General features: G+C 68.2%; 106 protein-coding genes (2 of these 106 cut by a window edge). 64 read left to right on the forward strand and 42 right to left on the reverse strand.

Going from position 1 to position 113,366, the window contains the following annotated elements; genetic code table 11:
- The 5 genes from QHF84_RS22900 to QHF84_RS22920 all read left to right on the forward strand — a co-directional run.
- Positions 1-371: the 3' end of a hypothetical protein gene (locus tag QHF84_RS22900; RefSeq protein WP_281315505.1), read on the forward strand. The gene continues 493 nt to the left of window position 1, outside the view; 371 of the gene's 864 nt are visible here — the last part of the coding sequence; its start codon lies beyond the left edge, outside the window; its stop codon occupies positions 369-371.
- 99 nt (positions 372-470) lie between these two features.
- A complete protein-coding gene (locus QHF84_RS22905) occupies positions 471-743 on the forward strand; it encodes a hypothetical protein (protein ID WP_281315506.1) in 273 nt (90 codons plus the stop codon).
- 43 nt (positions 744-786) lie between these two features.
- On the forward strand, positions 787-2,121 hold the full coding sequence (locus QHF84_RS22910) for a serine/threonine-protein kinase (protein WP_281315507.1): 1,335 nt from the start codon (positions 787-789) through the stop codon (positions 2,119-2,121).
- 109 nt (positions 2,122-2,230) lie between these two features.
- Complete coding sequence (locus QHF84_RS22915) at positions 2,231-2,869, forward strand: hypothetical protein (RefSeq protein WP_281315508.1); 639 nt, start codon at positions 2,231-2,233, stop codon at positions 2,867-2,869.
- Positions 2,866-3,108, forward strand: coding sequence for a hypothetical protein (locus tag QHF84_RS22920; protein WP_281315509.1), 243 nt, complete (start codon positions 2,866-2,868; stop codon positions 3,106-3,108). Before QHF84_RS22915 ends, QHF84_RS22920 begins: the two co-directional genes overlap by 4 nt.
- 55 nt (positions 3,109-3,163) lie before the next feature.
- On the opposite strand, the gene QHF84_RS22925 is transcribed toward QHF84_RS22920, so the two are convergent.
- The 4 genes from QHF84_RS22925 to QHF84_RS22940 all read right to left on the reverse strand — a co-directional run bounded on the left by QHF84_RS22925 (position 3,164) and on the right by QHF84_RS22940 (position 7,289).
- Positions 3,164-4,267 (reverse strand): DUF4215 domain-containing protein, encoded by a 1,104-nt coding sequence (locus QHF84_RS22925; protein ID WP_281315510.1) that lies wholly within the window; start codon positions 4,265-4,267, stop codon positions 3,164-3,166.
- A gap of 81 nt (positions 4,268-4,348) precedes the next feature.
- Positions 4,349-5,434: a DUF4215 domain-containing protein gene (locus tag QHF84_RS22930; protein WP_281315511.1), complete on the reverse strand. Its 1,086-nt coding sequence runs from the start codon at positions 5,432-5,434 to the stop codon at positions 4,349-4,351.
- Between the two features lie 86 nt (positions 5,435-5,520).
- Positions 5,521-6,453 (reverse strand): ribonuclease Z, encoded by a 933-nt coding sequence (rnz, locus tag QHF84_RS22935; protein ID WP_281315512.1) that lies wholly within the window; start codon positions 6,451-6,453, stop codon positions 5,521-5,523.
- 83 nt (positions 6,454-6,536) lie between these two features.
- Entirely contained in the window at positions 6,537-7,289 is a 753-nt protein-coding gene (locus tag QHF84_RS22940) for a M15 family metallopeptidase (protein ID WP_281315513.1), read from the reverse strand.
- Between the two features lie 125 nt (positions 7,290-7,414).
- Between QHF84_RS22940 and QHF84_RS22945 the strand changes: the two genes are divergently transcribed.
- The gene (locus QHF84_RS22945) at positions 7,415-7,951 is read left to right on the forward strand and encodes a hypothetical protein (RefSeq protein WP_281315514.1); all 537 of its coding nucleotides are present in this window, start codon (positions 7,415-7,417) and stop codon (positions 7,949-7,951) included.
- A 61-nt stretch (positions 7,952-8,012) separates the two neighbouring features.
- Here the strand turns inward: QHF84_RS22945 and QHF84_RS22950 are convergent, their stop codons facing one another.
- The gene (locus QHF84_RS22950; RefSeq protein ID WP_281315515.1) at positions 8,013-11,048 is read right to left on the reverse strand and encodes an EGF domain-containing protein; all 3,036 of its coding nucleotides are present in this window, start codon (positions 11,046-11,048) and stop codon (positions 8,013-8,015) included.
- A 127-nt stretch (positions 11,049-11,175) separates the two neighbouring features.
- On the opposite strand from QHF84_RS22950, the gene hrpA reads away from it, so the two are divergent.
- Positions 11,176-14,877: an ATP-dependent RNA helicase HrpA gene (gene hrpA / locus QHF84_RS22955; protein ID WP_281315516.1), complete on the forward strand. Its 3,702-nt coding sequence runs from the start codon at positions 11,176-11,178 to the stop codon at positions 14,875-14,877.
- A gap of 24 nt (positions 14,878-14,901) precedes the next feature.
- Here hrpA and QHF84_RS22960 read toward each other — a convergent pair whose 3' ends face one another.
- Positions 14,902-15,399 (reverse strand): hypothetical protein, encoded by a 498-nt coding sequence (locus QHF84_RS22960; RefSeq protein ID WP_281315517.1) that lies wholly within the window; start codon positions 15,397-15,399, stop codon positions 14,902-14,904.
- Between the two features lie 582 nt (positions 15,400-15,981).
- On the opposite strand from QHF84_RS22960, the gene QHF84_RS22965 reads away from it, so the two are divergent.
- Together QHF84_RS22965 and QHF84_RS22970 are read left to right on the forward strand one after the other, a co-directional pair.
- The gene (locus tag QHF84_RS22965) at positions 15,982-17,466 is read left to right on the forward strand and encodes an SIR2 family protein (RefSeq protein ID WP_281315518.1); all 1,485 of its coding nucleotides are present in this window, start codon (positions 15,982-15,984) and stop codon (positions 17,464-17,466) included.
- A gap of 57 nt (positions 17,467-17,523) precedes the next feature.
- The gene (locus QHF84_RS22970) at positions 17,524-19,461 is read left to right on the forward strand and encodes a hypothetical protein (RefSeq protein ID WP_281315519.1); all 1,938 of its coding nucleotides are present in this window, start codon (positions 17,524-17,526) and stop codon (positions 19,459-19,461) included.
- Position 19,462: 1 nt separating this feature from the next.
- Here QHF84_RS22970 and QHF84_RS22975 read toward each other — a convergent pair whose 3' ends face one another.
- The gene (locus tag QHF84_RS22975; RefSeq protein ID WP_281315520.1) at positions 19,463-19,954 is read right to left on the reverse strand and encodes an LEA type 2 family protein; all 492 of its coding nucleotides are present in this window, start codon (positions 19,952-19,954) and stop codon (positions 19,463-19,465) included.
- A 28-nt stretch (positions 19,955-19,982) separates the two neighbouring features.
- Positions 19,983-21,290: a hypothetical protein gene (locus QHF84_RS22980; protein ID WP_281315521.1), complete on the reverse strand. Its 1,308-nt coding sequence runs from the start codon at positions 21,288-21,290 to the stop codon at positions 19,983-19,985.
- 254 nt (positions 21,291-21,544) lie between these two features.
- Here QHF84_RS22980 and QHF84_RS22985 point away from each other — a divergent pair, with 254 nt between their 5' ends.
- Positions 21,545-22,105 carry a 3'-5' exonuclease gene (locus tag QHF84_RS22985; protein WP_281315522.1) on the forward strand — a complete coding sequence of 187 codons (561 nt, stop codon included), beginning with the start codon at positions 21,545-21,547 and terminating at the stop codon, positions 22,103-22,105.
- Positions 22,106-22,147: 42 nt separating this feature from the next.
- The gene (locus QHF84_RS22990; RefSeq protein ID WP_281315523.1) at positions 22,148-23,404 is read left to right on the forward strand and encodes an NAD(P)/FAD-dependent oxidoreductase; all 1,257 of its coding nucleotides are present in this window, start codon (positions 22,148-22,150) and stop codon (positions 23,402-23,404) included.
- Here QHF84_RS22990 and QHF84_RS22995 read toward each other — a convergent pair whose 3' ends face one another.
- Positions 23,405-25,360: a hypothetical protein gene (locus QHF84_RS22995; protein WP_281315524.1), complete on the reverse strand. Its 1,956-nt coding sequence runs from the start codon at positions 25,358-25,360 to the stop codon at positions 23,405-23,407.
- A 114-nt stretch (positions 25,361-25,474) separates the two neighbouring features.
- Here QHF84_RS22995 and QHF84_RS23000 point away from each other — a divergent pair, with 114 nt between their 5' ends.
- Both QHF84_RS23000 and QHF84_RS23005 read left to right on the forward strand, forming a co-directional pair.
- Entirely contained in the window at positions 25,475-26,203 is a 729-nt protein-coding gene (locus QHF84_RS23000; protein ID WP_281315525.1) for a hypothetical protein, read from the forward strand.
- Positions 26,200-26,907 carry an enoyl-CoA hydratase/isomerase family protein gene (locus QHF84_RS23005; protein ID WP_281315526.1) on the forward strand — a complete coding sequence of 236 codons (708 nt, stop codon included), beginning with the start codon at positions 26,200-26,202 and terminating at the stop codon, positions 26,905-26,907. Before QHF84_RS23000 ends, QHF84_RS23005 begins: the two co-directional genes overlap by 4 nt.
- Positions 26,908-26,922: 15 nt before the next feature.
- On the opposite strand, the gene QHF84_RS23010 is transcribed toward QHF84_RS23005, so the two are convergent.
- On the reverse strand, positions 26,923-27,300 hold the full coding sequence (locus QHF84_RS23010) for a hypothetical protein (protein WP_281315527.1): 378 nt from the start codon (positions 27,298-27,300) through the stop codon (positions 26,923-26,925).
- Between the two features lie 37 nt (positions 27,301-27,337).
- Positions 27,338-28,489: a fatty acid desaturase gene (locus QHF84_RS23015; RefSeq protein ID WP_281315528.1), complete on the reverse strand. Its 1,152-nt coding sequence runs from the start codon at positions 28,487-28,489 to the stop codon at positions 27,338-27,340.
- A gap of 65 nt (positions 28,490-28,554) precedes the next feature.
- Here QHF84_RS23015 and QHF84_RS23020 point away from each other — a divergent pair, with 65 nt between their 5' ends.
- From QHF84_RS23020 to QHF84_RS23065, 10 genes are all read left to right on the forward strand, one after another.
- Entirely contained in the window at positions 28,555-29,199 is a 645-nt protein-coding gene (locus QHF84_RS23020) for a hypothetical protein (RefSeq protein WP_281315529.1), read from the forward strand.
- 807 nt (positions 29,200-30,006) lie between these two features.
- Complete coding sequence (locus QHF84_RS23025; protein WP_281315530.1) at positions 30,007-31,677, forward strand: c-type cytochrome; 1,671 nt, start codon at positions 30,007-30,009, stop codon at positions 31,675-31,677.
- Positions 31,674-32,561 carry a hypothetical protein gene (locus QHF84_RS23030; protein ID WP_281315531.1) on the forward strand — a complete coding sequence of 296 codons (888 nt, stop codon included), beginning with the start codon at positions 31,674-31,676 and terminating at the stop codon, positions 32,559-32,561. Before QHF84_RS23025 ends, QHF84_RS23030 begins: the two co-directional genes overlap by 4 nt.
- A 39-nt stretch (positions 32,562-32,600) precedes the next feature.
- Positions 32,601-33,104 (forward strand): peptidylprolyl isomerase, encoded by a 504-nt coding sequence (locus QHF84_RS23035; RefSeq protein ID WP_281315532.1) that lies wholly within the window; start codon positions 32,601-32,603, stop codon positions 33,102-33,104.
- A 218-nt stretch (positions 33,105-33,322) separates the two neighbouring features.
- The gene (locus QHF84_RS23040; protein ID WP_281315533.1) at positions 33,323-33,748 is read left to right on the forward strand and encodes a hypothetical protein; all 426 of its coding nucleotides are present in this window, start codon (positions 33,323-33,325) and stop codon (positions 33,746-33,748) included.
- Between the two features lie 37 nt (positions 33,749-33,785).
- Positions 33,786-34,193, forward strand: a complete 408-nt coding sequence (locus tag QHF84_RS23045; RefSeq protein ID WP_281315534.1) for a DCC1-like thiol-disulfide oxidoreductase family protein — start codon at positions 33,786-33,788, stop codon at positions 34,191-34,193.
- Positions 34,190-34,861, forward strand: a complete 672-nt coding sequence (locus QHF84_RS23050) for a TetR/AcrR family transcriptional regulator (protein ID WP_281315535.1) — start codon at positions 34,190-34,192, stop codon at positions 34,859-34,861. The genes QHF84_RS23045 and QHF84_RS23050 overlap by 4 nt, the downstream gene beginning before the upstream one ends.
- Positions 34,862-34,900: 39 nt before the next feature.
- Positions 34,901-35,353 (forward strand): hypothetical protein, encoded by a 453-nt coding sequence (locus tag QHF84_RS23055; protein ID WP_281315536.1) that lies wholly within the window; start codon positions 34,901-34,903, stop codon positions 35,351-35,353.
- A complete protein-coding gene (locus QHF84_RS23060; RefSeq protein WP_281315537.1) occupies positions 35,350-36,171 on the forward strand; it encodes a hypothetical protein in 822 nt (273 codons plus the stop codon). The genes QHF84_RS23055 and QHF84_RS23060 overlap by 4 nt, the downstream gene beginning before the upstream one ends.
- A 77-nt stretch (positions 36,172-36,248) precedes the next feature.
- Positions 36,249-36,422 carry a hypothetical protein gene (locus tag QHF84_RS23065; RefSeq protein ID WP_281315538.1) on the forward strand — a complete coding sequence of 58 codons (174 nt, stop codon included), beginning with the start codon at positions 36,249-36,251 and terminating at the stop codon, positions 36,420-36,422.
- Positions 36,423-36,436: 14 nt separating this feature from the next.
- Here the strand turns inward: QHF84_RS23065 and QHF84_RS23070 are convergent, their stop codons facing one another.
- Entirely contained in the window at positions 36,437-37,558 is a 1,122-nt protein-coding gene (locus QHF84_RS23070) for an AAA family ATPase (RefSeq protein ID WP_281315539.1), read from the reverse strand.
- Between the two features lie 79 nt (positions 37,559-37,637).
- On the opposite strand from QHF84_RS23070, the gene QHF84_RS23075 reads away from it, so the two are divergent.
- Entirely contained in the window at positions 37,638-38,297 is a 660-nt protein-coding gene (locus tag QHF84_RS23075) for an RNA ligase family protein (protein WP_281315540.1), read from the forward strand.
- Between the two features lie 5 nt (positions 38,298-38,302).
- On the opposite strand, the gene QHF84_RS23080 is transcribed toward QHF84_RS23075, so the two are convergent.
- Positions 38,303-38,920, reverse strand: coding sequence for a hypothetical protein (locus tag QHF84_RS23080; protein ID WP_281315541.1), 618 nt, complete (start codon positions 38,918-38,920; stop codon positions 38,303-38,305).
- A 119-nt stretch (positions 38,921-39,039) separates the two neighbouring features.
- Here QHF84_RS23080 and QHF84_RS23085 point away from each other — a divergent pair, with 119 nt between their 5' ends.
- The 6 genes from QHF84_RS23085 to QHF84_RS23110 all read left to right on the forward strand — a co-directional run bounded on the left by QHF84_RS23085 (position 39,040) and on the right by QHF84_RS23110 (position 46,208).
- Entirely contained in the window at positions 39,040-40,194 is a 1,155-nt protein-coding gene (locus QHF84_RS23085; RefSeq protein ID WP_281315542.1) for a hypothetical protein, read from the forward strand.
- 8 nt (positions 40,195-40,202) lie between these two features.
- A complete protein-coding gene (locus tag QHF84_RS23090) occupies positions 40,203-41,861 on the forward strand; it encodes a DUF1592 domain-containing protein (RefSeq protein ID WP_281315543.1) in 1,659 nt (552 codons plus the stop codon).
- Positions 41,862-41,887: 26 nt separating this feature from the next.
- Positions 41,888-43,219 (forward strand): DUF1552 domain-containing protein, encoded by a 1,332-nt coding sequence (locus tag QHF84_RS23095; RefSeq protein WP_281315544.1) that lies wholly within the window; start codon positions 41,888-41,890, stop codon positions 43,217-43,219.
- Positions 43,216-44,088 carry a hypothetical protein gene (locus QHF84_RS23100; RefSeq protein WP_281315545.1) on the forward strand — a complete coding sequence of 291 codons (873 nt, stop codon included), beginning with the start codon at positions 43,216-43,218 and terminating at the stop codon, positions 44,086-44,088. The genes QHF84_RS23095 and QHF84_RS23100 overlap by 4 nt, the downstream gene beginning before the upstream one ends.
- 113 nt (positions 44,089-44,201) lie before the next feature.
- Entirely contained in the window at positions 44,202-45,266 is a 1,065-nt protein-coding gene (locus QHF84_RS23105) for a hypothetical protein (protein ID WP_281315546.1), read from the forward strand.
- A 21-nt stretch (positions 45,267-45,287) separates the two neighbouring features.
- Positions 45,288-46,208: a UbiA family prenyltransferase gene (locus QHF84_RS23110; protein ID WP_281315547.1), complete on the forward strand. Its 921-nt coding sequence runs from the start codon at positions 45,288-45,290 to the stop codon at positions 46,206-46,208.
- Here QHF84_RS23110 and QHF84_RS23115 read toward each other — a convergent pair whose 3' ends face one another.
- Together QHF84_RS23115 and QHF84_RS23120 are read right to left on the reverse strand one after the other, a co-directional pair.
- Complete coding sequence (locus QHF84_RS23115; protein ID WP_281315548.1) at positions 46,209-47,036, reverse strand: carotenoid biosynthesis protein; 828 nt, start codon at positions 47,034-47,036, stop codon at positions 46,209-46,211.
- 35 nt (positions 47,037-47,071) lie between these two features.
- Entirely contained in the window at positions 47,072-48,277 is a 1,206-nt protein-coding gene (locus QHF84_RS23120) for an adenylate/guanylate cyclase domain-containing protein (protein ID WP_281315549.1), read from the reverse strand.
- A gap of 135 nt (positions 48,278-48,412) precedes the next feature.
- On the opposite strand from QHF84_RS23120, the gene QHF84_RS23125 reads away from it, so the two are divergent.
- The gene (locus tag QHF84_RS23125; protein WP_281315550.1) at positions 48,413-48,913 is read left to right on the forward strand and encodes a cupin domain-containing protein; all 501 of its coding nucleotides are present in this window, start codon (positions 48,413-48,415) and stop codon (positions 48,911-48,913) included.
- Positions 48,914-48,921: 8 nt separating this feature from the next.
- On the opposite strand, the gene QHF84_RS23130 is transcribed toward QHF84_RS23125, so the two are convergent.
- The 4 genes from QHF84_RS23130 to QHF84_RS23145 form a co-directional block, all read right to left on the reverse strand.
- Entirely contained in the window at positions 48,922-49,473 is a 552-nt protein-coding gene (locus QHF84_RS23130; RefSeq protein ID WP_281315551.1) for a GNAT family N-acetyltransferase, read from the reverse strand.
- Positions 49,474-49,620: 147 nt separating this feature from the next.
- On the reverse strand, positions 49,621-50,286 hold the full coding sequence (locus tag QHF84_RS23135; RefSeq protein ID WP_281315552.1) for a hypothetical protein: 666 nt from the start codon (positions 50,284-50,286) through the stop codon (positions 49,621-49,623).
- 236 nt (positions 50,287-50,522) lie between these two features.
- Positions 50,523-51,710: a sigma-70 family RNA polymerase sigma factor gene (locus tag QHF84_RS23140; protein WP_281315553.1), complete on the reverse strand. Its 1,188-nt coding sequence runs from the start codon at positions 51,708-51,710 to the stop codon at positions 50,523-50,525.
- 21 nt (positions 51,711-51,731) lie between these two features.
- Entirely contained in the window at positions 51,732-52,109 is a 378-nt protein-coding gene (locus tag QHF84_RS23145; protein WP_281315554.1) for a hypothetical protein, read from the reverse strand.
- Between the two features lie 2,695 nt (positions 52,110-54,804).
- Between QHF84_RS23145 and QHF84_RS23150 the strand changes: the two genes are divergently transcribed.
- Entirely contained in the window at positions 54,805-54,975 is a 171-nt protein-coding gene (locus tag QHF84_RS23150) for a hypothetical protein (protein ID WP_281315555.1), read from the forward strand.
- 29 nt (positions 54,976-55,004) lie between these two features.
- Here the strand turns inward: QHF84_RS23150 and QHF84_RS23155 are convergent, their stop codons facing one another.
- Entirely contained in the window at positions 55,005-55,517 is a 513-nt protein-coding gene (locus QHF84_RS23155) for a prolyl-tRNA synthetase associated domain-containing protein (RefSeq protein WP_281315556.1), read from the reverse strand.
- 108 nt (positions 55,518-55,625) lie between these two features.
- Between QHF84_RS23155 and QHF84_RS23160 the strand changes: the two genes are divergently transcribed.
- Positions 55,626-56,474, forward strand: a complete 849-nt coding sequence (locus QHF84_RS23160; RefSeq protein ID WP_281315557.1) for an SDR family oxidoreductase — start codon at positions 55,626-55,628, stop codon at positions 56,472-56,474.
- A 20-nt stretch (positions 56,475-56,494) separates the two neighbouring features.
- Positions 56,495-57,040 carry an HD domain-containing protein gene (locus QHF84_RS23165; protein WP_281315558.1) on the forward strand — a complete coding sequence of 182 codons (546 nt, stop codon included), beginning with the start codon at positions 56,495-56,497 and terminating at the stop codon, positions 57,038-57,040.
- 16 nt (positions 57,041-57,056) lie between these two features.
- On the opposite strand, the gene QHF84_RS23170 is transcribed toward QHF84_RS23165, so the two are convergent.
- Positions 57,057-59,546 carry a serine/threonine-protein kinase gene (locus QHF84_RS23170; RefSeq protein ID WP_281315559.1) on the reverse strand — a complete coding sequence of 830 codons (2,490 nt, stop codon included), beginning with the start codon at positions 59,544-59,546 and terminating at the stop codon, positions 57,057-57,059.
- A gap of 155 nt (positions 59,547-59,701) precedes the next feature.
- Positions 59,702-60,373, reverse strand: coding sequence for an SMI1/KNR4 family protein (locus QHF84_RS23175; protein WP_281315560.1), 672 nt, complete (start codon positions 60,371-60,373; stop codon positions 59,702-59,704).
- A 405-nt stretch (positions 60,374-60,778) separates the two neighbouring features.
- On the opposite strand from QHF84_RS23175, the gene QHF84_RS23180 reads away from it, so the two are divergent.
- The 3 genes from QHF84_RS23180 to QHF84_RS23190 all read left to right on the forward strand — a co-directional run bounded on the left by QHF84_RS23180 (position 60,779) and on the right by QHF84_RS23190 (position 63,987).
- On the forward strand, positions 60,779-62,053 hold the full coding sequence (locus QHF84_RS23180) for a DEAD/DEAH box helicase (protein WP_281315561.1): 1,275 nt from the start codon (positions 60,779-60,781) through the stop codon (positions 62,051-62,053).
- Positions 62,054-62,099: 46 nt separating this feature from the next.
- Positions 62,100-63,068, forward strand: coding sequence for a pirin family protein (locus tag QHF84_RS23185; protein ID WP_281315562.1), 969 nt, complete (start codon positions 62,100-62,102; stop codon positions 63,066-63,068).
- Between the two features lie 67 nt (positions 63,069-63,135).
- The gene (locus QHF84_RS23190; RefSeq protein WP_281315563.1) at positions 63,136-63,987 is read left to right on the forward strand and encodes a dockerin type I domain-containing protein; all 852 of its coding nucleotides are present in this window, start codon (positions 63,136-63,138) and stop codon (positions 63,985-63,987) included.
- Positions 63,988-63,994: 7 nt separating this feature from the next.
- On the opposite strand, the gene gspC is transcribed toward QHF84_RS23190, so the two are convergent.
- The 3 genes from gspC to QHF84_RS23205 form a co-directional block, all read right to left on the reverse strand.
- Positions 63,995-64,918 (reverse strand): type II secretion system protein GspC, encoded by a 924-nt coding sequence (gspC, locus tag QHF84_RS23195; protein WP_281315564.1) that lies wholly within the window; start codon positions 64,916-64,918, stop codon positions 63,995-63,997.
- A 127-nt stretch (positions 64,919-65,045) separates the two neighbouring features.
- Complete coding sequence (locus QHF84_RS23200; RefSeq protein WP_281315565.1) at positions 65,046-66,203, reverse strand: alpha/beta fold hydrolase; 1,158 nt, start codon at positions 66,201-66,203, stop codon at positions 65,046-65,048.
- 62 nt (positions 66,204-66,265) lie between these two features.
- Positions 66,266-67,510, reverse strand: a complete 1,245-nt coding sequence (locus QHF84_RS23205; RefSeq protein ID WP_281315566.1) for a S41 family peptidase — start codon at positions 67,508-67,510, stop codon at positions 66,266-66,268.
- A 77-nt stretch (positions 67,511-67,587) separates the two neighbouring features.
- Between QHF84_RS23205 and QHF84_RS23210 the strand changes: the two genes are divergently transcribed.
- Entirely contained in the window at positions 67,588-67,884 is a 297-nt protein-coding gene (locus QHF84_RS23210) for a hypothetical protein (RefSeq protein ID WP_281315567.1), read from the forward strand.
- On the forward strand, positions 67,881-68,267 hold the full coding sequence (locus tag QHF84_RS23215; protein ID WP_281315568.1) for a 50S ribosomal protein L7/L12: 387 nt from the start codon (positions 67,881-67,883) through the stop codon (positions 68,265-68,267). The genes QHF84_RS23210 and QHF84_RS23215 overlap by 4 nt, the downstream gene beginning before the upstream one ends.
- Positions 68,268-68,269: 2 nt before the next feature.
- On the opposite strand, the gene QHF84_RS23220 is transcribed toward QHF84_RS23215, so the two are convergent.
- The 4 genes from QHF84_RS23220 to QHF84_RS23235 form a co-directional block, all read right to left on the reverse strand.
- On the reverse strand, positions 68,270-68,893 hold the full coding sequence (locus QHF84_RS23220) for a TetR/AcrR family transcriptional regulator (protein ID WP_281315569.1): 624 nt from the start codon (positions 68,891-68,893) through the stop codon (positions 68,270-68,272).
- A 1-nt stretch (position 68,894) separates the two neighbouring features.
- Positions 68,895-69,899, reverse strand: coding sequence for an aldo/keto reductase (locus QHF84_RS23225; RefSeq protein ID WP_281315570.1), 1,005 nt, complete (start codon positions 69,897-69,899; stop codon positions 68,895-68,897).
- Between the two features lie 118 nt (positions 69,900-70,017).
- On the reverse strand, positions 70,018-70,926 hold the full coding sequence (locus QHF84_RS23230; RefSeq protein ID WP_281315571.1) for a hypothetical protein: 909 nt from the start codon (positions 70,924-70,926) through the stop codon (positions 70,018-70,020).
- 14 nt (positions 70,927-70,940) lie between these two features.
- Positions 70,941-72,227, reverse strand: a complete 1,287-nt coding sequence (locus QHF84_RS23235) for a VCBS repeat-containing protein (protein ID WP_281315572.1) — start codon at positions 72,225-72,227, stop codon at positions 70,941-70,943.
- A gap of 280 nt (positions 72,228-72,507) precedes the next feature.
- Here QHF84_RS23235 and QHF84_RS23240 point away from each other — a divergent pair, with 280 nt between their 5' ends.
- Together QHF84_RS23240 and QHF84_RS23245 are read left to right on the forward strand one after the other, a co-directional pair.
- A complete protein-coding gene (locus QHF84_RS23240; RefSeq protein ID WP_281315573.1) occupies positions 72,508-74,685 on the forward strand; it encodes a catalase in 2,178 nt (725 codons plus the stop codon).
- 124 nt (positions 74,686-74,809) lie between these two features.
- Entirely contained in the window at positions 74,810-75,142 is a 333-nt protein-coding gene (locus tag QHF84_RS23245) for a hypothetical protein (RefSeq protein WP_281315574.1), read from the forward strand.
- A 54-nt stretch (positions 75,143-75,196) separates the two neighbouring features.
- Here QHF84_RS23245 and QHF84_RS23250 read toward each other — a convergent pair whose 3' ends face one another.
- Both QHF84_RS23250 and map read right to left on the reverse strand, forming a co-directional pair.
- Positions 75,197-76,498: a hypothetical protein gene (locus QHF84_RS23250; protein ID WP_281315575.1), complete on the reverse strand. Its 1,302-nt coding sequence runs from the start codon at positions 76,496-76,498 to the stop codon at positions 75,197-75,199.
- A gap of 83 nt (positions 76,499-76,581) precedes the next feature.
- Positions 76,582-77,364, reverse strand: a complete 783-nt coding sequence (map, locus tag QHF84_RS23255) for a type I methionyl aminopeptidase (protein WP_281315576.1) — start codon at positions 77,362-77,364, stop codon at positions 76,582-76,584.
- Positions 77,365-77,470: 106 nt separating this feature from the next.
- Between map and QHF84_RS23260 the strand changes: the two genes are divergently transcribed.
- The gene (locus tag QHF84_RS23260) at positions 77,471-77,770 is read left to right on the forward strand and encodes a LysR family transcriptional regulator (protein WP_281315577.1); all 300 of its coding nucleotides are present in this window, start codon (positions 77,471-77,473) and stop codon (positions 77,768-77,770) included.
- 7 nt (positions 77,771-77,777) lie between these two features.
- Here QHF84_RS23260 and QHF84_RS23265 read toward each other — a convergent pair whose 3' ends face one another.
- Positions 77,778-78,404, reverse strand: a complete 627-nt coding sequence (locus QHF84_RS23265) for a glutathione S-transferase family protein (protein WP_281315578.1) — start codon at positions 78,402-78,404, stop codon at positions 77,778-77,780.
- Positions 78,405-78,608: 204 nt separating this feature from the next.
- Between QHF84_RS23265 and QHF84_RS23270 the strand changes: the two genes are divergently transcribed.
- Both QHF84_RS23270 and QHF84_RS23275 read left to right on the forward strand, forming a co-directional pair.
- Complete coding sequence (locus tag QHF84_RS23270) at positions 78,609-78,995, forward strand: BlaI/MecI/CopY family transcriptional regulator (protein WP_281315579.1); 387 nt, start codon at positions 78,609-78,611, stop codon at positions 78,993-78,995.
- A complete protein-coding gene (locus tag QHF84_RS23275) occupies positions 78,992-80,941 on the forward strand; it encodes a transglycosylase SLT domain-containing protein (RefSeq protein ID WP_281315580.1) in 1,950 nt (649 codons plus the stop codon). Before QHF84_RS23270 ends, QHF84_RS23275 begins: the two co-directional genes overlap by 4 nt.
- Here the strand turns inward: QHF84_RS23275 and QHF84_RS23280 are convergent.
- Positions 80,914-82,950 (reverse strand): WD40 repeat domain-containing protein, encoded by a 2,037-nt coding sequence (locus tag QHF84_RS23280; RefSeq protein WP_281315581.1) that lies wholly within the window; start codon positions 82,948-82,950, stop codon positions 80,914-80,916. The genes QHF84_RS23275 and QHF84_RS23280 overlap by 28 nt on opposite strands.
- Positions 82,951-82,997: 47 nt before the next feature.
- Complete coding sequence (locus tag QHF84_RS23285) at positions 82,998-84,086, reverse strand: methyltransferase domain-containing protein (protein ID WP_281315582.1); 1,089 nt, start codon at positions 84,084-84,086, stop codon at positions 82,998-83,000.
- 113 nt (positions 84,087-84,199) lie between these two features.
- On the opposite strand from QHF84_RS23285, the gene QHF84_RS23290 reads away from it, so the two are divergent.
- Complete coding sequence (locus QHF84_RS23290; RefSeq protein ID WP_281315583.1) at positions 84,200-84,529, forward strand: c-type cytochrome; 330 nt, start codon at positions 84,200-84,202, stop codon at positions 84,527-84,529.
- Between the two features lie 7 nt (positions 84,530-84,536).
- Here the strand turns inward: QHF84_RS23290 and QHF84_RS23295 are convergent, their stop codons facing one another.
- Positions 84,537-85,778 (reverse strand): hypothetical protein, encoded by a 1,242-nt coding sequence (locus tag QHF84_RS23295; RefSeq protein ID WP_281315584.1) that lies wholly within the window; start codon positions 85,776-85,778, stop codon positions 84,537-84,539.
- Between the two features lie 119 nt (positions 85,779-85,897).
- Between QHF84_RS23295 and QHF84_RS23300 the strand changes: the two genes are divergently transcribed.
- A complete protein-coding gene (locus tag QHF84_RS23300; protein ID WP_281315585.1) occupies positions 85,898-87,046 on the forward strand; it encodes a sensor histidine kinase in 1,149 nt (382 codons plus the stop codon).
- A complete protein-coding gene (locus QHF84_RS23305) occupies positions 87,043-87,684 on the forward strand; it encodes a response regulator transcription factor (RefSeq protein WP_281315586.1) in 642 nt (213 codons plus the stop codon). Before QHF84_RS23300 ends, QHF84_RS23305 begins: the two co-directional genes overlap by 4 nt.
- Positions 87,685-87,693: 9 nt before the next feature.
- Here the strand turns inward: QHF84_RS23305 and QHF84_RS23310 are convergent, their stop codons facing one another.
- The gene (locus QHF84_RS23310; RefSeq protein WP_281315587.1) at positions 87,694-88,959 is read right to left on the reverse strand and encodes a hypothetical protein; all 1,266 of its coding nucleotides are present in this window, start codon (positions 88,957-88,959) and stop codon (positions 87,694-87,696) included.
- Positions 88,960-89,139: 180 nt separating this feature from the next.
- Here QHF84_RS23310 and QHF84_RS23315 point away from each other — a divergent pair, with 180 nt between their 5' ends.
- The 6 genes from QHF84_RS23315 to QHF84_RS23340 all read left to right on the forward strand — a co-directional run bounded on the left by QHF84_RS23315 (position 89,140) and on the right by QHF84_RS23340 (position 95,171).
- Positions 89,140-89,796 (forward strand): TetR/AcrR family transcriptional regulator, encoded by a 657-nt coding sequence (locus QHF84_RS23315; protein ID WP_281315691.1) that lies wholly within the window; start codon positions 89,140-89,142, stop codon positions 89,794-89,796.
- A 72-nt stretch (positions 89,797-89,868) separates the two neighbouring features.
- A complete protein-coding gene (locus QHF84_RS23320) occupies positions 89,869-91,086 on the forward strand; it encodes a P1 family peptidase (RefSeq protein ID WP_281315588.1) in 1,218 nt (405 codons plus the stop codon).
- Between the two features lie 15 nt (positions 91,087-91,101).
- Positions 91,102-92,112 (forward strand): P1 family peptidase, encoded by a 1,011-nt coding sequence (locus QHF84_RS23325; protein WP_281315589.1) that lies wholly within the window; start codon positions 91,102-91,104, stop codon positions 92,110-92,112.
- Positions 92,109-92,579 (forward strand): MYXO-CTERM sorting domain-containing protein, encoded by a 471-nt coding sequence (locus QHF84_RS23330; RefSeq protein WP_281315590.1) that lies wholly within the window; start codon positions 92,109-92,111, stop codon positions 92,577-92,579. Before QHF84_RS23325 ends, QHF84_RS23330 begins: the two co-directional genes overlap by 4 nt.
- Positions 92,580-92,671: 92 nt before the next feature.
- Entirely contained in the window at positions 92,672-94,357 is a 1,686-nt protein-coding gene (locus QHF84_RS23335) for a hypothetical protein (protein WP_281315591.1), read from the forward strand.
- Positions 94,358-94,544: 187 nt separating this feature from the next.
- Positions 94,545-95,171: a hypothetical protein gene (locus QHF84_RS23340; protein ID WP_281315592.1), complete on the forward strand. Its 627-nt coding sequence runs from the start codon at positions 94,545-94,547 to the stop codon at positions 95,169-95,171.
- A 40-nt stretch (positions 95,172-95,211) separates the two neighbouring features.
- On the opposite strand, the gene QHF84_RS23345 is transcribed toward QHF84_RS23340, so the two are convergent.
- The gene (locus QHF84_RS23345) at positions 95,212-96,261 is read right to left on the reverse strand and encodes an AraC family transcriptional regulator (protein ID WP_281315593.1); all 1,050 of its coding nucleotides are present in this window, start codon (positions 96,259-96,261) and stop codon (positions 95,212-95,214) included.
- A gap of 45 nt (positions 96,262-96,306) precedes the next feature.
- Between QHF84_RS23345 and QHF84_RS23350 the strand changes: the two genes are divergently transcribed.
- Positions 96,307-97,338, forward strand: coding sequence for a Rieske 2Fe-2S domain-containing protein (locus tag QHF84_RS23350; protein WP_281315594.1), 1,032 nt, complete (start codon positions 96,307-96,309; stop codon positions 97,336-97,338).
- Here QHF84_RS23350 and QHF84_RS23355 read toward each other — a convergent pair.
- The 3 genes from QHF84_RS23355 to QHF84_RS23365 all read right to left on the reverse strand — a co-directional run bounded on the left by QHF84_RS23355 (position 97,326) and on the right by QHF84_RS23365 (position 102,322).
- Complete coding sequence (locus tag QHF84_RS23355) at positions 97,326-97,916, reverse strand: hypothetical protein (RefSeq protein ID WP_281315595.1); 591 nt, start codon at positions 97,914-97,916, stop codon at positions 97,326-97,328. The genes QHF84_RS23350 and QHF84_RS23355 overlap by 13 nt on opposite strands.
- A gap of 211 nt (positions 97,917-98,127) precedes the next feature.
- Positions 98,128-100,977: a tetratricopeptide repeat protein gene (locus tag QHF84_RS23360; RefSeq protein ID WP_281315596.1), complete on the reverse strand. Its 2,850-nt coding sequence runs from the start codon at positions 100,975-100,977 to the stop codon at positions 98,128-98,130.
- 112 nt (positions 100,978-101,089) lie between these two features.
- Positions 101,090-102,322, reverse strand: coding sequence for a trypsin-like peptidase domain-containing protein (locus QHF84_RS23365; RefSeq protein WP_281315597.1), 1,233 nt, complete (start codon positions 102,320-102,322; stop codon positions 101,090-101,092).
- A 379-nt stretch (positions 102,323-102,701) separates the two neighbouring features.
- On the opposite strand from QHF84_RS23365, the gene QHF84_RS23370 reads away from it, so the two are divergent.
- Positions 102,702-103,529 carry a hypothetical protein gene (locus QHF84_RS23370; RefSeq protein ID WP_281315598.1) on the forward strand — a complete coding sequence of 276 codons (828 nt, stop codon included), beginning with the start codon at positions 102,702-102,704 and terminating at the stop codon, positions 103,527-103,529.
- Positions 103,530-103,548: 19 nt separating this feature from the next.
- Here QHF84_RS23370 and QHF84_RS23375 read toward each other — a convergent pair whose 3' ends face one another.
- Positions 103,549-104,001: a YetF domain-containing protein gene (locus tag QHF84_RS23375; RefSeq protein WP_281315599.1), complete on the reverse strand. Its 453-nt coding sequence runs from the start codon at positions 103,999-104,001 to the stop codon at positions 103,549-103,551.
- Between the two features lie 10 nt (positions 104,002-104,011).
- Positions 104,012-104,512 (reverse strand): hypothetical protein, encoded by a 501-nt coding sequence (locus QHF84_RS23380; RefSeq protein ID WP_281315600.1) that lies wholly within the window; start codon positions 104,510-104,512, stop codon positions 104,012-104,014.
- Positions 104,513-104,639: 127 nt separating this feature from the next.
- Here QHF84_RS23380 and bla point away from each other — a divergent pair, with 127 nt between their 5' ends.
- The 9 genes from bla to QHF84_RS23425 form a co-directional block, all read left to right on the forward strand.
- The gene (gene bla / locus QHF84_RS23385; RefSeq protein WP_281315601.1) at positions 104,640-105,641 is read left to right on the forward strand and encodes a class A beta-lactamase; all 1,002 of its coding nucleotides are present in this window, start codon (positions 104,640-104,642) and stop codon (positions 105,639-105,641) included.
- A gap of 155 nt (positions 105,642-105,796) precedes the next feature.
- A complete protein-coding gene (locus QHF84_RS23390; RefSeq protein ID WP_281315602.1) occupies positions 105,797-106,597 on the forward strand; it encodes a calcium-binding protein in 801 nt (266 codons plus the stop codon).
- A gap of 141 nt (positions 106,598-106,738) precedes the next feature.
- Positions 106,739-108,652: a chloride channel protein gene (locus tag QHF84_RS23395; RefSeq protein WP_281315603.1), complete on the forward strand. Its 1,914-nt coding sequence runs from the start codon at positions 106,739-106,741 to the stop codon at positions 108,650-108,652.
- Between the two features lie 192 nt (positions 108,653-108,844).
- Positions 108,845-109,177 (forward strand): hypothetical protein, encoded by a 333-nt coding sequence (locus QHF84_RS23400; protein ID WP_281315604.1) that lies wholly within the window; start codon positions 108,845-108,847, stop codon positions 109,175-109,177.
- A 102-nt stretch (positions 109,178-109,279) separates the two neighbouring features.
- Positions 109,280-109,951 (forward strand): TetR/AcrR family transcriptional regulator, encoded by a 672-nt coding sequence (locus QHF84_RS23405; RefSeq protein ID WP_281315605.1) that lies wholly within the window; start codon positions 109,280-109,282, stop codon positions 109,949-109,951.
- Positions 109,948-110,691, forward strand: a complete 744-nt coding sequence (locus QHF84_RS23410; RefSeq protein WP_281315606.1) for an ABC transporter ATP-binding protein — start codon at positions 109,948-109,950, stop codon at positions 110,689-110,691. Before QHF84_RS23405 ends, QHF84_RS23410 begins: the two co-directional genes overlap by 4 nt.
- Positions 110,688-111,455, forward strand: coding sequence for a hypothetical protein (locus QHF84_RS23415; RefSeq protein WP_281315607.1), 768 nt, complete (start codon positions 110,688-110,690; stop codon positions 111,453-111,455). The genes QHF84_RS23410 and QHF84_RS23415 overlap by 4 nt, the downstream gene beginning before the upstream one ends.
- 2 nt (positions 111,456-111,457) lie before the next feature.
- The gene (locus tag QHF84_RS23420; protein WP_281315608.1) at positions 111,458-112,249 is read left to right on the forward strand and encodes a hypothetical protein; all 792 of its coding nucleotides are present in this window, start codon (positions 111,458-111,460) and stop codon (positions 112,247-112,249) included.
- Between the two features lie 139 nt (positions 112,250-112,388).
- A protein-coding gene (locus QHF84_RS23425) for an MYXO-CTERM sorting domain-containing protein (protein ID WP_281315609.1) crosses the window boundary here: on the forward strand, positions 112,389-113,366 show its start. 4,179 nt of this gene lie beyond the right edge of the window; the window shows 978 of its 5,157 coding nt (coding positions 1-978); it begins with the start codon at positions 112,389-112,391; its stop codon lies off the right edge, out of view.

Here is a 113,366-nt window from a genome sequence, read left to right on the forward strand (position 1 = left end):
TGCGCGGATCCATGGAAACCATGGCGAATTGGGCGCGAGGTGATGCGGGCGGCAAAACCGCGGGTTTTGCGTTCGGGGCGCTCGCGGCGTGGATCGGCGCGACGTTCCTCGGCGTCTACCTCGGTTTTCTGGCCGGCATGCGGCGCATCCGCCCGCCGCGTCGTGCGGGGCGCAAGCCGCGGGCGCGGCGCGGCGCGGTCGTCGTCGCGATCGACCGAGGCAGAGCCAAGGCGCTTCGGGGCGACGCCTCGCGTGGACAGAAGCAGACGCGCGAAGAGGAGGATGAGCGCGGGCCCGCGAGCGGCGTGCAGCGGTCGTTCGGCTCGCTCTACGAAGAGTGGAGCAGCCACGGACCCACGGGCGCGCCGTAGTGCGCGAGATCCTGCGCACGAAAACAAGCTCTTGCCCGCGTGCGCCGAACCTCGTATGACCCGGCGAGGGCCTCGAACGGCCCGCAGGGAACACGAGCGATGAAGCGAGAGAAGCGATTGACGAAGCGCGAGCGCAAGGCCCTCGCGCCCGCGCGCCCCGCAGCCCCGGCGCACGTGCATCACATCCATTGCATTGCATGCGGCCGCCACCTCGAGCCCGACGAGATGCAGACGGGCGAGGCGGTGATGCTGCGTTGCTTGCACGGCTCGACGTTCCCCTCGTGCAGCGGCTGCCGCACGCGATCGACGGAGCTTCTGGCCGAGCACGACCGGACGGGCCAGGCGGTCCGGACCGCGTCGGCCTGGCACTGAGGGTGAGGAGCGGGGGGGTTTTGGTGACGGCGGGGCGCGGGTGATGGGGAGCGCGGATCGATTCACGCTCGCCGAGCGCGTCGGGATTGGCGCGACGGCGGAGGTCATTCGGGGCTTCGACCAGGAGCGCCGCGTGCCCGTGGCGATCAAGCGCCTGCACGAGCACCTCGCGGTCGATCCGATCACGCGGGGTCGATTCGAACGCGAGGCGCGGCTCTCGGCGCGCATCACGAGTGAGCACGTCGTCGGTTACGTCGACGCCGGGATCGACGCGGACGACCGCCCTTACCTCGTGCTCGAATGGCTCGAAGGCGAGGACCTCGCGCACCGCATCCGTACCTCGGGCGCGCACCTCGACACGGCCGAGGCCCTCACCATCACGCGTCAGGCGGCGCTCGGGCTCTTTGCGTTGCACGAGGCGGGCATCGTCCATCGCGACGTCAAGCCGGGAAATCTCTTCCTCGCCGAGCAGGGCGAGGCCGCGCCGTTCGTGGTCAAACTCCTCGACCTTGGCGTCGCGCACGACAGCGCTTCCGAGAACGTCGACGGGGTCGCGCTCGGCACGCCGTTTTACATGTCCCCCGAGCAGGCCCGGGGCGACACCGAGATCGGCCCTCGCTCGGACCTCTTTTCCCTCGGCGTCCTCCTTTTCGAGCTGCTCTCCGGAAAAAAACCTTTTGCGGGTGACGATGCCTTCTCCGTCCTCGCCAAGATCGTCCTCCAGGCGCCGCCGCGTTTGTCGGACGCCTGGCCCGGGGCGCCGCCCGTGCTCGACGCCCTCGTCGCGCGGGCGCTCGCGCGTGACCCCGAAGCACGATTCGCCTCGGCCCGCGCGATGGCCGACGCGATCGCGGCCGCCGAGCGCGTGGTCCTCGAAGGCGCGGCGCCTCCTTTGGATATCGCGCTCCCGCCGGCCCTCGTGCCGAGCGACGATCACCTCGTGGGCGTCATCTTCGGCCGATTGCCCCTTTCGAGCAACGTGGGCCGGACGCGCGCCCTCTTCCAGCGCATCGCCGAACAGCAGGGTGGGGTGGTCATTCCACTGCTCGGTCGTGGTGTGGCTGCCATTTTTGACGGCGAATGCGCCGACGGCCTCCTTCGTGCGGCCGATGCAGCGCTCGACCTGGTAAAACAAGTGACCGGCGTTCGATTGTCGCTCGTGACCGGCGGGGCTTTGCCGTCCGGGGCGGGGTTATCGGCGTCCGTGATCGAGCGCGGAACACGCGCGCTCGAGCGTCCGCGCGCCGACGTGAACGAGCCGCCCGTGCGTATCGACGACGCGACGGCGCAGCTCCTCGAAGAGCAATATGCGATCGAGGGGGCGCCTGGATCCTTGTCGATTCGTGGCACGCGTGGGCGAAGCTCCCCGAATACGTGATTCCATTTGCCCGCGCCGACGCGTCCGGGATAAAGTCCGCACCGCTTCGAACGGATCGACGAGCGCCGTGGGCTCCCTTTCGGGGGCGGCGCGCGAAGGGAGATCTACGATGAACGGATGGTGGAAGAGGGGCGCCGTGGCCCTCGTGCTGGGCGGATTGCTCGGCGTGACGGGCCTGGCGTCCGCGGATGTGGCGCCGTCGCCGAGGCCGATCCCGGTCGTGGACAAGGGCAAGGGCCCGGAGAAGGCGCAGGTGGGCAAGGGGCCTGAGGGCAAGGGGCCTGAGGGCAAGGGCAAGCCCGAGGACAAGGGCAAGCCGGACGACAAGGGCAAGCCCGAGGACAAGGACGCGGGCGCCGACGCGGCCGCGGCCCCGGCCGAGTCCGAGGCGGACCAGAAGGCCCGGGAAGAGAAGCACAAGGCCAAGAAGGAAGCGCGCAAGGCGAAGTCCAAGGAGGAGCGCGAGGCCCTCAAGAAGAAGGTCTCGACCGCGCTCAAGGGCCAGCCGATGGCCACGGCCATGAAGCAGGAGCTCGAGCGGCATGCGCGCCGCCTCGCGCGCCTCGAGCGCGTGAAGGACCTCGCCGAGGAGGCGAAGGACACCGAGGCGACCGAGCGCGTGCAGAAGCTCCTCGACAAGGAGAATGCGCGCCACGAGAAGTGGATGGCGAACTACGACGCGAAGACCACGGGCGCGAAGGGCGCGGGCGCGGACGGAAAGCCCGCGGAGAAGGCAGGTGAGAAATGAATCGCTCGATCGTGCTCGCGCTGCTCGCGCTCTCGGCGCTCGTCGTCGCTTGTGAGGAGCAAAAGCCCCAGGCCGGCTCGACGACGACGGGCGGCGCCGCCACGGCCCCGGTGGTCCTCGACGACAAGGACATCCCGACCGCGGCCGATTACGACGACCAGGCCGAGAAGGACATCTCCGCGACGAACTACAAGTCCGAGCTCGACACGCTGGAGAAGGAAATCACGTCCCAGGATTGAGCGGGGCGTGATGTTTTGCGGGGGGGAGGGGCCGGGCGACCGGCCCTTTTTCATTTCAGTTCGACCCGCAATAACGCAGGTGGCAGACAGGGGTGAGCGGCAGGTAGAACACGTAAAACCCGCCGCAATGCGCGATCTGGACCGCGGACGACCAGTAGCAATTGTTGCCCGACCAGTTGAAGCACACCGTGGCGTTCACGACATCGCCCTGCTTGGCGGGGTACGCGCCCTGGAGCCACCCGGGCGCGTCGGTGCCGCAGGAATAATCGGCCGGCGGGGACGTCGGCATCTGGGTGCCCGCGGCGCCCATGAACCGGTACCAGCCCTCCCCGATCGCCTGGTTGTCGCAGATCTCGACCCCGCCGTCGCCGTCGTTGAAATTGACGTTCCGGTCCGCCTCGCTCAGCGTCCCGTAGCTCATGCATTGCGGCAGGAGATTGTCGAGCGTGCAGCCGGGCCCGCAGCCGTCGCCGCCGACGAGGTTGCCGTCGTCGCACTCCTCCACGCCGGCCCGCACGTAGCCGTCGCCGCAGATCGCGTTCTTGCACGTCCCGACGCACCCGTCGGTGTTCGACATGTTCTGGTCGTCGCATTCCTCGACGCCCACCTGGACGATCCCGTCGCCGCACGCCGCGGCGATACATCCCTGCCGGCACGCGTCCGTGTCGTCCGCGTTTCCGTCATCGCAGGCCTCGATCCCCGCGTGCACGAATCCATCCCCGCAGGTCGCGACCTTGCAGGCCGACGTGCAATTGTCGGTGTCGTCCGTGTTTCCGTCGTCGCAATCCTCGCCTTCCTGGATCGTACCGTCGCCGCAGGTCGACAGCTTGCAGGCATTCGTGCAGCCGTCGTCGCTCACCATGTTGCCGTCGTCGCAGCCCTCGACGCCTTCCCAGACGAACCCGTCGCCGCATTTGGCCTGTTTGCAGGTCGAGAGGCAGTTGTCGGTCTCGACGTCGTTGCCGTCGTCGCATTCCTCGCCGGTCTGATAGACGCCGTTGCCGCAGGGCGAGGGCACCCCGCCGCCCGTTCCGCCGGTCCCGCCCTCGCCGCCCTCGCCGCCCTCGCCCCCTTTCACGGGATCGGGCGCGTTGACGAAGGAGCAGGCGGCGAAGAGCGTGAGGGCGAGGAAAATCCCAGCGTGGCGCGAGGCGTTCATGGCAACTCCCGGGCAAAATCCAGCAAAGATGCCATCATGTTCGGCCGGATTGCCGGCAACGTCAAGCGGGCGCGGGATCGCTCAGTTCGTGCCGCAGTACCGGAGGTTGCACACCGGCGCGAGCGGCAGGTAGAAGACGTAATAACTTCCGCAATGCGCGATCTGGATCGCGGACGACCAGTGGCAGGCGTTCCCCGACCAGTTGAAGCACGCGGTCGCGTTCACGACCTCGCCCTGGCTTTGCGGGTACGCGCCCTGGACCCAGCCGGGCGCGTCGGTGCCGCAGGCAAACTCGGGCGGCACGAAGGTGGGCATCTGGGTGCCCGCGGCGCCCATGAATCGGTACCAGCCCTCCGCGAGCACGTCCCTGTCGCAGGTCGAGGTGCCGCTGTAATTGACGTTTCGGTCCGCCTCGCTCAGCGTCCCGTAGCTCATGCATTGCGGCAGGACGTTGTCGAGCGTGCAGCCGGGCCCGCAGCCGTCGCCGCCGACGAGGTTACCGTCGTCGCACTGCTCCACGCCGGCCCGTACGTAACCGTCGCCGCAGATCGCGTTCTTGCACGTCCCGACGCACCCGTCGGTGTTCGACATGTTCTGGTCGTCGCATTCCTCGACGCCCACCTGGATGATCCCGTCGCCGCACGCCGCGGCGATACATCCCTGCAAGCACGCGTCCGTGTCGTCCGCGTTTCCGTCATCGCAGGCCTCGATCCCCGCGTGCACGAATCCATCCCCACAGGACGCGACCTTGCAGGCCGACGTGCAGTTGTCGGTGTCGTCCGTGTTCCCGTCGTCGCAATCCTCGCCTTCCTGGATCGTACCGTCGCCGCAGGTCGACAGCTTGCAGTCATTCGTGCAGCCGTCGTCGCTCACCATGTTGCCGTCGTCGCAGCCCTCGACGCCTTCCCAGACGAACCCATCGCCGCATTTGGCCTGCTTGCAGGTCGAGAGGCAGTTGTCGGTCTCGACGTCGTTGCCGTCGTCGCATTCCTCACCGGTCTGATAAACGCCGTTGCCGCAGGGCGAGGGCACCCCGCCGCCCGTTCCGCCCTCGCCGCCTTCACCGCCTTCGCCCCCGACCTTCACGGGATCGGGCGCGTTGATGAAGGAGCAGGCGGCGAAAAGCGTGAAGGCCAGGCACAATCCCGCGTAGCTCGTATATTTCATGGCATCTCCCGGACCGGCCAAACGGCCGCCATGTTCGTCCGGAGCGATGGCAACGTCAAGCGCGGCCGGCCCAATTTCGGGGGGCGTCAATCGTGGAGCGGCAGGTCGATCCCGTCGCCGTCCTCGGCCACCATCACGGGCGTCCGCTCGTCGAGCTCCTCGCGCGCCTGGCCGAGCAGAATGTCCGGATCCCGATCGTAACGCGTCGACAGGTGCGTGAGCACGAGCCGCTTCGCGCCCGCGTCGCGCGCCACGATCGCCGCCTCCCGCGCGGTCGCGTGCCGCGTGTCCCGCGCGCGCGCCTGCTCCTGATCGCCGAACGTCGCCTCGTGCACCAGCACGTCCGCGCCCTCCGCGGCCCGCGTCGTGCCCTCGCAGGGCCGTGTATCGCCGGAAATCACGATCCTCCGACCGGGCCGCGCCGGCCCCATCACCTCGCGGGGCGCGATCGTGCGCCCGCCTGGCAGCCGCACCACCTCGCCGCGCTGGAGCTTGCCGAAGAGCGGACCCTCGGGCACGCCGGCCGCGCGCGCCGCCGCCGGATCGAACCTCCCCGGCCGCGGATCTTCGATGAGCGCGTATCCGATCGACGCAATGCGGTGGTCCGTCGCGAACGCCTCGATGCGATATCCGTCTCCTCGGAACACCACGTCGCCGGGCTCGGCCTCGGCGATCGTCACGGGCAGGGGCGCGTCGTCGGCGCCGAGGCGGATCACCTTGGGCAGGAACGTCGCGGCCGTACGAGGGCCGACGAGCGCGAGCGGCTCGGTGCGGCCGAGCATGCCGAGCGTGCGCAGAAAGCCGATGATGCCGAGGTAATGGTCGGCGTGGAAATGCGTGAAGAACACGGCGTCGAGCGCGAAGCCCGTGCCGTAGCGGATCATCTGCCGCTGCGTGCCCTCGCCGCAGTCGAAGAGGAAGCTCTGGCCCTCGCGCTTGACGAAGAGACCGGACAGGTTCCGGTGCGCGGTCGGGGCCGCGGCGGAGGTGCCGAGGAAGGTCAGGCGTAGGCTCGACATGGGGGGTTCGGGAGAGGGGTTTGTCTCTGGACCGGCCGGACGAACGTACCACGCGCGCGGGCCCCTGCCATCCCGCGCTTCGTTCACGGTGTGGACGTGATCCGATCCGGGTCGCCGAGGAACTCGAAGTGCATCGTGTCCTCGAGCTTGTCGTGCCCGAGCCAGTAGAAGCCGAATCGCTCGAAGGTCTCGACCCAGCAGCGCGGCAGCTCCGCGCGCTCGTACGCGGTCGCGCCCTGCTTGCGGCACGCCGGGTGATCCGGGAACGGCTCCACGCAGCGGCAGCAGGGGTTGCGCTCGGGATCGATGTCGATCGCGATCCCGTAAAGATGGTTCGAGACCTCGCCGTTGTGGAACGTGTTCTTGCCGCGCACGCCGAGCAGGCGCTTCGCCTCGTAGGGCGTATCGCCGCAGCGCGCCGCGATCGCCTGCTCCACGCAGCGCAGGGCGGGCACGATTTTCCGGTTCACCTGCACGGGCAGCCCGAGGAAACGCACCTGCTCGATGTAGTCGGCGACCGCGCGCTCGTTCCATTCGAGCGGCGCCGTGCCCCAGGACCTCCCATAACGCTCGGTCCGGAATCGCAGCGCCCGCGTCTGCATCTCGGCGCGGGTTTTGCGCTCCTCGGGCGGCAGGCCGTCCTGGATCGTGTAGTTCCCGCGCACCAGGAACGGCAGCGGTTTTTGCTCGTTGCAGGTGAGCCCTTCGAGCGGCGCGTCGGGCGCGCTCGACGCGTGCGCCGCGGCCGCGACGGCGAGCGCGAAGACGAGCCCGAGCCCCACGTGCCCGGGAAGGGCGCGACGCAGGGCGCGGCGGTCGTCGCGGGGCTCGATCACGGCGAGGCGAGAATACCAGAAAGAAAAAACGAGCGAGCGCCGCGCGCCCCTCACTTCGGACATATGCTGTCCGATTCGACGCCGCGTGGACGGGCTGGGCTCGCCCTGGTATCCAGTCGTGGCGCATGATTCGGCTCGAGCTCGCCGGCGTCCACTCGCTCCTCCTTTCGCCGCTCTGCGCGCGATGTCCGCACGGACGGGCGGGCTGCTGCGAGGCGCCGCCGGCCGTGGCGTGGGCCGACATCGGGCGGATCGTATCGCTCGGCGGCCGCGACTTTTTGCTTGCCGAGATCCAGGAAGGCCGCCTCCTCCCGCAAACGCGTGGCCTCTCCATTCGCCGCGTCCCGCCGAGCGGGCCCTTCCCCGAGCGATGCGGCTACCTCGGCGAGACCGGCTGCGTCCTCCCGCCCGATCGCAGAAGCGCCACCTGCAACTATTACCTTTGCGAAGAGGCCTTCGCCGCGGCGGAAGACGAGGCCGATCCCCGCGTGCCACGAGGCCGCAAGCTGCACGATCGCTTGACCACGCTCTTCGGCCGCTGGGACCTCGAGCTCGCCGAGGCGATCGGCGCGCGGTATCCGGACGGCGCGCCCTGGGACGCCGAATTCCTCGATTGGCTCGGCGCCGAACTCGGAGCGCTCGTGCGCAAAGCCCGGGTGTGATGCAGGGAGGCGAAGTCATTCGAGGGCGGCATCCGCGCGCGGAGCCGCCCTCGAACCATTTTTAATGCTGCTTCTTCTGGCGGGATTCGCGGCGCCGCAGGAGGAGCAGCGCGAGCAGGCCGAGGCCGAACGCGGGCGCCCGGCCTTCCCCGCGAGACGAACCCACGTTGCAAGCGCCGCCGAACAGGATGACGCCTTCGCTGCCCCGGCACTCGCCGCTCGTCGCGTCGAACGTCTCCGACGCGTCGCAGACCGGCTTGCACTCGCTCGGCTCGTTCTCGCAGGTGAAACCGGACTCCACGGCGCAGGCCGCGTCGCAGCCGTCCTCGCCTGCGGTATTGCCGTCATCACAGGCCTCTTCGCCTGCGATCACGCCGTCGCCGCAGCTCGTCACGCACGCCGACGGCGCGCCCGTGCAGGTGAACCCCGGCTCCACGGCGCAGACGTCCGAGCAACCGTCGCCGCTCGCCGCATTGCCATCGTCGCAGTCCTCGTCGCCCGCCACGACGCCGTCGCCGCAGCTCGTCATGCACACCGAAGGCGCGCCCGTGCAGGTGAACCCCGGCTCCACGGCGCAGACGTCCGAGCAGCCGTCGCCGCTCGCCGCATTGCCGTCGTCGCAGGCCTCCGCGCCTGCCACGATGCCGTCGCCGCATGCCGACACCTCGCACGTCGAGGGCTCGCCATTGCAGCTCCAGCCCGGCTCGACCGTGCATTCCGCGTCGCAGCCGTCGCCGGCCGTCGTCCCGCCGTCGTCGCATTGCTCGTCGCCCGCGACGAACCCGTCGCCGCACGCCGCCGCCTCGCAGACCGAGGGCGCGCCGCTGCAGGACCAGCCGTCCTCCACGGTGCACGCATCGTCGCAGCCGTCGTCGTTCGTCGTGTTGCCGTCGTCGCAGCCCTCGACGCCCGCGAGGATGCCGTCGCCGCACGCGCCGGCCTCGCAGACCGAGGGTTCGCCGCCGCAGGTCCAGCCGGGCTCCATCACGCACGTCGGCGAGCAGCCGTCGTTCGCGTTCGTGTTCGCGTCGTCGCAGGTCTCGTCGCCGGCCACGATCCCGTCGCCGCAGGCGGCTGCGCCGCAGACCGAGGGCTCTTCGTCGCAGCTCCAGCCGGGCTCGACCTCGCAGACGTTCGAGCAACCGTCGCCGCCCACGCCGTTGCCGTCGTCGCAGACCTCGCTGCCGGCGATGATGCCGTCGCCGCACACCGTGGCGCAAACGACGCCGTCGCCCGCATACCCGTTGTTACAGGCGCAGGTGAACGAGCCCGGGTTGTTCGTGCAGGTCGCGTTCGCGTCGCAGTTGTCGGTGTCGAGCGCGCATTCGTCGATGTCGGTGCAGACGACGCCGTCGCCTGCATAACCCATGTTGCAGGCGCAGGTGAACGAGCCCGGCGTGTTCGTGCACGCCGCGTTCGTATCGCAGTTGTCGGTGCCGAGCGCGCACTCGTCGATGTCGGTGCAGACGACGCCGTCGCCCGCATAGCCCATGTTGCAGGCGCAGGTGAACGATCCCGGCGTGTTCGTGCATGCCGCATTCGCGTCGCAGTTGTCGGTGCCGAGCGCGCACTCGTCGATGTCGGTGCAGACGACGCCGCTCCCCGCATAACCCATGTTGCAGGCGCAGGTGAACGATCCCGGCGTGTTCGTGCACGCGGCATTCGCGTCGCAGTTGTCGGTGCCGAGCGCGCACTCGTCGTTGTCGACGCACGTCACGCCGTTCCCCGAATACCCGCCATTGCATGCGCAGGTGAACGAGCCGGGTGTATTCGTGCACGTCGCGTTGTCGCTGCAGTTGTCCGTGCCGAGCAGGCACTCGTCGATGTCGACGCAGACCACGCCGTTGCCCGTGTACCCCGTATTGCACGTGCACGTGAACGACCCCGGCGTGTTCGTGCACGTCGCGTTGTCGCTGCAGTTGTCGGTGCCGAGCGCGCACTCGTTGATGTCCACGCAGGGCGCGTTCGGCGTCGGACACGTGTATCCCGATTGGATCTGACACGCGCTCGAACAGCCGTCACCGGCCGTCGTGTTGCCGTCGTCGCACCCCTCGCCGACCTCCAAGATCCCGTTGCCGCACACGGGCGCGACGGTCGTCGTGACGAACGTGGCCGTGTTGTTCGCCGCGACCGGGTCGAAATTGCCCGCCTGGAACGTGGGTTTGACCGTCAACGTGCTCGTGCGTATCGTGCCCACCGCGGACGCCCCGAGGTCGATCGAGAACGTGAACGCGCTCGACGTCCCCACCGCCAGGGCGGCCGCGCGGGTACACGTGATCGTCTGCGGCGCCCCGCTGCTCGAGACGCACCCCCACTGCGCCCCGTCCGCGCCCGATACCGCGAGCGACCCGGCCGCGCCGCCGAGCACGCTCACGCCCGTGGGCAGCGGATACGTCACGATCGGCGCCGTCCCCAGGTTCGGCCCGTTGTTCGTGACCGTCACGTTCACCGGCGCCGAATTGCCGCCCACGAGCGCGCCGAGGGGCCCGGTCGCCGCGATGGCGAAATCGGTGTTCGTCGCGACCGCCACCTGCACCGAGTCGAGGAAGATCCAGTTCGAGTTATTTCCGCTCGGATTGCGAGCCGCGAAGGACAGCGTGCACGAGGCCGCGTTCGCCGTGAAGACCTTCGCCTCCTGGATCCATTTGCGGCTCTGCAACCAGGGGATGTGCATCGTCTCCTGCTTGTTGCCGCAGAACGTGACGTCGAACCAGACGTCCTCCGTGCTCGCTCCCTGGACGCGGTCGGACATGATGTACCACTCGACCGCGTACGCCTGACCCGAGGTCAGCCCGGAGATCGTCTTTTGAATCGTCTCCTGGACGCCGCCGTACTGCGTCCCGCCGCCGTAGGAGTTCCCGTCCGGGGGAACCAGCCACACGTGGCCGAGAAAGCCGACCCCCGTGGGGACGTTGTCATAACTCCCGACGACGTTGACCCATCCATCCGCGGAGAACGACGGGTCCATGTCGTTCGAGGCGGCGGACGAGACGATTTGGGCGGATGCCGTGCTCGTGATCGCGCCGGCGGCCACGAAGGCGAGCGCCGACACAAGGCGCTTGTCGAAGATCCAAGGTGTTTCGAGCGGGGACCTCATCTTGCCTCCTGCGAGATGCACAAAATGGCAAGAGTTCACCGTATCACGGCCGGTGTCCGTCCCGCGCGGTTTTTCGGCGTCCCCGCCGCAAGCGTTGCCCTCCGGAGGATGCTATCCCTCGGCCGCCGTGAGCCGATCCCCTGTCGAATTCCCCGAAGAGCTTCCCATCTCCGCACGTGTGCGCGACATCGCGCAGGCGATGAACGACCACCCCGTCGTGATCATCGCGGGCGAGACCGGCTCGGGCAAGACCACACAACTCCCGAAGGTCGCCCTCGCCATGGGCCGCGGCCTCCACGCGCGGATCGGCGTCACGCAGCCCCGCCGCATCGCCGCCACGAGCGTCGCGGCCCGCGTCGCCAAGGAGCTCGGCGTCGACCTCGGCAAGGAGGTCGGTTACAAGATTCGATTCGCCGACCGGACGAGCCCATCGACGTACGTCCGCTTCATGACGGACGGCATCCTCCTCGCCGAAATCCAGGGTGACCCGCTCCTCCGCGCCTACGACACCCTCATCGTCGACGAGGCGCACGAGCGCACGCTCAACATCGACTTCCTCCTCGGCTACCTCAAGCGAATCCTGCCCCGCCGAAAGGACCTCCGCGTCGTCGTCAGCTCCGCGACGCTCGAGACCGAGCGATTCTCCGCGTTCTTCGACGGCGCGCCCGTCATTCAGGTCTCGGGCCGCACGCACCCGGTCGAGGTCATCCACCGGCCGCCGCGCAAGGAAGAGACCGAGCTCGCCGAGACGATCGGCAATACCATCGAGGAGATCACCGAGCTCGACCCCCGCGAAGACATCCTCGTCTTTTTGCCCGGCGAGCGCGAGATCCACGAGACCATGGACGAGCTGCATTCGCACGGCTTGCCGCACACCGTGGTCTTGCCGCTCTACGGCCGCCTCCCGCAATCCGAGCAGCAACGCGTCTTTTCCCCTTTGCCGCAGCGACGCATCGTCCTCGCCACGAACGTCGCCGAGACCTCGCTCACGATCCCCGGCATCGTCTACGTCATCGACGCCGGCCTCGCCCGCGTCAATCGTTACCACGCGCGCTCGGGCGTCACGGCGCTCCAGATCGAGCCGATCTCCCGCGCCAGCGCCGAGCAACGCAAGGGCCGCGCGGGCCGCATTCGCAGCGGCGTCTGCTTCCGCCTTTACGAAGAGCGCGACTTCGAGGTGCGCCCGGCCTACACCGACCCCGAGGTGTTGCGGGTCGGCCTCGCGGGCGCCATCTTGCAGATGAAATCGCTGGGGATCGGCGACATTCGTGATTTCCCCTTCCTCGACCCGCCCCCGCGCCGCGCCGTGGACGAGGGGTATCGGGTCCTCGAAGAGCTCGGGGCGATCGACGACGCGGGCGAGCTCACGGACATCGGCAAGAAGCTCGCGCGCCTCCCCCTCGATCCGCGGCTCGGCCGTATGGTCCTCGGCGGCGAGGCGGAGGGCGTGCTGCGCGAGGTCCTCGTCGTGGCCTCGGCGCTCGGCATCCAGGACCCGCGCGAGCGCCCGCTCGCCGCGCAGAAGCAGGCGGACGAGGCGCACCGCAAGTTCCGCGACGAGCAGAGCGACTTCGCCGGCCTGATCAAGCTCTGGCACGCCTACAAGCAGGCCGAGGCGCGCCTTTCGAAAAACCAGCTCCGCAAGTGGTGCCGCGACAACTTCCTCTCGCAAATCCGCATGCGCGAGTGGAGCGACATCCACCAGCAGATCTCGCAGATCGTGCGGGAGATGGGCTTCCGGGTCGAGGGCACGCAGGGCGACGGCGGTGATGGCGTCCACCGCGCGATCGTCCCGGCGCTGCTCAGCAAGATCGGCATGTGGAGCCAGGAGGCGAAGGCTTATGTCGGCGCCCGACAAACCCGCTTCCAGCTCCACCCGTCGAGTGGCCTCTCGAAAAAGCCGCCGGCGTGGATCATGGCGGCCGAGCTCGTCGAGACCTCGCAGCTCTTCGCCCGCACCGCGGCGCGTGTCGATCCCGGCTGGCTCGAAGAGGCGGGCGGCTCGCTCTGCCGCAAGCACCACAGCGACCCGCACTGGGAGGAGAAACCCGCGCAGGTCATGGCCCGCGAGCAGGTCTCCCTCTACGGCTTGCCGATCGTACGAGATCGAAAAGTTCATTACGGCCCGCTCGACCCGGCCGCCTCGCGAAAGATCTTCATCACCCACGCGCTCGTCCGGCAGGAATACGCGACGAAGGCGCGCTTCATGGAGCACAACAAAAAGCTCTTCGAGGAAGTGAAGCGGCTCCGGGACAAGGCGCGCAAGAGCGACATGCTCGCCGACGACCACGCCCTCTCCCTCTTCTTCGAGGAGCGCATCCCCGAGGGCATTTACAGCGGCAAGACGTTCGAGGCGTGGCGCAAGGACGCCGAGGCGAAAAACCCCCGCCTGCTCGAGCTCTCGCTCGCGGACGTCCTCCAGGGCGAAGCGGACGAGCTCACGCCCGAGCGATTCCCCGACACGCTCTCGCTCTACGGCACCAAATTGCCGCTCACGTACCGCTTCGATCCGGGCGAGGACGACGACGGCGTCACGATCACCTTGCCCCTCGCGCTCCTGCCGCAGGCGGAACCGGCCGTGCTCGAATGGACCATTCCGGGCTGGCACGCCGAAAAGATCGAATGGCTGCTCGACGCGATGCCCAAGGCCGTCCGCAAATCGGTGGGCAGCGTGAAGGAGCTCGCGGCCGAGCTCGCGCGGCGCCACCGCCCCTTCGAGGGCCCGATGCTCGAAGCCCTCGCCCGATCGATCCAGGAACGCACGGGCGCCCGCGTCCCGATGGATGCGCTCCGCCCGGACGAGCTTCCGCCTTTTTTGCGATTCTATTTCCGCGTCCTCGACGAAGAAGGCCGCGTCGTCGGCGAAGGGCGCGACCTCGCGGCGCTCAAGGAGCGATTCGCGAAGCGCGCGCGTGATGCCTGGGCGGGCGCGTCGAAGGCGACCCTCGAACGTGAAGGCCTCACCTCGTGGAGCTTCGAGACCTTGCCCGAGGAAGTGCGCATCGAGGTCGCGGGCCGAAAACTCGCGGGGTATCCCGCGCTCGTCGACACGGACATGTCGGTGGCCCTGCGTGTGCTCGCCTCGCGCGAGGCGGCGGACGAGGCCACACGCGGCGGCTTGCGACGGCTCTTCTTGCTCCAGATGAGCATGCCGATGAACAAGCTGGAGCACCAAGTATCGGCGGCCGTCGCCACGGGCGCGCTCGCCGAACGCGCGGGCGCGGGCGGCGTCCCGTTGCGTCGCCAGATCGTGCTCCGGGCGCTCGACGACGCGTTCGGCTTGAACGACCCCGGCCGCTTCCCGCGCGCGCGCAAGGACTTCCTCGCGCGCCTCGACGCGGGCAAGGTCGAGCTCGCGGCGAGCATCTCTCGCCTCGGCAAGCTCGCGCAGGAAATCGGGGCCGAGCTCTCCCGCGCCGAACAAGCGCTCCGCGCGCTCTCGGGCAAACCTGGCGCGCCGCGCGTGGCCCTGGCCGAGATCCGCATGCAGCTCGACCACCTGATCCCGCCGGGCATGTTCTTGCGCGAGCGTGTCGAGCGCCTCGCACACCTGCCGCGGTATCTCCGTGCCGTGCAGATCCGGCTCGAACGCATGCCGAATGGCCCGCAGAAGGACCAATCGAAGGCCGAGCAGGTTTTGCCTTTCTGGAAAAACTACCTCGACCACCACGAGGGCCTGCGTGGCCGGGGTGTCCCGGCGGAGGACCTCGACACGTTCCGGTGGCTCATCGAGGAGCTACGCGTCTCGCTGTTTGCGCCGGAGTTGAAGACGGCGGTGACGGTATCACCGCAGCGCCTCTCGGAGTTCTGGCGGGTGCTATCGGGCTGAGGGGGGCGGGAGATCGGGCGGGGATCAGGCCGGCGAGGACGTCGACGCCGGCCCCTCGGCCTCCTTCTTGTTTTTCTCACGCGCGGCCGCGGCCTTCTGCCCTGTCGCGAAGTGATAATCGAGCAGCGCCTCGAACGGCGCGGCCACCTCCGCGCCATTCGCGGATCGATCGGCCCGACGCCGCACCTGATGGGCCATCTCGCCGAGGCGATAGGCAATCTCGTGCCCGCGCACGAGGCGCGTCTCGTGCAGCAGCTCGAGGAGCTTCTCGACGGCGGGCAGCACCTCCTCGATCCGCTGGAATGCGGCCCAGAGGGCGTCGAGCTCCGCGACCTCGACCTCGTTCAACCCGGCGCGCTGCCGTGCCATCGGGTCGGCCGCGAGCAGGGCCGCGATGGCCCCCGGGTGCCCCTCACGGAGCTTGCTCAACCGGGCCACGTGGTCGGGCGTGATGTCGACGAGCTCGATATCGCCGAGGTCCATGGTGCGGTCGCCGGGCTTGGGATGCATGGGGTTACTCATGAGGATGGTCTCCTCTTCCTTGCCGGAAGGGTGATGGTTGCTTGCAAGAGGCCTCGACGTGGATTGCGTCGCGGTCGCGAGACCCATCAGCAAGGGTAATGCCAGCGCGGAACGTGGGTCGGAGCCATCGCCGAGAGGGGCGCTCCTACCTCCACGACGGGTGGGTCTGCGAGGGCGAGGAGAGGGGACCCTGGCGGGCTCGGATCGGTCCTGGCGGCGTGGGGAGACGAAGCCATCTTCGTGAATGATTTCGAGGGTCTGTCGAGTGAGGTCGACGTGGGGCCGGCGAGGGGTCCACGTGTCTCCGAGGGGGGTCGTACCCACCCGCGGGAGGGTCGTTGGCCTCGGAAGGAAGGGTGCGGCAGGACACGCCTCAGGGTCCGGACATGTCCAGAGAATTGTCCGGAATTGTCCGGAATTGTCCGGACATCTTCCGGCAGACGGAGGCGACCCTCTCGGGGGAGGGGTGGGACCCTCTTGGAGGAGGGTCGCGATGGGGGCGGGGGAGGGGTGAAGCGGTGGTGGGAGGGTGGACGCTCACGACGGCGCTGTAGTACCTTCCCTCGCTTCGGAGGCTCACCCGTGGTCGGAATCCCCAAGACGCTCGAAGATGCCTTGCGTGATGAGTTCGTCGTGCCGTTCGTCGGCGCGGGCGTGTCCATGAACGTGAAGGACAGGGCGGGGAATCCGCTGTATCCGAGCTGGGGCAAGCTGCTCGCGGAGGCGGCGGGGCGGCTCCGGGCAGACGGTAAGTCGCACGAGGCGAGCATCGTCGAGGGGCTGCTCAGCAAACGGAACCCCGACTATTACGAATCAGCGCGATATGCACGGGAGGGCATGGGACCGGGCTGGTACGGGTACCTGCGCGAAGCGCTCGATCCGCAAAAAGACCGTATCGACCCCGCCTCGCTCGCGCTGGCCCGGGCGATCTGGAAGCTCCCGAGTCGGCTCATCGTCACGACGAATTACGATCAGGTTTTGCGGTTCGCGCTGGATGGGGCGGCGGATGACCTGCAGCCCATCAACGTCGACGCGACCGCGCAGCTCGCGGCCATGCTCCGCCAGAAGATCGAGCGCCCCACGGTCTGGCACCTCCACGGCCACATTCACGAGCCGCAGAAGATGATCCTGACGCCGGACGGCTACAAGGAGCTGTACCCGAGCGAGGAAGGCAAGAGTCAGTACGGGGCCGCTCTACAGGCGTTGCGGCACTTGCTCGCGGCACGCACGTTCCTGTTCATCGGTTTCAGCCTCGACGACGATTGGTTCGGGGGGCAGATCGAGTGGGTGCAGCAGGCGTTCGACGATTCGATCGGGCCACATTACATGCTCGTCCGCCAACGTGATCTCCGGGAGACCCAGCGGCGCTTGCGGAACTTGCGTTGCCTGGAGTTCGTCACGTTCGAGGAGTTCGAAGGGCCGCTCGTGAAGAGGGTCGAGGAGCTCGCGGCGGTCAAGACAGCGGGGAAAGTTGCGTCGAATGTCCCCGTGGAGGTCCCCCAGGTCACGGTACGGGAAACGCTCGTGGCGCCTCCTCCTGCCAAAGCCAAAGCCGTCGATATGGCAGCCGTGCGCGAGGGATATCGCACAGCGTACCAGTATCAGCGGGCGCTCTTCGATCGGCTCGCCGAGCTTTCGGATGCCCTCGAGGGAATTGGATTCAACTTCGATCGGTGGGATCCTGCCCTGTTCAATCGTCACGCAAAATCGACCACCCAGTTTTTCCGTCGCTCCTACTGGGCATGGGACTTTCTGCCTGCATATTGTATGCAACTCATCTGGCGGACTCCGGCAGGATCCAATGGCGAGGTGAAACGGGTTACTGTTGCGGTTGTTGCGGATACCGGATACAAGGAAACGAGCAGAGCCGAGCCGGATCCGGCCGAGTTTGCGCCGATTGCAGCATCCGAGTCCGAGCTGCATCTGGTCATGACACGGTCGTCCGATCCGGAGGGAACGCAGGTCTCGGAAAACGTTCTCGATGTCGACCTGAACGCCGTATGGACCCCCGAAGGGTTCGCGGAGCACGTGATCGATCCCGTCGTCGCGTGGTTCTCCTCCAAGTAGCCCCACCCCCCACATCCCCGGGAACTTCCCGCCCCGCCCGGTTACTCTACCCGCTGGATGTCCCGCCGCGCCCTCTGCACCGTGATCCTCTCGGTCCTCGGGCACGGCCTTTTCCTCGGCTTCGGTGGCGCCCCACGTGCGCGTGAGGCGCCCCGGACGATCGCCGCATCAGCCGCGACCTCGCCCATCATCTCCGCCGCCGACGCCCTCGCGCGGAACGAACGCACGCGCGAGGCCCGTCGAAAGCTCGTCGAGGCCGCGCGGAGCGACCGCAAAAAGGGCCGCCTCGCGCTCGGCCGATTCCTCCTCGAAGCGAATCGCATCGACGCCGAGGAGGCCGGCGAGGAGCTCGACGTCGCCGAGGCCCTCGTCCGCTACGAAGATCGGCTCTCCCGATTGCGTGACGCTCTCCGTGAAGGTGATCCCGTCACCCTCGCCGTGCCCTCGGCCTTCGAGGACATCAAATACTACGGGCAGCCGGGCGGACGTATGGCCGATGCGCTCCTCGACGGCGGCGGGTCTTGCGAGCAGGTCGCGCAGCTCGTCGTCGCGGCCGTGTTCGACGCGGGCAGGCCCGCGGAGATCGCCTTGCGGTTTTATGGAAAGCCCATGGCCGACGGGGTCACGCACCTCGCGCCCATTGCAATCCATGGCAAAGAGGAGCACGACCTCATGGCCGGCACGCCCGCGGCACCGGGCGGCAGCCGCCTCGCGCCCGACGAGCTCGTCGAGGTCTACGCCCGCGTGCACGGCCTCGCGCCGCCGATCGTCGCCGCCGCTTCCGGCGGAGGCGGGGGAGCCGGCAAAGAGTCGGCGCCCGCGGAACCTGCCGAGCCAGCCAATACCGCCCCCTCGCGCCCCTCCCTCGCCGCCGGGTTTCCGCCGAATGCGGACGTCTACCCCGGCACGCTCCCGCTTTATGCCGTTCGTGCCGTGAAACAACCGGGCGAGGCGGGCGACGTCCTCGAAGATCCGAGCTTCGCCGCCGAGGGCGCGCGCCATTGCGCCTATTTCCTCCGGATGGCCTCGCTCAGCCCGCCGACGATCGACGTCGAGCAAGGCGTCGCGCTCGAACCCTATCCCACGCCGAGGCCCCAGCGCCTCGAACGCGAAGCATTCCTCCTGCGCGTGGCCCAGGACTTCGCGAACAGCGCGCAGGCCGACGAGGCGGATCGACTCATGAGCTTGGCGTGCCTCACCGCGCTCGGAGAGGTCGCCGGCACCGATTTCACGCTCGCGGGCGAGCGGCGCCTCGCCAACGCTGCCGTGACCACGGGCAAACAAGCACGGGAGGCGGGCGAAAAGGCGCTCGCCGCGATACGCTGGTCGAGCGAAGACGGCGCGCGGATCGCCAAGCGTATCGAGACCGAATATGCAGGCCGGAGCTGGGTCCTCCTCTTCTTGAAGGGCGGGGGCGACGTGGTCCTCGACCTCACGCGGAGCATGTCGCGGGACAACTGGGGGCGTGTGAATGCGCTCGGGGCGCTCGTGCTTTTCCCGGAAACGCGCGCCCGCGCCATCGAGGTCGCGGCGATGTTATCGCCGCGCGACCAGGTCGACGTGATGCACGAGATTTTCCACGCGCACGACCACCTCCGGCCCTGGGCCACGAACTTCGACCTCGAAACCCCGCCGAACGCCTCTGCCACCGTGCAGCAATTCGTCCGGGCTTACCGAGTGTTCCGCGGGGTCGCATTTCGCCTCTGGGAAGGACAACGCGAGGTGGGCGAGACGCTCGCTGCATTACGCGAGGAAGCGCGCGCGGCAGGCCTCGATCGGACGTGGGAAGCGGCGATGATCGATTACCACGCGCGCAACGTGCTTGGGCTCTACGCCCAGCGGCCCGCGGGTTTCGAGGTCGTCGCGGCGCTCGCTCTGGCGACGCGGGGCAATATGGATCCGTCGCTGGATCCGCTCCGCAAGCAGCTTGCCTACATCGAGGCCGAGGGCCGGCTCGATGCGCGCACGCTGGCGGATGCGTTTCGGATGCGGTGATTCAAAACGAAATCCCCGCCGCCCCTAGCAAATCCTCCCGCCCGAGCGCCCCCACCTCGTCGATCGGATAGTTGTCCCTCTCCACTCCGAGCGCCCGCACAGCCGTCACATCCGCGCTCCCTTTCACCGTATACCGCAGCGTCGGCGACCTCCGGGCCTCGTCGACCACGCCGGGCACCAGCGCGAACGGAATCGCCACCGGCACGCGCACGACCGTCGATTGGCCTGCGGCGAGCCACTGGTTCGGGCTGTAATCGATCGACGGTAGCGCGTACTTTTCCGCGAAGGTCACCGTCACCCGTACATTCCGGATCTCGATGTCGAACGAGTTCGGGTTGTCCACGGTCAGGTACACGTCGAGCCCGACGCCCCGCAGCGACGCGGAGCGCAGCTCGGCGTGATGCAGCCGCAAGGTCGGTTTTTCCGGGGCGCAACCCGCCGCGCCGAGGGCGAGGGCCGTGACGAGGAGCAGGGGGGCGGGGAGCTTCGTCATCGTTTGCCGGGACCAGGATAGATCAGGTTCACGGATCCAGGCGGAAAAAAGCTCCCTCGCTCGCCGCGCGCGACACGTCGCCCCAGGTCGCGTGGCTCGAGAGGGGCGCGCCGTTCGGGTCGATCCGCAGCTCGCTCGAACAGCAGCGACGGCGCAGCGCGACCTCGCCGAGCGTCTCCGTGGAGACGTTTCGCTCGGGGTGGGCGCCGAGGATCGCCACGCGCCCCCGGTAATCTTTCTGCACCGCCGAGACGATGGGTACCACGCGCGCCATCGGCGTATCCGCGGCCGCCGCGACCACCACGAGCGGATTCACGAGCTCCCTTTGCTGGACCATCGCGAACAGCTTTCGTTTGTTCTCCAGGACCACCAAAAGCTCCGCGGCATCCGCCATGCGCAGGCCGTCGATCCGGATCCCCTCTGCGTCAATGGCCACCTCGGGCGCGTCGAAGCTCCCGTCACACCGCCCGGCAGGGGGAAGCGAGGTGGCCGCGGGGTTCCTCCCTTCGGAGCAATATCCCTCGTGATTCGTCGGAAGCGGCAGCGGATGGCGCGCATCGTGGGCCATTCCCCGCGCTCCGGCCCACCCGGCGAGCCCGAATGCGAAAACCGCGGCGCCGAGGGACAACGTCCCTTCGGGGTCACGCGCGGCCGGGGCCTTTTCGTTGCGTCGCGAAACGGCGACGAGCAGCCCGCTGCCCAGCGTCGCCAGCGCCAGGATCACCACACGGGCGATTGACGATACGCCTTGCCCCTCCTGCTGCAATTCGAGGATGCATTTGTCCCGATCCTCGACCCCGCCGCAGAACAGCCCGAGGCGCACGTGCGTCGTATCGAAGTGGTGCTTGATGCACACGCCCGTCACGAGGCCGAGCGTGCAGGCGAGGGCCCCCGCGACGACGAAGGGACGCAGCCCGCCAGCGCGTCGCGCGAGGACGGCGAGGGCTACGCCCGAAAAAAACGCAATCGGCATGAGCGCGAGGCCGAGGACGAGCCATGCCGCGTGAATGTCCTCGTAGGCCTTCCCCCACGCCCATCCGAACTTTCCCAAGGGCATCGTCGGCTCGACCGTGAGGATCGAGGCGTGCGCCTCCGCGAGGACGCGCGACGTCGCGAAGGCGCCGAGCGTGAACGTCCCGAAGGTGAGGAGCCCGAGCAGCTTCGTGGCCCGCGTGGCGCCGCTCCGCCACGCGAAGAGCGCCGCGACGACGAACGCGAGCGAGGCGAGCACCGAGGCGCAGAGCGCAAAGAATGCGACCGGGCCGAAGGGCCTCGCGTCGAGGAGCTGCTCCACGTCCCACGGCGAAATGTCCAGGAGCGCCACCCAAAGGGCCATCAGCGCCACCCGAAGGAGGCCCAGAGCGCCTCGTAATCGGCGGCATCGAGCACGGCGAGGCACGCAAGGGCCACGCCCCAGAGGGCGAGCAGAGCGGGAGCGAGGTCGCGTTTCATGGGCAGGATGGACCCGGGGCGCCGGGGTGGATTGGGCCGGCGCCTCACGGTCAGCGTAGCCGATGTCCGGGATCGTGTCCGGGCGCTTCGATGGGGGTCTCCGTCAAACTGCGCAAAAAAAGAGAACAGGAGACACCGATGACTTCCCCCAGCCATTACCTCGTCGTCGACCTCGAAGCGACATGCTCCGAGGACGGATCGATCCCGCGCGAGGAGACCGAGATCATCGAGATCGGCGCCGTGCTCGTCGAGGCCGCGACGCTCACGACCGTGCGCGAATTGCAGACGTTCGTGCGGCCGATCCGCCACCCGCGCCTCACGCCGTTCTGCACGAAGCTCACTACCATCACGCAGGCCGACGTCGACGCCGCGCCGCGTTTCCCCGCCACGATGGCGAAGCTGCGCGAATTCCTCGGCCGTGACGCCGCGCTCTTCTGCTCGTGGGGCAACTACGATCGCAATCAGCTCGAGCGCGACGCGCGTCGCCACGGCATTCGCCTCCCGCTCGGCAAGGACCACTGGAACCTCAAGGCGGCTTTCGCGCGAAAACACAACGACGGGCGCGAGATCGGCGTCGGCCAGGCGCTCCGCAAGCTCGGCCTCTCGTTTCAGGGCACGCACCACCGCGGCATCGACGATGCGCGAAACATCGCGCGGATCCTGCCGTACGTGCTCCGGGACGCGAAAGAACACGCTTGACGCGCGCCGCGGCATGGCGTCCTCTTTGACGCTGCGCGCGGCATGAAACCCATCGACGTCGGCATCATCGGCTGCGGCACCGCGGGGAGCGCCGCGGCCCTTTTTCTTTCGCGGGCGGGGCATCGGGTCACGGTCTACGAGCGCGTGGCCGAGCCCGGCCCCGTCGGCGCGGGCGTCATGCTCCAGCCCACGGGACAAGCCGTGCTCGGCGAGCTCGGCCTGCGCGAGGCCGTGCTCGCCCGCTGCGCGCCCATCACCCGCATGACGTGCCGCACGGCGGGCGGACGAAAGCTCTTCGACCTTCGTTATGGCGACATCCCCGGCGATCATGTCGGATATGGTCTCCACCGCGGCGTGCTCTTCGAGCATCTCTTTCGTGCCGTGCGCGCGGCGAACGTGAACTTGCGCCTCGGCGTGACCGTCGAGAACCTGGAGAATGCCGGCAAAGGGCGCGGCTTGTATTTCCTCACGCCGGAGGGAAAACGCCTCGGGCCGCACGCAGCGTGCATCGTCGCCGACGGCGCGCGCTCGCAGCTCCGCGACGATACCTGGATCGGCAAGCGTATTCGCCCGTATCCGTGGGGCGCGTTGTGGTTCGTCGGGGACGACCCTGGCGGCACGTTCCGGGGTGAGCTCGCGCAGGTCGTGCGTGGGACCGAGCGCATGGTGGGCCTCTTGCCGACGGGGTTCGGCCCGGGCGAAGGGCCGGCCACGGACAAGATCAGCCTTTTTTATAGCCTCCCGGCCGCCGGGCTCGATGCGTGGCGCGCCGCCGGCCTCGACGCCTGGAAGCGCGAGGTGCGCGCGCTCGCGCCGGTCGCGGAGCCGGTGCTCGATCAGATCGATTCCGCCGACGAGGTCCTCTTCGCCCGATATCACGACGTTTCCATGTATCCGTGGAACGACGACCGCGTCGTGTACCTCGGCGACGCGGCGCACGCGATGAGCCCGCAGCTCGGCCAGGGGGCGAACCTCGCGCTCTGGGACGCGATGGTCCTCGCGGAGGCGCTCGCGGCGCACGAATCCTTGCCCATCGCGCTCGACGCGTATTCACGCGCCCGCCGCTCCCACCTCGACTATTACCAGTTCGTCACGCGCTGGCTCACCCCGTTTTTCCAGAGCGACCTCACGCCGCTCGGATGGCTGCGCGATGTCGGGTTTCCCCTAGCCACGGCGCTGCCGTTCCTGCGCCGGCTGATGGTGCGCAGCATGTGCGGGATTGCGCACGGAATCGGGATCGACGCGCCGATCGCCTTGCCGGCGCCCGATCCCGCCCCTCGGCTCGGCCCTGCGGCCTGATCACTTCGGCGCGTCGATCACCGCCACCGTCCACTGCGGGCTCACGTATTGCGCCGAGATGCTCTGCCCCGGGATCCAGAACGCCGGCTGGCTCGGATCCTCCGTCCCCGCCGCGAGTTTCTCCCGGTCGAGCGCGGTGATCCAGAGCTGCTTGCATTGCTTCTGCCCCTGCACGAGCCCGCACGCGGGGCTGTTTTGCGGCGTCAGCTTGTGCCCGTAAGGTCGCTCCGACGCGTAGGCGAGCCACACCCATTTCTTTCCGACCGTCGGCGCCCATTGCGACCACGTGCTGCTCCAGACCTTGTCCGGGCCGTTCGGCGCGCCCCGGCCGAGCTCCATCACCGCGCCGTCGCTCCGCCGCACGACCGCGATACGGCCCGAGAGGTTGATGAGCGATTGCTGCGTCTTGATCGACCACCACCCGTTGGCCCGCGTGAACGAGACCGCCGTGCCGTCGGGTGAGATGCTCGGCAGCACGTTGTTCTCGCCCGTATCCGGGTTCGTCCCCGCGGCCGGGGGCGCGGCCACGAGCACCTTGGGCGTGCCGAACTGGAACGAACCGTCGGGCATGTATTGCACCGACATCTCGACGATCGATCCGAGCACCGTCTCGTCGCCGAGAAGCCGCACGTAATTCGCGTTGCTGTCGTACGCCGTGAACACCACGAAATCGCCACCCGGCGACCAGTCCGGCATCAACGTCGCCTGACCCACGGCGGTCGGGATCTCTCCGATCGCCTCGGCGAGGTTGTTCGTGATCGGCTGGTTCGTATCCGGATCGACGAGCAGGAGCCGCACCGTGCCCGGCGTGTTTTGCGGGACGTTGTCCGGCGACGTGTAGATCATCGCAGGCCGCGTGTTTTCTTCGAGCGGGTTGAACGCGGCGTACGTGCCGCGGACGGCGGGGGAGGGGGTGATCGTCGAGGCGTAGAGCTTCTGCGCCGCATCGTACGAGAGCGCGCCGAAATTGAAATTGCCGCCGTCGAAGCTGTAGGCGAAGCGCTTGCCGTCACGCGAAATGCGGTGGCAGCCGGAGCAGGGCTGGCCGGGCGAGAGCGCCGGGCTGTTCGTCGGCAGCGGCACGTCCGTGCCCTTGATGATGTCGAGCACGCGGAAGCTGCCCGTCGACGATTGCCACACGTAAATCGCGCTCTCGTCGATCCCATCGGAGGCGACCGTGAGCGAACGCGGGCTGCCCGGGCGGACCGTGCCATTCGGCCCGAGCCCGTCGACCGCGAGGCTCACCGCGACGTCCGGGCTCGACGACGCGACCTTCGTCCAGACGTCGGTGGGGAAGGCAAGCTCGCGCCCGGTCGTGAAGAGCGTCAGGTCGAGGACGTCGGGGCTCGTGATGCGGACGCGATACACGCTGCTATCGCCGCCGGGCGTCCATTGCGCTTCGATCGGCGGCAGGTTCGCCGGCAGCACGACGCCGTCCTCGGGGTATTCGAGGGCTGGGGCATTCGCGGGATCCGGATCGGCCGCGGCGGCATCGAATGCGGCCTTCGTCGAGGCGTCCGTGCCCGGGAGGAAGACATCGCCGCGGAGCGTCAGCGTGAGCGACGCTTCGGCCGTCTCGCCCTCGTACGTTGCAAAGACCTTGGATTTGCCGCCGAGCACTTTCACCGACACGTTGCCGCCGACGACGTCCGCGAGCGCGGGGTTTCCCACGAACCATTCGACCTCGCTCGTGACGTCGATCTCGGCTTCGCCTTCGCGCTTCGCATAGGCGCGGTGCGGGATTGCGGGAGCGGTGCCCGAGAGGTCGAGCGTGACGGTGGTCGCGGGCGGATCGATGCGGAGCGACAGGGCCGCGGGCGCGTCCGGGCCCGCGTCTTCGTTCGCGCCGCCGGGCCCGGTGCCCGTGCCCTGCGTATCGGAGCAAGCGGAGGCGGCCGCGCCGAGGACGGCGAGGCCGAGGGCGAAGAAAAAGAGCTGCCTTTGGCGAGGTCGCATGCCGCGAGGATACACGAGATCCGAGGGGCCGCGGGGCCTCGTCGCAACATTCTTGGCCCAACCGCGGAGCTCGTGCCACTCACCTCGGACCCTGTCACAGCGGAAGGAAGAGCCTTGATTCGACCCATCGCCGTCCTCGTCGCAGGCATGCTCCTTTCGAGGCCGGGGATGCCGAAGGAAGAGGCCAATCGTTATGCCCGGGTCCTCGCCGAGGTCGCGGCGGCGCGTGGCTTCGACCCGCTCGTCGCCGTGGCGATCGTGCATTTCGAGACGCAGTGGCGTCCCTCGCTCGTCTCGGCCGACGGAGAGGATTACGGCCTCGGGCAGGTGCGCGCCCGGTTCGCGGGCGCCTGCCGCGACGACGCGGATCCGGTGAACGCGCCGAGCGAGGCTTGTCAGCGCGTGAAGGATTCGCTGCTCGACGGCGTGACGAACATCCGGCGCATGGGCGCGATCATCGCGGCCAACATGGAATTCTGCAAGGTGAAGACCGGCAGCGCGAGGACCGAGCGCTGGCTCTCGGGCTACCAGGGGTATGGGGATCCCTCGCGTGGCCGGTTCTGCGAGCCAGGCGAAAAGACGCGAATCGTACTCGATTACTACAAGGAGCTCGTCGCGAAGCTCGCGCCGCCGCCGAAGCCGAAACCCGCGCCAAAGCCAAAGGCCACGCGTCCTCTACCGCCGGACCACGGCGCGGAGCCCACGCGCGCGGCCCTTCCGAAGAGCGCGGATCGCGCCGCGAAGCCGCCGGCGGCGAAGAAACCCGAAACGACGAAACAAGCGCCACGCGCAAAAGCCGGCAAGGCGCACGCGACGCGGCCCTCGCGAAGGAAGACACGATGACCGAGATCATCAAGCTGTCGGGACCCGGGAAAAACGCGCTTTCGAGCGCGATGATGCGCCACATCCTCGAAGGCCTCGACAAGGCCGCGGGCGCGCCGGTCCTGCTCACGGGGGAGGGCGACGCATTGTCCGCGGGGCTCGACCTGAAAGAGGTCCTCATGCTCGACCCCGCCGGCATGATCGCATTCCTGCACCTGCTCGAGCGGTGCATGACGACCCTTTATCTGTATCCGGGGCCCACGGTCGCCGTTTTGAGCGGCCACGCCATCGCGGGCGGCTCGGTGCTCGCCGCCTGTTGCGACCTGCGTATCGCCACGAGCAAGCCCACAGCGAAGATCGGCCTCAACGAGACCGCGCTCGGCCTGCGATTTCCGCCGCGGATCCTAGCCATTCTGCGGCGGCGCCTCCCGCCCCAGCACGTCGACGAGATTCTCCTCGGCGCGGGCCTCTTCAGTCCCGAAAAGGCCCTGCGTCTCGGCCTCGTCGACGAGGTGGCCGACGACCCGTACGAGGTCGGGCTCGCGCGTCTCGCAGAGCTCGCGAAGCACCCCGCGGCGGTGTATGCGCAGACCAAGCAGGATCTGCGGGGAACGGCGGACAGCCTGTATCCCGAGGCCGATCACGGCCGCGCAATCGACGGGATGCTCACCTCCTGGGATCCCGCCATCGTGCATTCGAAGATCATGGCCGCGCTCAAGCGCTGACCACGGCGGCGCGCCTCAAGGCGAGAGCCCGCCCGCCGACGTCGCTTCGATCGAATCGGCGAGCGGGCACTTCTCCATCCCGATTTCCTTCGCCTTTGCGCGGATCATCTGCGCCTGCTCCTCGGGACCCTTCACGCTGACGAGCGTACGGAACTCGATTCCGTCGGGATTCTCGATGTGATCGGCGAGCCACGCCGTCCGCTGCTGCCCGATCGCCAGCGGATCTTCCTCCGCGGTGAGCCCGGCGCGCTGGTCGACCTCGCACATGAGCTTCACGGCGTCGGCGAAGGTTTGCCCGGTTTGCGCCGGGGCGGCGGGCTCCGGCGCTCGGGAGGCGCCGCAGCCCACGGCGAGGACGATCGAGAACGAGGCGAGGAGCAGGGAACGTCGCATGCCGCATGGACACGGAAGGTCTTGCGGCTTTGGGTCCTCAGATCGCGGGCATCGCCGCGGGGACGGACGCCTGCCGAACGGCCTTCTGCGGCTCCGCGCGCGTGACGCCGCGCCGCATCGACGTCTTTCCCACCGCGATGTCGACCATCTTCTTGACCCGCGAAAAGACGCTCTCTTGCACGTAGGGAATCCCGTACTTCTCGCAGAGCGCCTTCACCTTCGGCTGCACCTGCTGGTATTTCAGCATCGGAATGTCCGGGAAGAGGTGGTGCTCGATCTGGTAATTGAGCCAGAGGTGCGCGTAATCGAGGAGGTCGCCGCCCGTCTTGTAATTCGTCGAGCCGATCACCTGCCTCACGAAGAATTCCGCGCGCGAGGCCGGGCGGTCGTCGAAGCGGTAGAGATCGTCGCCCGTGTGGTTCGGACCGATGACGCAGAACGTGTGCAGGTTCGTGACCGCCTCGGCCATCAGCGAATTGCAGAACGCGCTGAAGACGCCCCAGGGCCCGAGCGGGAGATAACAGAGCGGCAGGAGCCCGAAATGGACCGCCGCATAGGGCAGGTAACATTGGAGCCAGAGCTCACGATTCTCGCCCTCTTTCGACGGGGCCTCCCCGTCCCGCTCGGCGTGGCGCGCGCGATACACCTCCAGCGTGCTCGGCGCATAATACGAGGCGCGCCAGGTGAGCGCGAGCAGCCCCATGAGCGCGTAACGAACCGGCATGGAATGTTCGCGCAGCTCCTCGGTGTTGCGCTCGATGAGGTCCCGATCGTCGAGCTCCCCCGTGTAGGAGTGGTGCAGGACGTTGTGCTCGTAAATCCACGCTTCGGGTAAAATCCAATCGCACCAGTCAAGAAATCGCCGCTTCCCGCGCGCGAAGACCTTGCTCGTGTACCGCGCGGGCACGCCTGGCACCTTGTCGTAACCGCGGTGACCAATGTGGTGCATGAGAATCCACCGCGTCGATCGGCCGATGCCAAGCAATAGTGCGCTCGCCGGGTTCGGCGCGATACCCGCGCCGAGCAAGCCGAGCGCAGTGCAAGCGCGCCCCCAGCGCTCGAGCTTGTAGAGGTGCCGCAGATCGTCTTCTCCGAGCGCGTCGTCGATTTCGCGGCGCAAGGCCTTGATGTCTGCGTGGAATGCTTCGAGGTCGATCTTGGAGAGGTCGAAAGGAAGGTTCTTTTGCATGGGGTCGGGCGGCTCGCTGTAGCATCCTTCCCTTCGGACGGAAAGCACCGTAAGCTCGCGCCGCGATGAAGCGGAGAGGCGTGCTGAAGGTCGGCGTGGCGCTCGCGGTGACCCCACTTTCCTTTTCGCGTGACGCGCGCGCCTGTGACGGGCACGGCAACTGGGAGACGCCGCCCGAGAAGGCGCCCGAGAAAGCGGCCGTCTGCGAGCGGCTCGTCGCGCGGATCGGGCGAAACCACGGGCATGCCTTCGCGATCGTCGTCGCCGACGTGCTCGCGGGTATCGACAAAACATACGACCTCACGGGGACGTCCGGCCACCGGCACACGATCACGGTCACCGCCGCCGACTTCAAAAAGCTCGGGGCCGGGCAAATCGTGCGTCTCGCGTCGAGCCGCGAGGGTGGGCACATCCACAGGCTCTTTCTCGAATGCGCGCCGGCGGTCGACCCGCCCGAGCGCGTGAATGCCTGCGAGATCGAGGTCGCCGGCAAGGACGAGCACGAGTTCGTCATTCCCGATGCCCACGTCAGGGCGAAGGTCGAGCGGACCTACGACATCCAGGGCCTCGCGGGGCACGAGCATTCGGTGACGGTCACCGCCGCCGATTTCGAGGATCTTCTCCGCGGCAAGCAGGTGAAGATCCCATGCTCCCGGGGGACCGACGGGCATAACCACCTCGTGTTCATCCGCTACCCTCGGAAGGGTTGAGATCGCGGGACGGGCGGCCTCCCGCGGGCGTCGGGCGCGGGCGTACGGGGATTTCCTTCGTGCGCTCCGGCCGCGGCGTTCGATCGGCCGCACCATCTGGCGTTCCGGGCGAAATGCCTCCATGCGTTCCTCGTAGCGAGCAAGGGGCCTCCAGGTGAATGGCTGGTTCCCCGAGGCTCGCATCTGGAGGGGGAAACATGAAAAAGAATCTGATCATTCAGGCTATCGTGGGACTCGGGCTTCTTCTGGGGAGCGCCGTCTCGGCCCAGGCCGCGCCCGCGCCGACGGACACCCCGAGCGAATCGCCGGCGACCCAGCCGGCGGAGGAGAGCGCCACGGTGTTGGCTGCCGCTCGCTGCCGGGGAGGGTTCGCCTCCTGCAATACCGACTGTACCCGTCGTTGCAGGCGGGGTCACGGGTACACCGGGTGTGTCACGGGGTGCGAACGTACCTGTCGCGCTCGCTTCTGTAGGTAAGGTAGGAATGTGAAAGGCGGGGCGAGCGTACAGGGCCTCCGCCATGTCGTCTCGCTCCTGCCTTGCTTGGATCGCCGCTCTCGTGGCCGCGTTTGCCGGCGCGTGCACGAGCGCCCCGCGCGCCGCCGCGCCGAATGCCTCACGAATTTCTGTTGCAGGCGGGGCACGCGCCCCCGGCAGGGCCGTCGCATCTCCCGCGCTGAGCGATACCAAGGCGGCGCCAAACCCCTGCGCGCGACGCCATTCCGAGGCCACCGCCCTCCCGGAATCACCCGTTCGCCAAAGCAGCACCATTGCACTCGCCCGAAACGCCGATCGAACAATCGCCTACGTGGCCGACGCCGATCGACGCGCGCTTCATACGGTGGATATCGACGGCCGGGTCGTCCTCGCGACGACGCCCGTCGAAGGCGCGCCTTCGCAGCTCGTCGTCCTCGCAGACGGAAGGGTTGTCGTCACGCTGCGTGATTCCAATCGTGTCGCCGTCCTCGAACCCGCCTCCGCGCCCGAACGGAAGCTCGCACTCCTCTGCGAAGCACGAACGCCGAGCGAGCCGATTGGACTTTTCGTTGCCCCGAACGAATCGACCCTCTTCGTGACCAGCGGCTGGGGCCGTGCGCTCACCGCATTCGCGAGCGACACCCTCGAACCACGCTATGCCGTGCCTTTGCCGCGCGAGCCCCGCGCCGTCTACGTCGAGCCCTCGGGCCGCCGCGCCTTCGTCTCCCACGCCATCGGCGACGAGATCTCGATCGTCGACCTCGAAGACCCGCTCCATAGCCGAAGATCCGTCGATCTACGCCGGCACAATGGGGAAAACTCCTCCCGCCACACCGGTCAGGGATTCGTGCTGACCGCGCTCGTCGGGACGAACCCCGAGCACGTGACGCGATTGCTCGCCCCGATGGTGAGCGTCGATCAGGACGCGGGCAGCGTCTCCACCGAGACGTATGGCTCTCGATTCCTCGCCGCCGCGCCCCTCGTCGCCGTGGTCGATACCACGAGCGAGGCCCTGCTCGGACGTAATCACTTCGTCTCCGGGCAATTCCGCGAAACGGTCTGCACGCTGCCGCGCGCCGCCGCGCTCGCCGGCGAACGCCTCCTCCTCGCCTGCCTCGGCATCGACGCCGTGCTCGAGCTCGAGGCCCGCGCGCGCGACCCCATGCGTTTCGAGCGCCGAAGATACCGCGTGCCCGCCGGGCCGATGGGCGTCGCGGCCGAGCCGGGCCGCGAGCGCGCCGTTGTATGGTCGCAGTTCGCCGCCGCCGTGAGCGTGCTCGACCTGCGCGAGAGCGCAAAGGCCACCCCCGCCGCGGAGATCATCGTCTCGAAGGACCTTCCACCAGGCCTCGGCGCCGTCGAGGCGCGCGGGCGTATCCTGTTTCACGCGACGAACGATCCGCGAATCTCCGGCGACGGCCGTGCCTGCGCGAGCTGCCATATCGACGGGCGCGAGGACGGCATCACCTGGCAAACGCCCGAGGGTCGGCACCAGACGATCATGCTCGCCGGCCGCATGAACGAGGGCGCGCCGTTTGGCTGGCGCGGCGAGACCACCACGCTTCGCCACCACGTCGGCCGCACGATGAAGCGCCTCGCGGGGCGCGGCGTTTTTGGCGAGGCCGATTCCGCCGACCTCGACGCGCTCATTGCTTATTTGAAGGTCATGCCCGCGCCCGTGCGGGTCGAGCCCGACGAGACGCGACGCGCGCTCGTCACCCGCGGGCGCGAGCTCTTCGCTGATCCGCGGCAGGGCTGCGCCACCTGCCATCCGGGCGGCGGCACCGATCGAGCCGCGTACGACGTCGCGCGCTCGCCGTACCGCATCCCCTTCGATACGCCGTCCCTCCGGTTCGTCGGGGGAACAGCGCCTTATTTCCACGACGGTCGTTATGCCACGCTCGGCGACCTTTTGCGCGGCGTCGACGGCACCATGGGCCATACCGGCTCGCTCTCGGACGAAGAGCTCCGCGCGCTCGAAGCGTACCTGGAGGATCTATGATGAAACCGAGCCTCGTGTTTCCGGCCCTCGCCCTCGCGATTTCGCTCGACCTGGCCGCGACCTCGGCGCAGGCCGAGGAGCCTTATCGATTCCAGGAGCTTCGCCTCGCCGAGATCCCGAGCGTCGAAGCCGAGCCCGACGTCGTCTGGAAAGACCAACATTACGACGAGAAAGGCAAACCGAGACCACTGCCCGACATCGAGCGCTCGCGCCTCGCGGCCGATTGGAGTGGTTTGCCTCGGCCGCGCTGGACCAACGAGAAGGGCCATGCCGCCGTCGTGCGCATCCGGAACCTCTACCACCCCGACGATCACCAGGCGAACCAGTGGCTCCGTTATCTCCAGTCGGACGACACCTCGCCGATCGCCATGGCGTGTGGCCCCGACACGGGCGAGCCGCGAGGCGTCGACACGTATTTGCTCGAAGCGTCGCGGCCGGAGGGGCCGCGGTACACGGTCCTCGAGGCCTGGCTCGATGGCAGGACGTGCAAGGGGCTCGCGCTCCGTCGTTATCAGGCGGCCGTAAAACCTCTCGCGGGTGGCCTCGCGTATGCCTACCGTACGTCTTGTGCGCGCTGCTCGGCTGCCGAGAGCGCCACCCTGCACGTCGTCATACCGTCGGGCTTCAGCTCGAGCGCGACCGGCGGATTTCGGTACTGGACGTACCTCATGGAGCACCTCGAGCTGCCGCTCGGCCCTGGCACCTCCGGCAGCCTGCAGGCGTTTGTCGAGGGCGCGAGCATCCGCGCGTGGAACCATGTCGTCCCGAAGCCGCTCCCCATCGTCAATGTCGCCGAGCTCCGCATCGAGACGAGCTTCGCCGTGGGCGAGGACGAGCCCACGATCGTCCTGGCCATACGTGGGCTGAACATTCCGCTTTCGTAGGCTTCCGGACGGCGCGGCGTTCGTGATAGGGTCCGCTTCATGTCCAAGGTCGTCCACTTCGATACGAACCACGGCTCCTTCGAGATCACCCTCGACGAGGCCAGCGCGCCGCAGACCGTCGCCAATTTCCTTCGTTATGTCGGCGAAGGGCACTACGACGGGACCATCTTCCACCGCGTCATCCCGGGCTTCATGGCGCAGGGCGGGGGATACGACGCGACGTACGAAAAGAAGCCCACGCACGCGCCCGTCACGAACGAGGCCGACAACGGCCGCAAGAACACGCGCGGCACCGTCGCCATGGCGCGCACGAGTGATCCGCACTCGGCGACCGCGCAGTTCTTCGTGAACGTCGCCGACAACGCGTTCCTCGACCATACCGCGAAGTCGAGCTCTGGCTGGGGCTATACCGTGTTCGGCGAGGTGACGTCCGGCATGGACGTCGTCGACCGCATCGTCTCGCAAAAGACGGGCGCGCAGGGCCCGTTCTCGAAAGACGCGCCGATCGAGCCGGTCGTGATTCGCTCCGCCCGCGCCCGCTGAGCCCCCCGCGTTCCCCGCGCGCGCCTCTGTCGCACAACTCCCCACACCACGTTCCGTCGTCTTCCCACGAAACCGAATGGTTTCGATAGGTTACAAGCAAATCTGAACGCGTTCAGATTTGCTCTTGACCGCCAGCGTGTCTGTGCGCATCATCTGAACATGTTCAAACTCGGTCTCACCGGAAGGCTCCGGCGGGCCGACGTGTAGGGAGGATCGCCATGGAAAACACGATGATGAATGCGGCGTCGTATCTGGTCCCGGTGTATGCGGCGTATGCGCTGACCAGCGTGGGGCTGACGGTGGGGCTCGCGCGGACCTTGTTTCGCAGCGGCGCGGTGTTCCTCGCGGACGTCTTCAAGGACAACACCGGAATGGCCGAGGCCGTCAATAGGCTGCTCGTCGTCGGCTTCTACCTGCTCAATTTCGGGTATGCGTGCCTCATCATGAAGGCGGATCGCGCGACGGACGTCATCGAGGCCATCGAGATCCTCGCCGCCAAGCTCGGGCTCTTGCTCCTGTCGCTCGGCGTGATCCATTTCTTCAACGTGTACCTCTTCCACCGCATGCGCCGCCGCGCCCAGATGGCCGTGCTGCCGCCCCCGGTCGTCCCCCAGCTCAAGATGGTCCGCGCGGGCGCCGAGTGAAAACGTTTTTCGCGACGAACGAGGAGGAGGTGTTCCCATGAAGCGGCTCACGGTCCTTTACGACGAAACCTGCGCGCTCTGCGTGCGGTGCCGCGATTGGCTCCTCACCCAGGAGGCGTACGTCGAGCTCGAGCTCCTCGCCTGCGGCAGCGAGGAGGCAGAACGACGTTATGATTGGGTGCCGTGGCTCGGCGAGGAGCTCGTGGTGGTGAGCGACGAGGGCGACGTCTGGGCGGGCGCGGCTGCGTTCCTGCTATGCCTCTGGGCGCTCGTGGAATGGCGTCCCTGGTCGTACCGCCTCTCCGGCCCGACGTTCGCCCCGCTCGCCGAGCGGTTCTTCCACGCGCTCTCCAGCTCGCGCCGCACGATCGCCGCGTGGTTCGCGCCGGACGATTGCCCTGGCGGGAGCTGCCGGGTACGGTACGGCGGAGGGCATTACCGATGACCACCCGCAAGCGCCGTCCGAGCGGCGAGGCGAGCCGCGAGCACATCCTCTCGATCGCGCTCGGGCTCTTTCGCGAAAAAGGGTTCGATGGAACCACGATGCGCGACATCGCCGCCGCCGCCGGACTCTCGCTCGGCGCTGCGTATTACTGGTTTCCCTCGAAAGAGGCCCTCGTGCTCGCGTATTACGCGCGCCAGCAGGACGCGCACGCGGCGGCGTCGCGCGAGGCGCTCGAACGCCTGCCCGATCTGCGTTCGAGGCTCGGAGCCGTGATGCACGCGAAGCTCGACATGCTGAAGGAGGACCGCAAGCTCCTCCGGGCCATTCTGCGGAGCACACTCGGCGCCGACGAGCCGACCTCGGTCTTCAGCGCGGAGACGTCCGAGGTGCGGGGTCAGGCCATCGCCATTTTCCTCGACGCGATCGGAAAGGACGAGTCGGTCCCCGAGGACGCGCGGCCTCTCTTCGCGCAGGCGCTCTGGACGCTGCACCTCGGCTTGCTCCTTTACTTCGTGAACGACACCTCGGAGGACCAGACGAAGACCCGCGCGCTCGTGGACGGCTCGCTCGACCTCGTCTGCAACCTCGCGCCGCCCATGCTCGGGCCGATGCGCGCCGAGATCACGGCGCTCCTCCAGAATGCAGGGCTCTTCGCGGCAAAGAAATGACGGATTGACGCGCGCCGGGCGCCTTGCAAACGTCGGCGCATGAATCAACGAAGATCGTTCCGACGAAGATGGGCCGCGGCGACGGCGATCGCCGCGCTGGTGCTGGGGATTGGTTTCGTGGAGGCGCGGCGTGCGTCCGGGGAGACGCCGCCCGACGACGGCGCGCCTTCAGGCATGGTCGCGTTCGTCACGGGGGGCGCATGTCCGCCGGGATGGGTGACCGTGTACGACGTCGGAGGGCGCGTCGTCGTCGGCGCCATTTATCCGGAGGACGTGGGCCTCGAAGTCGGCACGCCGCTCACCGATCGCGAGGAGCGGATGCACGAGCACGCCTATTCGGGCGAGGTAACGCTCGTCGCGAAAAACATCGCCGCGGCGAACGGCGGAAACCAGAATGGCGCCGCCGCCGGGACGTATCCGCTCGCAGGCACCACGACGAAGGTCTCCTCGGGGCTGCCTTTCATGCAGATTGCGGGGTGCGTGAAGCCATGAAAACACGCGCCACGCTCGTTTCGTTGCTTCTCGTCTCGCTCGCGGGTTGCCTCGACGATTACGGCACCGGCTCCGGGGCGCCGATTGCCACGGGCCCGGACCCGCAGACGCTCCGCGGGGACGCGCTCCCGGAAGGCGCCGTCTCCTTTTTCAAGAAGCTCGCTTGCCCCGAGGGCTGGAAGCCCTACGAGCTTGCCGCGGGGCGCACGATCGTCGCCGCGAGTGAAGAGTTTCCGAGCGGAGAGACCGTCGGCGAGCCGCTCGCGAGCCAGGAAGAACGCACGCATTCGCACGCGATTTCGGCGACCGTCGAGATCCCCGAGGTCTCGTACGTCGGCGCGCCCGGCGGCGGGAATTCAGGCGTGGGGCAATCCGGGGCCGTTTCGGTTGCCACGACGTCGGAGGTCGCGTCCGCCGAGATCCCGTACGTACAACTCCTCGTTTGCCGGAAAAACGAGGCGCCCGTCCCGCGGGTCACGCCCCTGCCGCCGCGATTGCTCATGTTCTTCGACCTTCCGCAATGCCCCGAGGGGTGGAAGCCCGCCGAAGGCACGACGGGCAGGCTCCTCGTGGGGTTGCCCCAATACGCGCCCGCAGACCGGCCCTTCGGCGGCGACCCGTTCACGAGCCCCGCATTCCGCTCCCACGGTCACGCGTTTTCGTCGACGCTCGAAACCTCCTCGCACGGCATCGGGCTCGCGGGTGGGTGTTGCGGGGACGGATATGCCAAGAATGGCACGTACGAATTTGCGGCCGAGACGGAGCCGTCCGAAGTGGACATGCCGATGCTCGCGCTCCTCCAGTGCGAGAAAGACTGACGACGCACAAATCCGGGAAACACCCGATAGCCAGGGCCACGCGTCTCGTGAGATAGGTCGATCCCGGGGAGGGAATCGTGCGCGCAAATCTTGGCTCGACGGTTGGTTCATCCAAGCCTTCGGAGCGATCGACGCCGCGGGGCGCGACGCTCGGCTTCTGGGGCCTCGGCGTCGATGTGCTCATCGGTGCCGTGGTGATCGCCGGCGTCGCGGTCACCACGCTGAAGTTACAGCTCCTACGGCACGGCTGACGCCGGAGGACGGATCAGCGGAGGATGATGTCGAGCGTGTGGGCTTCGAGCAGGCTCGGGACCTCCCAGCGCTCGCTCATGCGGCGAATGACGGCCTCGGGCACGCGCGCGGCGCGGGCGCGGTTGCCCGCGAGCAGCGTGCTCCGCGGCGCCTCGACGTAGACGATCCGCACCCGCGCGCCGTAATCGGCGGCGAGCGAGATCAGCGGGCCGCGCCGCTGTCGGTTCAGGTTCGTCGCATTGTAGACGAACCGCTCGCCGCGCCGGAGATGCTCGCGCACGCGCTCCTTGCCCGCCTGCACGACGGCGCCCTGGTTCTCGTCGGGATCGACGTCGAGCTCGTGGCGGAGCTCGTCGAGCGACACCACCGGCAGATCCGCGAATCGGTCGCGAACGGCCGTGTCCTTCCCGGCGCCCGGCAGGCCGCACATCATGATCATCTCGCTGCGCGTGTCGTCGTGGACCGGCACGTCGGGCGAGCGCCCCTCGGAGCGGAAGTAAACGACACGCGTGTGATCGGACGGGAAGGCGCGTGGTTTGTCATAACAACCCTCCTCGGCGCAGAACGCGCGGAAGAGCTCGATGTTGTCGACGATGCGCTGCATGTCCTGGCAAACGCGACCGCGGATGTCCGCCTCGGCGACGAGCGCGAGCAGATCGGCGCGGCAGACGAGCGAGATCTCCGCGGCGAGCTTCTGCGCGTCGTCCCGCTCGATCAGATAGAACGGGATCTGGTGGTGGTGGATGAGCCCGCAGACCATCTCGCGCAGCGCGAACGGCGCGTCGAGTTCCCAGAGCAGCCGCCGCGCGAGCATCTCGCCGGCGCGTGAATGCCCCTTCGCCGTGATGCGCCCGTCCGGCTCTTCTTTCGTGGTGAACGGCTTGGCCACGTCGTGCAGGAGGCAAGCGAGCCAGACGGCCGCCTGATCGGCCGAAGAGAGCGCGCGCCACGCGGGCAGGGCCACGAGCGTTTCGAGCACCATGCGCGTGTGAATCCAGACGTTGCCCTCGGCGTGGTGAATGGGGTCTTGCGGGCAGGGCTCGAGCGCGCGGACCCATTCGAAGGTCTGCAGCTCGTCCCAGGGCACACGGAAAGCAGGCGGCCGGGGCGGCTCGGTGAGTAGGGAGAGCGACATGGCGGGACTCGTGACGCGAAGAAAGGAGGGGCGCCACCATAGCACGAGCGAAGGCGGCTGTGCTAGCCTGCTCTTTGCCGTGTCTGCAAAGTACCCGAGGACATTTCACCTCCCGTGGTCGCCGGGCGGGACGTCGGACGACAAGCGCATGTCGGACGTGTCCGCGCTCGTCGGCGCCGAGATCGTCGCCACCGAGAAATGCGACGGCTCGAACCTGACGTACACCCGGAAGAACGTCTTTTCGCGCTCGCACGCGGGCCCGCCCGCGCACCCGAGCTTCGACCTCGCGAAGGCCACGCACGCCCGGATCGGCCACCTCCTCTCCGAAGGGATCTCGGTCTTCTGCGAGTACTGTTATGCCGTGCATTCGATCACGTACGAAAAACTCCCCGATTACTCGCTCGTCTTCGGGGTGCGCGACGATACCGCCGGCATCTGGTGGGACTGGGACATGGTGACGGCGCAAGCGCACGACCTCGGCCTTCCGACGGCGCCCGTGCTGTTCCGCGGCGTGGTTTCTTCGGCGGAGGAGCTCCGCGCGCTCACCGATCGGCTCTCGCGCGAGCCTTCGACGTTCGGGGGCCCGCGCGAGGGCGTCGTCGTGCGTGTCGCCGCGCAATTCTCCGACGGCGCGTTTGGCCGATGCGTGGCGAAGTGGGTGCGCAAGGGCCACGTGCAGACGGATGAGCACTGGCTGCACCAGGCGATCGTCCCGCAGCGCCTCGCCCGGTCCGGGTAGGACGTTTACCGCTTCCCCGCGAGCTTCGTGAGCTCCGCGCAGAGCGCCTCGCGCGCCTTGCCGAGCTTCTCTTCGTACCACGCGAAATCGTCGTCGGGACCTTGACGCAGCTCCGCGAGGAAGTGGTTCGCGGCTGCGTAATCGGTGATCTTGCCGGTTTTCGCGACCTGCAAGGCGAAGACCGGCACGCGCAGCGCGTGAAACGCCTTCTTCCGGGACGGCCCGGGTTCGTCGACGAAGCGCTTCTTCGCTTTTTGCCAGTCCGCCGTGGACCGACCGATCGCCGAAGAAGCGAGTTTTTTTCGGTCGAGCGTGTACCGGAACGGCGGGCGGGGCGCGACGAGCACGTGCGCCAGCGGCGCGAATTGGCATTCGAGCGCGAAGACGCTCTGGTCCGAGAGCGCGTCCTCGAACGTCGCGACCCCGTGAATGACGATGTTGAGACCCGGGGCGAAGGCGAGGTCCTGCCTTTGCCCCGGCTTTCCGAGCACCACGAGGAAGTCCTCGTCGGAGGCCGGTCCGGCCGTGCCGTATACGCGCGAACCCACGCGGTAGGCCGCGCGGATCTCCGCGTGCGGGACCCGGAGAACGGCGAGGAGGCGGCCGAGGACGTCGTCGGACACGATCGCATCTTACAACGGGAGGCTCGCGCTGGAAAGTTCCCACCTGCCGGCATTACGAAGGGGGCTCGGCGCGAAGAAACGAGTAGCATTTCGGGCGGTTTCGTGATCCAATGGGCGCCGTGGCATCCTTCTCAGCCTTCCGCCAGGTTCGGCGCCTTCTCGCGTTCGGAATCGGATCGGTATCGCTCTTGTCGGGGTGCTCGCCCGAGGCCCCTCCTGCAAACCCCGACACCGGGCCGAAGATGCCGGAGGGGGGCCTGCTCGACTACCCCGTGGATGCAATTGGCCCGTTCCGGGTCGGCTATCGCTCCTTTCTGTACACGTACCAGCCGAAGGGCGTGGAAGGGCCGCGCGAGATCCGCATCAATCTCTGGTATCCCACGCTCGACGAGGAAGGTACGTCGCCGAAGTACCTGAACGTATTCCCCGACGACGACGTCTTCGAGGGCGCGACGGTCGCGCCGCCGATGGAGGCCGCGGGATACCCGGTGCACCTGCATTCGCACGGGTATTCGGGGTTCGGCGGGACGAGCTCCGACATGATGCACTGGTTCGCCTCGCACGGCTGGGTCGCGATCGCGCCCGATCACAAGGGCAACACGCTGCCGGAGCACGAGGATACGGTGCCGCTCACCATGAGCTTTTTGCGCTCGATGGATCTCACCGCGTCGCTCGACGCCCTCGAAGCGCTGCCCGCGGAGGAGCCGCTCGCGGGCAAATGCCGCACGGACGAGGTGCTGCTCTCCGGACATAGCTTCGGCGGTCGTACGGCGTGGGCGAGCGGCGGCGCGGTGTACGACCTCGATGCGATTCAGGCCATGTGCGACGATGGGACGAAATTCTCCGAGCCTTGCACGCCCGAGCAAATCGCCGTCTTCGGCGAGGGGCTCGGGGATGCGCGCGTCAAGGCGGTCATTCCGATGGCGAGCGGCGTCGGGGACGAGCCGGGCTGGTTCGGCTACGACGGCTACGATCCCGTGAAGAAGCCCTTCCTGCAGATGAGCGGGTCGCTCGATCCGGTCGGCGCCGAGAACGTGTGGGCGCGGGTGACCTCGATCGATTTCACCTGGCTCGATTTCGAGGGCGGCTGCCATCAGCTCTTCGCGCTCGGCGGCTGCCAGGAGTTCGACTCGTACGAGGGCTGGAAGCTCGTCAATACGTACGCCTTTGCGTTCGCGCGCCGGCACATCCTCGGCGATTCGAGCGACAAGGTCCAGAAGATCCTCGACGGCACCGAGGTCCTCTCGCCGAAGGTCAAGTTTCAGCACAAATGAGGTGTGCGATGTCATTCCGGGACGAACCTCTCAAGACGACCTTTTTCTCCCGGGCGCTCCTCCCCGCGGCGCTCGCGGCCTCGCTCGTCGCGTGTAGCGAAGATGCGCCCCCGCCGAGCCGCGGGCTCGGTCCGCGGCCGCCGATGCCGGAGATGGCCGCGCAGACCGGGGCGCAGCGCCTCACGGTCGCGCAGTATGGCAATGCCATCCGCGATCTTTTCGGCGAGGACATCAACGTGCCGACGTCGATCGAGCCCGACGCTCCGCTCGACGGTTTCGTCACGCTCGGCTCGTCGGTCAGCACCATCTCCTCGCGTGGCGTCGAGAAATACGAGAAGGCCGCGTTCGCGATTGCGGAGCAGGTCGTGGCGGATCCGGCACGGAAAGCCACGGTCCTGCCGTGTGCGCCCGCGGGGGCGAACGACCTCGATTGCGCGAAGAAATTCGCCGCCGCGCTCGGGCGCCGCGTCTACCGCCGTCCGCTCGCGGCCGCGGAGGTCGATCGGCTGGGGGGCCTCCTCGTGCAGGCGGCGACCACGCTCGGCAGCTTCGACAAGGGAATCGAGTTTGCCATCGCGGCGATGCTCCAGTCGCCGAATTTCCTTTATCGACCCCAGGTGGGCGAGCCGGACCCGAAGAGCCCGGGAAAGCGCCGCTACACGAGCCTCGAAATGGCCTCGAAGCTCTCGTTTTTCCTGTGGAACAGCATCCCGGACGAGGAGCTGCTCAAGGCGGCCGAGGCCGGAAAGCTCGTCGAGGACGAGGGCCTCTCGGAGCAGGTCGTGCGCATGATCGAATCGCCGCGGGCGCGGGAGGGCCTGCGGGCGTTCGTCACGGATTGGCTGCACCTCGGCGAGCTCGACGCGCTCTCGAAGGACCCGACGGTCTTCACCTATTACAGCCCCGAGGTCGGCCCCGCCGCGCGCGAGGAGACGCTCCGCGTCTTCGAGCACCTCGTCTTCGACCTCGACGCCGATTACCGCGACGTCTTCCTCACGCGGACGACGTTCGTCAATCCGAAGCTCGCCTCCATGTACGCCGTGCCCGCGCCGACGGACGAGGGCTTCGGCATGGTGGAGTTCCCGGCGGATTCGCCGCGGGTCGGGCTGCTCGGGCACATCAGCATCCTCGCCTTGCATTCGCATTCGCGGTCCACGTCGGCCACGCTGCGCGGGAAATTCGTCCGCGAGGATCTGCTCTGCGACGGCATTCCACCGCCGCCCGTCAACGTGAACACGGGCCTGCCGGATCCCTCGACGGAGGCGCGTACCCTGCGCGAGCGCATCGCGCAGCACAACACCGATCCCACCTGCCGGGCTTGCCACACGCTCATGGATCCCATTGGCCTCGGCCTCGAAAACTTCGACGGGATCGGCCGGTTCCGCTCGAAGGAGACCGACGCGGTCATCGACGCGTCGGGCAACCTCGACGGCGTGGCGTTCGCGAACGCGCGCGAGCTCGCTTTGCGGATTCACGACAACGACAAGGTCGCGCCCTGCTTCGTGCGCAAGCTTTATTCGTACGCCACGGCGTTCGAGCCCACGAAGGAGGAGACCGCCACGATCAACACCCTCACCTACGATTTTCGCGCGGCGGGTCATCGCGTGAAGTCGCTTCTTTCGTTCATCGCGACGAGCCCGGGTTTCCGGCTCGCGCACGAGCCTTGACCACCGGTGACGAAGGGGATCATGCCATGAAGCGGACCAAGCTCAGCCGAAGGACGATGCTCCGGGGCATGCTCGGGGGCGCGGCGGTCGCCATCGGGCTGCCGGCGCTCGAGATCTTTCTCAACACGAACGGGACGGCGTACGCCGGGGGCGACGCCCTGCCGAAGCGATTCGGAATCTTTTTCTGGGGCAATGGCACCCTGCCCGATTTCTGGGTGCCCAAGGGGACCGGGCCGACCTGGGAGCCCTCGCCCACGCTGGCGCCGCTCGCCGAGGTGAAGGACAAGGTCTCGGTCATCACCGGCATGAAGGTGTATACCGGCAACACCGTACCGCATTTCTCAGGCTCGGCGGGCATCCTCTCGGGCGCCGCGCCGCTCAACAATGGCACCGAGCTCCAGACGTTCACCCAGCCGAGCATCGATCAGGTGATCGCCGAGGCCGTCGGACAGGACACGCGCTTCCGCTCCCTCGAATTCGCGGTCCAGCCCGGCGGACGGAGCCTCTCCTATTCGGCGCCGCATAGCGTGAACCCTCCGGAGAACTCGCCCGCGGCGCTCTTCCAGCGTGTCTTCGTGGACGGATTCGTCATGCCTGGCAGCACGCCGATGCCGGATCCGCGCTTGCCCTTGCGGCAGAGCATCCTCGACGGGGTGATGGAAGAGGCAGCCTCGCTCCAGCAGGTCCTCGGACAAACCGACAAGGACCGCCTGGAAAAACACCTCGACGGGATTCGCGCCCTGGAGAAACAAATCGAAAAACTCCAGCAGAATCCGCCGAGCCTCGCGGCGTGCATGGTGCCAGCGAAGCCGCTCGACGCATATCCGGACGTGGACGGCAGGCCGCCGATGTCCGAGATTTCGCGGGCGATGGTGGACATCCTCGTCATGGCGCTCGCCTGCGACCAGACGCGCGTGTTCAGCCAGTGGTTCTCGAGCCCGGTCGGCAATCCGCTTTATCCGGGCGCGACCGCCGGCCATCACCAGCTCACCCACGACGAGCCCGGCGAGCAGCCGCAGGTGCAGAGCATCTTGCTCTACATCATGTCGGAGTTCGCTTATCTCGTGAAGGCGCTCGCCGCCGTCCCCGAGGGTGACAGCACGCTGCTCGACCATTGCGCGATCCTCGGGACGAGCGATTGTTCGTACGGCAAATCCCACCTGCTCGAAGAGTACCCGATCCTCGTCGCGGGGACCTGCAACGGGGCGCTCAAGACGGGGCTCCATTATCGGTCCCCGTCGGCCGAGAACGCGAGCAAGGTGCTCCTCTCGCTCGCGCGGGCGATGGGCATGACGCTCGACAGCTTCGGCGAGGGCGACGCGCGCGCGACTACCAGCTTGACGGCGATCGAGGTATGAAAACGAAAGCCATTTCCGGGCTCCTGCCCGCGCTCTTCCTCGGACTCTTCCTCGTCGGTTGCGGTGAGGAAGAGGGGCTCGGCGCCGCGCCTTGTACGACCGGCGAGACGTACGGCGCCATTGCCACGAAGCTCGCGTTTTCGCGCCTGGTATCGCCGACCGTGGCACCCGGCTTCGATCTCGACGGCCGGACGAGCGACGCGACCGACACCCTCTCCTGCGGAAAGTCTGATTTCACCGATTCCGACGGTCGGTCCGGCGTGGACAACCAGCTCGCGCCGCTCGTCCCGGAAGTGGAAAAGTTCGTCGGCGACGCGATCGACGGGCTTCTGCAAGGGTCGATCAACGACGGGCAGCTCGTCATTCTCATGGAACTGGAGAACGTCGACGATTTCACGAACGACGCCTGCGTGAACCTCGGCGTGCAGGTCGGCGTGAAGAAGCGGCCGACCCTCGGCACGGACGGCATCATCGAGGCGTATCAAACGTTCGAGCCCGACCCGGCGGCGACGCGCAGCTACACCACGAATGCGCGCATCGAGAACGGCGTGCTCGAAACCGGCCCGTTCCCCCTCGCGATTCCCCTCGCCATTTTCGACGTCGCCTTCACGCTGAACGTGCAGAATGCGCGGTTCCGTTTTGCGATCGACGAGGAGCACAGGCTCAAGGGCTACCTCGGCGGCGGCGTCTTGCCGGAGGAGATCATCGAAGGCGTGAAGGACGGCGACGGGCTCGAGGATCTGCTCCCGCAGATCAAGCTCCTGCTCGACGCAAACACGGACCTCGCATACAACGAGGACACCGGCAAATGCGAGCAGCTCTCGGCGACGCTCGATGTCGAGGGCGTGCCGGCGTTCCTGCGTCGCTGACGCGCCGCGCGCGGGGGCGAACGTGACCTCCGCGCGCGTGCCGCCGCACGGCGCCCGCGTGTTCGTCCACCATCACCATTGAGCCACGGCGCCGCTGCCGATATGCTGGCGCGATGCGAATTTCCCTGCGAACCCTTGGTAAGGTCGCCTTTGTCCTCGCGTGCTCGGCCCTCGCGGGCTGCGGGGACGACGAAGGCGGCACGAGCACGACCGGCGGCGAGGTGCCGCGCAAGCCGATGTTCCTCGTGGCGAACAGCCGCGGCGACGACGTCCTCCAATTCGAGCAGGACACGGGCGCGTTTTCTGCCGTTTTCATCCCGAAAGGCACCGGCGGCCTCTTCCACCCCGATTCCATGACGCTCGGACCCGAGGGCGACCTCTACATCTCGAGCGGCGATACGCCCGAGAACTCCGCGATTCTGCGGTTCGACTCCTCGACGGGCGCATTTTACGGCGAGTTCGCGAAGGGCGGCGGCATGCACCGTCCTTATGGTCTGGCGTTCGGGCCGGACGGGATGCTTTACGTGGCGAGCTTCCTGACGGACCAGATCCTTCGTTACGACGGGAAAAGCGGCGATTTCGTCGACGTCTTCAAGGAGGGTGATGGCATGCCCGACGGTCTCAACGGGCCGAATGGGCTGCTCTTCGGGCCCGACGAGAAGCTCTACGTCACGACGCAAGGCTCCGTCGCCGAGAATGGCGCGCCCACGTTCCCGGGGCTCCCGAGCCAGGTCTTGCAGATCGACGTCACGAGCGGCGAAATGAAGGTCTTCGCCGACCAGCCCGATCTTTCGCCCGCCGGGCACGGCTACATCAGCCTGCTCGGCCTCGCGTACGGGCCGGATTGCAATGCGGGGCTCTGCGAGCTCTACGTGAGCGACTACGCGAACGACATCCGGCACTACGATTTCGCGACGGGGATGCAGCTCGGCACGATCTCCACGAATTACACGGGTACGACGCCGAGCACCAATTACCTCGGGGCGCTGAGCTTCGGCGACGGCGGGCGCATTTTCGCCGTGGGCTTCGACGTGGACGAAGCGAAGGGTAACCCCGGGACGGTGCTGCGTTTCGACGCGGATGGGATGCCCTTGCCCGCGTCGGGGCAGTCGGGCGCGGTGCTCGTGAACGCGGATTCGCGGCTCGCGCGGCCGATCGGGATCCTCGCGCTGCCCTGAGAAATGCTAGAAGGGGCGGCGATGTCCGAAGCCGCCCTCGCGCCCGCCCCGTCCGCGCTCGCCGACGCGCTGGCGATCGCCCGATATCACATCCTGCTCGTGGCCATGGCCGCGTGCGTCGTCTTCGGATGGCTCATGACGGGCCGCTACCTGCCGCTCGTCGCCCTCGTCGTCGGACTCGACTGGTTCCTCATCAACCTGATGAACCGGATCACCGACATCGACGAGGATCTCAAGAACGGAATCCGCGGCACCGAGCGCGTCGCGCGCCGGAAGCGTTTGCTCACCGTGGGCTCCGTCCTGCTCATGGTCGGGTCGTTCGTCGCGACGCACCTGGTTTGGCCGGGCCTCACGCCGTTCCGGATCGCGGTCCAGATCATCGGCCTCGCCTACAATTACAACATCGTCCCCACGCCGCGTGGCTTCTCCCGCTTGAAGGAGATCTATTTCTTCAAGAATTTCGGCTCCTCGGTCCTCTTCGTCCTCACGTGTTTCGTTTATCCGCTCATCACGAGCCCCGGCGCGCGTGTGATGCCCTGGAGCGGGATCGTTTGTCTCGCGCTGTTTTTCGTTCCCTTCGAGCTGACCTACGAGATCCTTTACGATCTGCGTGATCTCGAAGGGGATCGGCAGGAAGGGATCCCCACGTACCCCGTCGTGCACGGGCCCCATCGCGCGCGGCAGATCATCGATGGGCTGCTCCTCGGCGCGGCTGCCATTCTCGTCGCTGGAATCGTCTCCGGCTCGATCGGCGTCCGCGAGGGGCTGATGCTGGCCGCGCCCGCGACGCAGTTCGCGTTTTATCGGCCCCGCTACCGCCTTGGCCTCACCTCGCACGATTGCATCGTGCTCACGCACCTCGGCACGGCCGAGCTCGTCTTTTACCTCGTCGGCACGGCGCTCTGGGAACGCGCGGGAATGCCCACGAACATTTTTCTTTGATCAGCGCGGCTGTAGCTCGCTCGCGGCAAAATAGGGGATCGCCACGATCGCGGTGTGGTGCCAGAGCGGAAGCTCCGCGGGCGCGGTCGAGAGGAGCAGCACGAAAAAGAGGCCAGCCGCGACCATCCGCGGCAAGGCGACGGAGAGCGGAATCGCGCCGCCCCGACGGCGCGCGAAAACGACGGACGCGAGCACGCAAACGCCAATCACCGAGAGCCCCCAGAGCGACGCGACGCCGAGCGCTTCCCGCTGCGCCCACCGGAAAAACCCCCACCACGTGATCTGGATGAGCGCATGCGCCACGAGCGGCGCCGCGACGATCGTGGCGAGCGCACGCCGGATTCGCCCATCCCCGGACGAGAGCCGACCCGACAAGGCGAGGTCCGCGCCAATGGCAAAATATCCCCACCCGAGAATGCCGATGATCGGCACGCCGAGGTGCCCCGCCTCGGCCCACGACCAGAGCCCCGCGCGCACCGCGATCACCTCCACGAGCGACGCATCGAACGCGACGATCGCAAACACCACGAGCGGACGCAGCCGCTCGATCCGCGGCCAAACGCAAGCCGCCACGTCCCGCGCCGAGAGGATCACGAGCGGCCAGATGAGCGGCACGAGGATCGGCACCCGATCGAGCCGTACGTGCCAGCCCATCGCGTAATGGTAATATTCGTAAAACGCGACGCACGTCTCCTCGCCGATCCACCCCGCCACGGCGAGCGCCGCATAATCGGTCAAGAGATCCGCGGGCGGCCGCCTTCGCGCCATGGCCGCGAGCGCGAGCAGGACGACGGCGACGCAGGCAACCTCGAACACGAGCAAAGGCACGCGCCGACGCTAGCACGCCGCCGCGAGCCGCAAGATCACGACTTCAGCGTGAAGATCCGGATCCCCTGCTGCCGCCCGCGCACCGGCACGACGCCGAGGTCCTCGAACGTCACCTCGGGCACGCGCGCCGCGGTCTCCTCGCTGACGAGCACGTCGACGCCCATCTCCTTCGTCATCGCTTCGAGGCGCGAGGTCGTGTTCACCGCGTCGCCGATGACCGTGAACTCGAGCCGGCTGCCGCCGCCGAGGCAACCCGCCACCACGGTCCCCGAGTGCACGCCGATGCCGATCCGCAGGCCCGCCGCGCGGGCGCGGTTCTGCTCGTCGAGCGCGGCGCGAATGCGGCGCACGGCCTCGATCGCGCGGCGCGCATGGTCGTGGCCGGGCTCGGTCGCGCCGAACACCGCGAGCATGCCGTCGCCCATGAACTTGTCGACGATGCCGCCGCACGCGTGCACGGCCTCGGAGAGCGCGCCCTGGAGCTGGTTCAAGAGCTCGAAGACGTCGCTCGGCTCCATGCGCTCCGAGAGCGACGTGAAGCCGCGCAGGTCCGTGACGAGCAGCGTCGCCTCCACGGACCTGGGCGCGTCGAGGAGCGAGAGGGGATCTTTCAACGCCGCGCGCCCGACGGTCGGCAAGAGCCGATCGAGGAGCAATTGCCCGCGCGTGGCCTCCATCGCGCGACGCACCTGATCGGCGAGCCAGACGTTGAGCATTCCGATCGCGATGATCGCCACGCCCGAGTAAAGCAGGTGCACGCGCGAGGCATGATCGCCGAGGAGCCGGACGAGCAGCACGACCGCGAGGAACGTGGTCCACGCGGCCGCGCGGCGATCGAAGCGGATGCCACCCGTCGCGGCGAAGAGGCCGCACGCGAGCGCGGTGACCGCGGCCATCGCGGTCGTGACGCCGAGCGCCGCGATACGCGTGCCGAGGATGCCGTCGATGAGGAAGAAGTCGACGACGGGCACGATGAACCAGTACACGCGGCCATAGGGCAGGCGCTTGATCGCGAGCAGGAGCACGCCCGAGAGCAGCACCCAGGTCGCCCCGCCGGCGATGTGCGACGCGGGCCGGAGGCCCCGGGACCAAAGCGCGATGTCGAGCACGAGCACGAGCCCGTACGCCAGGATGCGGACGACAGCGACGCGCATCTCGTTCCGGCGCGCCTCGCGGTTCAACGCCTCCCTCATCGCGGCGGCGAGCTCGCTCCGGTTCGAGGCGTGGGCCACGGTTCCCATGTCGGACCCCACCAATGCAAATCGGATCCCGTGCGTCAAGCGTTATCCGCGTGGATCCCACGCTTGCTTCGGCCTTGACCTTCGCGAGGCGCGATGACAGACCCGCGGGGCAAACCATAACGAGAGGAGTTGCCCATGCCCCGCCCCATCTTGAACCTGGACGAACTGCAGTACTTCCCGATGGGTAACGGCGAACGCTTCGCGTGTCGCGTGAGCCTCGTCGGGCAGCGGATCGGCGCGCAGAAGCTCGGGTACAACGTGACGATCATCCCGCCCGGCAAGCGCGCGTTTCCGTTCCACGCGCACCGCGTGAACGAGGAGATGTTTTTCGTGCTCGAAGGCGAGGGCGAGATGCGTATCGGCGCGGAGCGACACCCGATCCGGCGCGGCGACATGATCGCGTGTCCACCCTCCGGGCCGGAGTCGGCGCATCAGTTCATCAATACGTCCGAGACCGCCGAGCTCAAAGTGCTGTCCGTGAGCACGCGGATGTCGCCCGATCTCGTGGAGTACCCCGACGCGGGCAACTTCGGCATCGTCGCCGAGCTCGGTCCGGACGCGGAAGGAAAACCGCGCACGTTCCGGTACGTCGGGCGAGATGGCGAGAGCCGCGATTACTGGGAGGGGAACGAGTAGCGAGCGAATCAGGCCGAGGCCGACGGCTCGTCCGGGTCGGGGAGCAGGAGGCCCATGCCGATATCGTCGACGAAGCTGCCGTCGTCGCGACGAACGAGCCCGCGGCGGGAGCCTTCCTGCTGGAAGCCGAGGGATCGATAAAGCGCGACGGCGCGCGGGTTGTCGGCGCGGACGTGGAGCTCGACGCGGCGGATGCGGCCTCCGTCCGCGTCGCGATGGTCGCGCACCCAGCCGAGCAGCGCTTCGAGGAGGGCGCGGCCGAGGCCGATTCCTTGCGCGTCGGGATGCACGCCGATACCAAGGACGGCGACATGCCGGATCATGCGGAACGAGAGGCGAAGGATCGACGCCTCCGCCACGATTCCGCGCCCTTCCTCCTCGGCGACCATACAAAATGCCGAGCCATCGGTCGCTGCCATGCCCGCCCGAATTTGCAGGTCGCCATAGGCGAGCGGGTCGTCGGGTAGCTCGTCGGGGTATTTGACGATTCCTTGTCGAGCTTTGACGATCGCGCGTTCGAGGTCGAGCAGACCGGCGGAATCGGCGGGGTAGGTGGCCATTCGGAGGAGGGCGCGGCGGCCTCCCCGAAGCGGGACGTGCGAGGGCGTGATCGGTGTGAAGGACATGAGCGTGCTGCCCGAGGAAGCGCTCGCAGCCTTCGGATGTCAAGCACCTGCGTACGCAGGCACCCGAGTTTCACGAAGATGTCACGCGGCGCGGCGGACGCCCCGGCCCTGGTGACGCTCGGGTACGAGGGCGCAACGTTCGAGAATCCCTCGGGTTGGATGCTCGATCCCGGCGCCCGGTGATCCACCCGTTCCGGCGAGGCCCGCGCCCATCGGCGCGGAAAAAAGCACGATTCTCCCGCTCGCCTCCAGCCGAAGGAGACCCTGATCCACGGACGAACGCGGGAGCCCGAGGAGTTTGTCCCGGAGCAGCGCGAGGGAGACGACCCCGCCCGGGGCGGGCATGAGGCGGGCGAGCACGTATAGGATTCGAGCGTCCACCGCGGCCTCTGCGCCTGCATCACGAGCCTCGCGAACGTGTTCGGCAAGGCGTACGACCGCGTCGAGCTGCTCCGGCGGGAGACGCCATAACCCCGAGAGGATCTCCTCGAAAACGAACACGCCGGAGGAGACGAGCGTGGGCGAGCTGCTCATGCGCTCGCGCGCGGGTGGGAGAGGCGGCGGGGCGGGAGTGCGACGGAATCGGGCGCGGATTCGATCGAGGAGATCACGAAGACGAGATACCCATCCGCTTTGGGGTGCACACGAGGGATCGACGATGGTCGGACGCACGTCCTCGGGCCAGGTCGGCCGTTCGTGGATCCCGGTCGGGACATCGTCGTCCGATTCCGGCAATGTCGTGGGCATGGCATCCCTCCCGCTATTCGATCATCACTCGTAGGCGACCCGTCGAGACACGCCTCTCGGATTGGCCTTGGTTTCGTGCGCGCGAGCAGGGGTCCTCCGTTCGTCTTGCCACGGCGGGCCGCCTGCGAGTGATGATCGTCGTCGAAATCGTGGATCGTCGTCCCCAGGCGACCGCGCCACCATGCTCGCCCAGAATGAGTGGCAACGCGGCCGGCTGCGAACGACGATCCTTCGTGTCAGGGTTTGGGTTTGTCCTCGGTTTTCGCCTGTTTCTCTGCGGATTCTTGCGCCGCCCTCTGAGCGAGTGCTTTTTCGGCAAGCCGTTTGAGCTCCGCGCACTCGTCCAGATGTGTGCTCTTGGGGAAACGGCGCGCATGCTCGTCGAGCAACGCGAGGGCCGCTTTCGGGTCTTTGGCTTTGAGCAGGTGCCGCACCTTCCAGAGAAGCGGAACTTCGAGATCCACGGTGCGAGCAGGGGCTGGTTCCTGCGAAGTCGGCGTAGCCCCAGGCGTCGCGGAATTGCCCTGCGGCGCATTCTTCACGAGGGCATCGGCGACCACGGCGATCGGCGTCGTTGCCGCGTGGAGGGACGGCGTCGCGGCCGTTTCCGCCGAAGCGACGCCCGCGCCGAGATGCCCGAGGAGCATGCCCACGATCGCCGACGGCAGTGCCACGGCAAACGCAATCGTGAGTTTGAAGGGGAAACCGAGCACCCCGGCGCTCGGTTCGATGGCCGGAGGGGCCTCGCGCCTCGGCGCGCCCGCGGCGATCTGCACCGCGTCGATGGCCCGCGACAGGCGTTCCCAGCCGTCGAGCTGGGCGTTGGCGAGGACCTCGCTCGACTCCCACACCCGCGGCAGGAACCCGGCCAGCGAGAACGAGGCAAACAGGCTCGCCCGCGAGTCCTTTTCCGGATCCACGCCGAGCAGGGTCTTGATCCACCCTTCGAAGGCCGTCTCGGCGGCGGTGAGGCGGAGCTGCACGGTGGAACGTGCAATGCCGAGGCTCTTCGCGAGCGCGTGGAGCGGCTCTTCGCGAACGTGATACCGCAGGAGGAGCATGCGCTGGTCCGTGGGCATCCGCTCGAGCGCTTCGAGGACGACCTCCGTCATGGTTTCATCGGAGGCGTGCGGGTCGACCGCGTCCTCGATCACCTGCGGGGCGAGCCTTTCGAGGCGCCGCGCGGCCTTGCGCCGGTAGTTCCGGACCATCTCGAAGCAGACGCGCACGAGCCAGCCGTGGGGATAGGCGGGGATCTCGTCGAAGTGGTTGTACGCGAAGACGAGGACGTCATGGGCGACGTCCGCCATGTCGGCATCCCGGACGCGGAGGCGCTGCAACGTACGCCACACGGTCTGGAAGTTCTCCTCGTAGAACGTCCGGAACTCCTCCCGTGTGGGTGTCGTGTCGACCGCGGCTAGCATGATGGGCTGCGCCTCCGGTTGCTATATGTCGTCAGACCCCTCGGATGTACCGACGCCGGGAGAAAATTTTTGAGAAAGTGGCGGGGGAGGGGGTTTGGCGGTGGGGTGGGTCACGTCGAAGGCATAGACGAGACCAACCTGGAGGGCGGCGGAGGCGTAGGGGTAGGTCCAGATTTCGCGGCCGTTGTCCTCGACGACGGAGGGCTGGGGCACGAGGAGGACGTCGAGCCGGCTGAACAAGGCCCAGGACGTACCGAATGGAAACGACAAACCACCACGAAGGCCGACGCCCCAGGTGAAGGTTTTCCTATTTTCCTCGCCCTGCAACAGCTTGATATCGTGTTCGACGCTCACCTGCGTCGAACCGACTGAAATCAAAAAGCATCTGTCCAGTTGCACGCGTGTGAGTATACGCGTATGCCAGCAGGGAGCGAGCGTTCCAAATGCTTGCGAACCGTAAACTCGGAATCTCGATTCGATTCGCCGAGATTGCAAATCGGAACGAAATTCTGCGCTCATATGAAACGGGCCCTGTCCCAAGCCAACGCCGAACGTCAGCGAGGGCGACAACCCGGGCGTACTGCCGGATGCAGCTCCTCCAGCAAAAGAGAGGAGGACGCGCATCGGGGCTTTGGGCGCGAGACCGGTTGTCTTCCGTGCGCTTGGCACAGAGGGAGACGTACGTGGCGGGCTCGGTAGCGGAGGTGGTGGGGGGGGCGTTGGCGGAGCGACGGGACGCTCAGGCTCCGATGGCTCTAACGGATCAATGAGCATTCCCGCGCTGAAAGCCGCGTGATGCAAGAGCCCGAAACACTCCCACACGGGCTTTTCGTGCTCAGGTGCGCTCTGTTCCGATCCAGAACCGCCGCTCGCTACGATCTGGACTCGAATGTTCTTTTCGGAACGGTGGAAAACGACCTTAAGGCGATTCGGCGCGTCAGGCCGGAACGGATCACGTCCAACCTCTCGCGAGACGGCAGCACGGAAGGCCGCCTCGCTCGGGCAACCCTCCGTGCCCGGTTCGCGTACGTAGTCGAGGCGGTATGTCTCCTGTGCGGCGGCAGGCGCCGCCAGGAGGCAGATCGAGGCTGCCAGTACCGTCCCCCCGCGGAGAGCCATGGTGCCCGACCCTACCAGCTAAGGGTGGGATCGAGCAAGGTGGCTTTACGCGAGGCAGCAGAACGTGATCGGCTTCTCCATCTCGACCGTCCCCGTGGACTCGCCACCCTGAGGCATACAGGTGCCGGGCAACCTTTCGATGGCTTCAGCTCTCTTACTGCCAAGAGAGATACCTTCCATCAGATCGTAGCAGGGGGCAGGCATATCCGAAGAGATATACGGAGACAGTTGCTCGTTCGTGCAGGCACTGTCCGTATACACGTGAATCTGAACGGAGCACGAGCCTCCAGTGGGTGGAGAACAAGTGCAAGGGCTGCAGTCGCGTTTGTCGGTGCCCTTCTCGTAGAATACAGCGCGTTGGGTCCAGTCTTGAGGACAATCGACGTCCCCCGCGGTGTACACGCAGAGATCGAAGGAAAACGGAGGTTCCGGCGAACAAGTCGCGTGCGTGCACGGGGTTTTGCCGTCGTTCCCGCAGGCCAGCGCTGCGATGGAGTCCATCGTCGGCCACTCGTTGATGCTTCCGCCGTACGGGATGGGGGCGTCTGTCGGTTCCTCCCCTTCGGTCGTGGCTGGACAATCACCTTCCACGAGGACGGGCGGAGCCACAGAAAGGGAGCGGACACAGGGCACGCCACCGCAGAGTTTGCCCTCGGAGATGGCGTTGGCTGTTGTACACGTACCATCCCAGTTCGCCGGGGCATCGAAGGACGCACTCGCTGGCGGAGGGGGCGTTTGGCACACTGTAGCGTGTGTATTCCAGGACGTAGGTAGCTCGCAGCTCCCCGGAGGCTCGCCACACGCGCAGGTCGGGCAGTCACGAGGTCCTAGTTGTGGATCGGCCAAGGCCCAGACGACCTCTTCCGTGCCTTTCGGACAGGCAGGTAAACCGATGGCCGGGCCAGTGGCTACGAGAACGGGGCCTTTCCAACCGTCAGGCGTCCCTGGGGCACATACGCCTGGGCAGCCGACTGTGCCGGCGTCGGGTGGGCAGGTTTCAGGGTCCGGAGGATAGCCAAGCTCGATGCACTCGGCGAACTCCTCGGGTGTGCCGACGCCGCAGACACACTTGAAGTGGAAGTTCAGGTCTTCGCTCCAACCAGTATCACCACAAGCGAGAACGACGAATGGCAGAGCGACAGATAGGGAAAAAAAAGGCCACAGGCGCATAAACAACCCCCAATTAAAATGAAGCATGGCCCGATGCCATGGCTGTCATTCCCCGCGCGCACCAATTGAAGCATCCGTTCGAGTCAGGCATCAGTTGCACCATCTGGGCCGGCATCGGCCGGGCAAGTCTCCGGATCGGGGGAAAACCCTCGGCGAGACACTCCACGAACCTTGAGGGGTTCCTACATCACAGACGCACACCGGTTTGAACTTTGCGTCCTTGTTACTATCCGAGATTGTCACCACAGGCCAAGACGACGAATGGTAGCGCGATAGCGGTGAGCAAAAACAGCGATGGACGTATTCCTGGACCCCGCAGCTTAAATCCCGCACCGTTTAAGCCAATTAAATATTTGCACCTCGCATTGGTGCGTCCCGGGATGGGTACCACACGGTTTGTCGCTGAGGAAAGAGACAAACACCGATCCCATGCCTGTTTTATAGCACGATTTCGACGCGTCAGACGCGGTTTTTCCCCGAACCGCCGCCCACCTGGACACATGAACCGTACCCGGACCAACCTCTTTCAGGTCATCCGCAAAAATCGACACACATGTGTCGTTTCCGGTGGACGATCCGCCTTCTCAACACACTTAAACCACGGGAGTTCTACTTCCCAAACACGTTCGTCCCGGGACCCCTCGCCGAACTCCCGCCCGGAAAAAATCATCGATCCCGACGATCTCGTCGGACAAAACGCCCCCTCAACACACTTGACAGGGCAGGAGGAAACCTCACCCAACAGGGTAGGTAAATGTGTGATGAGCGTCTGGATCGAAGCTTCCGGTGATCCGCTTTGCCTGCATTGGACCATCCTGCCGGGCTCGAGCTCGTCGTTTCGCGCCTCGGCGGCAGGATCACCGTCGGCTACATGCTCGGGAGCGACAACGACGTGATCCTGCTCCGCGCACGTCAAGACGACATGGAACGCAGCCGCGACCTCTTCCACCTCGCATTCACCTGGGGCGAAGCGTGAAGTGGTCCCCCGACCCGCAAGCCTCCTCCTTATAGAGAGGGCGCAGGCGCGTCGAGGTCGAGGACGGCCGGCTCGTGACCCGTCGCCCGGAGAAACCGGACGAGGTCCGCTCCACGGATCGCCGTCGTGTGGTCGTTCGTCAGCGGATGGCAGTGCACCGGATCCCGCGCGAGGACCTTCGCGTCGAGGACGACCTGCACCAAGCCCTCCTTGTCCATCACCGCGGCGAGCGGCGTGACCGATCCAGGCTCGACGCCGAGGTGCTGGCGCAAGCGCTCGTGCGAGCAAAACGAGACATGGCCCGCCCCGATGCGGCGGCCGAGGTCCTTGAGGTCCACCGCGCGATCCTCGTCGAGCACGACGAGCCACATCGCGCCCTTCTTGTTGCGCAAGAAGAGGTTTTTCACGTGGGTGCCGTCGTGCCGCACACGATGCGCCTTCGCCTCCTCCACGGTGAAGACGGGCGGATGCGTGACCGTCTCGGTCTCGATGCCGAGGGCCGCGAGCCGCTCGAAAAGCGCGTCCCTGGAGGAGGTCGTCATGCGTGACTCGTTACCGCGCGCGGCGCCCTCGATCAACGTTTCGCGCGCAGATCTCCCCGTTCGCACACGTGTGCGCTACAGATGCGGCCTCGACCAAGGAGCGACGTGATGGCGAAGGATCTCGAAGGCAAAGTCTTTCTGGTGACGGGCGCGACCGAAGGCATCGGCAAGGCCGCCGCCCTGGCCTTCGCGCAGCGAGGCGCGACGCTCGTGCTCGTCGGCCGGAGCCGCGAGAAGAGCGAGCGCGTGGTGAAGGAGCTGAAGGAGGCGAGCGGGAACGAGAAGATCGAGCTTCTGCTCGGCGACCTCTCGAAGATCGCCGAGACCCGCGCCGTGGCCGACGCCTTCCGCGCGAAATACGACCGGCTCGACGTGCTCGTGAACAACGCCGGCGCCGTCTTCACCGACTACAAGCTCAGCGCCGACGGCATCGAGATGACGTTCGCCCTGAACCACATGGCCTACTTCGTCCTGACCACGAGCCTGCTCGACCTCATCAAGAAGACGCCGAAGGCCCGCGTCGTCAGCACGTCGAGCCACGCCCACAAGATCAGCAAGATGGATCTCGCGACGGTCGCCAAGGGAAAAGGCAAGGCCGGCTTTGGCGCCTACGGCGACTCGAAGCTCGCCAACATCCTCTTCACGCGTGAGCTCGCCCGGCGCCTCCAGGGCTCGGGCGCGACGGCGAACTGCATGCATCCCGGCTACGTACGCACGGGGTTCGCGCTGAACAACGGTCCGATCGCGGCGATTTTCATCAAGGCGGCCGCCGCGCTCTTCGCGCGCACGCCGGAGAAGGGCGCCGAGACGATCATCTGGCTCGCGACGAGCGATGAAGCCGCGTCGTATAACGGGGAGTACTTCTTCGATCGCGCGCTCACGCGCACGACGAGCTTCGCGAGGAACGACGAGCTGGCGAAAGGCCTGTGGGAGCTCTCGGAGAAGCTCTCGGCCTGAACGCGGGGTACCATCCCCGCATGACGTTCTCTCCCGACACGTACGCGCGCGCGATCGGCTTCGCAGCCGAGGCCCACGGCGCGCAACGCGTGCCCGGCACGCAGCATCCGTACATCACCCACGTCGCGACCGTCGCCGCGGAGATCCTGGCGGTCGCGACGAAGGACTCGTTCGACGTGGAGCTCGCGGTCACGTGCGCGCTTCTCCACGACACGCTGGAAGATACGGGCGCATCCGAGGACGAGATCACGAAGCTCTTCGGCGCCTCCGTGGCGCGTGGGGTGCGCGCGTTGAGCAAGGACGCGCGCCTGCCGAAGGGAGATCAGATGGCCGATTCGCTCGCGCGCATCCAGCGCGAGCCCCGCGAGGTGTGGATGGTGAAGCTCGCCGACCGCATCACGAACCTCGCCGCGCCGCCCCCGTACTGGTCGCGCGAAAAGCGGATCGCGTATCGCGAGGAAGCACGGCGGATCCTGGCGGCGCTGGGTCCGGCGAGCCCGCCGCTCGCTTCGAGGCTCGAAGCGAGGATCGAGGCGTACGGCGACTACATCGCGGACGCGTCGTGACCTTCGCCCGCGCTCCTCACCGCTCGCCGTGCCAGATCGCCGCGAACTCCATCACCCGCGCGTTGTCGGGCACCTGCTCCAAAAAGCTCTGTCGCCAGCGCGGATCGCTGATCCGATCCGCCCGCTTGAGCAGCCTCCGCCGCGCCTCCGCGATGCGGCAGAGCGCCTCCTCCTCGGCGCCGTTCACCCGGAGCGCGAGCGCGTAGGTCCACTGGATCAGGCTCTCGCCCTCCTCGATCCCTTCGAGGCGACTCAAGATCTGCATCGCCTCCGACGCCTTCATGTACGCCTCCCGCACGTTGTTCCGCGCGATCGCGATCGCCGCGATGAGCGCGAGCGCGCAGGCCCGCGCCGCGGGCACGCCCTCGGAGACTTCCATCGCCTGCCGCGCCATCGCGAGCGCCTCGTCCGTGCGCCCCGCGAGCCGCAGGATGATCGAGAGGTACACCCGCACGAACCCCTCGCCGCGCCGGTTGCCCTGACGCACGAGTAGCTCGAGCGCCGCCGTCTCCACGGCGATCGCCTCCGTGAGGTTTTCCATGTGCGCGAGCGCGTAGCCGAGGTTCGCGAGAAGCGAGGAGACGAAGTCGAGCTGCATCGGCTCGGCGATCGCCTGCGCCTCGCGGAACGCCGCGACCGCGAGGGCATACGCGCCGAGCTGCAGGTACGCGTTGCCGATGTTGCAGCGCTGAAGGCAAGCGTTCCGCATGTCGCCCGCGGACGTGAAGTTCTCCACGGCCGACTCGACCCGCCGCACGTAACCGATGAGATCACCCTCGTGCAGCGCGATCTCCACGCGCGCCACGTCGAGCCACGCGAGCACGAACGGGCTCACCACGCTGTGCCGCTGCGCGAGCCGCTGCGCGCCCGCGAAGACCTCGTGCGCTCGGTCCGGCAGGCCCGCGCGCACGAGCGCGATGACGAGGCGCGCGGCCGTCACGATGTGCGCTTCCGTGGTGACGCCCTCGCGCGCGAGCGCCGTGAGCTCGTCGACGAACGCCCCGACCCGCGTGACGTCGCCCATGCTGCCCGCCGCGATCACGAGGTGCCCGAGCGCGGCGTGATACGCCGTGCTCCCCCTCGGCAGGCGCGTGATCGCCTCCTCCGCCGCGCGCCGCGACTCGGCCGTGTTCCCGAGCCAGCGATGCGCGATCGCTTGCACGAGCCGCATGCGCGCGATCGTCTCCGGCGTGCCCGACGCCTCGATCGCGCGCGCCGCGTGCGCCTCCGCGTCGCGTAGCGCGTTCACGCCGAGCGCATCGAACGCGGCCGTCTCGTCGGCGGTCGGGGGCGACCCGGGGAACAACGCGGCCGCGTCGCGCCACTCGAGCTCCGAGCGCGGGACCGTGGTGATCGTCGTGGTCGCGAGGCTCGCGATCGCCTCGTCGAGCTCGCTCACCGTTTCCTCGTCGAGCACGAGATCCGCCGGATCGAGCTCCAGCACGTCCGCGGCGGCGGCCTCGTGCGTCTCCGCTTCGCCCTGCGGCTCGGGCGCGGCCTCGCCCTCGTCCTTCGGGCCTCGTGTCGGCGCGAGGACCACGCGGTGCGAGATGTTCTCGTACGCGAAGACGAGTTTGTCGCGGAATGCCTGCATCGACGGATAACGCCCCTCGCGCTGCTGCACGAGCGCGCCCTGGACGACCTCCAGGAACGCCGCGGGGATGTCGTCGACGAGCATCGACAGGATCGGCGGCGCCTCCGTGACGATCTTGATCAGCACGGCCTGGTGCGTGGGTCCGTCGAAGGGTCGCCGGCCGGAGAGCAGCTCGAAGAGCATCGCGCCGACGGACCAGACGTCGGCGCGCGCGTCGATCCCGGGATCCCCCTTCGCCTGCTCGGGCGCCATGTACTCGGGCGTGCCCATGACCACGCCGCTCAGCGTGAGCTTGCGGCCCGGGTCGAGCGTGTTGACGCGGGCGAGGCCGAAATCGATGAGCTTCGGGACGATCTCGCCGGACGTGGACTCCGTGAGGACGATGTTCTCCGGCTTGATGTCGCGGTGCACGATGCCCCGGCGGTGCGCGGCGATGAGCGCGCCCATGATCGGGACCATGATCGTCATCGTCTCGTGCTCGGTGAGCCTTCCGCGCGGCATCAGGTATTCGCGCAGGCTCTCGCCTTCGAGCAGCTCCTGCACCATGTAGAACGTGCCGTCGCGGCGCTGCCCGACCTCGTGGATGGTCACGACGTTCGGGTGCTGGATCGCGGCGGTCGTCTGCGCTTCGCGGCGGAAGCGGGCGATCATGCTGGGGTCGCGGTCGAAGTTCGGGTGCATCAGCTTGATGGCGACCCGCCGCTCCACGAACATGTCCCAGGCCTCGAAGACGGTGCCCATCGAGCCTGCGGCGATGAGGCGCTGCAGCGTGAACTTGCCGGCGATCTGCATCCCCGGCTTGAACGTCGCTTTTTCGAGCTCCGCCGCGCGCGCCGCGCCGTCGTCGGCGCCCTCCAGGGACGGAGGGCCCGCGCGCGGATCGTCTTTGCGGCGTTGCCAGAAGCGAAGCATGGGCGCTCCTCCTCAGCGAGCAGCCGTGAGGACAACGCGAGCCACGTTGCGTGTCAAGGTGCGCGACTTTCGAGCGAAATCTCTGCGCGCCCGAGCGCCCGAACGAGCCCGCGGGCCTCGTCGCCCGCCGGGTCCGCCGAGACCACGGCCGCGGCCTACGCTTCCTCCTCGCGCACGTACGCCACGATCGCGTCGAGCGTCGGCCGCTCGCGAGGCGAAACGAGGCGCGCGGGTTCGTCCGTGCGAACGGCGTAGAAGCGGTTCGAACCGAACACGGCGAGCGTGAGGTCGAGGTAGGTCTCGAACGACATGAAGTCCGAGCTGTCGAGATCGGCGCCGTGATCGGTGGACACGAGGACCACCGGATCGGGGCCGATGATCATGTCGGCGTGGTTGTACTTGCTGAAATTGTCGATCGTGATGGCTTTCAGCGGGCGCTCCGGATCGAGCTCGCGGCCGAAGAAGAGCTCCTCCTGCCCCGACATGAGCTCGTTCACGTGGAATTTCATCTGCCAGTCGGGCGAGAATGCGACGGCGATGGGGAGCAGGTTGATGCAGCCGGGAGGCGCGCCGTAATCGGGGAAATCGTACGGGTCGGTCCGCGTATACGTGCTGCCGCGGAGGCCCCATTCCAGAAAAACGCCGTCGTGCGCCGCGTAAAACTCCAGAATGGAATCCGGCAGCTTCATGCCGGCGGCGCGCTCTGCGCGCGAGAGCGCGGCGCCCGCGGCCGGCGAGCCGAGACGGAAATCGAGGACCTCGACGTCCGGATGCGCGCGCAGCGCTTCGACCATGGCTTCCAGGCGTTCACGAAATGAAGCGGCCATGGGGGCGGATCAGACGTCTTTGTGCGCCGGGCTGTCAAGCGCGGCGCGATGACGCTTGCGCGTGCGGCTGCCGTGCGCTACCAAGCTCGTGCTCACGATCCTATCCGGCGAGCATGCGCGGGCAGAGTCCCGCGTGCTTGCGTCCGAACGAAGGCGACCGGGAAGGCGTGGCGGAGCGCACCGTGACGAGTGTCGCCCCGCGGTGGAGCGGCCAGACGGGTCGTTTCACGCCCTTCCCGAACCCTGGCGGCTCGGCGGGAGGGGGAGAGCGACAAGCACACCCTTCGAGGGGTCGGGCCGCGAGAGAGCATTTTCATCGTGACTTTTTCCGTTCCCGGGCGGCCCATGGCGGCCCCCGTCGAGGCGCCGCGTGCCGACGGCAGCGCGCCGATCGCTACCGTTTCCATGGCCTCCGAGGCCCCCGGCGCCGCGTTCGCCGCGCTCGGCCTCGCGACGCCGCTCGTGCGTGCCCTCGTGAAAGAGGGCTACGAGCGCCCGACGCCCATTCAATCGCAGTCCATCCCCGAGGCGCTCTCCGGCCGCGATTTGCTCGGCTGCGCGCAGACCGGCACCGGCAAGACGGCGGCGTTCGTCCTGCCAATCCTCCAGCGCCTCTCGAAGACCCAGCGCCACGGCGGCATTCGCGCGCTCGTCCTCACGCCGACGCGCGAGCTCGCCGCGCAGATCGGCGAGCGCATCACGGCGTATGGGCGGCACCTCGGCCTCCGTCACGTCGTCATTTACGGCGGCGTGGGGCAGCGGCCGCAGGAAGAGAACCTCGCGAAGGGCCCCGATCTGCTCGTCGCCACGCCGGGCCGGCTGCTCGATCTGATGCAGCAGGGATTCGTGCGCCTCGATCGCGTCGAGGTGTTCGTCCTCGACGAGGCCGATCGAATGCTCGACATGGGCTTCATCCACGACGTGCGGCGCGTCGTCGCCGCGCTGCCCAAGCAAAAGCAGACGCTCTTTTTCTCGGCCACGATGCCGCGCGAAATCGCCGCGCTCGCCGATAACATCCTCGTCGATCCGGCGCGCGTCTCGGTCACGCCCGCGCGCGCGGCGGCCGACACGATCGAGCAATCGATCTTCTTCGTCGAGAAGGCCGACAAGCGCGCGCTGCTCGAGCGGCTCCTGCGTACGTCGAGCATCGAGCGCGCGCTCGTTTTCACGCGCACGAAGCACGGGGCGAACCGCATCTCCGAGCAGCTCGTGCGCGCCGGCATCGAGGCGCTCGCCATTCACGGCAACAAATCGCAGGGCGCCCGCGAGCGCGCCCTCGACCGGTTCCGCCGGGGCGTCACGCCCGTGCTCGTCGCGACGGACATCGCGGCGCGTGGCATCGACGTCGAGGGCGTCTCGCACGTCATCAATTACGACCTGCCGAACGTGCCCGAGAGTTACGTGCACCGGATCGGCCGCACGGGGCGCGCGGGCGCGACGGGCAGCGCCATTTCGTTCTGCGACCGCGAGGAGCGCGCGCTGCTCTCGGACATCGAAAAACTGCTCCGCCGCCGCATTCCGGTGGCCGAGGGGCAGGCGCCGCCCGTCGAGGAGACGCCCGCTCCGCGCGCCGCTGCGCGCCCCGCCTCGCGTCTCGAGCCGCGCCGCGCGGCCGCTCCGGAGCAGCAGCGCCCCCGCGGCCCGCGCCCGCCGCGTCCTCCGCGCGGCCGTCGGAGCTGACGTCCGACGATTGAGCACGGGCCGCTCGCGCGCTATGTTCGCGTGCATGGCCCGTGCTCCGACCAGGCGCCACTTCCTCCTCGCCGCGGGGGCTGCCATCCCCGCGGCGACGTTCGCCTTGCTCTCGCGCGAGACCGACGCGCCTTCGCCGCTCGCCGCGGGGAGCGTGCTCGACCCCGACGCGCGCCCCGTGCGGCGGATCGTACAGGCGCAGCCCACGCGCGACGGCGCAGGCGTGCGCCTCTCGCGCGCGCTCGGGGGCCAGGCCCTCCCCGATCTCGACCCGTTCCTCCTCCTCGACGAGTTCCATACCGACCGCGCCGACGATTACATCGCGGGATTCCCCGATCATCCGCACCGCGGCTTCGAGACCGTCACGTACATGATCCACGGCGCGATGGAGCACCGGGACAGCGTGGGGAATCGGGGGCGCCTCGGCCCGGGCAGCGCGCAATGGATGACCGCGGGGCGTGGCATCATCCATTCCGAGATGCCGAAGCAGGAGCAGGGGCTCATGTGGGGCTTTCAGCTCTGGGTGAACCTCCCGGCCGCGCGGAAGATGGCGAAGCCGCGCTATCAGGACATCGAGCCGTCGGCCATTCCCGAGATCGATATCGCGGACGCCCGGGTGCGCGTCGTCGCGGGGGAGGCGGGAGGGCGGCGCGGGCCCGTGGACGGCGTCGTCGTCGCGCCGAGCTTGCTCGACGTCACGCTCGCGGCGGGCGCGAGCTTCCGGCATGCGCTCCCTCCGGAGCACAATGCATTCGTGTACGTCATCGACGGCGCTGCGCGGATCGGGCCCGAGGGCACGCCCGTCGCGCGCGGCGAGCTCGCCGTGCTCGGCGCGGGTCGATCGGCGGTCTCGACGAGCGCCACCGGGGCGCGCCTCCTGCTCCTCGCGGGTCAGCCCATCGGGGAGCCCATTGCGCGCCGCGGGCCTTTCGTGATGAACACGGCCGAGGAAATCCGACAGGCATTCGAGGATTATCGCTCGGGGCGCCTCGTGGGCGGCTGACCGGGCGGGCTCGGCTTGACGTCTCTCTCGCGCGGCTCGATGCGACGAGGGAGGGGAGAGGCGAGCCATGCGACGTGAATGGCGCATTGCGGGTGCGGGTGCGGCCGCGATCGGCTTCGGGGTCGTGGCCACGGCGGCGGCGAAAGACGTCCCTGCGCAGGCACACGGGGGCGCGATGGAGACGTGCGAGGGCGCGCGCCCGGTGCTCAGCGTGGGCGATTTCGACGGAAGCGGGGTCGTGGACGGCGCGGATGTCGAGGAGCTCGCGAAGCGGATCATGCGCCGGGACGACGCTGCGTTTTTCGACGTCGAGGGGGATGGCGACGTCGATTCGGGGGATCTCCTGAAGGTCGCGCGGAGCGTGGGCGCGAAGAGCACGCCGCTCGATCAGGAAATCGCGGCCGTGTTCCGGGTGACGGAGCGGTATCGGGACATTCACAATGCGATCGAGGATGGGTTCATCCCGGTGACGACGTCGTTCCAGGGCCACGGCGTGCACTGGGGAAGAAACGAGCAGATCGACACGGTCTTCTCGCTGACGCGCCCGGAGGGGCTCAATTACTCCGAGGATGGCAAGCTCCTCGCGGTCTTCTGGGCCATCAAGCCAGACCCCCGGTCTCCCGAGCTGCCGCCGGCCGGGTTCACGGGCGAGGAGATGTGGCATTCTCATCAAAAGGCCTGCTTTTTCGGATACAACGAGAAGAACCCGTCCTACGACTTCCGCATGCTGAACTTCCAGGAATGCGTCCCCGAGGCCGAATGCCCGGAGGGGAGCTACCTGGAGAAGTTCTACATGGTCCACCTCTGGCTCTTCGAGCACGACCCGTGCGGCGCGTTCGCCGGGACGAACCCTCGGATTCGACAGGGCGTCCCCATCGAGACCGCCCTGGCCCGCTGCCCCGCCGAGCACGCGCATTGAGCGCGCTTCACTGCATCTCGACCTCGATCGACATGGGTTTGCCCCCGCGGACGATCCGCACGTCGAGCCGACCGGCAGCCCGCAGCCGCGCAAAGGCCTCCATCGCCTTCGTGAGATCCCCCATCTCGAATCCATTGATGCTTTCGAGCCGGTCGCCGTTTTGAAGCCCGAACATGCCTGGCAACGAGCCGGGCCGGATTCCGCTGATTCGCATGCCCACGATCCTGTCGCCCTCGCGCGCCGGCACGAAACGCGCCGTGCCGAGGAGATCCGGGCGTTCGAGGAGCGTGTCGACGACCGAGCGGTCCACGACGTAATGATTGTCCCCGTCCTTGCGAATGCGATCGGCGATTTCTGGCGGCACACGCGAGGCAGGCTTCGCGGGCGCATCGCCGGGCACTTTCTGCGCCACGGGCCCCTCGCGCTTCTCGTGCAAAGGGAGCTGACACCGCGTCTCGCCCTGCCGAAGCCATACCCGATCCCAGGCCATCGCATGCACCGTGCGCCCGCCGATGTCGTCGCCGAGCCGCCGCAGCGCCGGTTTGCCGTCCGGCCCTGCAATGGCCGCGAACGACCAGAGCGCGTCGTCGGCCTCCGTGATGAGCAGGACCTTCGCCGCGTCGCAGATCGGATCGGCACGAGGATCGCCGGGCGGCTCGGCGGGCTCCGGGGCCCCGTCTTCCGGCGGGCCGTGGCGCGCGAGGGAGCCCGTGATCGAATCGAAGGGGTTTCGCCCGAGAATGGCCTCGCCATTTTTCTCCTCTTGCACCGCGGCGAGCGCGTTTCGCACCTTCCTGGGTGGCTGCGGCGAGACCGGCTCGAACGGCGGGCCCGAGAGGCTCGACGAGACGAGCCGTCCGAGCCCGGCCGCCTGGAAATAGGCGGCGAGACCCACGAGCAGGACCAGGACCGCGGGGAACCATCGTTTCAAGCGTGCGTCGAATCCCATGAAAACGGGAACAAGCGAGCGTCGTGCCAGCTTGAGAGCTCTGCAGATCCCCACGAAAACGGCGCGAGACCCGCCCGGACGGGCGACAAAATGGCCGGCGCGCCGCGGATCAGCGTCGTGCTTCTGTCAGCTTGGCACGCGAGGCGTGGGCATCGAGGAAACGCGAGACCTCGGTGAGCACCTCCGGCGAGATGTCGCGCCCGATGTCATCCGGCTTGATCCGCGTGGCGTCGGGCTGGGTGATGCAGTTCAGGGCGTGCGTGACGCAATCGATCACGCGCACCCGATGCGGCGCGCGCGACGAGCCGTCGAGCCACTTCGCCCAGCTCTCGATCTCCGAGGGCGCGACGTTGTAATCGTAGCTCCCGCCGAGCACGAGCAGCGGCCTGTCGAGCTTTCGGGCGAGGTCGGGGGCCCGCCGCGCGAGGTCGATCCACGACTCCCACAGGCCCGGCGGCTGCCCGAGAATGGGCGCGCCGAGGTGCGTACCCCGCTCGATTTGCCGCAGCGCCTGCGCCGCCGCGAGCAATTCACGGCCCTCCGCCTCGGCACGCTCCGGTTGCCCGGCCATCGTGAAGGACCAGCGGACGCGCTCGGCTTGTTGTTCGAGCACGACGGTCATCGTATGAAAGGGCGGCGCGAGCATGACGCCCGCGCGCACCCGCGGCCTGTCCGAGAGCAGCACGGGCACGAGCTCTCCGCCCTCGCTGTGACCCGCGAAAACGAGGCGATCGGGATCGATCTCCGGGCGCCCTGCCACCGCGTCGAGGGCGGCCTCGGCGTCGAGAACGTATTCGGTCGTGGCGAACTCCACTTCGAGGAGGGTATACGGCACGGACGTGAAGCCGCCGTCCGAACAATCGTTGAATGCGCCGCAGGTTCGTTTGTCGTACCGATACACAGCGTAACCGCGGTCGGCGAGCGCGTCGGCGAGGCGCTGGTAGACGGGGATCTGGAAGCCGAAGCCGAGCCCGATCTGTCCACGCATCACGCCGTCGCGCGACATGGGCCCACTGCCGTGCACGATGACCACCGCCGGCACGCGCTCCCCCTCCTCGCGCGCGGGCAGCGTGAGCGTCCCTTCGAGGCGCCAGAGGCCACGATCGAAGGAGACGGCCACTTCCTCTTTCGGCAGCCGCGGCCGCGCGGGCGCTTCGACGTCGTGCGTGGGCGCGGCCTTGGGGACGCTCGCGCGTGGCGCTGCGGGCGGCGCCGAGCCGCAGGCGCCGAGGAGCAGCGCTGCGAGCGGCAGGGAGGCGAGACGCATGGGTTTCCTCCTGACAGCCGAGCCGCGCATGCCTTGGATGGTGCCATCCCCGGGCGCGGGGTTCAATCCCGCGTCGCGGCGAGCGCGGCCGTGAGGGCCTGGATCTTCTCTTCGTCGGATTTGTCGAGCGGCAGGGCGATATCCGGGGCGATGCCCTCGACCTCGTTCGTCCCGTCGGCGAGGAAGCGCGCGCAGTTCGGCATTCGCACCTCGAAGCCGATTTCGCGTAGCTCGAATCGTCCCCCATCATTCACGTATCCGCATCCCGCGCCTGCCGTGCGGGCGCCGAGGACCTTGGCGGCGTGGTTGTCCTTGAGCCAGGCGACGAAATCTTCCGACGCCGAGGCCGTGCCGCGATCCGCGAGGACGAACAGCGGCCCCTTCCATACGCCTTTGCCTTCGAGCGTGGCCGTCCCGGGCGGGTCGCCGAAGATCGAGCAGACCTTTTCGCCCTTCCAGATCGGTATGCGATCGCAGGTCGGCGCGACGATGCGGGCCTCGCTCCGTCGCAAGGTCTTTTCCGTGAACAGCGGAACGGCCTCCGAGACCCACTCGGTGCCGCCGCCATTGCCGGTGAGGTCGACGAGGAGCCGCTTCGCGCCACGATCCCGCAGTGCTCCGATCGCCGTCTGCAAGGCCTCCTGGAGTTTTGCCCGGACCGCGAGACGCAATGCCGTGTCCTCCATTCCCGTGGTGAAGACTTGCTCACACGTGGAGAGATACCTGTCTTCCCCGAAGTGGGCGATCCGAATCACTCCGAGCTCGCCCGCCACCCCGGCGGGGAACGGCGCCTCGTGCACCGGGATGAAACCGGGCATTTTCTTGAAAGGGAACCGGTAATCGACGGCGCGCGCCTCGTACCCGGCCGCCGTGCAGCTCGCGACGGGCGCGGAGGGCGCCTCGGCCGGCGCGGCGCTCGGCGAAGGGGCAGGGCTCTGGCGGGCGGCGCCTTTCGTCAGCTTGAAATGGGGATCCTGAAACGTACGAACGAAGCGACGAAGGGAGAGGAAGGCCTGCACCCGCGAGAACGCGCCGCCGAGCGAAGCGCGTGTATCGCGATCGAGCTTCGCGAGATCGACCCCGCGATGCTCGACCATCCAGTCGAGGTTCGCGTACTCCTTCGCCATCGCGCCCTCGAGCGCCTCGAAATCGCGCAACCACGCGCCGCGGTCGAACGTCGCGACATCCCAGCCGAGGAGCCCGAGCACGATCGACAGCAATCCGATCCCGATCCAGCGGAAAACCCTCCGCCTCGTCTTTCGGCTCGCCTTCGGCGGCGCGGTGCTCTCGTTTTGCGTGTCGCTCATGTGCGGGCGATGTCTACCGCATCCCGGCCGGCGATGCACCTTCCGAGCACGTGCCCCTGCGTGATACACTCTCTTCCATGAAGCTCAGCACGCTGCGTATCGCCGAGCCATGCCACGAGGACTGGCAAGCGATGACGGGCGACGAACGCGCGCGCCAGTGCGAGCGCTGCGATTTGCACGTCACGAATCTCTCGGAGCTCACGCGCGCCGAAGCCGAGCGCCTCTTGTCCACGCGAACGCGCGAGGGCCAGCTTTGCGTGCGTTACACGCGCGATGCGCAAGGGGCCGTGGTCACGCGGACCACGCAGCAGGAGAGAATGGTCTCGACGCTCTGGATGCTCGCACAGCGAAGGCACGCAGAGGGGAAACCATGAGCCTCACGCGAGAAGAGGTCATCGCGTACCTCGAAAGCCTCACGGCCGAAGAGCTCGGAGAGCTGGCGGACGAGCTCGTACGACGCCTCGGGCTGCCTGGGTTCGTCAGGCCCGAGCCAATGCGGTTCACGATGGGCGCGCCCTTGCCGGATCCCGCCGAATGCCCGGAGTTTTTCGTGGTCCTTCACGACGTCGGAAAGGACAAGGTCGCCGTCGTGAAGGCCGTGCGGGCCCTCTGGGAGATCCCGCTGGGAGAGGCGAAGACCCTCGTGGAATCGGCGCCGGTCGTGGTTCGCCGGTGGCTCTCGCCCGACGGGGCGCGCAGGATCGTCGACGCCCTCACGGCCGCGGGCGCGAATGCCGAAATGCGAAGAGAATCCTGAGCCTATTTTTTCGAGGGTTTCTTGCGCGCCTTGGCGGGGACCTCTCGCACGCCGAGGCCGCCGAGCAGGAGGGACCAGACGCCCTCGAACGCAGCATCATTGCCCGGGTCGGACCATTCCGATGCATGGATCGGATTGTGGAACTTCGCCGTCGCGTTGAACACGGCCCAGCCCGCGGCGACCGGATCCTCGATCGTGAACGCGCCTTGCTCCACGCCGTCGGCGAGGATCCGGGCAATTTGCGAGGCGAGTGTCTCGACATGCACGCGGACCACGTCGCGCGCATCGGCGACGAGGTTGCTGTACGTGGCGAAGAGCTCGGGATCGTCGCGCGCTTTTTTTCGCTTGAGCTCGCGGAGCAGGTCGAGCCAGCGCCGCAGGCGCTCGGGGGCCGGACCTTTTTCGGCCGCGACCTCCGCGAGCGGGTGCGATACGCGGGCGAGCCAGCGTTCCGCCACGGCGTCCCGCAATGCCGTCTTGCTCGGAAAATGCCGATACACACTACCATGACTGACGCCGAGCGCGCGGGCCACGTCGACGACCGTGGCCTTGGCGGGCCCGAAGCGGCGGAGGACCTCCTCGGCCGCTTCGAGGATACGTTCGGCGGTGAGCGCCTCTTCGACCATGTCAATGCGCCTTGCGTTCGCTGTCGAGGTGCGCCATCTGCGCAGCGGCATACCGCTCGCCCGCGGCCGCGTCCGCCGGCACGGCGCGCTCGATTCGCGCGAGGTCGTCGGGCCCGAGGTCGATCGAGAGCGCGCCGAGCGCTTCGGTGAGCCGGTCGCGCCGCCGCGCGCCGACGAGCGGGATGATGTCGCTGCCGCGCGAGAGCACCCACGCAATGGCGATCGGCGCGACGGTCGTGCCCTTCTCTTCGGCGATGGCGCGGAGCGCTTCGACGAGCGCCAGGTTCGTGTCGAGGTTCTCCGGCGCGAAACGCGGGCTGTACTTGCGGAAATCGGTCGGCGCCATCGCGCGCTCCTTCGACCAGTGCCCGCTGATGAGGCCGCGGGAGAGCACGCCGTACGCGGTGATCGCAATGCCGAGCTCGCGCGCCGTCGGGAGGATCGCGGCCTCGATGCTGCGCGAGATCAACGAATACTCGATCTGCAGGTCGCAGATGGGATGGATCGCGTGGGCGCGGCGAATCGTGTCCGCGCCCGCCTCCGAAAGGCCGATGTGGCGGACGTAGCCGGCCTTCACCATATCGGCAATCGCGCCGATGGTGTCCTCGATCGGCACGTTCGGATCGACGCGGGCGAGGCGGTAGACGTCGACGTAATCGGTGCCGAGGCGGCGCAGCGTGTAAGCGAGGAAGTTCTTCACCGCGCTGGGGCGGCCGTCGATGCCGACCCAGTTGCCGCCCGGATCCCGCATCGCGCCGAATTTCACGCTGATCCGCACCTTGTCACGGGCCCGCCCTTCGAGCGCCTCGCGGAGGAGCAGCTCGTTGTGACCCATGCCGTAGAAATCGCCCGTGTCGAGCAGGTCGATCCCTGCATCGAGCGCGGCGTGGATGGTGGCAATGCTCTCGGCCCTGTCGGACGGGCCGTAGAGATCGGACATACCCATGCACCCGAGGCCCAAGGCCGACACCTGGGGCCCCTTCGAGCCGAGCGAACGCGTGATCATGTTGGACTCCTGTCGCGAACCTGAACGAGCAGGAGTATCAGCGACGGACTGACAAAAGTCAACATCTGTCAGTCGAAACTTGCTTGGCCACGAAGCGTGGTGGGCCAGGAAACGGTTCTTACTTCGGGGGTTCGAGCGGCGCGCAGGTGGAGACGCCCGCGCCGACGACCGTGAAGCCGATGTTCGACTTCAGGTTCACCGTGGTCCCGTCCTTGGGGCGATGGCGATCGATGCGCGAGGCCACGCCCGGACAGGTGAACAGATAGAAATCGCCGCCCCAGAACGCGAACGCCCACGCCGTGCCGATGTCGAGCGTCGGCTGCGGCGCCTGGGAGATGACGTGGGATGTCTTCGGATCGAGCTCCGCGACGATCGGCGGGGATGTCGTGAAAAACCCCCAGAGGTGCCCATCGCCCGTGCCCGAGAGCTCGGCCGAGTCGAAGATCGCATCGTAAAACCCGAGCGTCTCGAGCTCCATCGTGGCGGGATCGATTCGCCCGAGCCCGCTGCCACCGAAATCCGCCACGTAGAGCGTTTCTTTCGTGGCGTCTGCCCCGTCCGTGGAAAAACCCATTCCGAATCGACCGAATGCGCCGGTCTTGGGCACGAACGACGTGCTCTCGCACGAGGCGTCCTCCGTGCTCACGCGAAACAGGTGGCCATCGTCGTAAAGAACATACGCCGTCGCGTCGCGATCGATGGCCATCGAAAACGGCGACGCGCCCTGCGTGGCCGGGCACGAGAGCACGCCGATCTTCTTGAACGTGAGCGTCGGCGGCGAGAAGCTGTAGAGCGCGTTCTCCTGCGCGAGCAGATAAACGAGCTTCGCTCGCTCGTTACAATCCTTGCCGCCGTCGGTCTGCATTCCGCCGTCGAAGAGCGGGTCGCCGCCCGCGCCGCCGGCTCCACCCGCGCCGCCGCCGCCGGCTCCATTCGGCGTGGTCCCGGAGGCCGAGCAGCCCAGCGCGCAAGCGAGGAATGCGGCCCCGATCGTCGAGACGAACTCCGTCCTCCACATCCTTTGCATGGTTCGCTCCTCCCTCACGGCGCCTGGTTGATGAGGACCTTCACGTCCCGATCTACGGCGCTCGTCGTGGCCAGATCGGGCTTGCCATCCTGATTGAAATCGCCCACCACGAGCCCTTGCGGCGCCATGCCCGGCTGGAGCTTCACGGGCGTTTCGAGCGTCCCGTCGCCCTTGCCGAGGAAAAGAGCGATCTCGGAGAAATCCGTGTTCGTCACGGCCACGTCGAGCTTACCGTCTCCGTCGAAGTCGGCGAGCCCGAGGCCGGTGGGATTCTTGCCCGAGCCGTGATGCGTCGGCGCGGCGAACGTCCCGTCGCCCTTGCCGAGGAGGACACTCACGTCGAGGCTCTGGCGATTCGAAACCACGAGGTCCGGCTGCCCATTGCCGTCGAGATCCCCCACGGCCACGTCGACCGGCACGTCGCCCGCCGTCACCGCGGCCATGGCCCCGAACGTCCCGTCGCCTTTTCCGAGCATCACGCCGATCTCCACCTGATTCGCGATCGCGAGGTCGAGCGCGCCATCCCCATTGAAATCCGCGGCAGCCACGGCGAGCGTCGTGCCCGTACCATATTCGACCGCGTCGGCGAACGTCCCGTCGCCCTGGTTCAGGAGGACACGCACCCCGGTGCCGGCCTGGTTCGGCACGGCGAGGTCCATGTCTCCATCCGCATCGAAATCGCGCGCGAGCGGGCGCTGCGGGCCGCCGGGCACCGAATAAAGTGGGGCTTGTTCCCAGGGCGCGAACGTCCCGTCGCCGAGGCTCCGCAGCACCATCACGTGCCCCATGCCGTCGAGCCGCGCCGCCGCCACGTCGGCCTTCTTGTCGCCGTCGAGATCCGCGAGCGTGAATGCATTGAGCTGGAACATCCCCGCGCCGCTCACCACGCGCGGCGAAAACGTCCCATCCCCTACGCCGCGCAGCGCGCTCACCGTGAAGCCGAGCGACATGAGCCCCATGCCGTCCAGCGTGACCAAATCGAGATGACCATCGTCGTCCACGTCGCCGCCGGCGATGGCCGTGGGCACATGATCCCCCTCGGTCGTCAAATACGACGCGGGAGGGGCAAACAAGCCCGGCGCGCCGCCTGCGCCGCCGCTGCCTCCTGCGCCTCCCGCGCCGCCTGCGCCGCCGCTGCCTCCTGCGCCGCCCGCGCCGCCGCTGCCCCCTGCGCCGCCTGCGCCACCGCTTCCGCCCGTACCGCCGGTTCCCGCGGACGTGCTCGAGCCGCCGTCCGCGCAGCCCGTCACCATGGCCGCCGCCATCACGAATGCAATCGAGGTCCAAGCCAATCGAAGCACGTGTCCTCCTCCGCCCGGCGGCGACGAAAGAAGGAAGGTCGCCCGCGTGTCGCCGCGCAGGCCGCCGCCGAGCGAGCGCAGATTCTACAACATTCCCGCCTCATGGACATCCGTCAGGCACGAAATTGATTTGTGTGAACTTTCATACGTGCTCGTTCGCGGCGCGTCCGGGGCGAACGGCATTCATTTCATCATTTCGCGAGGCTCACGATTTCGACCGAGCGGACATGCTCGACCTCTCTTTTCGTGTCATGTCGAGCCTGCAAAGAGGGAGGGCACGATGGCGCAGAACAAGACCACTCCGATCGACGAGCAAGCCAAAATTCGCGACCTGGAACCCGAACGGAAGGATTCGACCGGTACGTACCTGACAACCGATCAGGGGATCCGCGTCGACGACACCGACAATTCGCTCAAGGTCTCCGCCCGCGGGCCCACGCTCCTCGAGGACTTCCACCTCCGCGAGAAGATCACACGATTCGATCACGAGCGAATCCCCGAGCGCGTGGTTCACGCCCGCGGCTCGGGCGCGCATGGGTATTTCCAGGTCTACACGTCCCTGAAGGACCTCACCCGCGCTCGATTCCTCCAGGACCCTGCCGTGAAAACGCCGGTTTTCGTGCGTTTCTCCACCGTCGTCGGTTCCCGCGGCTCCGCCGATACGGTGCGCGACGTGCGGGGATTCGCGGTCAAGTTCTACACCGAAGAGGGAAACTTCGACCTGGTCGGCAACAACATCCCGGTCTTCTTCATCCAGGATGGGATCAAATTCCCGGACGTGATCCACGCCGTCAAACCGGAGCCCGACCGCGAAATCCCGCAGGCCGCATCCGCGCACGACACGTTCTGGGATTTCGCTTCGCTCGTGCCCGAAACCACGCACATGCTGATGTGGGTCCTCTCGGACCGCGCCATTCCGCGGAGCTTCCGCATGATGGAAGGCTTCGGCGTCCACACCTTCCGGCTCGTCAACGAGGAAGGCAAATCGCGCTTCGTCAAATTCCACTGGAAGCCGCTGCTCGGCGTCCATTCGCTCGTCTGGGACGAGGCCCAGAAGATCGCCGGCAAAGACCCCGACTTCCACCGGCGTGATCTCTGGAACGCCATCGAGAAGGGCGCCTACCCCGAATACGAGCTCTGCTTGCAGATCATCGAGGAAGACGAGGCGGACAGCTTCGATTTCGATCTGCTCGACCCGACGAAGATCATTCCTGAGGAGCTCGTGCCCGTGCGGCGTGTCGGCAAGCTCGTCTTGAACCGGAACCCCGACAACTTCTTCGCCGAGACGGAGCAGGTCGCGTTTTGCATCCAGGACGTCGTGCCCGGCATCGATTTCACCGACGATCCGCTCTTGCAGGTGCGCCTCTTCTCCTACCTCGACACGCAGCTCACGCGGCTCGGAGGTCCGAACTTCCAGCAGATCCCGATCAACCGTCCCGTAGCGCGCGTCGACAACCACCAGAAGGACGGCTTCCATCAGCACAGAATCCCCACGGGGCGCGCGCATTACACGCCGAACTCGCTCGGCGGCGGCTGCCCCATGGTCGCGGGCCCCGGCGCAGGCGCGTTCACGCATTACCCGGAAAAACTCTCCGGGACGAAGCTCCGCGCGCGGAGCGAGAGCTTCGGGGATCACTTCACCCAGGCGACGCTGTTCTGGAACAGCATGTCGGCGCCAGAGAAGGAGCACCTCGTGAAGGCGGCCGTCTTCGAGCTCGGCAAGTGCGAGAGCAAGGACATCCGGAAGCGGATGGTCGAGCGATTCACGCGCGTCGACGCCGCCTTCGGTCAGGCCGTCGCCGCCGGGCTCGGGCTCACGGCGCACGTGGGCGCGGGCGCGACCGTGAAGAAGGCGGCGCAAGCCGTGGCGCAGAAGCTCACGACGAAACGCACGGTGAACGTGTCGCCCGCGCTCAGCATGGAAAACACCGTGAAGAATTCGATTCGCACGCGCCGGATCGCCATCCTCGCGGAGAAGGGCGTGAGCCTCGCGGAGCTCTCCGCGGTGCGCAATGCGCTCCTCGCCGAAGGCGCCGAAGTGCACGTGATCTCGTCGCGGCTCGGCACGATCGAGGCTGCGGAGGGCGTCGAGGTCGAGGTGGATCAGGCGAGCATCCACGTCGCGTCCGTTCTTTACGACGCGGTCTTCGTGCCCGGCGGAGCGGCGAGCGTCGAGGCCATGAAAAAGCTCGGGGATCCGATCCATTTCGTCAACGAGGCATTCCGGCACAACAAACCCATCGGCGCGACGAGCGAGGGCGTCGAGCTGCTCCTCGCCTCGAACATCAAGGGCGTGACCGTGGCGAGCGCGCAGGCGGCGGGACAAACCTTCGATGCCGAGGGCGTGGTGACCGTGCGCGGCGCGAGCGACCTCACGACCTTCATCCAGAACTTCGTGAAGGCCATCGCGCAGCATCGGCACTGGAACCGCGCCGAGAAGGAGGCCGTGCCGGCCTGAGCCCCGAGTGACCCCGAAATCGCGGCTTTTCGCGCGAACGCCTCCGGTTTTTCGGTTCCTGGCGCGCGCCTGTGGCAGGATGGCGCCACCCGGCGCGCGCGCCGACAAAGGACGGAGACGGACGATGAAGAGAGTCGCGGTTGCCTTCGTGATGATGGGTGGGATGTTGCTCGCCGCCGCTTGCAGCAAAGAGGAAAAGTCCGAGGCCAAGCCGACGGAGGCCGCGGGCGCGGCGGCGCCGGCGGCGGAATCGATTGGCGTCCCGGAGTGTGACGCGTACTTCAAGAAGGTCGCCGATTGCATGGGCAAGAAGCCCGAGCTCAAGCCGATGCTCGAGCCGGCGATGAAGCAGAGCGCTCAGGCCTGGAAGCCGCTCGCGGCGAACCCGGCCACGCGCGACGGGCTCATCAAGGGCTGCAACGCGGCCGTCGAGCAGCTCCAGAAGCAGTGTAACTGAAGAACGTTCGCGAGCGCCGGCGTCCGCGCCGGCGCTGCGTCGAATGGCGCGTGGTCAAGGCATGCACGTGCCGCAGGTACAGGTCCCTGCACCACAATCGCCGCCCGCGCAGGCGAATCCGGACATGCACGGGGTTTGCAGGCAGGGCTCCGGCGGGCCGGCCATTCCGCCGCTCGCGAGGTCGAGGCACGCGCGGCCGCGATCGAGCGCCCGCAGCGCGTCCTCCGAGACGTGCGCGAGCTCCGACGTCATGAGGCTGAGCGCCAGGCTCGCGATCGTACCCGACACACCCCCGCCGCAGATCTCGATGGCATCCTCGAGCTGGGAGCCGTTCACGGCGAGCGTGGTGACCGCGACGGGCTCGCACCCGAACCGGATCTGACCGTCCTCGGACGCGACGGCATTGCCCTCGATCTGCACGCCGATGTCCGCCCACGCGGGGGTGCCGCAGGTCCCGCCGACCTGCACGGCATAGTTTTGCGTGAAGCCGGCGAACGTCGATTTCATCGGCAGATTCGCGACGCGCATCTTGATCGTACCGACATGCGACACGGCTTCGCAGGTGCCCGCCGTCCCCGAGCCGAGGGAGAGGGAGCCGACCTCGACCTCCAGGATGCAGCGGGGCGGGGAGGCCATGGGATCCGGTCCGCCGGGACAAACCGTGGTCGTGACCCCGGAGCTGTTCACGGTCTGCGTTTGAATGGGGATCGTGAGCAGGCACGAGCCCGGGATCTTGCAAGCGGCGACCGTCCCCGCGTCCATTTCGGAGCCGCCGCTGCCACCGGCACCGCCATTGCCACCGCTGCCGCCGGCACCGCCATTGCCACCGCTGCCGCCAGCACCGCCATTGCCACCGCTGCCGCCAGCACCGCCATTGCCACCGCTGCCGCCGGCACCGCCATTGCCACCGCTGCCGCCAGCACCGCCATTGCCACCGCTGCCGCCGGCACCGCCATTGCCACCGCTGCCGCCAGCACCGCCATTTCCGCCAGCGCCACCCGCGCCGCCATTTCCACCACCGCTGCCGCCCGAACCTCCGCTACCGCCCGAGCCGCCTGCGCCTCCGGTCCCTCCGCTCCCGGCCGTCCCGCATTGACACGGATCGAACCCGCTCCCCTGCGCATTGCATACTTGCACCCCTTGGGCGCCGCCCGGACACGCGCACGAGACCTGCGCGCCAGGAATGCAAAGCGGGCTGCCACCCGCGCCGCTGCCGCCGCTCCCGGTCGGGCCCGAGGAAGCGCCCGTGGCCCCGTCGCCCGACGTGCAGGAAACCGAGAGCGCGAGCACGCCGAACAGGCCGAACAGCCATCCGTTTGCGTGGTTCGAGCGGCCGCGCGCGTGGGATCGTTTCATGATCACTCCCGAGCAAGTTCGCGTGAAGAACGCGGACATCATCCCGCGCTCGGGTCGGCTTGGCAAGAGCCTGTTCCTGCGGCCTAAAGCGCGGCGGCCATGGCCATCTCCGGCTCGCGCGTGAGGATCTCGCAGCCCTTCCGGGTCACCACGACCGTGTGCTCGAATTGCGCCGAGAGTGAGCCGTCCGCGGTGACCACGGTCCATTCGTCGTCGAGCAGCCGCACCTCCGCGCCCCCGAGGTTCACCATCGGCTCGATCGTGAAGACCATTCCCGCGCGGAGCCGTATCCCCGAGCCGCGCCGGCCGACGTGGCTCACGTGCGGCGCGGCGTGCATGACGCGGCCGATCCCGTGCCCGCCGTATTCGCGCACCACCGAGCATCCCTCCTTGCGCGCGAGCTCGTCGATCGCCGCGCCGATATCGCCGAGCCGCGCGCCGTCGCGGACCTCTGCGATGCCCGCGTCGCGGCATCGGCGCGCGACGTCGACGACGTGCTTCGCCTCGGGTGAAGGGCGGCCGATGAAAAACGTGGCCGAGGTATCGCCGTGATATCCGCCGAGCTCCGTGGTCACGTCGACATTGACGATGTCACCATCCGCGAGGACCTCGCGGGCGGTCGGGATGCCGTGGCAAACCACGTTGTTGCGGCTCACGCATACCGAGGCGGGAAAGCCGTGGTAGCCGAGCTGGCTCGGACGTCCGCCGCGGCGCGCGGTGTCTTCGCGCACCCACTGATCGATCTGATCGGCGCGCACGCCGGGGGCGAGGCGCGCGGCCACGGTCGCGAGGGTCGCGGCGGCCGCGCGGCCTGCGAGGCGCAGGGCTTCGACCGAACGGGGCGTGTGAATCTCGATGGACGGCATGATGCGGGCGAGGATGCCGCCCCGCGTGAGCGAGATCCAATACCGTTTGGATATGGCTCACGCGGACCGCTTGGATCCCGGCGCGAGTCGTGGTAGCGATCTTCGTATGAGCCTGGCGCAGCTCAAGTACTTCGTGGCGGTGGCCGAGGAGGGGAACGTGACCCGTGCGGCGACGCGCCTCCGGATTGCGCAGCCGCCCTTGACCCGGCAGATCCGCAGCCTGGAGGAGGAGCTCGGCGTCCCGCTCTTCGAGCGGACCGCGCGCGGGGTGCGCCTCCTTCCGTCGGGGGAGACGATGCTCGCGCACGCGCGCGCGATTTTGGCGCAGGTCGACGCGGCCGTGGTGGCCGTGCAGGCGGGCGCTCCGGTGCAGACCGAAGCGCCGCCCTCGGTTCGTTCTCGTTGAAGCGGGCTCAGCCCGGCGTCGAGATGCGCTTGAACGCCGGCCGCTCCACACAGCGGGCCGTCCACGCCTTGAGCTGCGGCCACGGGCTCAGATCGGGCACGATCGCCATCTGATACCACCAGAGATCGGCGGCGATGAGCACGTCGGCGAGCGTGAACGTCTGCCCGGTCAGGAAAGGTTTGTCCGCGAGCTCGGCTTCGAGCAGGCCGAGCAGACCTTCGAAATCCTTGCGCGCGCCCTCGGCCTGAACCGCGTTTTTTGCATCGTCGGGGATCTCCTTCGAGACGTTGTAGATGAGGCGCGTGCCGGCATTGAGCAGCGACGCCGCGGCCCATACCGTCCACGACATCGCGCGCCCGTATGCGTGCGTGCCGGGCTTCGGCCAGAGGCCCTTCTCCACGCCGTATTTCTCTCCGAGATAGATATTGATGGCCGCGGACTCGAAATACGGCACCCCGTCGTCGACGAGCGTCGGAACCTTGCCATTCGGGTTCAGCTTCAGGAACTCGGGCTTCTTTTGATCGCCGGCCTTCAGATCCATCCGCACCCCTTCGTACGGGATGCCGAGCTCTTCGAGCGCCCAATGGGTGCGAACCGCGCTGGAGTACGGGGAGAAATAAAATTTGATGGCCATGTCCTTGAGTACCTCCCTGGGCAGCCGCTACTTGACATGAACGGATGCTCAGTACAAGAGGAAAAACGCCGACGTCGACCGAGAAAAACCGGGCCTACGGCGAACCCCCGTGGTCGTGAGCGTCGTGGACGGATCCTGGGCGTCCCGGAGAAAATGCAGCGTGTCGCTTGACATCTACGAAGGTCTTCGTAGAACATCGGCGACATGGTGAACAGGTCGCTCCCCACGGACGCGGAGCTCTCGATCCTGCGCGTCCTCTGGCGCCGCGGCCCCTCGACGGTGCGTGAGGTCCACGAGGATCTGAAGCCCGTCCAGGGCACGGGATACACGACGGTGCTCAAGCTCATGCAGATCATGGCCCAGAAAGGGCTCGTCGAGCGCGACGAGGCGGGCAAGAGCCACGTGTATCGAGCGACGATCCCCGAGGAACAGGCCCAAAAAGGGCTCGTGCACGACCTCGTGGAAAAGGCGTTCGGCGGCTCGGCGTCGCGGCTCGTCATGCGCGCGCTCTCCACCGAACGAGCGTCCCGCGAGGAGCTCGCCGAGATTCGCGCGCTGCTCGACGACATCGAGAAAAAGAGGTCGAAATGAGCCTCTCGAGCCTCGCCACCTCGCCCTTCGTCGCCGCGCTCGGGCTCGCGCTTCTCCATTTCGTCTGGCAAGGCGCGGTGATCGCCCTCTTCCTCGCCGCGACCCTCGCGGGCCTGCCGCGCAGCCACGCCGCCGCGCGATACACGGCCGCCTGCGCCGCGCTCGCCCTCATGGCGCTCGCGCCGCCGCTGACGTTCGCGTATTTCCACGCGTCCCTCGCCGCCGAGCCGTTCGTCCCGCCGAACGCCTGGGCCACGCTCGCCGTGCCCGCGGCGGGCAATGGTCCGCCCCTGTGGCCCGCGATCGTCGTGATGGCGTGGAGCGCCGGCGCGCTTTTCATGTCGGCCCGCCTCGCCGTGGGGCTCGCGCGCCTCTCGTCCTTGATTCGGCATCACACGGTGCCCGTGTCCTCGGCGCTCGAGGTTCGCTTCGACAAACTCGTTCGGCGCCTCGGCGTCCGGAAGGGCGTGCGGCTCGTCGGCTCGGATCGCGTGGACGTGCCCATGGTCATCGGCTGGCTCCGGCCGGTCGTGCTCGTGCCGATCGCCGCGCTCACGGATCTTCCGCCGTCTTGCCTCACGGCCCTGCTCGCGCACGAGCTCGCGCACGTGCGCCGGTTCGATTTCCTGACGAACATGCTGCAATCGATCGTCGAGGCAGCGCTCTTTTATCACCCGGCCGTCCACTGGGTCTCGCGCGTCGCGCGGAGGGAGCGTGAGCACCTCTGCGACGACGACGCCGTAACGGCCGTCGGAGACCCGGTTCGTTATGCCCGCGCTCTCGCCGCGCTGGAGGGGATGCGCGCACGCACGCCCGAGCTCGCGCTCGGATCGAATGGAGGTTCGCTCGTCATGAGGATTCGACGTCTGATCGATGGAACCACGCCCCACGCGCCCACAGGCCGCGCCCTCGCCGCGCCGGCGCTCGCCCTCGCGAGCACGCTCGGGCTCGCCCTCGCCACGCTCGCCGCTTGCAGCGGAGAGCCGGCGCCCGCCGTGGAAAAACCCGGCCTCACCGAGACGAAGGCCCCCCAGGCCGTCGCGCTCGGCATTCCCTGGCTGCCGCCCGCGATCTCGCGCTGGGAATCGGCCATCGCCGCGTCCGCCCAGAAGAGCCATGTCGATCCCGCGGCTGTCGCGATTCTCACGCTCATCGAGTCGCTCGGCGATCCCAAGGCGAAGAGCCCGGCCGGCGCCCTCGGCCTGATGCAGCTCATGCCCGGCACGGCCGTCACGGTCGCCAAGGAGCTAGGCATTGCCGATCACACGGACGACCGCCTGCTCGATCCGGCCTACAACCTCGATCTCGGCGCCTCGTATCTCGGCAAGCAGTTCGTCGAGTTTGGCAAGAAAGACCCGGCCCGCGCGTTCGAGCTCTCGGCCGCGGCGTACAACGGCGGCGAGAACCGGGTGCGCGAGTGGCTCGACGGCAAGGCAGAGCTCTCCGAGGAGACCGAGAAATACCGCGCGCTCGCCACGGGGATGTGGAACGAGCGTCACGCGGAGCGCTCCGCGACGTACGACACCTGGCGTGAGCGAGTGCGTGGCAAGCTGGCCTCGCGCTCCGCGCACCCGCTCCCCGGCGCCCGCGTGACCTTGCATTTCGGCGATGCGACGCCCGGACAAACCAGCGCGCCCCACGAGGGCGTGGACCTCGCGGCCGCGGCCGGGACCACGGTGCTCGTGCCGCTCGACGGGACGGTCGACCGCATCGAGAAGAATGCGAAAGGCGAGCCCGTGCTGGTCGTCGCGCATGGTCGCGGGATCGAGACGCGGTATCGGCACCTCGCGAACGTGAAGCCGCAGATCGGCGCGGTCGTGGCGCGCGGCGACGTCCTCGGCGAGGTCGGCGCGCCCGAGGGCGGGCCGCACGTGCACTTCGAGGTGCGCGACAATGGCGAGGCGATCGATCCGGCGCGTTATCTCGGGCAGAACGCCGCGCCCTGAGCGCAGGCTGCGTCGAGCGTGCGCCCGAGGAGCCCCGGCGTTTCGACGAGATCGCGGCAATGGGAGAACGGGTAGGTTCGCCCGCCGTTCCGGCAAACGAAGAGCTCGGCGGACGGGGTTCCCAGCGTGTCCACTTGCCCGTGGGCCCGGACGAACGCTGTGCCGGGCCGATCGAGCACGCCAAAGCTTGCGAGGATGACGCGAGGCTCCACGGCGTCGGGCCCGTTCTCCTGCAACAGGTGGCACTCGGAATCCCAGCAGGCGACCCCGAACCGCGGCGGCCCCCAGGGCTCGGTCGGTGCATTCGGATCCCCACCCAGCAGGCCGATGGTGCCTTCTTCCTCGTCGGGCTTCTGCTTTCCCGTCTCGAGGTCGACGATGAGCATCCGGTCCCATCCGCGGTCCCAGGCGACCCTGACCCACGCCGTCTTTTCGTCCAGCATCTGGATGGAGGACACGGCCTTGCCCCCGGTGCGCACCACGCGCCGGGTTGTTCCGGACGAACTCTCGGCGATCACCAGCTCGCCCCGCCGCGTCCCGACCAGGATCCGATCCCCCGGCCCGTCGAACGTCACCACGGTCGCGGGGCCGTTCGTTCGCAAAGCGTGACGCCGCTTCAACGTCGTGCCCTGTCGATCCCACAGGATCGCCGCGCCGCCCTGGTCCACCGTGGCCACGGCGCCCTTTTCATGGATCGCGAGCGAGGACAAGCGCGGCATCGGTCCGTTTTCAGGGACGACCGGTTGTCCCGTCCGCACATTCCAGATTCTCGCCGTGCCGTCGTTCCACACCGCGCCGAGCAGCACGGCGCCGTCGGCGAGCGGGCCTGCGCCGAGCGGGGTGCCGCGGAGATGTTGGCCGAACTTCGTTTCTTCGGCCGCATCGCCCGTCCGCCGGACGTGGACGTGCGAGCCCCACGCCGCGACCACACGATCGCCTTCGGGCGACAGCGCGGCCACGGCATCAGCATGGTCCTGATCCCGTCGCATCCCGATGTCGAACGGAACGGGCGCAGTTCCGTGCCATGACAAGGTATGCACGTGTGGGCCCTCGGTGACGGTGGCCACCCCCTTCTGTTGCAAGACGTCGACCACCTGGCCGTTCGCGTTGACGCCGACGAACGTTGCGTCCGGACGAACCTTTCCGAGCTGCGGCGGTGCGGCCCCGGAAACGGGAACGGCCCAGACCTCGCCATCCTTCGCCTCGTAGATCAGGCGATCTCCCTGGAAACGAAGGCTCCGCGGTGCTTCGGACGGGCTCGCGAGGTCGGAGACGACGCGCCCCTCGGGCAAACGCTGCAATCGGATGCGGCTGTCTTTCGTGACGAGCGCCAGCGTGCTCCCGTCCTCGGAGAGTGCCATGGCGATGGCGGAAGGATCACGGATCGTCGTGAGCGGCTCGCCCGAGGGGACTCTCCACACGTGGACGTTCCCTTCCGGGAAGACGCCCAGGGCCACCGCGCTGTCCGCGACGGAGAGCCGGAGGTTGCCAGCGGGTCCGGGGGGCTCGACCTCGAAGGTGTGGTCGTCGCCCGTGCGTGGGTCGAGGAGCGCGATCTCCGCGCGTGGATGTCCGAACCAGGTCTCTCCATGCGCAAGGATGGCGAGGGTTTCGCCGGAGGGCGTGAATGCCATTGCATCGAGCCACAGCTCGTGCTGCCCTCGCAGCGAGGCGATCTCCTGGCCCGTCGCGCTTTCATGCACCGCGACGCGGTAATCCGAATAGCCGAAGCACCCGAAGGATCCGTGGGTGTGGTCCGCGACGGCCACGAGCGTGCCCCCGCGCGATATCGCCACGCCGGCAATTTCATTGAAATCGTGCAAGAACCCCGGATTGCCGCGCCAGGGCGGCCCGTCGGGCGCTGGCGGCGCGCTCTCCTTCCGCGCAGCCTGCGCCCGCACCACCGGCCGCGGCGCAAGCTCCGCGACCTTTTGCGCTTCCCGCCCCGCACACCCGACGGCGAGCAAAACGGCAGCGAGGGCTGGCAACAAAAGCGAACGGGGGCGCATGGTCCTTCTAGTCCGATGCGCCCCCGTCCTTGGGTCGTGGCAGGAAGTTACTTCTTCGGCTTCACGAACTTGAGCGTCATGCGATCGCTCTCGCCGATGGCCATGTACTTGTCCTTGTCCTTGTCGCCGAGCTCCAGCGTAGGCGGCAGGGTCCAGACGCCTTCGGGGTAGTCCTTCGTGTCCTTCGCGTTCGCGTTGACCTCGGACTTGCTCTCGAGCTTGAAGCCCGCGGCCTCGGCCTGCTTGATCACGAACGCCTCGGGCAGGTAGCCCTGCTCCGCGCTCTTGTCCGGGTCCGCGTCGGCCTTGGCGCGGTGCTGCTCGATGCCGAGCACGCCGCCGGGCTTCAGCGCCTTGAACACCTCCGAAAGGAAGCCGGGAAGGAGTTTGTCGCGGTGCAGGCCGTGGAGCGACCGCATCACGATCACCAGGTCGACCTTGTTCTCCAGGCCGAACTTCGGGCTCTTGCTGTCGATCACGATGCGGTCGACCTTGCTGTAGAGCTCGGGCGCCCGATCGAGGAAGCGCACCAGGCGCTGCCCGTAGAACGTGCTCCGCGCGTCGGCCGGGCCCTTCGGGTCGGTCGTCGTGACCAGCAGCTTGCCCTGCGTCGCCAGCGTGGGCGCGAGGATCTCCGTCCACCAGCCCTCACCCGGGCCGTATTCGAGCACCGTCATCTTCGGCGTGAGGCCGAAGAACTTCAGCGTCTCCTGGGGATGGCGGTACTTGTCGCGCTCGGCATTCTTGGGCACGCGGTGCTTGCCCGCGAGCACGACCTTGAGCGCGGCGTCGAGCGACGCGTGCTTCGCGTCGGCGAGCTTCTTCGCCTCGGCGTGGATCTCCGGCGTGAAGCGCGTGTCCTCGGCCTTCGCCTCGGCCTCCCACTTCGCGCGGTCGGCGGCGAGCTCCTGGGCCGCCTTGGCCTTCTTGAGCTCCTCGGGCGAGGGCTCCTTCTTGGCCTCCGGGGCGGCCGTCGGCGTCGCCGTGGGCGCGGCCTCGGGCGTCGCCGTGGGCGCGGCGTTCGTGGTGGTGGTCTCGGTGGCCTTCGTGTCGGGGTTTTCCGCCTCCGGCGTGGAGGAGCCACAAGCGAGCATCGGCGCGGCCAGGAGGGCCAGCGCAAGCAGTCGTCGTTTCATGGGGCGCATCCTTGCCCGAACGGAAACGGGAAGGCAACGGCCGCGCAGATTCGTGTTGCCACACCGCGCCATCCGGTTAGAGTGAAAATATGTCCACACTTACCGATAAGACGATGCTTGTTGGCTTGCTCGCGCTCTCCCTGGCTGGTTTCGGCGCTCTCGCGGGCTGTGGCGGCGAGGGCCTCGGCGAGTGCCCGACGGACTCGGCCGCGCAGCAGGCGACGGGCAAGACCGTGCTCACGAACTCCTGCGCGAGCTGCCACAACCCGAACTACGCGGGCGGGATGCCGGCCGGCGGATACGATTTCACGTCGGATACCGAGGTGAAAGCCGAGGCGGCGGAGATGTACGGCGAGGCCGAGGAGGGCGCGATGCCCCCGACCGGCAAGCTGAGCGCGACCGACCTCGAAGCGCTGCGGGTCTATCTGGCCTGCACGCAGTAAACGTCCCTCAGTCGTTCGCCACGTCGAGCACGCCCGCCATGAACCGGACGAGCTCCCATTGCTGCGCGAGCGTAGGTTCGCCGCGGAGCTCGACGTGCTCGACGGCCGGCGTCACGAGCGAGGCGCGGAGGAGCGCCGGCGGGACGTCGTGGGCGAGCCATTCGGTCTCCGAGGCCGGAATCACCGAATCCGTCGCGCCGTGAAGCAAGAACACCGGGGCGTGTAGCGCGTCGAGGTGTCCCGCGGGCGAGACCAGGAGCGCTTGCTCGGGGTGCTTCGTGATCTCGTCGATGAGCGCAGGCACGTCGGCCTTTCCTTCGAGCAGCGCCTCGACCTTCGTCCGCGCCTCGGCGCCGAGCTCCGCGAGCTTCGCCTTCGAGGCATCGCGATCGTCCCAGAGCCAGAGCCTGATCGCGTCGCGCGCCGCGGCCACGTCGGCCGGCGGGACGAGGGCCTCGACGTGCGAATAAAGCAGGACCAGGGCGCCATACGGGTGCGCGGCGAGCGCCTCTTTGTGCCCGTCCGGCCACGAGGTCTCGTTCTTCTTGAAAAACTCGAGCACGCGCCGCATGTCGTGGTGCGCCCCGATCGCCACGACGAACCCGATGTCGTCGGCGAACGCCCCGTCCGACGCGGCGCGGAGCGCGAGCCCGCCCGCGAAGCTCATGCCCATGAGGCCCACGGGCCGGCCGCCGAGGCGGTGGCGCAGCGAATGCGCGGCCGCGCCGAGCGTGTCGATCGAGGCCGGATCGATGCGATAATCGGCGATCTCCTTCACCTCGGGCGTGAGCACGACGACGCCCGAAGCCGCGATCGCGCGGGCGAACCGCATGAGGCGCGGCTCGTCGATGGCGAGGCGATGGACGCCGTGTACGATCACCACGCCCGGCGCATTCGTGACGCCCACGGGCGTATACACGCGCGCCCGCACCGGGCCACGCGGGGAGGTCACCTCGGTCAGGCTCTCCTCGAGCGTGTGTTTTCCGTACTCCGGCAAGAACCCCTGCGCGCGCTCGTCCGCGAAACGAAGGAGCAGCGAGGCCGCGCGCAGGTGCCGATCCGCGGGCCGCGCGAGCAGCACGATCGCCGCGAGGATCACGAGGAGCACGGCCGGCCCGATTTTCCGTCGCTTTCGAGGCGCCTCCGCCGCCTTCGTCTCGGTCATCGCGGAGGGAGCGTAGCAGGGCGCCGCGCCGTCCGTGGTGCGGGTTTCGTTCGAGTTCGGAAGGAACGAGGTGAAGTTCGCCATGACCTCCATCGTGCGGCGCGAACGAGGAGGGGGCCTGTGCCGCTGGTCATGGTCCTTGGTCGATTTCCACCATGACTTTCGGCACAGGCGCGCGTGAGAGGCGCTACGATGCCCCGCGCATGGACCGGCCGCCGCCCACCCGGATGCTGCTCTTCGTCGCGGGGACGCTCGCGTGGGCCGCGATCGCGCAGCCGTTTTTGCTGCCGCTCGTGCGGGATCCGGCGCGCCTCGTCGATTCGACCGCGGCGGCGAGCTTCGCGGCGCACGCGGCGTATCTCGGCGCGTTCGTCGCGAGCGCGTCGCGGCTCGACAGGCTCGGGCCGAGGAGCCGGATCGTGCTGCTCGCGGTGCAATCGATCTCGGCGCTCGTGCTCGTGCACCTCAGGAACCTGTGGCTCGAAGCGGGGCTTTTGGCGATCGTCGCGGCGCAGGCGTCGTTGCTTCTTTCGCGCGGCGCGGCGCTCGGCTGGGTCGCGGCGCAGACCGTGGCGATCTTTCCGTTTTACGTGGGTCGCGCCGACGTGGCGCAGGCGGCGTTCTGGACGGCGGGCGTGCTCGGCTTTCAGCTCTTCGCGACCACGATCGGGACGGTGGCGCGGCACGAGGCGGCCGCGCGCGCCGAGCTTTTGCGTGTCAACGCCGAGCTGCGCGCCGCGCAGGTGATGCTCGCCGAGAGCGCGCGCACGGCGGAGCGGCTGCACATCGCGCGCGAATTGCACGACGCCGTGGGCCATCACCTCACGGCGATGAGCATCCACCTCGATCTCGCGCGTCGCACCTCGCCCGGCGAAGAGGCCCTCGCGCGGGCGCACGAGCTCGCGAAGAGCACGCTCTCCGAGGTGCGCGGCGTCGTGCGCGCGATGCGCGAGGAGCGCACGCTCGACCTGCCGCGCGCGATCGAGGCGCTCTCTGCGGGCTTGCCGCGCCCGCGGGTGCACGTCGATCTCGCCGAGGGGCTCGTGATCGAGGACGACGCCCTGGCCCACGCGCTCTTTCGCGGCGTGCAGGAGGCGATCACGAATGCGGCGCGCCACGGCGGCGCGGAGAACCTGTGGATCCGGCTCGCCGAGGAGCCGGGAGGCGTCGTGCTGGAGGCGCGTGACGATGGGCGGGGCGCTTCGAGCGTCGCGGAGGGCAGCGGCCTATTGGGTTTGCGCGAGCGGATCGAGGCGCTCGGCGGGGCCTTGACCGTGACGCCCGGTCCGGGCAAAGGTTTTGAATGGCGCGCGGTCGTCCCGCCGCGCCAGAGGACGATGGCTGCGCCGTGATTCACGTCTTGCTCGCGGACGATCAGACGCTCGTGCGGCAGGGCATCAAGAGCTTGCTCGCGCTCACGCCCGACATTCGCGTCGCCGCCGAGGCGAGTGATGGGGAGGAGGCGCTCGCGATCGTGGCCACGACCGCGCTCGACGTGCTCCTGCTCGACGTACGAATGCCGCGAAAAACCGGGCTCGACGTGCTCACGGCGCTGCGCGGAAAGCCGAAGGTGCCGCCCACGATCCTGCTCACGACGTTCGACGACGACGCCGTCGCGGCCGCGGGGATCCGGCTCGGGGCGCGGGGGTTTTTGCTGAAGGACATCGGCCTCGAGCAGCTCGCGGAGGCGATTCGCGCGGTGGCCTCCGGCGGTACGCTCTGGAACCCGGCGATCACCGAGCGCGTGCTGCGCGGGCTCGATCGCCTGAAGCCCGACGTCCCCGTGATCGAGCCGCCGACGGCGCTCACGGCGCGTGAGGTCGAGGTCCTGCGCCTCATGGCCTCGGGGGCGAGCAACCGCGAGATCGCCGAAATGCTGGGGACGGCCGAGGGCACCGTGAAGAACCACGCGTCGAGCATCTTCTCGAAGCTCGGGGTGCGGGATCGGACGAAGGCCGTGCTGCGGGCGATCGAGCTCGGATACATCTAGCGACGTGCTTCAGGGGCGTGACAGGTACGCCACCATGAAGCACATTTCCTGGTTCGTCCCTTCGCCCCAGGCGATGTCGAGCGGCGGGAAATGGGTTTGCCCTTTTCCGGTCGCCGAGTTGTCCCAGGTGCATTCGGTGACGAAGCGCTGTCCGGGCTGCCATTGGATTGGCTCGTCGAACACGTAGAGCGCCTGGTGGTGGAAATCGAAATCGCCACGCGCGAGGCACGCGGAAGAGCCCGCGTCGTCCTCGAGCCACGCGTCATACGAGCGGCCGAGCAGGTGCATGTGCGGGAGCAGGCCGTAAATCGTGGCCTTGGGGCCGTCGTTCGTGATCACGCTTCGCTCGACGTGCTGCGAGGCGCCCGCGGGGATCGTGAACGGCACGGGGCCGAAGACGTCCATGAAGACCTCCGTGGCGGGCGCCTCGGTCGCGAGGCGCATGCGGTAGGCCGATCGATCGAGCGCGCCCGGCTTCGGGGCGTAATAATGCATCTGGAGCACGAGCTGCTCGCCCGGGTCGAGCCGGATGCCCGTGTCTTTCGGCAGCTCCATGACGCCGACGCCCGGCGCGAAGGCGTGCAGGAGCTGCCAATCGAGCACCAGCACCGGATCCCGGCACGAAAATCCCTTCGTGCCCGGCGGGACACCGTACCCCGCGCCCGCGTCGTGACCCGCGTCCCGGTAGAGGCCGATGTGATGCACGACGAGCGGGTCGCCGGGCACCGCCTCGATCGCCTGGATCCACGCGGGCGCGGCGAGCGGATTGTCGAGGACCACGCACCAGTATTCATTGCCGTCGTCGTTCGGAGCGACCTCGTGGGCCTCGGGCATTTCGAGCACGAGGTCGGGGTCGTCGATGTGTGTGACGCCGCCCGGCTTCGCCGTCGCCTCGCTCGGATCGCCGAGCGGCGCGCCCGCGTCGGCCCAGGCGCGAAAGCGCGCGCGATCGTCCGGGCCGAGGTACATCCTCTCGGCGCCTGCATAGGGCCGGCACGACGGATCGAGCGCGGGAGGCGGCATCTCGCCCGACTCCACCCGCGCGGCCATCGTGCCCGCGAGCGCGCGCGCCGTCGCGGTATCACGCAGGTTCACCCGACCCACGCCGCTTCCGTCGTGGCACGCGGCGCACGATCGCTCGACCAATGGCTGGATGTCTCGATACCACGTCGGCGCGGGCTCCGGCTCGGCGCCGCATGCAGGCACCACGAGGGCCAGGCATCCCACGAAGACGATCCCATACTCCCGCCTCTTCCAGGCGTTTCTTTTGCTCATGACGCACCTCTCCCGCCTGCGCGCGCCCTGCGACGCGGCAGTTCAAACGGTTGTTTTAAACAGTTGTTTGAGACGGAGGGTTCGTTCAACACGGAGCAGGATTTCGACGCGGGTCGCGGCAGAGAGGGCGCGGGGGGGCTCGACCGCCTCGCGGGATCTGGGCTAAGACCGGGGGCCGTGATGGAGAGCGAGCAGGGCCGCGGCGCGCGCGAGCGGATCATCGAGGCCGCGATCGAGGTCGTCGAGCGGGAAGGGATCGAGGCCCTCACGGTGCGCGCGATCGCCCTTCAGGCGGGCGTGAACGTGGCCGCGATCAACTACTATTTCGGCAGCAAAGAGCGGCTCGTCGAGGTGGTGCTGGCGCGCACGCTGGAGAATGCATTCGGGGGGCAGCTCCGCGAGCTCGACGCGCTCGTCGAGGCCGAAGGCGGAGACGTCCGCGCGGCGCTCGAGCGTTTCGTCCCGGAGCTCTTGCCGGATGCGGTCCGGTACCCGCGCATCAGCGCGGCGCACCTGCACGACGCCATCGCGCGCCAGGATTACACGGGCCCGGCCGTCCAGGGGTATCGCGACTTCCTTGAAGGGTTTTTCCGTCGCGTACGCTCCGTCTTACCGGCGGGGTCGGAGGAAGAGCAACGCCTCCGCGTCGCCGCATTCTGGTCCGCCATTCACATGGTCTGTCTCGCGCCGCGCCTTTGCGAGGGGTTCGTCCCCGAGAACCTCCACGAGCCCAGGGGGGCCGCGTCGTTCGCGCGCCTGCTCCTCCGGCAGCTCCTCGGCGATCGCCCGGAAGCGGAGAGCCGCGCCCGAGGCCGGCGGCGGCGCGATCGTGCCTGATGGCGAGGGGGGCCATCCGTGACCGCGTGAAAGAGCTTCCCAATGTCGGAACGAACCTCCATACTCGCCGCGATGGCGTTGAAGAGCGACCCCGGGAGAGTCTCGCGCCGCGCGCTCCTGACCGGCGGCGCGCTCGCCGCCCTCAGCGCGGCGGGTTGCAGCGTTTTACCGGCCGAGGCGCCCCGCGCGCCTTCGCCTCGCCGGAGGATCCGGGATCTCGGTATCGCGATCGGCTCGCTCACGCCCGGCCGCTGGAATGCGATCACCGACGTGCCCGGCGTGCGCGTGGGGCACTTGACGCGTATCGAGGGCGAAGGCCCGCTCGTGCCCGGCCGCGGGCCGATCCGCACCGGCGTGACCGTGATCTTGCCAGGCGACGACGTTTTTCGGGACAATGTCCCCGCGGCGCGCTTCACGCTGAACGGCAATGGCGAGCTCACGGGCGTCTCCACGCTCGATCGGCACGGCCTTCTGGAGACGCCGATTTTCCTTACCGACACCTCGAACATCGGCCGCGTGATGGACGGGGCGCTCGCGTGGATGCTCGAAAGATACCCGGAAATCGGTGACAGCGCGCCCGTGCCCACGCCGATCGTGGGCGAGACCTGGGCGGCGTTCCTGCACGACGCCGAGGGACGACACCTCACGGAGGAGCACGTGCGCGAGGCGATCCTTTCGGCGCGCACGGGCCCCGTCGAGGAGGGGGCCGTGGGCGGCGGGACGGGCATGTTGTGTTACGAATTCAAGGGGGGCATCGGGACCGCGTCGAGGCGGCTGCCCGCCGCGATGGGGAATTACACGCTCGGCGTGCTCGTGCAGGCGAACCACGGCCGGAGGGCGCAGCTCCGCATCGACGGGGTGCCGGTGGGGCGAGAGATCCCCGAGGGAATGCCCTACGAGGGCCGGAAGTCGAAATCGATCTTGATCATCGGCGCCACGGACGCGCCGATGACGCCGGTGCAGCTCGGCCGCCTCGCGAAGCGAATGGCGCTCGGGCTCGGGCGGACCGGCGCGGTGTCGATGCATGGATCGGGCGATCTCCTGCTCTTCTTTTCGACGGGCGTCCGCGTGCGGCGCGGCGCGGCGTCGACGGTGGTGCCCGTCTGGAACGACGAGCACATCAGCGCGGCGCACGAGGCGGCGGTCGAGGCCACGGAAGAGGCCGTGCTCAATGCGCTCGCGATGGCCCAGACGATGACCGGGATCCACGGGAATACGGCCCACGCATTGCCGCTCGACCGGCTGCCGGAGATCATGCGCAAGTACGGACGCCCGATACCGGGGCGCTAGGAACCACGGGAGACCATGCCGGCCGATCGCACCCTGCGTAATTCGATCACCGATATCCCCGGCGTCGAGGTCGCCCACCTGACCGTGGTCGAGGGCGACGTGCAGACGGGCGTGACCGTGGTCTTGCCGTGTCCGCCGTCCGTGCGTCATCGAAAGTTTTCCTTCGGCGCGTACGCGGCCGGCGGAGCGTTCGCGTGGACGGGCGTGGAGGTGGCGGAGGATTTCGGCACATTCGCGTCTCCGATCGTGCTTTGCAATGCGACGAGCGTGGGCGCGGCCTACGACGCGCTGATTACGCGGGGGCACAAGCGGGATCCGGACTTGCCGGTCGACGATGGATGGCCGCCCGTCGTGGTGGGGATCGACGATGGGTATCTGAACGATCTCCGGCGTCGGCGCGTAAAACACGATGACGTGCTCGCGGCCTGCGAAGCGGCGCGTGGTGACGTGCCGGCCTGCGGGAGTGTGGGCGTGGGCCGGGGGCTCGTGGCCCTCGGATACAAGGGAGGCGTGGGGGATGCGTCGGCCGCGGCGCGTATCGGCGCCGATGCATTCGTGGTGGGCGTGCTCCTCGCGGCCAATGGCGGGGCGCCACGAGCTGCGGGCGCCGCGCGCGCCGTTTCACCTGGATTCGTGGCGATCATTGCGACGGACGCGCCGCTCTTTTCCGCGGAGCTTCGATTGCTGGGCGAGGCGGCCCTGCGCGGGATCGACGCGGCCGTGGCGATCGGCGGCGAGGAGGGGCGGCTCGCGCTCGCGTTTTCGGTGGCGAATGCGATCGACGGGTCCCTCACGGCGCCGCCGGGGCGGCTTTACGAGGCGCGCAGGCTCGGGGACGACGGGCTCGGTCTGCTGTTCGACGCGGCGGCGCGCGCGGCGCGTGCGGCGCTGGGGAAGGCGCTCGGCGAAGCGACGGCGGTGATGGGGCGGAAGGGGCGCGCAGTCGAGAAGGCGCCCGCGGAGATCGTGGCGTCCCTTGCATTGACCGGACGTCGAGCGGAAGCCGAGTGTAAGTCCGAGAGGTGATCGACGGTTTCCACGCCATGGGCTACAAGGCGCGCGTGCGCATCTTCTTCTCGACACTGCTCGTCATCGTGATCTCGACCTTCACCGCCCTCGCCGCGGCCGACGTGGCGGGGCCACGCGACGTTTGCGACGCCGACGGGCTCGGCTGTCAGAAATGCTACTGGCATTATGGTCGGGAGCCCGGCAACCAGCCGGAATTCGAGAGCTGTGCCGGCCCCCTCCGCGAAAAAGGGCTCGCGGAGGCTTGTCGTCACAAGATGGGAGCCGGCGATGAGGTCTTCTTCTGCCCGGCGGGCGTGAAGCCCGAGACACGCGTGGTCGGCGGCGGCTGCGGCGGGTGTACGACGGCCGGGGCCGCGGAGGGCGCGGGGCTTTTCGTGTTCGCGGCCGGCCTGGGCATTGCGTTGGCGCGGCGTCGTCGGATGGCCCGGGTCACGGCTCCTCGAACGGACTCGGCCTGCGAGTAGCCGAGGCGGTTTTCGGGGCGCGCTCAACGTTTCCTCAACATCGATGCCGCATCATGCCTCCCACGTGGTTTTCACGGGTGACGGAGGCTCGAATGACGACGCTGAATTCAGCGAGTGATGTGCGCGTACGGCGATGGCTCACCTTCACGCTTTGCGTTCCACTGCTGGCCTGCAATGGCAGCGGGGTTCCGGAGGGGATTGGGGCGACCGCGCCCGGCCTTGTATCCAGCGACACGGACAGCCAGGGCGCGACGGGCAGCACCTGCGGGCCGGAGGTCGAGACCACGACGATTCCCATGCCCGCCGGTGTCCTGCGTCCACGTACCTCGGGCTTTGTGCCCGACGCTGCATCGGGCGTGCTCTTCCAGTATACGGATGCGACGACGAATCGAACCGAGATAGGATACATCCTCACCGACGGCTCCGGGTTCCGCTGCATCTCGTGCAATGCCGCGTTCGACGCTGTGCCCGATTTCGTCCCGGGCCAGGCCTTCCCCGATGGGAAGCGCTTCATCGTCCAGTCGGGTGAGAACGATACGATGGGGCAGCTCGCCTATTACGTCGCCGCGTGCGCGCCGTCGATCGCCGCCTGCGACAATGTCACGATCCGCCCGATCGAGGGTTTCCCGGGCGGCATCAAGCTCCAGGACCGGGTGCCAAAGCTCTCGCCGGACGGCTCGACGTTCGTCTGGACGAGGATTCGCCCGGACGGCTACTTCATGCTCGCCGCCCCGATTGTTCAAGGGGCGAAGAGCTACACCATCGGTGAAGCGCGCGTCCTGAATCCGCCTGCGCCCTCGGGCAGCGGCGATGCTGGTGCGCTTTCCGTGGCTTCGGCATGGTACGAGGCCAAGTCCGTATCTCATGACGGAACGACACTGGCCTTCGCCGGGACGCTGGGTGATTCCATGAACCTCGACTGGTTCCTCATGGATCTCGCGTCAGGCAGCGTCCTGCGTCTCACCCGCGACGCGGACTGGGACGAGGGCGGCCAGCTCTTTCCGGGGGGGCGGTACATGACGGGAGGTCGCAGCCGAGGGGGCAACGTGCTGGCGTCGCTGGCTGCGCTGCCCAGGCCGCCGCTCTTCGATTACGCCGTCATCGGGGCGATCACGAATTACTACCTGCCGCGCGGCAATGCCCTCCCCGCCCTGCGGCCCAAGCGCTCGCGCCTCGTGCCCCACCTGCTCGATCTGAATTGCACCGACACAGAGAACGGCGCGACCACCGTCGGCGACCATGACGAGGGGTGGATCGGCGATGGCGGGGGCGGCAATACCTGGTCGCGTGATGGTCAGAGGTTCGTGAACGGGGAGCGCCGCGAGGACGACCCGAACACGACGCGGTTGCGGGTGGGCATGATCCAGGGCGCGCCGGCGAACGTGGACCCGCCCTCGCCCATGGTGATCCCTGCCTGGGCCCCGCGGCTCGCGGACCTGCCGTCTCCGCTGAGCCCCACGGTGCAGCAGCAGACGCTGCAAGGCCCGCACGGGGGAACGGCGACGATCTCCTTCATGGGTGACATGCTCGCCGGCGAGTTCATCGTCCAGTACACAGGGTATTCGAGCGACGGCTGCTCCACCCTCGACGGCGTCCAGAGGGCGATCGTGGCCTCGCCGCTCGTGGCTCATTATCGCGAGTCGCTCATGCTCTCGGGCTGCGAGAACGGGACGAGCGACGTGGATGTGGTCTTCGCCGACGCGGCCACCCACGGCCACGCGCAGGGCGAGCGAAACGGCGTGTCCTACGAGCGTTCGTTCGGCTGCAGCAGCCCATAGCACGCTCGAGCGGGACAAACGAAGTTTTGAACGGACACAAACGCTCGGTTGCGCGGACGCATGATGAGCGCGAAGCGTTCACCCGGCCGCGACAACCGCCGAGGGCGTGGCCGCCCGCGCCCCCTCGCGTGCGCGCGCCGCGCATGGGCTGTGGCGCGCCGCATGCGTACGTGGGTATGCTCGTCGTATGAGCAAGGACGATCGTCGTCGAGGCGAGGGAGGCGAGCTTGCAGCGGCAGCGCTGTCCCTGGAGCAAGAGCTGCGGCGGTTCGAGGATCTCGCCGCAGGGGTCGGGCGGGCGCCGCTGAACTCGCAGAAGGGGCTCGAGCAGGCGGCGCGGGCCACGAGCGAGGCCGCGGCCTCGCAAGCGCGTTTTGCCGAGCACCTGAAGTCGCTCGTCGAGGCCGTGAACGCCGCGCGCGACCGTCAGGCCGCCGCGGCGGCGACGATCAACGCACGCGTGGTGGAGATCGACGCGCGCGCCGCGCGATTTTTGGAGCTGCGCGAGCGATTCGCGCAGCTCGGCGCGCGGGCGGCCGAGGTGAACGTGATCATGCAGCGCGCCGCGTCGGTCAAGCGCGAGCCCGGGGACGGCTCCGATCGCACGGAGCTCCGGGCCTCGATCGCGCAGGCGCTCGAAGGGCTCGGCGCCGTGGTCGAGGGCGCGCAGCAGCTCATGCAGGACGCGCGCGAGGCCGAAGCGCATGACCTCTCGCGCGAGGCGGAATCGCTCCGGCAGCAGGTCCTCTCCGCGCGGAACAAGCTCGGGCTTTTGCAGAAGCACCTCGAGAACGAAGGGCCGCTGCCGAGCTAGCTTTGCTCGAGGGCCGCGGGCCTCGCCGCCGCGCCGGGCTTCAGCGCGACGTCCCACGCGTGTTCGCCGCCCGCCACGCTTCGGGAGACATCCCCGTCCACCGCTTGAATGCGCGGTGAAACACGCTTGGCTCGGCATAACCCAGAAGATAGGCGACCTCTGCAATGGAGACGCGCGCGTCGAGGTAGGCCATGGCGCGGGCACGACGTACGCCGTCGACGAGGTCTTCGAAGGACGTGCCCTCGGCGCGCAGCCGCCGCTGGAGCGTGCGAGCGCTCATGCCGAACGCGGCCGCGGCCGAGGCGAGCGAGGCGGAGCCCTCGGGCAAGCGATCGGCGATGAACGTGCGCAATCGGGCGAGCAGCGAGGCGTCGGGGCCGAGCTCTGCGAGCGCTGCGTCGGCGTGGCGCTGGAAATACGCGTGCATCGCCTCGTTGGCGAGCGGCATGGGCCTTTCGAAGATGTCGGCGGGGAGGACGACCTCGTCGATCGGGGACGAGAAGCTCACGGGCGCGTCGAATACGGCCTCGTAGGCGGCGTGGTCGGGTGGCGGCTCGCCCCGAAATCGGATGGCCAGGGGGGAGGCCGGCGGCGCGACGAGCTTCGGCGCGTTCACGCCGACGTCGAAGGCGAACATCTCGGCCATGAGGCGATGCGCGGGTCGTGGCGCGCCGAAAGGCTCGTAACGCAGGTGCGCGCAGCGCGCCTCGATGACGAGCGAATACCGCTCGCCGTCGTTCCAGAGGCGCTGATAACGCAGGATGCGCTCCATGGCGACGCCGAAGGTGGGGCTCGTGAGCACGAGGAAGCCGAGCACGTCGAAGATCTCGACATCGACGCCCGACGCGACCTTCACGCCGAAGAGCGGCGCGCCGACCGCGGCCGCGGCGTTCTCCACGAGCGTGTAAATCGACGTGAGGGGCACGCGATTTCCCGGCGATCCGAGGTCCATCCCCGACAAACCCGCCGCGCGGCAGAGGGCCGCCGCGTCGACCCCGCTCGCCGCCGCGACGTCGACGATGCGGCCCGCGAGGCGCGCGCTGTGCGTCGGATGTCGCGTGAAGTCAGCGTTTCTGGCGTCCGATGTCACTGACGAAGGTCCTCGGGGTGCGCATCCTCGGCCATCGAGGACCCCATGAACATGCCACAACGGACGCGCGGCGAAAGACACGCGCTCCCGATGCTCGAAGGCGCGGCGCCTCCGCTTCCGCGCGACGTTTGGTATCCCATCGCGCCCGCGCGTCACGTCCGCGAGCGACCACGGACCATGCGACGGCTCGGCCGCTCCCTCGTCCTCTGGCGAAACGCGGCCGGCGAAATCGTGGCCCATGACGCGCGTTGCCCACATCGCGGAGCGGATCTCGGCCTTGGCCGCGTGGTCGCGGGCGAGCTCGTGTGTCCTTATCACGGCTTTCGTTTCGGGACCGACGGCGAATGCACAGCGATGCCCTGCGAGCCCGAAGGCAAACCGAGCCGCCGGGACCTTTCGATCCGCCGATACGACGTGCGCGAGCATCGCGGCCTCGTGTGGCTTTGGCACGGGGACGCAGCCGCGGAACGGGCTCCGCTGCCGTGGTTCGCGGAGCTGCCAGAAACGGATCGACATGCGTGGGACCACGAGACCGTGTGGCCGCTGCCGCAGCTCCGCGTGATGGAGGGGATGCTCGACATGCATCACGTGCCATTCGCGCACGGCCGGTATTTACGTGGCCTCGGGACGCGGCTCGACCCGTACGAGGTGACGGTCGAGGGGAACACGGTGCGCACGTTCGGCACGCTGCAGAGACCCGGGGACGGCCTGAAGCGTGGTTTCAGCGCGCGGATCGATGCGCGGCTCCCCGGGCTCTTGCTGCTCCGCTTCGGGGCGCGTTTGTGGGGTTTCGTCGCGTGCACGCCGGTCGATCGCGAGGCGACGTGGATCTTCGCGCGGTATTTCGTGGAGCTGCCCGTCGTGGGCAAGCTCCTCGCGGCGCTCTCCTTGTGGACGGAGTTCGCGCTGGTGCAGCCCGACGATCGGCGCATGCTGATGTCGACGTCGCCGCGCGTGCCGGACGTGCGGGAGCATAAGCTCGTCCGCGCGGACCTCGGGATCGCGCAATGGCACAAGCTGTTCTCCCGAGCGGCGCGCGACGCGGCGGGCGTCGCCTCCCCGGATCAAAACACGTAATTCATCCCGACGTTGAAGCCGCCGTCGATGTTGAGGAGCGAGGTCTCGGTGGAGCCTTGGCCCACCTTCCCGATGAAGAGGACCGCCTCGGGCCTCGCGAACAAGTTGAATTTGGGGCTCGCATAAAACGAGAGCCCGAAGCCGAGCCGCGCGGCGCCGCCCACCAGCGTCAGCGACGGCGTGCCGGGCGGCGCATCCTTGATGGGCTGCTTGCCGTAGAAGCCGCCGCCCGCGATGCCGGGATTGAGGAACAACCCTCGTCCGATGTTGATGAGGTAATTCCCCCCGAGGGTGACCAGGCCGCCCTGCCGCGCGACGGCGTTGTCGCCCTTGTAGAAGTAGCTGGCGTTCAGCTCCAGGTTGAGGTTGTTGATGATGAAATAGCGGAACGAGACCCCGGTGATGTTCGTGGTCCGGACCGAGGAGGCGCTGCCCTCCTTGCTGTAATTGAGCACGAGGAGGCTCTCGGCCCCGATCTCCTTGATGCCCTTCCCGATCGCCCGAATGCCGTTCGTATCGGGAGCGTTGGGAACGAGGACGTCGGCGACCGCGGGCGCGGGTGCGGCCACGAGGGCCACGCCAAGGGAAACCAATCCTGCGACAATCGGCCAAGTACGCATGATACCTCGACGGGATGACAGGGCGTCGACGCGCGGACCAGACACATGCCGCGCTCACCCTGGATTTCCCGACCGTTCTACAGCATTTCGAGCCGCCCGGAACGGCGCGACCGGGGCTATCGTGTCGAATTAAAAATAATTAAGCGGCTCCGGCAGCCCGGGCGGTCGCCTATTCGTTGCAGATATCGGCGCCCGGCATGCCCGGCGGCTGCCCGGGGTCGAGCGATTCGAGGACGACCGCCGTGGGATCGAGCAAGAAGCCGTCATCGCGGCTCTGCAGCAGCGCTCCAAGGCCGAGCTTTCGGAGCTTCGTGAGCGTGACGTAGACGCGGTTCGCCGCCGCCTTGGGCGGGATCCGTTCCCCGGGCCAGCCGGCCTCGAAGAGCTCCGCGAGCGGGACGGCCCGCCCCGGAGCGTCGATGCGCGCGCGAACGAGGAAAGCCAGCACGAGGCGCGCCGCCTTCGCCTTCAAGAAAGGCACCGGGGGGCGATCCTGCATGCGAAACCAGCGGGCGTCGGGGCCCACGACGAGCCTCGTCATCGCCGGCGGGGGCCGATCGCCGGGCGTTCCCGCCGAAGCTGCGGGCAGGGCGATCGCGCGTTCGAGCAGGCGCACGGCGAGGCGAACGTCCGCCGAGCAGCCCGCCGGCGCGAATGTGCCGTCGGGAGCCGGCGCCTGGGCCATGGCAATCGGCGCGGCGGCGGCGAGACGATGTCGCTCCGCGGCCGTTTCATCACCCGCCGCCGCGGCGACGCGCGCGCGAGAGGCCTCCGCGTGGGCGGAGTGCAGCTCCACCGCGATTCTCGTCGTGAGCACGCGCCCGCCGCCGAGCCTTTCGGCCGCGTCTTCGAAGTGGCGCGCCGCAGTGCCCTCGTGGCCGAGCCCGGCCTCGACGGCTCCGAGCGCGGCCAGAAAAACGATCGAATAGTGCCGCTCCCCGGTGCCGTGGAGCCGCGCGAGGGCTTCGCTGTACGCGGCTCGCGCGTCGTCGAGTCGGCCCTCCTCGAACGCGACGTCGCCGAGGTAGCCGTGGAGCACGCCCTCCGACCACCGATCGCCGACGGCGCGGTGGATCGAGAGCGCGGCCCCGAGCTTTTCGCGCGCCTCGTCGAACCGGCCCCTCGCCTGCTGCACGCGCCCGAGGATGCCGAGCACGTAGCCCTCGGTGCGCCGGTCTTCCTGGAGCAGGGCGAGCGTCTGGTCGGCGGCGAGCTCGGCCTCATCGAGCCGGCCGAGGCTCAAGCGCGCGAGGGCGACCTGCGCCAGGGCGAGGGATTCTCCCCTCCGATCGCCGGCGGCGTGGAAGCCTGCGGCCGCCTGCTCCACGTACCCGAGGGCCTCCGTCGCCCGTCCCCGCCAATTGAGCGCGCCGCCGTAGGTGAGCATCCAGTCGGCGTGAAGCGACGCTTCATCGAGATCGAGGGCGATCGCCCGCGCTCGATCGAAACACGACCGCGCGTCGTCCGGGCGCTCTGCCTGATCGAACATCAGCCCGAGCTTGGTGAGGGCGAGGCATTCGTCGGCGCGCGAGCCCGCCGCGCGCGCTTCGTCGAGCGCCCGCTGAAAGCCGAGGAAGCTGTCGAGCACCCGTCCTCGGAGCAGGTCCGAAATCGCTCGTGTGTAGAGGGCCCGCGTGCGCAAGGCCGGCGGGGCGGACGCGGCCTCGAGCGCGGCATCGAGCATCGCCACGTACGGCTCCAGACGGCCTTTGGCGCACAGGAGGAGCACGGGTTCGAGCAGCAAGAGCCCGCGCAGGGCAGCCTCCGCGTCCTCGGGCGTGAGCGGCCGCCGCGCGAGCGCGCGCGTGCACACGGCGATCAGGTTGCTCGCCTCCAGCGAGGCGCGGCGAACGTCGATCACCCTCGGGAGCGTGGCCTCCCGCGGGCCCTCCATGCGGAGGAAGTACGCCGCGTGGCGCCGGGCGGCGGCTTCCTTGCCGCCGAGCTCGTCGAGCCGCTCCTCGGCATATGCGTGCAGGCTTTCCAGCATGCCGTAGCGGCGCTCGCCCGCGGAGCCCGGCGGATGGAGATCGAACGCGCGGATCAAGGATTTGTCGTGCAGCGACTGGAGCACGTCGAGGATCGGCGGCGCACCGCCTTCGTGCCCGGCGCCGAGATCGAGCACCGCCTCCGCGGCATCCAGCGAGAAGCCGCCGGTGAACACCGAGCACTGCGCGAGCGCGTCTTTCTCCCACGGCGCGAGGAGATCCCACGACGAGTCGATCGCCCCGCGCAGCGTCGCCTTGCGTGCGGGCGCGCCGCGGGCGCCCGTCACGAGCAGCTCGAAGCGGCGCGCGAGCCGATCGAGGATCTGCCCCGGCGCGAGCACGCCCATCCGCGCCGCGCAGAGCTCGATCGCCAGCGGGATCCCGTCGACGCGCCGGACGATCGCGGCGACGCTCTCGGCATCGGCCTCGGTGAGCTCGAAGTCGAAGCGCACGGCCCGCGCCCGCGCCACGAAGAGCTCGACGGCGTCCGACGAGGCGATCGCGCAGAGCGATCGCTCCTCTGCGGGCGGCACGCCGAGCGGCTCGAGCCCGAGGGACACCTCGCCGTCGAGCCGGAGCCGCTCGCGCGAGGTCACGACGAGCTGCGCGCGGGGAGCGAACGAGAGCCAGGGGCCCAGCATTCGCGGGGCGACGTCGACGAGCTGCTCCAGGTTGTCGAGGATCACCACGCTCCCCGGCGGCTCCGCGAGGGCGCGCCCGAGCTGCGCCACCACGTCGTCGGCGGTGCCTCCCGCGGAGAGGGGCACGTCGAGCGCGCGGGCGAGGACCGCGCACGCGTCGTCGATCCCCTTTGCCTCGCTGAGATCGCAGAACAAGAGGCGCGCCCCGTCGCGCGTGGCGAGAGCCGACGCGGCCCACTCCAGGGCGAGGCGTGTCTTGCCCATGCCGGCGGCGCCGGTGATGGTCACGAGCCGAGCGCCGGCATCGATGCGCTCGCCGAGCGCGCGGAGCTCCCGCCCGCGCCCGATGAAGGCGCCACGCGCCGACGTACCGGGCGGTTGGATCGTCACGGGCGGACAAGATACCACCCCGAGCCCGACGACGGCGAAACAGGCGTTAAAAATCGTTAAGTGGGTCGCGCGGGGGCCGATGGCCGAGCTCCGGGGCGGCGCCTTCGCGCCTTCAATAGGTCGCAATTCCCAGCGAGAGCTGATGGATGAACTTCACGTCCGGCGACGGCACCACGCGCAGCTCGTACCCCAACGTCAGGACGTTCACGTGCACGCCCAGGCCCACGAACAAGACGTCAGCTCGTTTCCAGGACTCCTGCTGGTTCTCGATCATTCGAAAGGAGCACGGCGCCGTCTGGTTCATGCACGTCGGATTCTCGAGCTCGAGGCTGTAGGTTTTTTCCTGCGTGAGCTCCCAGTTCCAGCCGGCGCCGATCGAAGGAACGAGCGAGACCGTCGCGGGCGCCGAGACCAGCGGAATGCGGTATCCGATGCGCACGTCACCCACGAGCCGCGCCGTGTCCGTCCGCCCGAGGGGCAGGTTGATGTCGCCCTTCGGGGAGACCTCTGCGAAGGCGCCGAAGCGGGGCACGAACTCCCACTGGTCGGCGAAGAGTATCGATATGCCCAGCGTTCCGCCGACGAATCCCCTGCCACGCTCGAATTGACTCGCGAACGCAGTCTCGAACCCGAGGTTCATGCCAGGTTTGCTTTGGTACGGCTTCTTTCCCACGCTCGCGCTTGCCTCCCGTATTTTTCCGACCGGGACCGCGTGACTCATCGGAGCCTCCCCCACGCGCACCAAGGGGGAGGGGACGATGATGCCGATCACGTGGCCCTGACAGTCGAGGAGCGGGCCGCCGATGTGGTTTGTCCCGACAATGAAGTCGAGCGACAAGAGGTCGTCGTCGCGGTCGCTGACGACGCCCCGGCGGTGGGCCGGGAAGCGCTCTTCACGCGTGCCGAAGTCGACGGAGATGCCGATCGCGACGGCCTCGCTGCCGATCACGGGCGCCGACGTCGCGAGCTCGAGCGCCCTTCCAGGGATGGGCGCGTCGAGCTCCAGGATGGCGATACGTTCGAATGCGTCGATGAATACGACCTTCGCGCCGATCGACAGATTGTCGCGGGCATGGACGCGCAACTTGAACGGCCGCTCCACGAGGCTGGCATGGGTCACCACATGCGTGTCGTCGAGCAAAAACCCTGCGCCCCAGCTCGTATGCGTGGTGATACGGACCGTACCGCGCCGCGCTGCTTCCGCGACACGCCCGAGCCCTTCCTTGCCGCATGTGCCGCTCTCCGAGGGGCTCGTGGGAGCCGCGGGTGGGGCGGGGAGCACTGCGAGCGGTGGAGACGCGACGGTCAGCACCGGCGCGGGGGGCGGGGAGGCAGGCTCGGTCACGGCATCCTCGCCCTGGGTCTGCGCGCGGGCCCCTGTGGGAGACGCGAAAATGGCGGCGGCCAAGGCGGCGGCCAACGACCTCGCGAGGCGCGTCGCGGGGGAGGTATCGAGGGTGCATTCTCGGGTGGGGTTCCACATGAGGATCGTCTCCGGCAAGAGCGACCCCGGGGACGGCTCCGGGGCGTGCCGGAGATGCTAGGGCTCGGCGCGAGGAGCGCACATTAACGATATTTAATCGTCCTCGCTGGGGACGACCGAGAAGGTCGCCGCGGGAGCCCGCCCGCGAAGGCCGAGCGGGCGGCGCGTCTCGCCGCGGACACCTGTTCCCATCCGCCCGGCTTTCTGCGATAAGTGCCGCTCGACGAACGAGGAGCGGCGCATGGCGGAGTCGAAGACATCATCGGACGTGGGGATCGTCGGGCTTTTTGGGATCCTCATCGGCGGGGCCTGCGTGCTCGTCGCCCTGGTCGGCGTGCTCAACACCGCGCTCGACCTCAATCTCGCGCTCTCGGTGTATGGCACGAGCACACCGCTGCCGAAGCACTGGGACGAGGTCGCAGGCGTCGCGGCGGCCGGCGTGCTCATCCTGGCGCTCACGGTCTTCGGCGGGTTCGTGCGCCGCAAGTTCAGCGAGGCCAAAGGCAAGCCGCTCTTGCGGGCCGGTATCCTCCTCGGCGCATTCGCCCTGCTCGTCATGGTCGGCCGCGGGCTCCAGGTCGTCGCGCTCACCATGACGTACGGGAGCATGCTCGCCTATTACTCGACCGACGGCGATCTCGACGACGTCAAGGCGGAACTCGCCGGGAAGCCCGACCGCTCGGCGCTCGACGAGGCCGTCGGCCGCGCAGCGCAATACAACAATGCGCCCGCCCTGGCCTTGCTGCTCGAAGCCGGCGCCGACATGCGCGAGTCGACCCGGCCCGAGTCCCACCGTCGCTGCCCGCTCCTCGGCCGGAGCTACGAATTCACCAAAACCGCCATCGACCACGGGATCAAGCCCGACGCGTGCCCCCGAGGCGAGACCGCGGTCTGGGAAGCCGTGCGATTCGGCAAAGACGACGACGAGACGGCCAAGAACGTCACGCTTCTCCTGAGCGCGGGCTGGTCCGCGTCCGCGACGCCGGATTTCGACAAGCGGTCGCCGAAGAAGGTCGCGGCCGAGAAGAAGTGGAGCAAGACGCTCCAGGCGCTCGGCGGCGCCGAATGAGCGCGTGGGGCAGGGGCTTTCAGCGCCGTTCCTGCCAGGGGATGATGGCGATTTCGCCGTTTCGCTCGACGATCGCGTACCGGATCTGATCGAGGCGGAGGAGGCCGTGCTGCACGTGCGCCGCCTCGAGGATGTCCTCTTCGTCGACGCTCAGCCACGCGAGCCGCTCGCGCAGGATACGTCCCTCCTCGATGATGACGAGCGGCGTGCCGTCGAGCCACCGCTCGAACCTCGTGCTCCTGCATTTGAGCCAGGACAAACCTAGCTCCAGGCTCACGAGCGTCCCCACGAGGATGATGGCGCCCGTGACGGAGTAGTCCTGCCCGAGCAGCGCTTGCTGCGTGCATTCGCTGATGATGAGCAGGAGCAGGAAATCGAAGGTCGTCACCGTCACGAGCGCGCGTTTGCCCGCGACGCGGAAGACGACGAGGAGGGCCATGTAAACGCAGACGGCGCGCAAGACGAGGTTCATGGCCACGGCCTCACGGGTACACGAAGAGCGAAAGGTCGAGCGCGGGGCTGCCCTCCTCGCCGAGGGAAAAGCGGAGGAGTCCGGGGCGCAAGGGTCGCACCACGAGCACGACGAGGCCCCCCGCTTCCATGCGCGGGAACGTGAAGATGCTTCGATCCGCGGCGATCTCGACCGACGAGGGTTCGGGGACGAATCGCTCCACGTGGCCGTGCTCGAAGAGGGCCTCCGAGGCGAAGATGCGGCGCGGGGCGGCGGCGCTCGGGGCGCGCGGGTGAATCTCGAAACGAATCATGCCGTCCACGCGTGCGAAGCGCTCGTACCGGACGAAAAAACCGGATTCGTCGCCGGCGAGGGCGTGGCTCAAGGGGCCATCTCCGAAGAGACCCGCGGCGGCGAGCAGCACGAACACGTAGAGCAGAGCCCTGCCGACGCTGCGGACGCGCCTGGTCGTGCGCTCGAATGCGAGGTCCTCGCTCGTTTCGAGATCGCCCGTCCGCTTGATTTCGACCACGGCTCCCCCTGCGGCCGTACCTTGGACCTGGCCGCGCGCGCGTCAATCGCTCGGTTTGTCCGGGGGGCGTCCTCGACGTACGCCGGCGCGGGAATACGGCGCCCGCCTTCTGCGTTCGTCGCGGATCATGCAACGTTTGTCGCTCCTCTCCGCCGCTCTTCTCCTCTCTGCTTGCGCCGCCACGCCGCGCGCGCTCGACGTCACGCGCCTCGAACGGGACGTCGCTGCGGCTGAAGCACGCTCGGGGGGGCGGCTCGGCGTCGCCGTGGTGGAGCCGAGCTCGGGGCAGCGATGGGTGCATCATGCCGGCGAGCGTTTTCCCCTGCAAAGCACGTTCAAGGCGCCGCTCGCCGCGGCGGTGCTCGCGCGCGTGGACGCGGGCGCGCTCGCGCTCGACACGAAGATCGAGGTGCGCCGCGACGACCTCAGCGTTTGCTGGAGCCCGCTCGCGGAGGCGTTTCAGGGCGAGGCGCAATCGTTCTCGCTGCTCGACCTCCTCACGCAATCCGTGGCCATCAGCGACAATACGGCCGCCGATGTGCTCATGCATCAAATTGGCGGACCCGACAGCGTCAATGCCCTGCTCTCCCGATCGGGCGTGACGGGGATGCGCGTCGATCGATACGAGCGGGATTTGCAGCTCCAGTTCCACGGGTTCGCCGCGTACGAGCCCGCGATGTCCACCTGCAAGGGGATGGACGCCGCGATCGAACGGCTACCGAAGGACGAACAACTGCGCGCTTTTGATGCGTACCTGCGGGATCCACGTGATACGACCACGCCCGAGGCCGCAGCGGATTTCCTCTTGAAGCTCGATCGCGGCGAGATGCTCACCCCTGCCTCGACGCGTGTCCTCCTCGACATCATGCACGGCGCGAAGACCGGGATTCGCAGGCTGCGCGCCGGTCTCCCGCCGGACGCGCGTTTGGCGCATAAAACCGGGACGTCGGCGGACACCGAGGGGCGCAATGGCGCCACGAACGACATCGGAATCGTGAGCCTGCCGGACGGGCGAAAGCTCGTGATCGTGGCCCTCTTGACGGATTCAAGCGCGCCGGAGGAGACACGCGAAGGAGCCCTCGCCGACGTCGCGCGGGCCGCGGTGGGGGCAATGACGATCCCGCAATGAGCAAGTGGTTCGTGTGGCTCAGAATGTCACAATGCCAATGGCGCATTCTGGCGCAATACCCAGCGTCCCTCGTGATTCCCAGGTGAATTAGCCTGATCCGGATTCGCGTCGAGCATGGCACATGCGTTGCTGATGCGGGCCGCGGAGGTTCGCTCATGGCTCATCTGTCCCGCGTCGCGCGTCTTTTCTTGGTCCTCGTCCCCGTCCTTTCGCTCGGAGCCATGGGATGCTCGAACGAGGTCACGTCCGGCGACGGCGACGGAGGCGGCGGGGAAGGCGGCGGGGAAGGCGGCGAATGCACGAAGTACGAGGGCGACGGCTGCACGCCCGGAGATACCGCTTCCTGCGACCTCCCGGAGGGATTCCCCCAAATCGACATGACGTGCCAGCTCGTGGCCAATTGCGAGACCGCGTGGGACTACATGGCTTGCAATACACCGCTCGTGCTCTCGTTCGATCAAGCGCCCGTCGAGTACGGGATCGACGCGACGCGCACGTTCGAGCTCCAGAATCGCGAAAGCCAGGTGACGGATTGGCCGACGGCGCGCACGCCGTGGCTCGCCCTCGACCGCGATGGCAGCGGTGCGATTGAAGACGGCTCCGAGCTCTTCGGATCGATGTCCCCGCTCGCGAGCGGCCGCACGGCGCCGAACGGCTTCGTCGCCCTGCGCGAGCTCGACCAGAACCACGACGGGCGCATCGACGCGCTCGATCCGTCCTTCTCGAGCCTGCTCGTCTGGGCCGACCACGACGCCGATCGGCGCGCGGCGCCGGCCGAGCTCCAGAGCGCCGCGGCGATCGAGATCGAATCGATCTCCCTCGATTACGTGTCCGTGCCCCGCTGCGACGCGCGCGGCAATTGCGAGGTCGAGCGCGCGCCCTTCGTGTACCGCGACGCCGCCGGCGTGCGTCGCACGGGCACCGTGATCGACGTGCGCCTCCCCCCGCAGCGCTGACGCCGAGGCGCCGTCCTCGGCCGAACGATACCGTACGATCTCGTACGATGTTCGTTTGAGTGCAAATATGTCTTGCACGAAGGCCCGCACGCCCCCCGGCCCTCGTGCTAGACTCGGACGCACGCCAGACGAGCCTGCGAAATGGATCCATCTCCGGAAAAAAACGGCGTTTCCGCCACGCGGACGCCCCTCCCGTCGCCACGCGCGCAGGGTCTCCTCTCCGCGCTCCTCGTCGACGCCTCGCCCATCGATCTTCGCCTCGTGGGCCGCACCTTGCTCCACGCGGCGCTCGTCGGGGCCGGGGCGGGCGTCGTCGCGGTCGTGTTTTTCGCCGCGATCGAGCTCCTGGATCGATTTTTCCTCTCGGGGCTCGCCGGCTACCGCGCCCTCCGCGCCGCGGGCGAGTCCTTCTTCGGCGAGCACGCCGCGGGGACGTTCCGGCCGTGGCTCCTCATGCTCTTGCCCGCGTTCGGCGGCCTCGCGAGTGGCCTCGTCACGCGCCTCGCCCCCGAATGCCGCGGCGGCGGCGGCGACGCGATGATCGAGGCCTTCCACCGCCACGGCGGCGTCATCCGGCGGCGCGTCGTCTGGGTGAAGGCGCTCGCGTCCGCGCTCACGCTCGGGACGGGCGGCGCGGGCGGCCGCGAAGGGCCCACGATGCAGATCGGCGCGGCGTTCGGCTCGTTCGTCGCCGGCACCTTGAAGGTCTCGGCCCGCGAGCGGCGTATCCTCATGATCGCCGGCGTCGCGGCCGGCATGAGCGCGATCTTCCGGACGCCGCTCGGCGCAGCCCTCCTCGCCACCGAGGTCCTTTATCGCGACGACGTGGAGAGCGACGCGCTCATCCCCGCGCTGCTCGCGAGCGTCATTTCGTATTCGGTCTTCATCTCCGTCTTCGGCGAGGCCACGCTCTTCGCGCATGCGCCGCGGTATCCGTTCGTCCCGGCGCACCTGCCCTTGTATGCGCTGCTCGCGATCTTCGTCGCGCTTTGCGCCATCGTCTTTCTCAAGGTGATGGCGTTCGTGAAGCGCGCCTCCGCGCGCCTGCCCGTCCCCGACTGGGCGCGCCCCGGCGTCGGCGGCCTCGCGCTCGGGCTCGTGGCGGTGCCTTTGCTGATGCTCCTCGCCGCGCGGCACCTCGTGCCGGATGGGCAGGGGATCGGGGTGCTCGGCGGCGGTTATGGCGCCGCGCAGGTGGCCATCACGGGCGCGTCGGTGTTGCCCGAGGGCTGGCAGGGCGTCGAGCTGCTCATCGTGCTCGCGGCCATCAAGATCGTCGCGGCCTCGCTCACCATTGGCACGGGCGGCAGCGCGGGTGATTTTGCGCCCTCGCTGGCGATCGGCGGGCTCGTCGGGGGCGCGTTCGGCCGCATCGCGGCGCTCTCGATCGGCGACCCGCGCATCGATCCCGGCGCGTTCGCGCTCGTCGGCATGGGCACGTTTTACGGGGGCGTCGCGCACGTGCCGCTCGGCTCGCTCGTCATGGTCTGCGAGCTCGCGGGCAGCTACGACTTGCTCGTCCCGCTCATGCTCGCCGAGGGCATTGCGTTCGTGGCGCTGCGCGACCGCTCGCTTTATTCGGCGCAGGTCCCCACGCAGCGCGACTCCCCCGCGCATCCGCCGGGCGTGCTCGACGTGCTCCGCTCCCTCAAGGTCGCCGACGTGATGATCGCCGGCCGGCCTTATGTTCATTTTGGCCTCGCGACGCCCGTGCCCGAGGTCCTCCGCCTCGCGGCGGACACGGGCTGGCAGGACGTGTTTCCCGTGATCGACGAGCAGGGCAAGATGGCCGGGGTCATCACGAGCGACGTCGTGCGCCTGCTCGCCACGGAGCGGGATCTCGAACCATTGACCCTCGCGGCCGACGCCATGCAGCCGCCGGTCACCGTGCGGCCGGACGACGATTTGAGGAAGGCGACCGAGGTGCTGCTCGCGCAGGGCGTGCGGGAAGTGCCCGTCGTGGACGATGCCGGCAGGATCGTGGGTTTCCTCGACGAATCCGAGGTGGGGCGCGCCTACCTGGACGCGACGCCGCGCGAAGAGCGGGCGGCTTGATCCTCGTTTGACCGCGGGGCGCGGCGCGGTTCGAGCGCGCCCTCGCTCCGCTCCCCCATCGCTTCCCGAGCCTTTCGGGGTCACGATTGCTGCGCGTCACGTTCACGCGGCACACGGCATCGGACTCGCATGCGCGGGGGTGGGAGCCTTCCGCGAAGACCGCGGCAGGCATTCAACCGGAAGGAGACGATCATGACCCGTATATTCCGGCCCCTGCTCGCCTCGCTTGCAATCGGGCTCTTCGCGTTGCCTGGCATTGCAGTGGCCAACCAGGAAGCCCAGTCGCTCCACGAGCAGTACAAGGACGCCAAGAAGAGCGAGATCGCGTTCGCCAACCTGCCCACCGCGGCGCAGAACGCCATCCGGACCTGGGCCGAGGGCGGCGAGATCAAGAAGGTCGAGCAGGTCACGCTGAAGAGCGGCGAGATCCAATACAAGGCAGAGATCAAAAAAGGGAAAGAGAAACTCGAAGTCGCCGTGACCCCGGACGGCAAGACCGTCGCCCGAGGCGAGGACATCGATTAGCGGAGCCTCCGCGTCCCGCTGAAGCGAGCTCGCGGGTCCCGCGGGCTCGCTTTCGCATGTCTGAAGTTGACTCGAACGACCAGATGAGTCAACTTGGTTTCGATGGTCGCACGACGTAGCCAGAAGCCCCGCGATCCTGCGCGGCGCCAGCGCATCCTCGAAGCGGCGCGGCGGCACTTCACCCAGCACGGCTTCAAGGGGACGAACCTCGACGCGGTCGCGGCCGAGGCGGGCTGCGCGAAGGGCGCGCTCTACCTCGAGTTCGCCGACAAGGAGTCGCTTTTGCGCGAGGTCGTCGAGCAGGCGTTCGCGGCGATCGGCGCGCGGTATGCCGAGGAGGTCATGTCGATCGAGTCGCCGCTCGAGCGGCTCGTGGCCACGCTGCGCTTCGCGTATCGACAGCTCCTCGCCGACCCGATGTTCGGCAAGCTCCTCCGCGAGGACCCGGATCTGCGCGCGCTCGGGCTCACCTCCGATTCGCAGAAGGTCGAGCAAGGCAAGGCGCAGCTCGCCATGATCCGCGGCTGGGTCGACGAGGGAATCGCGCGGGGCGAGATCCGCGCCGACATCGATCGCGACGCGGTCCCGATCGTGATCGGGGTCCTGCGCTTCGCGCCGCAGCACCTCGGCATGATCGCCGAGCTCGGCCTCTTTTCGACCGAGCGCGCGCTTGACGCGATGGTCGACGTCTTTCGCGCGGGCCTCTCCGCGCCGAAAAGCCCGCTGCCCGCGAAAAACGCTCTGCCCACGCCCACGAGGAGATCCAAGCGATGACCACCACGCATGCAATCGAGGTAGAGGGCCTGACGAAGCGCTTCGGCAAGGCCACGGCCGTCGACGGTGTCACGTTCGCGGTCGAGCCCGGCGAGGTCTTCGGGTTCATGGGCCACAACGGCGCGGGGAAAACCACGACGCTCCGCATGCTCCTCGGCCTCACGCCGATCACGTCCGGCACGGCGCGTGTCCTCGGCCGGCAGGTCGGTCCCGAGACGCTCGAGATTCGCCGCACCGCCGGGTATTTGCCGGCGAACTACACGCTCCCGCCGGACATGACGGCCCGCCAGTTCTTGCATTACGTGGGCGCCATGTTCGCGCTCCCGCGTGAAGTCGTCACGCAGCGGGCCGAGGCGCTCCTTCGGCGCTTCGACCTCGTGCGCGACGCGGATCGAGCGCTCCGCGGCTTCTCCACCGGCATGGCGCAAAAGGTGGGGCTCGCCCAGGCGCTCATCAACGAGCCGCGTGTGCTCTTGCTCGACGAACCCACCTCCGGCCTCGATCCGCTCGGTCGGCACGAGCTCTTGGAGCTGCTCCGCGAGCTCGCGCAGGGCAAAGGCGTCACGGTCCTCTTTTCGTCGCACATCCTCTCCGACGTCGAAGCGCTTTGCCGCCGCGTGGCGGTCCTGCATCGCGCGCGGCTCGTCGCATTCGGCGACGTCGATCGCCTCAAAGAGCAGCACGCGGCGCGCACGATGGATGACCTCTACCTCGCGCTCGTCCGCAAGGAGGCCGCGTGATCCGGCTTCTGTGGCTCGACTATCTGGCGACCTTGCGCGAGCGCAAGACGTGGCTCTGCGGCGCCATGCTTCTCTACGCGGTCCTCTCCATTCCGGTCATCCTCGCGCGCCCGCCCGCGCACGTGGCGGATGCGATCGCCGCGTGGTTCGGCCACGGCGGCTCGTTCGTGATCTTCATGTACGTGTGGATCGACCTCGCGATGAACAAGATCATCGCGTTCCTCCCGGTCGTCCTCGCGAGCGGCATCGTCCTGCGCGAGCGTGACATCGGCGTGCTCCCGCTCCTCGCGGCGAAACCCCTCTCGATGCCGCGGTATTTCGCGCTCCGCGCCGTCAGCGTGTGCGCCGTCATGGCCACGCTCCACGTGGGCGCGCAGCTCCTCGGCCTCCTGTATTTTTCCGCGCGCGTCCCCGGCTTTCAGCCCCTCACCTTCCTCGCCGCGATGACGCCGCACCTGTTTGCCGCGATCTTCGCGACCGGTTTTTCGGCCGCGATCGCCGGCTGGGTGAAGCATCGGGGCGCTTCCGCGTTGATCGGGCTCGCCGTGCTCGGCCTGCTCCTCGGTTTGTCGCTCGTCGGGTTTTACCAGCCCGCGTGGCGGACCTTGACGCTCGTGAACCCGATGTCGCTCGGCGCGCTCGCCCTCGGAAACCTCGATCACCTCGGCGCGGCTGACCTCGCGCCGCCGATATTTGCGCTCTCGATCCTCTCGATCGCCGCGATCGCGATCGGCGCCGCCGGCGTGCGCCGCATGGAGGCTTGATCATGTCCGAGACTGCTTCCCTCCGAGATTATTTTCTCCTCGAAGCACGGCACACGCCGCGCCGCGCGCCGATCGCGGCCGCGATCCTCGGCGGCCTCTGCGTGCTCGCGACGCACGAGCTCCTCGTGCGTTTCCCTCCGAGCGCGATCCACTTCCTCGAACGGGCCTTCGACCTCCAGGGGATCGCGGCGGTCCTGCTCATCAACGACCTGATGGCGGCCTATTTCGCTCCCTTTTTCGTGGGGCTCGCGGGCCTGCTCGGCGCCATCGTCACAGCGCGTGAAGAGGATCAACTCGAAGTCCTGCTCGCGAAGCCCATGCGCGCCCGCGTTCTCCTCGCCGCGCGCGTCTGGCCCATCCTCGGCGCCGCGGCGGGGGCCGGCGCGGCCGTCTCGATCGTCACGGGGCTCTCGATCGCCGCCCATCTCGTGCCGGGTGACATGGTCAGCGCCGCCGGCGCGCTCGGCGGCGGGCTATTTCTGACGGCGTTCGCTTTGCTCCTGCTCGTGATGCTCCTGCCGCTCCTCGTGCGCATGCGCGACGCTTTCCACGCGCTGCTCGTCGGATCCCTCGTGTGGCTCGCGCCCCTCATGCCGTCGGCCGTCATGATCTATCGCCCGGACCTTTACGAAGGCCGCGCGGCCCTGCGATCCGCGATCACCCTGCCGAGCCTCGTCTGGCACGACGCCGCGGCGGCGTGGGTCGGACCTTTGGCGCTCCTCCTTTCGGCCCCGCTCTGCGCGCTCTTCGTGCGGATCGCAGGGCGCGTGCTCGAACGGACCGACACCCGGTGACGTGACCCAGCGGAATGCATGGCCCGGCCTTGACGTGCGCCGGCCGGTGCTGTCCGATGCGTGCCGAACGCCCCGGACGGTCCCGGCTTCGTCGAGCCGCGCAACGTAGGACGGGGCGAGCATTCACCTGGTGGGAGACATGCAATCTCGATCCGTTCCACGCACGCGCGCCGCGCGCACAAGGCTCCGCGGCGCGACGATCGGCTGGTTTTGCCACAGCCTGATCCTCGCCGCGCTCGCAGGGTGTAGCAGCGAAGGACGTCCCTCGGACCCGCAGCAAAATGCGGGCGCGAGCGCGCCGGCCGCAGCCCCGACAAACCCGACCGAGGCAATCGATCTCGACGCCGTCATGCGGCGGACGCACTTCGGTTATCGCGCCGAAGGCGGCGTGTTCTCGGCCGGTCACGCGACGTATGCCGTCAAGGCGAGCCCCGAGGCGCTCACGGTGTGGCCGAGCGAGAGTGACCTCATCGCGCCGGAGGAGGGCACGACCGCGCCGTTCGTCGCGTCGCTCGAGAGCATCACCCGCGGCGGAAGGTCGCTCGCGGAAGGTCGCTCCGGCAAAGCCGCGGTCCGGCCCGACGCGAGCCTCGGCATCCAGCGCGGCGCCGTGGTCGAGCACCTCGAAAACGACGAAGAGGGCGTGGAGCAGAGCTTCGAATTCGCCGAGCGCCCGGCGGGCGAGGGCGACCTCGAGGTGAAGATCGCCGTGACGGGCGAGGCGTTCCTCGGCGAGACCGAGGGAGGCTTGCACTTCGCGGATCCCGTGACCGGGCTCGGCGTGCGTTACGGCGTGGCCACGTGGATCGACGCCAAGGGCGTGCGCACGCACGTCGACGCGGATTTCGTGGACGGGCGCATCGTGATGCGCGTGCCGTCTTCCGTGCTCGAAACGAGCGCGTATCCGGCGGTGCTCGACCCCGTGATCGGGCCCGAGATCGCGATCGACACGCCCGTGTATGCCGCGACGAACCGAGGCCAGTACGAGACGGTCGTTTCGTACGCGGGCGGGACCTTCCTCGTCGTCTGGATGGACGAGCGTTATCAGAGCACGGCGGACGTGTACGGCGTGCGCGTGTCGACGGCCGGCACCGTGCTCGATACGTCGGGCATCCCG

Origin of the sequence: Polyangium sp. y55x31 (assembly GCF_029946505.1) — a bacterium.
Classification (GTDB): Bacteria; Myxococcota_A; Polyangia; order Polyangiales; family Polyangiaceae; genus Polyangium.

Coding starts and splice junctions, on each gene's coding strand:
- QHF84_RS22945 (WP_281315514.1), top strand. CDS start 7,415: ATGATTCGGCTCGAGCTCGCCGGCGTCCACTCGCTCCTCCTTTCGCCG.
- QHF84_RS23395 (WP_281315603.1), top strand. CDS start 106,739: ATGGATCCATCTCCGGAAAAAAACGGCGTTTCCGCCACGCGGACGCCC.
- QHF84_RS23280 (WP_281315581.1), bottom strand. CDS start 82,950: ATGCGCCCCCGTTCGCTTTTGTTGCCAGCCCTCGCTGCCGTTTTGCTC.
- QHF84_RS23210 (WP_281315567.1), top strand. CDS start 67,588: ATGAAGCTCAGCACGCTGCGTATCGCCGAGCCATGCCACGAGGACTGG.
- QHF84_RS23325 (WP_281315589.1), top strand. CDS start 91,102: ATGCCGGCCGATCGCACCCTGCGTAATTCGATCACCGATATCCCCGGC.
- QHF84_RS22970 (WP_281315519.1), top strand. CDS start 17,524: ATGTCCCGCCGCGCCCTCTGCACCGTGATCCTCTCGGTCCTCGGGCAC.
- QHF84_RS23010 (WP_281315527.1), bottom strand. CDS start 27,300: ATGCGACGTTCCCTGCTCCTCGCCTCGTTCTCGATCGTCCTCGCCGTG.
- QHF84_RS22990 (WP_281315523.1), top strand. CDS start 22,148: ATGAAACCCATCGACGTCGGCATCATCGGCTGCGGCACCGCGGGGAGC.
- QHF84_RS23225 (WP_281315570.1), bottom strand. CDS start 69,899: ATGATCACGCGTTCGCTCGGCTCGAAGGGGCCCCAGGTGTCGGCCTTG.
- QHF84_RS23110 (WP_281315547.1), top strand. CDS start 45,288: ATGTCCGAAGCCGCCCTCGCGCCCGCCCCGTCCGCGCTCGCCGACGCG.
- QHF84_RS23050 (WP_281315535.1), top strand. CDS start 34,190: ATGACCACCCGCAAGCGCCGTCCGAGCGGCGAGGCGAGCCGCGAGCAC.
- QHF84_RS23090 (WP_281315543.1), top strand. CDS start 40,203: ATGTCATTCCGGGACGAACCTCTCAAGACGACCTTTTTCTCCCGGGCG.
- QHF84_RS23320 (WP_281315588.1), top strand. CDS start 89,869: ATGGCGTTGAAGAGCGACCCCGGGAGAGTCTCGCGCCGCGCGCTCCTG.
- QHF84_RS23135 (WP_281315552.1), bottom strand. CDS start 50,286: ATGCCCACGACATTGCCGGAATCGGACGACGATGTCCCGACCGGGATC.
- QHF84_RS23205 (WP_281315566.1), bottom strand. CDS start 67,510: ATGAGCGACACGCAAAACGAGAGCACCGCGCCGCCGAAGGCGAGCCGA.
- QHF84_RS23060 (WP_281315537.1), top strand. CDS start 35,350: ATGAAAACACGCGCCACGCTCGTTTCGTTGCTTCTCGTCTCGCTCGCG.
- QHF84_RS23275 (WP_281315580.1), top strand. CDS start 78,992: ATGAGCCTCTCGAGCCTCGCCACCTCGCCCTTCGTCGCCGCGCTCGGG.
- QHF84_RS23390 (WP_281315602.1), top strand. CDS start 105,797: ATGGCTCATCTGTCCCGCGTCGCGCGTCTTTTCTTGGTCCTCGTCCCC.
- QHF84_RS22910 (WP_281315507.1), top strand. CDS start 787: ATGGGGAGCGCGGATCGATTCACGCTCGCCGAGCGCGTCGGGATTGGC.
- QHF84_RS23410 (WP_281315606.1), top strand. CDS start 109,948: ATGACCACCACGCATGCAATCGAGGTAGAGGGCCTGACGAAGCGCTTC.
- QHF84_RS23245 (WP_281315574.1), top strand. CDS start 74,810: ATGAAGAGAGTCGCGGTTGCCTTCGTGATGATGGGTGGGATGTTGCTC.
- QHF84_RS23175 (WP_281315560.1), bottom strand. CDS start 60,373: ATGGCCGCTTCATTTCGTGAACGCCTGGAAGCCATGGTCGAAGCGCTG.
- QHF84_RS23045 (WP_281315534.1), top strand. CDS start 33,786: ATGAAGCGGCTCACGGTCCTTTACGACGAAACCTGCGCGCTCTGCGTG.
- QHF84_RS23140 (WP_281315553.1), bottom strand. CDS start 51,710: ATGCTAGCCGCGGTCGACACGACACCCACACGGGAGGAGTTCCGGACG.
- QHF84_RS23200 (WP_281315565.1), bottom strand. CDS start 66,203: ATGCGTCTCGCCTCCCTGCCGCTCGCAGCGCTGCTCCTCGGCGCCTGC.
- QHF84_RS23285 (WP_281315582.1), bottom strand. CDS start 84,086: ATGAAACGACGACTGCTTGCGCTGGCCCTCCTGGCCGCGCCGATGCTC.
- QHF84_RS23300 (WP_281315585.1), top strand. CDS start 85,898: ATGGACCGGCCGCCGCCCACCCGGATGCTGCTCTTCGTCGCGGGGACG.
- QHF84_RS23180 (WP_281315561.1), top strand. CDS start 60,779: ATGGCCTCCGAGGCCCCCGGCGCCGCGTTCGCCGCGCTCGGCCTCGCG.
- QHF84_RS23070 (WP_281315539.1), bottom strand. CDS start 37,558: ATGTCGCTCTCCCTACTCACCGAGCCGCCCCGGCCGCCTGCTTTCCGT.
- QHF84_RS22985 (WP_281315522.1), top strand. CDS start 21,545: ATGACTTCCCCCAGCCATTACCTCGTCGTCGACCTCGAAGCGACATGC.
- QHF84_RS23215 (WP_281315568.1), top strand. CDS start 67,881: ATGAGCCTCACGCGAGAAGAGGTCATCGCGTACCTCGAAAGCCTCACG.
- QHF84_RS23095 (WP_281315544.1), top strand. CDS start 41,888: ATGAAGCGGACCAAGCTCAGCCGAAGGACGATGCTCCGGGGCATGCTC.
- QHF84_RS23170 (WP_281315559.1), bottom strand. CDS start 59,546: ATGCTTCGCTTCTGGCAACGCCGCAAAGACGATCCGCGCGCGGGCCCT.
- QHF84_RS23105 (WP_281315546.1), top strand. CDS start 44,202: ATGCGAATTTCCCTGCGAACCCTTGGTAAGGTCGCCTTTGTCCTCGCG.
- QHF84_RS23040 (WP_281315533.1), top strand. CDS start 33,323: ATGGAAAACACGATGATGAATGCGGCGTCGTATCTGGTCCCGGTGTAT.
- QHF84_RS23230 (WP_281315571.1), bottom strand. CDS start 70,926: ATGCAAAGGATGTGGAGGACGGAGTTCGTCTCGACGATCGGGGCCGCA.
- QHF84_RS23125 (WP_281315550.1), top strand. CDS start 48,413: ATGCCCCGCCCCATCTTGAACCTGGACGAACTGCAGTACTTCCCGATG.
- QHF84_RS23190 (WP_281315563.1), top strand. CDS start 63,136: ATGCGACGTGAATGGCGCATTGCGGGTGCGGGTGCGGCCGCGATCGGC.
- QHF84_RS22915 (WP_281315508.1), top strand. CDS start 2,231: ATGAACGGATGGTGGAAGAGGGGCGCCGTGGCCCTCGTGCTGGGCGGA.
- QHF84_RS22925 (WP_281315510.1), bottom strand. CDS start 4,267: ATGAACGCCTCGCGCCACGCTGGGATTTTCCTCGCCCTCACGCTCTTC.
- QHF84_RS23310 (WP_281315587.1), bottom strand. CDS start 88,959: ATGAGCAAAAGAAACGCCTGGAAGAGGCGGGAGTATGGGATCGTCTTC.
- QHF84_RS23120 (WP_281315549.1), bottom strand. CDS start 48,277: ATGGGAACCGTGGCCCACGCCTCGAACCGGAGCGAGCTCGCCGCCGCG.
- QHF84_RS22930 (WP_281315511.1), bottom strand. CDS start 5,434: ATGAAATATACGAGCTACGCGGGATTGTGCCTGGCCTTCACGCTTTTC.
- QHF84_RS23240 (WP_281315573.1), top strand. CDS start 72,508: ATGGCGCAGAACAAGACCACTCCGATCGACGAGCAAGCCAAAATTCGC.
- QHF84_RS23270 (WP_281315579.1), top strand. CDS start 78,609: ATGGTGAACAGGTCGCTCCCCACGGACGCGGAGCTCTCGATCCTGCGC.
- QHF84_RS23295 (WP_281315584.1), bottom strand. CDS start 85,778: ATGGCGAACTTCACCTCGTTCCTTCCGAACTCGAACGAAACCCGCACC.
- QHF84_RS23005 (WP_281315526.1), top strand. CDS start 26,200: ATGACCGAGATCATCAAGCTGTCGGGACCCGGGAAAAACGCGCTTTCG.
- QHF84_RS23260 (WP_281315577.1), top strand. CDS start 77,471: ATGAGCCTGGCGCAGCTCAAGTACTTCGTGGCGGTGGCCGAGGAGGGG.
- QHF84_RS23405 (WP_281315605.1), top strand. CDS start 109,280: ATGGTCGCACGACGTAGCCAGAAGCCCCGCGATCCTGCGCGGCGCCAG.
- map (WP_281315576.1), bottom strand. CDS start 77,364: ATGCCGTCCATCGAGATTCACACGCCCCGTTCGGTCGAAGCCCTGCGC.
- QHF84_RS23030 (WP_281315531.1), top strand. CDS start 31,674: ATGATGAAACCGAGCCTCGTGTTTCCGGCCCTCGCCCTCGCGATTTCG.
- QHF84_RS22975 (WP_281315520.1), bottom strand. CDS start 19,954: ATGACGAAGCTCCCCGCCCCCCTGCTCCTCGTCACGGCCCTCGCCCTC.
- QHF84_RS23130 (WP_281315551.1), bottom strand. CDS start 49,473: ATGGCCACCTACCCCGCCGATTCCGCCGGTCTGCTCGACCTCGAACGC.
- QHF84_RS23370 (WP_281315598.1), top strand. CDS start 102,702: ATGGCGGAGTCGAAGACATCATCGGACGTGGGGATCGTCGGGCTTTTT.
- QHF84_RS23420 (WP_281315608.1), top strand. CDS start 111,458: ATGTCCGAGACTGCTTCCCTCCGAGATTATTTTCTCCTCGAAGCACGG.
- QHF84_RS23220 (WP_281315569.1), bottom strand. CDS start 68,893: ATGGTCGAAGAGGCGCTCACCGCCGAACGTATCCTCGAAGCGGCCGAG.
- rnz (WP_281315512.1), bottom strand. CDS start 6,453: ATGTCGAGCCTACGCCTGACCTTCCTCGGCACCTCCGCCGCGGCCCCG.
- QHF84_RS22920 (WP_281315509.1), top strand. CDS start 2,866: ATGAATCGCTCGATCGTGCTCGCGCTGCTCGCGCTCTCGGCGCTCGTC.
- bla (WP_281315601.1), top strand. CDS start 104,640: ATGCAACGTTTGTCGCTCCTCTCCGCCGCTCTTCTCCTCTCTGCTTGC.
- QHF84_RS22980 (WP_281315521.1), bottom strand. CDS start 21,290: ATGGCCCTTTGGGTGGCGCTCCTGGACATTTCGCCGTGGGACGTGGAG.
- QHF84_RS23375 (WP_281315599.1), bottom strand. CDS start 104,001: ATGAACCTCGTCTTGCGCGCCGTCTGCGTTTACATGGCCCTCCTCGTC.
- QHF84_RS23100 (WP_281315545.1), top strand. CDS start 43,216: ATGAAAACGAAAGCCATTTCCGGGCTCCTGCCCGCGCTCTTCCTCGGA.
- QHF84_RS23020 (WP_281315529.1), top strand. CDS start 28,555: ATGAAGCGGAGAGGCGTGCTGAAGGTCGGCGTGGCGCTCGCGGTGACC.
- QHF84_RS23035 (WP_281315532.1), top strand. CDS start 32,601: ATGTCCAAGGTCGTCCACTTCGATACGAACCACGGCTCCTTCGAGATC.
- QHF84_RS22960 (WP_281315517.1), bottom strand. CDS start 15,399: ATGAGTAACCCCATGCATCCCAAGCCCGGCGACCGCACCATGGACCTC.
- QHF84_RS23265 (WP_281315578.1), bottom strand. CDS start 78,404: ATGGCCATCAAATTTTATTTCTCCCCGTACTCCAGCGCGGTTCGCACC.
- QHF84_RS23315 (WP_281315691.1), top strand. CDS start 89,140: ATGGAGAGCGAGCAGGGCCGCGGCGCGCGCGAGCGGATCATCGAGGCC.
- QHF84_RS23165 (WP_281315558.1), top strand. CDS start 56,495: ATGACGTTCTCTCCCGACACGTACGCGCGCGCGATCGGCTTCGCAGCC.
- QHF84_RS23340 (WP_281315592.1), top strand. CDS start 94,545: ATGAGCAAGGACGATCGTCGTCGAGGCGAGGGAGGCGAGCTTGCAGCG.
- QHF84_RS23185 (WP_281315562.1), top strand. CDS start 62,100: ATGGCCCGTGCTCCGACCAGGCGCCACTTCCTCCTCGCCGCGGGGGCT.
- QHF84_RS23155 (WP_281315556.1), bottom strand. CDS start 55,517: ATGACGACCTCCTCCAGGGACGCGCTTTTCGAGCGGCTCGCGGCCCTC.
- QHF84_RS23250 (WP_281315575.1), bottom strand. CDS start 76,498: ATGAAACGATCCCACGCGCGCGGCCGCTCGAACCACGCAAACGGATGG.
- QHF84_RS23055 (WP_281315536.1), top strand. CDS start 34,901: ATGAATCAACGAAGATCGTTCCGACGAAGATGGGCCGCGGCGACGGCG.
- QHF84_RS23400 (WP_281315604.1), top strand. CDS start 108,845: ATGACCCGTATATTCCGGCCCCTGCTCGCCTCGCTTGCAATCGGGCTC.
- QHF84_RS23160 (WP_281315557.1), top strand. CDS start 55,626: ATGGCGAAGGATCTCGAAGGCAAAGTCTTTCTGGTGACGGGCGCGACC.
- QHF84_RS23335 (WP_281315591.1), top strand. CDS start 92,672: ATGACGACGCTGAATTCAGCGAGTGATGTGCGCGTACGGCGATGGCTC.
- QHF84_RS23015 (WP_281315528.1), bottom strand. CDS start 28,489: ATGCAAAAGAACCTTCCTTTCGACCTCTCCAAGATCGACCTCGAAGCA.
- QHF84_RS22950 (WP_281315515.1), bottom strand. CDS start 11,048: ATGAGGTCCCCGCTCGAAACACCTTGGATCTTCGACAAGCGCCTTGTG.
- QHF84_RS23350 (WP_281315594.1), top strand. CDS start 96,307: ATGAACATGCCACAACGGACGCGCGGCGAAAGACACGCGCTCCCGATG.
- QHF84_RS22995 (WP_281315524.1), bottom strand. CDS start 25,360: ATGCGACCTCGCCAAAGGCAGCTCTTTTTCTTCGCCCTCGGCCTCGCC.
- QHF84_RS23290 (WP_281315583.1), top strand. CDS start 84,200: ATGCTTGTTGGCTTGCTCGCGCTCTCCCTGGCTGGTTTCGGCGCTCTC.
- QHF84_RS22905 (WP_281315506.1), top strand. CDS start 471: ATGAAGCGAGAGAAGCGATTGACGAAGCGCGAGCGCAAGGCCCTCGCG.